Here is an 88521-nt window from a genome sequence, read left to right as displayed (position 1 = left end):
GGCGCGCGCGGATTGGGATATTATCGCAGAGGTTGGCCGCCGCATGGGCTGGCAGGATGCGTTTGACTACGCAAATGAAGCAGATGTGTTTCGCGAATATGCCGCGCTTTCGGGGCAGGCGGCAGAGTTTGGCCGCGATTTTGATATCTCGGGTCTCGCAGCGATTTCTGATGCGGATTATGATGATTTTGCACCGCAGGTCTGGCCGGTGCCCGCAAAAGGCAAAGGCAAGACGCGGTTTTTTGCAGATGGTGGGTTTTTCCATCCCGGTGGCCGCGCCAAGATGCTGGCAATCACCCCGCCGGTTCTGGATGCTCAGGCTGACACCGGGCTGCGGTTTAACACCGGACGGGTGCGTGATCACTGGCACACGATGACCCGCACGGGCCGTGCGCCGCAGCTCGCAAGCCATATGGCGGAACCTTACCTTGAGGTTCACCCGCTGGATGCGGCGCGTCTTGGCCTAGAGGTGGCGGGCCTTGCCAAAGTGAAAAGCGCGCATGGTGAGGTGATTTTGCGGGTGCTGATCACCGATCGGGTGCAGCTGGGGCAGTGTTTTGCGCCGATGCATTGGACCGGTGAAACCGCCAGCGCCGGGCGCATCAATGCGCTGGTGACGGGGGATGTGGATCCGGTTTCGGGCCAGCCCGCGCTAAAGGGGATGACGGTTGCGGTGACGCCCTATGCGGTGGGGTGGTACGGGTTTGCTGCCAGCGTGGTGGACATGGTTCCGGCACGCCCCTATGCGGCGGTTGCACGCAGCAAAACCGGTTGGCGTGCCGAGGTTGCGGGCCATAAGATTCCGCAAGACTGGCAGCAGGAGGCGCGCCAGATCCTGAACCTGCCTGAAGGTGAGTTGAGCATTGTGGAAGACCACGCACGCACCACGGTGCGGGTGGCGATCTATCAGCACGGCAAGCTGGCCGGGGTGTTTTTTGCAGCGCCTGAGCCGGTTGAACTGATGCGCAGCCAGGTGGTGGAGCAGATCGGCAGTGATATTCCGGCCCTCAGGGTGCTGGCGGGGCTTGCGCCCAGCGATCAACCCGCCAAAGGGGCGATTGTCTGCGCCTGTATGGATGTGGGCCGCGACGAGCTGCGCCGGGCCATTGGTGCCGGGGCGGATAGTGTGCCGCGTCTGGTGGAGTGCACCGGGGCGGGCAGCAACTGCGGCTCTTGCCGGCCGGAGCTTGCGGCGCTGGTGGCGGAATTTACAACACAAAAGGTAGCGGCGCAGTGACGGTGATTTCAGATATCAACTTCGGCCCCGAGGGTGGCGCTGAAACCGGGCGGATTTCGCTGGTGGGGGCAGGGCCAGGGGCCGCGGATCTGTTGACCATCCGGGCGTTGCGGGCGCTGCAGTCGGCTGATGTGGTGCTTTATGATCGGCTGATTTCGCCTGAAGTTCTTGAGCTGATCGACCCGCGCGCGGAGCGGCTGTTTGTCGGTAAAGAAGTCGGCGCCTGTGCCTGGCCGCAGCAGGCGATCAACCAGCTGATGGTGGCGCTGGCCCAAAGCGGCAAATATGTGGTGCGGCTGAAAAGCGGTGATCCCAATGTGTTTGGCCGCGCCGATGAAGAACGCGTTGCCGCAGATCATGCCGGGATCCCGATTGAGGTAATTCCCGGCATCACGGCGGCCAGTGCTGCGGCGGCCTCACTTGGGCAGTCGCTGACCAGCCGCGGGGTGAGCGATCGGGTGATTTTTGCCACCGGCACCTGCCGCGAAGGCGATGCGCCGCCCGATATTGCCACGCTGTTGCAGCCGGGCAGCAGTGTTGCGCTTTATATGGCGACAAAGATGGCCGGGGCGCTGCGCGAACAGCTGTTGGCGGCGGGGTTTCCGGCGCAGATGGCGGTTGAGGTTGTGGCCAGTGCGAGCACACCATCCGAGCGGCAGCTGCGCACCACTGTTGGGTGCCTGCCCGAGGCTATGAAAGATGCAGGCATCAGCCATCCGGCGATTATTTTTCTGCGCGCCGCCAAAGAGGTTTCGGGCGCAGAGCTGACAACTGAGACGCGCGGGCTTGCACCCGTTTAAGCGGGGGCAGGATGTTGGTTTGGGCCGCATCACCATAGTTTGAACGATGCGCGATCCTGCCCGGTTGGAGGTTTTGAAGCCAAATATAGCCCCGTGTTAGAGACGAGATAGCCGATTGAGCGACAGCGACATCAACCGGGTGCGTGGGCTGAGCCCCGGCTGTGGTGTGGCGTTGCAATTGACAGGATTTGCTCCCCTTTATAGCCTGCGCGGCATTTATTCCTGCAGATGCATTTGGAGACGACATGGCACAGCCGATCGATTTTTTTGGTTCTTTCTCAGAGATCACATCGGGGCTGGCAGGCCTGGCCATGATGGGGGGCTCTTCGCCGTTCTCGCTGGTGTTTTTTGGCCTGAATTTGGCGGCTTGAATTGGTAAGCTGAAGCTCGCGCGTGATCCAGAGAGAGTGCCGCGATGCCGGTGCCTTTGGCAGGATGTGAACCTAAGGGGTGTTTGCGGTGATGTTTCTGAATGATCCGCAAACCGCTGCGCAAGTGGTGCGCCGCTAAGGCGGACCATAAGGGGGGCAGCTAGAGATCCTGTGCCTCCGGCACTGTTTAGGGCGGCCGCGGTTTTGCCTTGTGGGCGCACATCAAGATCCGTGCTGAGAGGCGCAAAGCGCCTGAGGGCTCCCTGCTGCGGAAGCTGATCCGCAGCAGAGAGTGTCATCCGGTTTAGGCGACAGCGTCGAAGCTGTTGGGATCATGCGCCATATATTGCATGCTGTTGTCTGATGTGGCGAGTTTGAATTCCGAGACAATCGTGCCCAGTTTCACCGCGTCATTGTTCAAGAGCTGACAGGCGGCGGAGACCTCTTCGACCATGGCGGCGTTTTGTTGGGTGACGCGGTCAAGCTGCACCACGCCGGTGTTGATTTCACCAAGACCGATGGATTGTTCCTTGGCCCCTTTGGCAATCTCGGACACCAGCTGCGAGACATGGCTGACCCGTTCCAAGATATTGCGCAGCGCGTCGCCCGCATTGCCGACCAGATCAACGCCGCGGTCAACCTGAACCGAGCTGTTGCCGATCAGGGTTTTGATTTCCATCGCCGCATCTGAAGAGCGCTGCGCCAGGGCGCGCACTTCGGAGGCAACAACCGCAAAGCCCCGGCCTGCTTCGCCTGCGCGCGCCGCCTCAACACCGGCGTTCAGCGCCAGCAGGTTGGTCTGGAACGAGATATCATCAATCACCGAGATGATCTGCGAAATCTGTTTCGAGGAGTTTTCAATCTCGGTCATGGCGGCTACGGCGTTTTGCACCACTTCTTCGCTGGTTTCGGCTTCTTGTTTGGCCTGGGCAGTGATGCGTTCTACGTTGTCGGCACCTTCTGCTGCGGCGCGCACGCTGCTTGTCAGCTCTTCGAGGGCGGCGGCGGTTTCTTCCAGGGTGGCTGCCTGGCTTTCGGTGCGGTGAGACAGATCATCGGAGGATTGGTTGATTTCCGAGGCACCGCCGCGGATGCTTGCGGTGGTGTCGACCACGCGGGCCACGGTTTCGTTCAGGGTTTCAACCGTTTTGTTGAAATCAGACCGCAGCTTTTCGTGTTCGCCGGTAAAGGGCGTGTCGATCTGCTGTGAGAAATCGCCGTTGGACAGGCGCAAGAGGCCCGCGCTGAGGCTTTCCACCACGCGCTGTTGTTCTTGCTGCTGGCCTGCGCGTTCGTTTTCGGCTTTCTGGGCTTTGCGCAGATCGCCCTGCATGGAGACAAGCGTTTTACCGATCATGCCGATTTCATCGCCGCGCTCCGCTTCGGCAACTGTGGTGTCAAGCTTGCCTGAGGAGACCGCCTGCATCACTTCGCAGATGTGGTTGATGGGTTTGGTGATCGAGCGGGCAAAGAGCCAGCCAAGGAACGACATCACCGCGCAGCACAGCAGCGACAGGGCCGCCATGATTTTGGCCTTGCGCAGCACCGGCTGCATCACTTCGCTGGCATCTTGTTCCACAACCAGCGCCCAATTGGCATTCGGGATGTCGAGCGGTTTGGAATAGCTCATCACGCGGGTGTTGCTGGCGCCATCAACATTGCTACTGAAAAGCTCTTTGCCTGCAAGCCCTGCGGTGACCGCTGCCAGTTGGGGCAGCTCGTCGAGCACCTGAAAACGGCCTTCAAAACGGGAGGAAGTGCGGGTTTTCTGATCGTCGCCCACAATATAAAGTTCGACGGTCTTGGCCAGACCTTCGGCGTTATTGGTGATCTTGGTCAGCATGCTCACCGGGATCTGGAAGGCAGCAACCCCGACGCGGGCCCCATCTGCGGTAAAGACCGGCGTGGCAACAAATGCGGCGGCGCTGCTGTTGCTGGAGGAAAAGGGCTCCATATCGGACAGCACGACCTCACCGGTTTTGGCACTGTTGGCGGCCTTGAAGGCACGGGCCAGGCCGGTGTCTTTGTATTTTCCGGTGTTGAGATTGGTGGCGTAGTCGGTTTCTTTGAAGACCGAATAGACAATGTCACCTGCCGGGTTGACCAGGAACGCGTCATAATAGCCTTTGGTTTCGATCACGGTGCGCAACCCGTGGTGATAGCGCGCATGTTCACGATGATACCGCTCTGCTCCCGGGGCGCGTTGCAACAGGTGTTTTTCTCCGGCGGCATTGTTGTTGTTGGTGACATAGGCGCGGGTAAGTGTTGTTGCGGCAGAGCTGCCCAATTCGCGCCATGAGGCATCAAAATCCTGCAGTGCAGCGCCGGTTGAATGCTGGGCCGCGAGGGTGCGCAGGTCGCCTTTGACTGAAAGCATCAGATGTTGGATCGACGTTTTACGGTCTGCTGCCAGCGTTTCCATTTTGCTGTTGAGTGAACTCATCGCAAAACCGTGAAAATTGACGATTGCGATATAGGCCAGCACCAGACTGGTTGCCCCGCAAAAAACGGCAATGAACAACGGGAGTTTCTTGGAGAGCTTGAGCGACCCTTGGCTTAACATGAGCAGACCTTTTCAATCGTATTCGATGAGACTGAACCGCAGGTATTGGTACGGCTGATGGAGCCATAAGCATTTGAGCAAGAGCTTAAAAAATAGGAAATATGAGTATGTTGCAACCAGGAGGGGATTATTCTGAAAATATATATGCCAAAAAGGTGTTTTATGTTCACTTAAGGTGGTGCGATGCACAAAAATACATCGTTTATCGTGAATTCTAGTGATTCGAATATGTTTTTCCCAAGGCCGAGAAAACAGCACTGATCCACCGTTTTATGATGGGTAAAACTTTTTACGATCACGGCCCGCTGAACACTATGCGCGGGGCGTTTCTTCGGGTCTGGCGCTGTGGTGCAGTCCTGCAAATGCTGGGCGAAAAATGCTGGCCTGGAAATCTGAATATTGCTGACTTCAACATGCGCGAATGCTGCGCCGCCGCGATCGATGCAACCGCGGGGGCTGAAAACCCCGGCAGCTGTATCTAGGCCGCTTTGATATTGGGCAGCAGGATCCGCATGCCAAACCTATCCTTGGTTTGGAACGGAAAGACATCACCGCCATGTCTGCGGATGATATTGCGGGCAATGGAAAGGCCAAGCCCAACGCTACCGTCACTCACATCGCGTGAGCTGTCCAGACGGGTGAACGGCGTGAAGACCTCTTCGTACATATCAGGGGGAATGCCGGGCCCGTCATCGCAGATCTCAACTGTGATCTGTTCCGGGGTTGTGGTCAGAGTGATCTGAACCTTGGTGCCATATTTAAGCCCGTTGCCAATGAGATTGCAAAACACACGTTTGATCGACACCGGGTGGCACAGGGCGATCGCCTGTTCCGTGTAGTCGAATGTGACATCTTCGTCTTCTGCGGCGAGTTCTTGCAGCTGATGGGTGAGATCGACGGGGCGCGCGGTTTCTTCCGACGCCTCCTGCGAGGAAAAGGTCAGATAGCTGTCGACCATCACCCGCATTTCTTCGGTGGTTTCGATGATTTCTTCGCGCAGCTTGTCGTTTTCTATGAATTCCGCCCTAAGCCGCAATGAGGTTATGGGCGTGCGCAGATCGTGGTTGATGGCTGCAAGCATTGTGGTGCGGTCGCGGACAAAACGGGTCAGGCGTTCCTGCATGCTGTTGAAGGCATTTGCGGTTCTGGCCACCTCGGCGGGCCCAGAAACCGCAATTGGTCTTGCGGTCTCACCACGACCAAGTTGATCCGCCGCGCTTGAGAGGTCGCGCAAGGGGCGGGTGGTCCTGCGCGCCAGGATGGTGACGCTGCCACCAATGCCCAGCAAAGAGGTCAGAACCGATAGGGCAAAGGGGGCAAGGTAGATACTGACATCAGCATTGGCAAAGGTGCGCACATTCAGCCAACTGCCATCTTCAAGCTTAACCGAGACCGTCCAGATCGGGCATTCTAGCGCCTCAGCGTTTTCAAATTCGGACACGTTGCAGACGTCTGCCGCATCCCCGAACAAGATCCACATGAGGTCGGTGATATTGACTTCGCGCTCTTGTGTGAACACGTTTGGCTGCCCGAAATAGTCCCGTAGGACGTGTGTGTAAGGCGCGTCGGTGAGGGGAAGTACACCCTGCGGCTCGGCTGCGATGCGATAGGTTGTTTCGTCATCGTTTGCCATTTCCAGAATGCGATTGTGCTCAGCGGGGTCGGCGCTGTTTACATAGTCAGCGATGCTCACGATTTTCTGGAAGAAATACCGATCTTCATATTCATCGAATTTCACATCCTCATAGATCATCAAGGCGCCGGTGATCAGGGTCTGGGTCAGAACGGTTGCAATCACTGTTGCAACGATCAGATTGCCCGCAAGGCTGCGCGGCAGCAGTCTCATAGTTTCACCACGTCGCAGGCAAAGGTGTAGCCACCACCCCAGACGGTTTTGATGAACTCTGGCTTTTTCGGATCCTGTTCGATCTTTTTGCGCAGGCGGCTGACCTGATTGTCGATGCTTCGGTCAAAGACAGTGCCACTGCGGCCGCGTACCTGATCAAGCAGCTGATCCCGTGAGAGCACGATGCGGGGATGTTGCAGAAACGTGGCCAGCAGTTTGAATTCAACGCTGCTGAGATCAACCGGCGTTTCGTTTTCGGGGGATCTGGTCAGCTGTCGTTGGCTCATATTCAACTGCCAGGGACCAAATTGCATAAAGCCGACCTCAAGGTCGGAGTATTGCTTTGGCAGGCTGTTCACCCGGCGCAGCACCCCGCGAATGCGCGCCAGCAGCTCGCGCGGGTTGAAAGGTTTGGTGACATAGTCATCCGCGCCCAGCTCCAGCCCGACGATACGGTCGGTTTCATCGGTGACAGCCGTGAGCAGGATCACCGGAATGTCGCGGGTTTCGCGAATGCGGCGGCAGATATCCAACCCGCTTTCACCGGGCATCAAAATATCCAGCACCACCAGATCGATCTGCGCGGTTTTCAGCGCCGCATAGGCCTGGCTGCCATTGCCAGCCGTGCTTGTACGAAAGCCGTTGCGTTTCAGGTAGTCGGCCAGTGGCTCACGGATGTTCTTGTGGTCATCTACAACCAGAATATGCGGTTCCTGCACGGCCAATCGCCTTACTTCTATCTGTTGGATTGCGTCAGAGCCTAGCGCAAAGACAGGGCAAACAGAATTGATGAATTGTCACCAGCTGTGCCAGCCTGCTGTGTTGATATACTTTTTTACAATTTCGTTAATGCTTGGCACAAAGCCGCGACATCAGCTGCCTACCTGCCTGTCTATGGTGGCGCATTGCGCCCTGGCAGATAAAGGACAGAGCATGGGCGGCAGCCCCAAGACCATCAATCCCCGTTTCATAGGTGCCGTTCTGGTTGCGAGCTGCCTGACGGCCTGTAGCGCGCTGGAGCCGGTTGCGCTCCCGTCTGCGCCCGAGGTGCTGAAGGCACCAGAGCAATTTTCCACCCCGGCGCAGGATGACGGGCAGATCACACGCGGTTTGCTGGATCTGTTTGATGACCCAGTGCTGAGGGCGACGGTTATTCAGGCGCAAAGCGACAATCTTGACCTGAAACAATCGGCCAAACGGCTTGAGCTGGCCGGGATCGATCTTGCCACAACAGCGGCCGATGCCTGGCCCCGGCTGTCGGGGGCGGTCAATGCCAATCGCGGCAGTGCGGCGGGGGAAAGCCTTGCGCCAACGCTTGATGTGCAATGGGAGGTCGATCTGTGGGGCCGTCAGGCCGATCGCCGCCGGGTTTCATTTGCCAGCCGTGCAGCAGAGGTGGCGCGTCATCAGGCTTTGCAGGATTCGATTGCAGGGCAATTGATGCAGGCCTGGTTTGATGCGGTGGCCGCCAAACAGCAGCAGCGGCTGGAAGCGCGGCGGGTGAAATTGCTGCGTTCCAGCGCCGAAAACACCCGTGCAAATTACCGTGCGGGTATTGGCACTTTGGATGATCTTTCCGCCATTGAACGTGACGTTGCCCTGTCCCAAGCGGCGTTGGCCCTGCGCGAGGGGCAAACCCATGATGCGGTGCGCCGGGTTGAGCTGTTGTTGGGGCAATATCCAGACAATAGCCTGGAGATCCCCGCCCGTCTGCCGCGTTTGAAATCATCACCCAAGCCCGGACTGCCGCTTGCGGTGATGGTGGCGCGCCCCGATATGAAGGCGGCGTGGCAAGAGGCCGTGGCTGCCAATCGCCGTATTTCTGTCAGCCAAAAAGATCTGTTGCCGCAGATTTCATTGACCGGGCAGTTTGGCAGCGTCAGCAATGATTTCAGCACCTTGAGCCATGGGGCAACGGTCTGGTCGCTGGCTTCTTCGCTGACGGCTCCTATTTTTGAAGCAGGTCGGCGTCGCGCCAATATCGAGGCGTCCAAAAGACGCGCGGATCAGGCCTTGATCACCTATCTGCAAACGGCGCTCATTGCGTTTTCTGAGGTTGAGCGCGCGCTTGATCAGGAACGGATACTGGCCCGGCGCGAAGCCCGGTTGCGCGCGGCGGTAACCCATGCCCGCGCCACAGAGGCGACGTTTGAAACCCGATACCGTGCAGGTCTTTCAACCATTCTTGATCTGTTGAGCGCCCGAAATGCCGTTTTCGACATTCAAAGCCAGCTGTTGGAGGTGCGCAATGCGCGGCTGAAAAACCGCGTCGCCCTTGGCCTGGCATTGGGCAAAGGAGTGTAATCAGATGTTTAAGAACTGGATTGGTGCCGCGGCGCTTCTGGCTGCTGGTGCTTTTGTGCTCTATCGCGCCGATGAAATGCCGCCTGAAACCAAAGTTCAGACTCAGAGTCTATTGAAGGCGGATATCCATATCCTGACGCCCAAATCCCGCCAAGTCACAGTGTCCACATATGGCAAGCTGCGCCCACGATGGCACAGCCGCCTCTCGGCTGAAGTGGGTGGCCGGGTGGTTATGGTCAGCGAGCGTTTGTTGACCGGAGCGCGTTTTCAGCAAGGCGATCTTTTGGCCCAGATCGAAGACAGCAGCTATCGCAGCGCTGCAGCTGCGGCCCGATCAGAGCTGGCAACAGCAGAGCGGACCCTGCTTGAGGAAGAACAGCGCGGCAAGCTGGCGTTGGAAAACTGGCGGGCCTCTGGCCTTGGGGGGGCGGCTTCGGCGTTGACCCTGCGCCAGCCGCAACTGGTAGAAGCGCGCGCAGCGGTTGAGGCCTCGCGCGCGTCGCTGCGGCAGGCAGAGTATGAGCTGGAGCAAACCCGTATAACCGCGCCTTTTGATGGGGTTGTGGCCAGTCGCAGCTTAAACCCGGGCGAGGTGGTGCAGGTTGGATCACAGATCGCCGAGGTGTTTGACACCAGCGTGTTTGAAGTGACCGCGTCTTTAAGCGTGCGCCAATTTGCGCAATTAGGGGCGTCGGTTGGGGCTGAGGCCATTTTGACCAGCGCCGCGGGTGAGGTCTGGCAAGGAGAGGTTGTGCGGGTGGATCCATCGGTGGACAGTAAAAACCGGTGGATCAAGCTGCTGGTCCAGCTGGCTCCGGGGACGCCTGCAATGCCCGGTCAATTCCTGACAATTGAGCTGCAAGGCCGTTGGTATGACGCGCTATATGCGGTGCCGGATGCATTGATCACGCGTCAGGGCAGCATGTGGTATCTGGATGCGAGCGATCAGCTGCAGATGTTCACGGCCGATCCGGTGTTTGCTGAAGATGGTGTTTCGTATTTTGTGGCTGAGGAAGGTTTGCCGCAGCCATTGCGGCTTGCGGTGCCGCGCAGCGCATATTTGAAGGGGGTCAAGGCGCAGGCCAACGTTGTTTCAGGGCCCGCGCTGAATGCGGGTCACGTTGCGGGCAAGCACATGGATCGTGTTGCGGAAGGTGTGTTCCAATGAGCGGGCCTGTTCGCTCTGAGGGATGGATTGGCTGGTTTGCGCGCAACAGCGTGGCGGCCAATCTGTTGATGCTGACCATTCTGGCCATGGGTCTGATCACCGGCATTGGCATGCGCACCGAGACCTTCCCCGCGGATCCGCCGCGCAATGTCACGGTTTCGGTCAGCTTTAATGGCGCATCCCCAGAAGATGCCGAAGAAGGGGCCGCTGTCAAAGTGGAGCAGGCCCTGAACGGTCTGCAGGGGGTCGAAAAGATCATCTCGGCTATCACATCATTATCGGCGGAAATCATCGTGAGAGGCCTGCCAGATTACCCAATGGAACAGCTGAAATCCGACGTCAAAGACCGGGTGGATGCGATTACCAGTTTTCCGGCCCAGATGGAGAGCACCACCATTTCATTGGAGCAGGAAGAGCGGCACGTTCTTTATGTACAACTGTTGGGTGGGCAGGATCATGCGACCTTAAAAGAGGCGGCGTACCGGGTGCGTCAGGCACTGCTCGATCTCCCAACTGTGAGCAAAGTGACCACTGAGGGTAGCCATGCATCCGAGATCACAGTGCAACTTGATGAGGCGCAATTGCGCGCTTTTGGGCTCAGCTTTGAAGAGGTTGCGCAGGCGGTGCAGGGGCAGTCTATCAGCCTGTCGGGCGGCACGTTAGAGGCAGAAAATGGCAGCCTCAGCCTGCAGAGCCGAAACCAAGCCTATTTTGGCCGGGATCTGCTGCAGACCCGCATCCGGGTCGATCCAGATGGAGGGGCGGTGCGGCTGTTGGATGTGGCGCATGTGACGGACGGCTATGCCGAAGGACAGTTGCTGTCGATCTATAACGGTGTGCCTTCGATCCGGCTTGGGGTGCAGTTGCTGGGCAAAGATTCCATCACCCAGACCGCGGATGCGGTGCTGCAAAAACTGGAGGAGCTGCAGGCGGCACCCTGGTTGCCGCAGGATGTGACCTTGCACAGCTGGCAGAACGAGGCCGAGCTGATCCGGGATCGCCTGACGTTGATGTCGCGCAATGCGCTGACGGGGATGGTGCTGGTGTTTGTCATGCTGGCGCTGTTTCTGGATGTACGCGTGGCGTTCTGGGTGGCGGTCGGGATACCGGTGTCGTTTGCCGGAGCGCTGTATGTGATGGGGCCAACTGCGTTTGATTATTCGCTTAACGGGCTGACGACGTTTGGGTTTATCATCACGCTGGGCATTGTGGTGGATGATGCGATTGTGACCGGCGAAAACATCTACGCCCGCAAGCGCGCTGATGGTGGCGGGGTTGAAACCGCAATACGTGGGGCGCTGGAGGTGGCGACGCCTGCGACCTTTGGGGTGCTGACCACTGTTGCGGCCTTTTACCCGCTTGCAACGATATCGGGTGATTTTAGCGGGGCTTTTAAAATGATTGCGGTGGTGGTGATCTGCTGCCTGCTGTTTTCCCTGGTGGAATCGAGATTCATTCTGCCGGCGCATCTGGCGCATCTGGATGTTTCACCACGGCCAAAATCAACGATGTTGGCGCGCCAGTGGCAGTACCTTCAGAGCCAGATTGAATGCGCGATGCAATGGGTTATTCAGCGGCTTTATCTGCCGGTGCTGCGCATCGCTTTGGCGCATCAGCTTCAAGCGGTGATGGTCTTTGTTGCCTGCTTTCTGTTTGCCTTGGGATTGATGGCGCAGGGCATTGTGCGGACAGATTTCTTTCCTGATCAGGATTCGACGCAGGTTCATATGGATGTGACCTTTGACAGCGGTTCATCGCCTGCACGCACCCGCGAGACGGCCACATTTTTTGAAGCCAGCCTGTTGAAGGTGGTTCAAGAACTTGAGGCAGAGCACAGTCTGCAAGAGCCCTTGGTGACAAACTATTATGTGTCGTCAACCCAGGCGGAAAAGCTGATGATCTCAGTTAATATGATTGCCCGTGTGAAACGCCCGTTTGGGTCGCGCGAATTGGTGGAGCGCTGGCGTGCGGCTGCAGGAATGCCAGCTGGCGTGCGCCAGCTACAAGTGTTTTCAGACGATGAAAGTGTTGAGGATCTGCGATTTGGCCTCAGCTCGGCTGATCCGGGTGAAACGACTGCTGCGATGAAAAGCCTGCAGCGCGCGTTGCGCGAAACGGCTGGGATCTATGATATTTTGACCGATCTCGACAATGAAACGCTGGAACTGTCTTTTGAACTCTTGCCAGAAGGCGCCGCGCTTGGCCTGACCAACCGAGAGGTGATTTCCCAGGTGCGCAATGCTGTTTTTGGCTATGAGATACAACGTGTTCAAAGGGGCAGCGAAGAGGTTCAAATCCGCATCCAGTATCCGAAACATCAGCGCGACAGTCTTAGCGATCTGCGCCGAATGCATTTGCGCACGCCCGCCGGGGGCACGGTACCGCTGGATACGGTTGTACGGCTAAAGCAGCGCGAAACATTGCAGGAGTTGAAGCGGATCAACGGCAGCCGCACGCTGGAGATCTCTGCCAAGGTCGATAAGGAGCAGATTTCTGTAAATGATGTGGTTGCGCAGCTGCAATCTAAGGTGTTTGCGCAGCTCAAGCAAAAATACAGTGGTTTGAACGTTTCTGTGTCAGGTGAGGCCGCCCAGGAAGAAGAAGCCACCAGCCAGCTTAGCAACGGGTTTGTTTTGGGACTGCTGCTGATCTACGCGCTTTTGGCGATACCGCTGAAATCTTACAGCCAGCCTTTCATCATTATGCTGGCCATTCCCTTTGGCATCGTGGGCGCGGTCTTGGGCCATCTCATAACCGGGCATGCCGTTTCGCTTTTGTCGTTCTTTGGCATTTTGGCGCTGAGCGGGGTGGTGGTGAATGACTCATTGGTTCTGGTCAGCCGTTACCGGGCTGCGCGCGACGAAGGGCTGGCGCTAAAGGAGGCGTTGCTGGATGCGGGCAGCTCGCGGTTTCGCGCGGTTATGCTGACGTCGGTTACAACATTTGCCGGGTTGCTGCCGCTGGTGACGGAAACCTCAGAGCAGGCACAGATGCTGATCCCGATGGCGGTGTCTTTGGCCTTTGGCGTGTTGTTTGCCACGTTGATCACGCTGATCTTCGTTCCGGTTCTGTTGTGTCTGAGCGCGGGCCTGTTCGGGAACGGGCAGGGCGCGCGGCGTGGCGAGGCGTGACATTTTTATACACTTTGGCCGCATCCAGGGATCTTTGTGGCAAACCCTGTGCGTAAACCTTTGCTCGAAACACCCTGAAGAGGATCGTTCAGAGAGATGAAACCTGTTTATTTACAAATGATTGGGGCCGGTGTCGCGGCGATGTCAATGATAGCCGCACCTCAGGTGCATGCCGAAGGCGACTGGGAAGGCACTGTCGGCCTTGGTGCTGTCTGGGGGCCCGAGTACCTTGGATCGAGCAAAAATGAGGCGGGCGCTTTCCCGGTGCTGGATCTGACCTGGCGCGACCGGCTGTTTATTGGCGATAGCGGTATTGGTGGCTATATCTTCAACACCGAAGATTTTACGCTTTCGGCGTCCATTGGGTATGATGGTGGTCGTGAAGAGGATGACAGTGATTTTCTGCGCGGCTTGGGCGATATCAAAGGCGGTGCCGTCTATAATATCGGCTTTGAATACGACATCGGGCCGGTGACACCTTATCTTGATGTGACCAAATACAGCAAAGGTTCTGAAGGGCTGAGCGCGACCGTTGGTGTTGAAACGATGGTGCCGTTACGGGTGCTGACGGGCCGGGCCTCGATTTCCAGCCTGGAACATGCGGAATCGCCGCTCGATTTCGGCCCTTTGCTGACGGCTGGTATTTCTGCTGACTGGGGCAATGACGATTACAACAGTGCCTACTACGGTGTCACTGCGGCGCAATCTGCCAGCTCTGGTCTGAGCCAGTATACAGCCACCAGCGGCTTTCATGCGGTCAATCTAGAACTGGGCATTCAAGTGCCTGTCACTGAGCGTTTCAGTGTTGGTGGCGCAGTTGTTTATTCGCAGCTAACCGGTGACGCAAAAGACAGCCCGATCGCGCGCGAAACCAGCGGAACCTCTGTTGGTCTGTTTGGGATGTACAGCTTCTGATCTCAGTTTCACCCGCAGAAATGGAGAGCGGACAATGATACGCCTTTTGCTGCTTTCTGTATCAATTACTGCCGGGCTGGCCGTGAAAAATGCGTCACTGTCATGGGAGACAGCGCAGCCTTTTTGCAACGCGGCACAAGAGACAGTGGTATCTGATACCAGATTTGGGCCTATTCCCCATACGGCCCAGATTGATCTGTAGCCCGTCCAGTAAACACCTGTTCCTTCGTGATATTGAACCGGTACCCACATGAGAAATTGCGACACCCGCATTGGGTGTCGCAAGCGTTTTAACCGGACGCGTGCCTACATCACCGCACCGATTTGCCAGGGGACAAATTCCACCCCGCCAAATCCGAGGCGTTCGCTTTTGGTGGCTTCGCCCGAAGCAGTGCGGATGATCATTTCAAAGATCTCGTGCCCGACTTCTGCAATGGATGCGCCGTTGCTGACAATGGTGCCGCAGTTCAGATCCATATCCTCGGAAAGGCGCTGATACATCTCTGAGTTGGTGGCCAGTTTGATGCAGGGTGTGGGTTTATAGCCCGAGACCGAGCCGCGCCCGGTGGTAAAGACGATCAAATTGGCCCCTGAGGCCACCTGCCCGGTGACCGAGCAGGGGTCATAGCCGGGGCTGTCCATAAAGACGAAGCCCTTTTTGTCGATCTTTTCGCCGAACAGATAGACATCGCGCAGCGGGGCACTGCCACTTTTGGCGACGGCCCCGAGCGATTTTTCAAGGATTGTGGTCAACCCGCCGCGTTTGTTGCCGGGGCTGGGGTTGTTGTCCATCTCGCCGCCGTTGCGGGCGGTGTAGTCTTCCCACCAGCTGACCCGCTCCAGCAGCTTTTCCCCTATGGGTTGGGTCTCGGCGCGGCAGGTCAGCAGATGCTCGGCACCGTAGATTTCAGAGGTTTCCGACAGGATGGTGGTGCCGCCGTGGCGCACCAGCAGATCGGAGGCATAGCCCAGGGCCGGGTTGGCAGTGATGCCAGAATAACCATCAGAGCCGCCGCATTGCATGCCAACGGTGATATGGCGGATTGGTGCAGGGGTGCGGGTGGCGAGATTGGCCTGCGCCAGAACACCCTCCAGCTCTTGCAACCCGCGTTCAACCGTGCGCCGGGTGCCGCCTTCGTGCTGGATGGTCATATAACGAAACGCGCCATCGGCGCGAATGCGGCCGTCACCCACCAGATCAGAGAGCTGCATGATTTCACAGCCAAGCCCGATCAGCAGGATCCCCCCAAAGTTAGGGTGCTGGGCGTAGCCCGACAGGGTGCGATAGAGCGCCTCATAGCCGTCGCCCGAATTGGCCATGCCGCAGCCGGTGCCATGCACAATCGGTACAATGCCATCCACATTGGGGTAGGCGTCGAGCATCCCGGTTTTTTCGGCCTGTTCCGCAATGAAACGGGCAACCGAGCCAGAGCAGTTCACCGAGGTCAGAATGCCAACATAGTTGCGGGTGCCAACCGTTCCATCCTGCCGGTGATAGCCCAAAAAGCTGCGCTCGGTTTCGCTATTGGGCAGCGGGGTGTTCTGGCTGGCAAAGCTGTGGTCCTGTGAGTGGGCAGCCATGCCGAGATTGTGGACATGCACATGATCACCGGGTTCAATCGCGGCGGTGGCCTGGCCGATGATCTGGCCATATTTGGTGACGTTTTCCGCAGCAGCGATGGCTTGGACGGCGATTTTATGCCCTTGCGGCACCGCAACCGCAAGCGTGACGTTTAGATCATCAAGCGTTGTGCCGGCGGCAAGATCGCTGAGAGCAATAACAACGTTGTCTTTCGGGCTGAGGCGAATGAACTTGGCTGACACGCGGGCGCTCCTGATTGTGGTGTTTCGTGTGTGCTGGCGTTTGGGCGCGCCTTAGGCGCGCAGGTGGTATGCGCGTGTTGCGTTGCCGCCCAGAACGTCGGCGCGCTCATTTGGGGTGAGGCCTGCAAGCAGCGTATCGGTGGTGTCCACCCAACGGGCATAATCGCCAGCCAGCTCCAGCACCGGCCAGTCGCTGCCCCAGATCAGACGATCCGGGCCAAAATGGGTGAGCAGGTGATCCACATAGGGGCGCAGATCTTCAACGCCCCAATCTGGTTTTGCTTCGGTGACAAGGCCCGACAGTTTGCAAAACGCAGAGGTGTCACGCGCCAGCGCGGCCATGTCTTCGGCCCAGCCCTGCAGGATGCCATCGCGGATCAGTGGTTTAGAGCCGTGATCGATCACCACCCGCATATCGGGGTAGCGGGCCAGCAGCTGGCGCAGATTGGGCAGGTGCTGCGGCAGGGTCAGCGCATCAAAGGTGAGATCGCGGGCGATCAGCGCATCAAAGATTGGCGCAAGATCAGGGCGCAGCATCCAATCGTCGTCTTCGATGTCCTGAATGAGCGGGCGCAGGCCAACAAAGGCCGGGTGCTGCATATAACGGTCAATCATGGCGACAGACTGGGGATCTTCGAAATCGACCCAACCAACCACGCCTTTGATAAACGGGTTCTGATCCGCGAGCGAAAACATAAACTCGGTCTCGGCGGTGGTGGGGGCGGCCTGCACCAGGACGGTGCCATCAATCCCAGCCGTTTTCAGCTGCGGCGCCAGATCTTCGGGCAGGAAGTCACGATAGATCGCAGAAAGCGCGGGGCTGAGCCAGCCATAGTCGCCACGGGCAAGGGCCCAGAAATGTTGGTGAGCGTCGATGCGCATGTGGTTTCCACTCTGCTGAGGGGGCTTCAATAGGGTCACTGCAGCTGGTTTGCGCCAGTGCGAGATTGGGTGGCAAGTTCGGGTGTTAGCCGTTAAAACAGTTTTTTATAATTATGTGCAATTTGTCAAGAGAGGAGGTTGTTGAAATGACGTTGCACGCTAACTGCCTGATCTATCGCATGAACATCCGCTAGAGCCTGTTGATCAGGTCGGATTTGGCGGAATCGAGGTGCCGCTCCATTTCCTGCGACGCCAGGGTGAGATCGCGTGCCTTAAGCGCATCAATGATCCGGATGTGATCGCGCACCGCGCGGGTGTTGCGTTCGGCCACCAGGTCGCTCTCCAATGTCAGATGGTAGTGGCAATAAAACAGCAGCGAAATGGCATCATCATTGCCCCAGAAAAACCGGTTGCCTGCGGTGCGGCTGAGGCAGCCGTGAAACTCGGTTTCGAGCTCCTTGATCTGGCTTGATTCCTTGATGCCGGTCTCTAGCACCTGCTCATGTTTCAGACGCAGCCGATCCAAGTTTCCCCAAAACGGATGGTCATCCTCCAGCGCATGAATGCGCCGCAGCGTGCGCTGTTCAAAAAATTTGCGAAATTCATAGATCTCATCCACGTAATCCACGGTCATGCCCTGAAACACCCACTGCCGATTGGGCTCTTTGCGCACGAATCCATAGCTGCTCAACCGGATCAGAAACTCGCGAATCGAGGAGTGAGACAGCTCAAACTCCCGCACAAACTGCGCTTCGCTGAAGGGGCGGCCGTCCCAGATGTTCTTATCAATCACCCAGTGCATCAGCTTTTGCTGGATCAGGGCTTCGGTGCTCATCGTGTCTTCTTTTGGGAAAAAATCCGCGTCATCCACCGGCCGCGCGAGGGTGATCTCTACCCGCTCTGCATCATCGGTTTTCTCCGACTCTTCAGCCGTTAGACCTTTGTCTGACAGCAATTTTAACACTTTACGGCTGGTGGTCCTGCTGACGCCAAGCTGATTTGCCATATCGGTTGGATTGGCAAAGCTCTGCCCCAGTTGCAGGCGTTCAAGCGTGTCGTTGAAGGTTTTATAAAAGTGACGGCTGGATCGGGCCATATCGATGCTTCCCTGTCTGCGTGGTTTTTATATTTGTTTATTATTATTAAAATCACTTGCCTCAATCGCGCAACAGTATTTAATCGATTAAATACACATTCGTCACCAAAATATTCTGGGAGGATAGGATATGATGAAGCTGACACGTCGCACTGCAATTGGGGCCATGGCGGCCGCAACAATGGCTTTTGGCACTGCCGCATCTGCGGGTGAAGTGCTGAAATTCGGGCATGTCTATGAGACCGCGACCCCCTATCATGAGGCCGCGCTGAAAGTGGCTGAGAACTTTGCAAAAGCCACCGAAGGTCGTTACACGATTGAGGTATTCCCGGCATCGCAGCTTGGCAAAGAAGCAGCCATGAACGAAGCGCTGACGCTTGGTACGATCGATATGATCTACACCGGTGTTGCCTTCCTGGGTCAAAGCTACCCGCCGATCGCGATTTCGGATTTCCCGTTCACCATGCGCGATTATGACCATTGGAAAGCCTATGCGAAATCCGATCTGTTTGCGGATCTGTCGCAGGACTACACCAATATCACCGGCAATGAAGTTGCGGCGCTGACCTATTATGGTGCGCGTCAGGTGACGTCGAACAAACCGATCCTGTCACCCGATGATATGTCTGGTTTGAAAATCCGCACCCCGAACGCGCCAGCCTATCAGCTGTTCCCAAAAGTGACCGGTGCAAACCCAACGCCTATGGCCTTCTCTGAGGTGTATCTGGCGCTGCAGCAAGGTGTGGTGGATGCGCAGGAAAACCCACTGCCAACCATCAAGTTCAAGAAGTTCTATGAAGTTCAGAGCAACATCAACCTGACCTCGCATATCACCAACTCGCTGGTGACGCTGATTTCACCCGCAACCAAAGCCAAGCTGAGCGACGAAGATTTTGCAGCGCTGAAAGCGGCGATTGCAGAGTCGGCGCAATGGGCCTCAAATGAGATCGTCGACTCGGAAGCCAACCTGGCGGATTGGTTCCGTGAGCAGGGTGTGACCGTGAATGAAGTGGATCGCTCCAAGTTCATCGCAGCGGTTGCGCCCGCGCTGAGCGGTGCGGATATGCCCTGGGATGCGTCGGTGTTCGAGCGTCTTCAGGCGATCAAATAAGCAATCCTGAAACAATGCTGCGCGCGGGTTTTGCCTGCGCGCGCTTTTTTCACGGCTCTTGTTGAGGAGATGACATGACCCGTCAGACCGACGATCTGAACGCTTTGTTCACCGATGAGGAAATGGGCAGCGAAACCAAATCCTTGCGGCAGTTTTTTTCGCTGTGGGACATTCCGGCGCTGATTGTGTTCACGCTGTTGTTTGTCACCGTACTGCTCCAGTTTCTGACGCGTTACGTGCTCAATGACTCACTGTCGTGGACCGAAGAGGCGGCGCGCTACCTGTTGATTTTGCTGGCCTTTACCGGGGGTCTGCGCTGTCAGATACGTGACACCCATATCCGGCTTGAATTTATTGACGGCTTTGTTGGACGCATGTTGTACCCGATCAAAGTGTTTGCGCTGCTGGTTTCAACTGGAATGTTCGCCTTCCTGACCTATTCGCTCTATGTGCTGGCGCGCCAGACCAGTTTCCAGAAAATGGTCTCGCTGCCTTATCCGAAATACTATCTCTACACCTTGGTGTTGATCGCGCTGGTGGCCTTTGTTGTGCTGCAGCTGAAAGCGTTGCTCCACCTTTTGAAAGGGTCTGACACATGACCGTTTTATTGCTGTTTGCTGCGCTGTTTACCTTGATGGCGCTGCGGGTTCCGATTGCTGTGGCCCTGGGGATGTCCTCGCTGGGGTATATCCTGATCGAAGGCATGCCGCCGGTTCTGCTGGCGCATAATATGATCAATGGGATGAACTCCTTCCCCCTGCTGGCCATCCCATTTTTTATTCTTGCGGGCGGGTTGATGAATTCCGCTGGCATCACCGAACGCATCTTTACCTTTGCGCGTTCCATCGTTGGCTGGATGCATGGCGGGCTGGGGCACGTAAACATCGGTGCAAGCATCATTTTTGCAGGCATGTCTGGCGCCGCGGTTGCCGATGCTGGCGGTCTGGGTGCAATTGAAATCAAGGCGATGCGCGATTCAGGCTTTGATGATGACTTTTCGGTTGGGGTGACGGCTGCGTCTTCCACTATCGGGCCGATTATTCCACCTTCGTTGCCTTTGGTGATCTTTGGGGTGATGGCGTCGGCCTCTATCGGTGAGCTGTTTGTGGCTGGCATCGTGCCGGGCCTGCTGATGGCGGGCGCGTTGATGATCATGGTGTGGTACATGTCGCGCAAGCGCAATTACCCGCGCGATCTGTCCTTTTCTGTTGTGACCGTTGGCAAAACCTTCAAACGCGCGTTTCTGCCGCTGATGACACCTGTGATCATTGTTGGCGGTATTGTAACCGGGGCCTTTACCCCAACTGAGGCCGCAGTATGCGCCGCGACCTATGCGCTGTTTCTGGGGCTGTTTGTCTACAAAAGCCTGAACCTTTCACGCCTGATGGAAGTCTCGCTTGAGACCATTGAAACCACCGCATCGATCCTTTTGATCGTGGGCAGCGCCACGGTGTTTGCCTGGATCCTGACCGCAAATCAGGCGGCGGCGCTGTTTGCTGAAACCATTCTGGGGCTGAGCAGCAATAAACATGTGGTGCTGCTGCTGATTATGCTGGTGGTTCTGGTGGTTGGTCTGTTCATGGAGACCATTGCCGCGATTTCGATCCTGGTGCCGGTGCTGTTGCCGATCACGGCGCAAATCGGGGTGGATCCGATCCATCTGGGTGTGATTGTCATTCTCAACCTGATGATCGGCCTGCTGACACCACCGGTTGGCATGGTGCTGTTTGTGTTGTCCAAAGTCTCGGATGTGCCGTTTGAACGCTGCGTGCGCGCCACCATGCCGTTTGTGGTGCCGCTGGTTCTGGTGCTGCTGCTGCTGACCTTTGTACCGCAGCTGACATTGTTCCTGCCGGAATTGCTCTATCGCAACTAAGGCGTAACAAGCCCACAAAAACCCCGCCCGGAGCGTTCCGGGCGGGGTTTTTTATGTTTGCAGATCGCTGAGGATCAGTCCATGTGGAAGACTTCTTCCATTGATGCCCACCATTCACCCTCGGCGCGGCTTTCCAGCGGGGATTGCATTGGGTCGCAGATTTTCCACCAGTCCTGAGTGACCGGATCGGCAGCAATGGCGGCATTGTCGGCTGCAAAATCGCTACCGGTGTATTCCCAGTAGCCAAACATCAGGTTTTCCGGCTCACGCAGGAAAATCGAATAGTTTGTGATGTTTGACGCTTTGAGGCGGGCCAGAACTTCGGGCCAGACATCCGCGTGCAGGCGTTTGTATTCCACCATATGCTCCGGCCGCAGCCGGATGACCATTCCCATACGTTGTGACATATCAGCTGTCCTTTTGCTGTGCGATAATGGCACCGGGGTGGCCCACAACTGTGCGCGCCATCATATGCCCTGCCATCATGCAATCCTGGAGCGGGCGCCCCTGAAGATGGGCGGCAAGAAAGCCACCGTTAAAGCTGTCGCCGGCCGCGGTTGTATCGACCACCTGTTCAGCGGCTGGATAATCCGCGCTATCCTCAAAGCCTTCGCTCAGGGCTTTGGGCCCTTTGTCCGCACGTTTCAGCGCGCCAAAATCCACTCCGTAGCTCCGCAAACGGTGCAGAACGGCGGCTTCGTCGGCGTCTTCAAACAGCGCCATCTCATCATCGACCGAAGGCAGCGCAATATCGGTAAGCATCCAGGCCCGGCGCATGGTGTCGCGCGCGGTTTCAACATCTTCCCACAGGCTGGGGCGGTAATTGCTGTCAAACGCAAAGCGCAGCCCGTTGGTTTGGCGCAGCTCTTCAATGCGATCCAGCAAAGCGGTGCGCTGCGCGGGCGACAGAATGGCAAGGGAAATACCCGAAAGGCACAGGATATCGGCCTGGGTCAGAACCGAAAGTTCCTGCAGTTCGCTGAACAGGGCGCGCGCTGCGGATTGATTGCGCCAATAAGAAAAGCTGCGCTCTCCTTCGTCATTGGTCTGCACCGCATAAAGGCCAAGATTGCGGGTCTCATCGCGGGTGATCAGATCGGTTTTCAGGCCTTCTTGCGCGGCAAGATCCAGGGCACCTTGCGACAGCGGGTCTTGTCCAATCCGGGTGAGATAGGACACCTGAGCCACGTCAGCATCCCCCTGTGCAAGGGAGCGCTGGCAATAGACAGCGGCATTAAAACTGTCTCCTGCAAATCCCACAGCAAAGCCTGCGCCATTGCTACGCAATTCGCCCATGACTTCACCGGCAAAAACAATTCGCTTTGTCATCTTCTGGTCTGTTCCATTTCGGGACCGAAGCAGCTTCGGTCGCTGATTGCACGGCCAAGCCTTCAATCTAACCTCATGATTAGATTTGCATTTCTTCGTGGCTTGACAAAGTGTATGTAATAATTAAGAACTAATCTACCGACCGGAGGCCCCTATGTCAATCACACCCATCATCCAATTTGGCACCAGCCGCTTTCTGCAGGCGCATGCGGATTTGTTCATCTCAGAAGCGTTGAAAACCGGCCAGGCGCCGGGGCAGATCTGCGTGGTGCAATCCTCAGGTGATGCAGCACGGGCGCGCCGATTGGCGGCGCTTGCAGCCCCCGAAGGTTATCCCGTTCGGATCCAAGGACTGGCCAATGGAGTTGAGCTGAAAGCCAATGTGCAGGTCACATCTGTTGCGCGCACTTTGTCAACGGCCACGGATTTTCCGGCGCTCAGCAGATTGTTTGAAGCAGAAGCGGAAATTGTGATTTCCAACACAGGCGACAGCGGCTGGACCCCACAGCCCGAAGACAGCGCCGCCGAGTTTTTGCAAGCCATGTCCTTTCCCGCCAAGCTGACGCATCTGTTGCGGGCACGGTTTGTTGCGGGTGGGCGTCCGATCCAGATTATGCCTACCGAGCTGGTTGCGCGAAATGGTGATGTATTAAAGGCGCGGGTGCTGGAGTTGGCAACGCCGCTGGACGCGGAATTCGCCGCCTGGGTTGAACGCGACGTGCGGTTTGTGAATTCACTGGTGGACCGGATTGTATCAGAGCCGCTGGAGCCTGCGGGTGCGGTGGCAGAGCCCTATGCGCTTTGGGCGATTGAAGACTGCGCGGGATTGATTTCACCAGCGCACTATGAGGCGGTGCAAATTGTGCCCGACCTTGAGCCAATCGAAAAGCAGAAGCTGTTTATCCTGAACCTTGGTCATAGCTACCTGGTGGATGGCTGGCTGAAACGCGACCGGGCCGGGGCCGAATATGTGCGCGACCTGATGGAAGATACGCGGGTGCGTGCAGATCTCGAGGATCTTTATGATCAGGAGGTTCTGCCCGGCTTTGCGGCTGCGGGGCTAGAAGCCGAGGCACGCGCCTATATGCGCACCACATTGGACCGGTTTTCAAACCCTTATCTGGACCATAAGCTGGCAGATATCGCGGGCAACCACGCGGAAAAATGCGAACGACGCATTGGCGCGTTTCTGGATTGGGCAGCGGATGCTGGCCATGCAACACCTCGGCTGGCAGCTGCTGCCGGACGGTCCTGATCGCATACTGCGCAACATCTAACGCAAGAGGTGCCGCTATGAAGACGCATCAAATAGGCAAGACCAATGTTCATGTTACCGATCTGTCCTTTGGCTGTTCGGGCATTGGCAACCTGTATCGTGACATCCCCGAAGCCGAGGCCGCAGAGGTGCTGGCCTGCGCCTGGCAGGCGGGCATCCGCTATTTTGACACCGCACCCCACTATGGGCGCGGGCTGGCGGAACAACGTCTTGGTTCCTTCCTGAAAGGACATGCGCGCGACAGCTATGTGATTTCGACCAAAGTGGGGCGTTTGTTGTCGCCGGGTCAGCCGATAGCGGGGGCGGATGGGTTCATCAACCCGCTGCCCAATGATGTGCGCTATGACTATTCCGGTGATGGGATCGAGGCCGCGTTTGAACAAAGCTGTGAGCGGCTTGGCACCTCATATATTGATATCATCTATGTGCATGACATCGGCACCTACGCACATGGTGCCGCGAATGAGCGCCATTTCAATGATTTGATGGCCACCGGCCTGGACCGGCTGCAGAAGTTGAAAGACGCAGGCCGGATCGGAGCATTTGGGCTTGGCGTTAATGAAACCCAGGTGTGCCTGGATGTGATGGCAGCCTGCGATATCGACGTGATCTTGCTGGCCGGGCGGCTGACCCTGCTGGACCGTCAGGGTGAAGACGAGCTGGTCCCGCTGTGTGAAGCGCGCCAGACAAGCCTGGTGCTGGGTGGGATTTTCAACTCTGGAATTTTGGCAACTGGCCCGGTTGAAGGGGCGCATTTTGATTATGCGCCTGCATCCGCCGAGATCCTGTCCAAGGTGACAGCTCTGCAGGCGCGCGCCGATGAGATCAAGATGCCGCTGGCGACTGTTGCGATGCAATATGCGCTTTATCATCCTGCGGCAGCGTCCGTTTTGTTGGGCACTGGCAAGGTCTCGTCGCTAAAGCGCAACCTTGATGCGTTGGATGCGCCCTGGCCAGAAGATGCGAACTGGGTGTTTGACGCAATTTGACGCTAGGCCAGATCGTGAATGCTGAGCGAGGCCAGCAGCGTCTGTTTCGAAGTGTTTAAATGATCACGGGCTGCGGCGAGGGCTTTGTCCTCATCGCGGTCCAAAAGCGCATCAATCAGGCGCAGGTGCTCAACGATCGCCGCAGCATTGCGGCACCGCTCGTCCTTTTTGTCCCACTGATAGTGGTAGTGGAAAATCAACGAAATCACCCGTTGAAATTCCGCCGTAAAGCGGTTTTTGACCACGCTTCCCAGCGCGTTGTGAAAGCGCTCGTCCAGCAATGAGAAATCATGAAAACGGGTGCTGAGCTGTTCTTGCAGCTCCAGGTGGTCTTGTTTCAATTCGGCCAGTTTCGCCCAGATCGGGGCATCATCCGGCAGGGTCAGAAGTTCGCAGATGGCGTTGAGCTCAAGCATCTTGCGGAAATCCGACAGCTCAACCGCGTAGTTGGTGGTGAAACCCAACAGCTCCCAGCCGCCGCGTTTGCGCCGCTGTACCAGACCAAACCGGCTGAGCGAGGCTAAAAATTCCTGCAACGCATGCGGCTGCACGTTCCAGGTGCGGGCCAGTTCTGTCACGTTGAGCGGGGTGCCGGGGGGCACGTCAAAGCGCAAAATCCAGTCGAGGAATCGCTGTTCAAGCTCTTCGGGCGACAGGGTTTCCTCCCGCGTCGCCAGCCAGTCGTTTGTTTCGGGCGGGCGCAGCAGGGTCTTTCGACGGCCTTCCCAGCTTATGATGCCTTCGCTATCAAGACGTGTCAGCGCAGAGCGAACAACCGTTCTGCTCACGTCCAAAGTGGTTGCTAAGCTGGTCTCGGATGGCAGTGCATCACCCGTTTTTAGGGATTTGCAGACCTCTAGGAGGTTGTTGAAAGCCTCTCGAAACCGGTCGTCTGTACGCGCCATTCGCTATTTGCTCCCATCTAAGGTATTAATATTGCTAATCATCTCAATAATTGTAGTCAATTATAAAAAACATTTGACAGTTTGTGAATCCTCTGGTGAAATGATTTAAATAATTAAATACAGAAATGCCAGTCGGACAACGATGTCCCCAGCGCACGCAACCGGAGCCAGGAATGAACCTTTCACTCGCCGCCGTCAGAGCAAAGGGAAAACAGCTGAACCTCTCAGCCGAGATGTTCCATAAACTATCAGCGTTTCTCACGCTTATGATCCTGATCATAGTGTTTGCCTTTGGAAATCAGGCCTTTCTCTCCGTCAATAACGGTTTGACCGTTCTGCTGCAAACCTCGGTCATCGGGCTGTTGGGCATTGGCATGACACTGGTGATCATCACCGGTGGTATCGACCTTAGCGTTGGTTCGGTGTTGGCATTGTCTGGCACTGTTACGGGCATGTTGGTGAAAGCCGGGATGCCGGTGGTGCCCGCCATGCTGATCGGGGTACTGATTGGTGCGGTATGTGGCCTGTTCAACGGCTTTGTTATCACCAAGATGAAAATCACACCCTTTGTGGCAACCCTGGGCATGATGCTTATTGCCCGTGGTGTTGCGCTTCAGCTGACCGGTGCGGCGCCAATTTCCCGTCTGGGCGAAGCCTTTGGTGTCTTGGGCAATGGTGCGCTGTTTCGGATTGTGGAGCAGGGGGCAAACGGGTTCCCACGGGTGGTGTTTCCCGGCATCCCCTATCCGGCGATCCTGTTGGTAGTTGTGGCACTGGCCGGGGGCTACCTGCTGCGCCGCCGCCGTCTGGGTCGTCACATCTATGCCACTGGCTCCAACGAAGAAGCAGCGCGCCTTGCAGGTGTTGAAGTCGACCGCACCAAGATCACCGCCTATGCACTGTCTGGTGCGCTGGCAGGCCTCGCAGGTGTCGTGCTGATGTCGCGACTGGTTACAGCCCAGCCCAACGAAGGCGTCATGTATGAGCTGGATGCGATTGCCGCAGCGGTGATTGGTGGGGCGTCCTTGATGGGCGGCGTGGGCAATATCTCGGGCACAATGCTGGGCGCATTCATCATTGGTGTGCTGCGCAACGGGCTCAACATGGCAGGGGTATCTGCCTTTATCCAACAGATCATCATCGGGTTTGTCGTCATCCTGGCGGTTTATATCGACCAGCTGCGCAACCGGAAGTAACTCAAGTCACTTCAGTTTTTACAAGTCATATCAGTTTTTTAAGGGAGGAAACCATGAAACTGACTTTGAAAGCGGCACTTGCCGCAAGCACCCTAGCCCTATTGCCTGCAGCCAGCATGGCAGGTGAAATCGCGGTCATCGTGAAAACCACCAACTCAAACTTCTGGCAGAACGTAAACAAAGGTGCTTCTGCTGCGATGGAAGGTGTGTCTGAGCACAGCTTCTCTTTCAACGGCCCAGCCTCTGAAAGCGCGATTGCCGATCAGGTGAACCTGGTGGAAAACGCGATCAACCGCGGTGTTGCTGGTATTGTTCTGGCCCCGTCTGATCCGGATGCGCTGACCCCAGTGGTAAAACGCGCCTTTGAAAACGGCATCCCCGTTGTGGTGATCGACAGCGGCCTGTCCGAAGACGCGGCCGGCACGTTCCAGACCTTCCTGTCCACCGACAACTGCGCGGCCGGCAAGATGATTGCCAACAGCATGATCGAAAAAGTCGGCACCGACGGCAAAATTGCTGTGATGTCTTATGTGGCGGGTGTGGGTTCCGAAGTGGGCCGCGTTGGCTGCTTTGTTGAAGAGCTGAACGCCAAATCCAGCCTCGAGGTTGTTGGTCCGTTCTATTCGCAGTCGCAAATGGCAACCGCTCTGAACCAGACCACCGATATCCTGGCTGCAAACAGCGATCTGGTGGGCATCTTTGGTGCCAATGAACCAACTGCAATTGGCATGGGCCGCGCGCTGGAACAGGCGGGCAAAGCAGGCCAGGTCACCGCATTTGGCTTTGATGGCAATGGCGATCTGCAAGACTTCGTGCGCAATGGCACGCTGGAAGGTACCGCCGTACAGGGCTCGTTCCAGATGGGTGAAATGGGCGTGAAAGCTGTGATGGACATTCTCGCTGGCAACAAGGTGGCTGACTACATCGACACCGGTGTTGTGCTGGTGACCAAGGGCAATATCGACGCCCCCGAAGCCCAGAACGTTCTCTACTAAATCTCTCAGCGGGTCGGCCTATGTTCCGGTCGACCCGCTCCAAATATCACGGAGTAGCCAATGTCGTCACCAGCCCCTGAGCAGACCCCTTTGGTCGAGCTGATCAATATCAAAAAACACTTTGGCGGGGTGCGGGCCGTGAATGGCGTGTCTGCGGATCTTCACGCTGGCGAAGTGGTTGGCGTTTTGGGTCACAATGGCGCGGGTAAATCCTGCCTCATGCGCATTCTGTCTGGCGCAATGATGCCAACCGACGGCCAGATCCGGGTCCGTGGCAATGATGTTGAAATCACATCCCCCCATGATGCACGGGATCAGGGGATTGAAACCATCTACCAGACGTTGGCTCTGGCGGATCATCTGGACGCGCCTTCAAACCTGTTTCTTGGCCGCGAGCTGCGCACAAAATTCGGCAATCTCGATGACAAGCGGATGCTGGAAGAAGCGCGCAAGGTCCTGCACACGCTCAACCCCAATTTTACCAATTTGACCGATCCGGTCTCAAGCCTGTCGGGCGGGCAGCGTCAGGTTATTGCCATCGCCCGCGCCATCTATTTCGACGTGAAAATCCTGATCATGGATGAGCCAACAGCCGCGCTTGGCCCGTCAGAAACCGCGATGGTGGCGGATCTTATTCGCAAGCTAAAGGCCCAGGGTATCGGTATTTTCCTCGTCAGCCATGACATGCACGACGTCTTTGAACTCTGCGATCGGATCATGGTGATGAACAAGGGCCGCAATGTTGGCTCGCATCAGATCGAAGAGGTCAGCAAGGACGATGTGCTGAGCCTGATTATCAAAGGGGATCTGCCCGACAACTGGGTGCCCCGCAATCTGGAAACAGCTTAATGACAGAACAACAGATAAGCGGCACGGTTGTTGCCCCCAATCACTTTGAATTGCGCGAGACCCCATTGCCCACAACCGCCCCTGACGGCTGGGTACTGGTGGATATTACGGCCGTAGGTATCTGCGGCACCGACTATCATATTTTTGAAGGTAAACATCCGTTTCTCGAATATCCGCGGGTGATCGGGCACGAGCTTTCGGGCCGTACCGTCACCGATGCGCCGGATCTGCCTGCGGGCACTTTGGTGGTGATCAACCCATATATTGCCTTTGGAGATTGCCGCGCCATCCGCAAAGGCAAGCCCAACTGCTGTGAAGAGATCGAAGTTCTGGGCGTGCACCGCGATGGCGGCATGTGCGCGCGCATCGCAGTGCCGCGCAGCAACCTTTATGTGGCCGAAGGGCTGAGCGAAATTCAGGCCGCAATGGTGGAATTTCTCGCCATTGGTGCCCACGCGGTGAACCGTTCTGGCATTCAAAAAGGCGACCGGGTGTTGGTCACTGGTGCCGGCCCGATTGGTCTGGGCGCGGCTTTGTTTGCCCGACTGGCAGGCGGCGATGTGCATCTTCTGGATATGAGCCAGACCCGGCTCAATCAGGCGCGTGACAAGTTTGGCTTTGAAAACCTGCACACCCCTGATCAGGATATTCTCAGCGGTGAGCTGTCAGATGGGTTTGACATCATCTTTGATGCAACCGGCAACGGCAAAGCCATCGAAGCGGGTTTCAACTATCTCGCCCATGGCAGCAGCTATGTTCTGATCAGTGTGGTCAAAGGTGATATCACCTTCACCGATTCTGAATTCCACAAGCGTGAAGCCCGCATCATCGGCAGCCGTAACGCGCTGAAAGCGGATTTCGACATGGTGATGGACGCCATTCGTGCGGGCGACATCAACACTGATGCGCTGTGTTCCGAAGTGGTGAAACTGGCCGATCTGCCGGATCGTTTCATGGCCCTGGTGGAAGACCGCGAAGCCCTGATCAAAGCTGTTGTTACACCCTGATCCCCTCATTGAATAACGAGCAGTGCATTGCCCGGTCCCTAGGATCGGGTTTTGCCTTTGTGCGGGGCCCATTCGCGGGTTCAGGCACCCGGCAATCAGGCACTAGATATTCGGCACCGGGCACACGGCCCGGTGCCAAGCAGGATCAACCCTGCACAACGCTTTGTTTCTGGACACCAAGACCGGAAATGCCCAGCTCCATCTTATCGCCAGCTTTCAAATAGACCGGTTCCGGTTTGATCCCCATGCCCACACCGGGAGGGGTGCCGGTTGAAATAACATCACCGGGCTGCAGCGACATGAACCGTGACAGATACGCCACCACATGGGCCACGCTATAGACCATGGTTTCGGTGCTGCCATCCTGCATCCGGCTGCCGTTTACATCCAGATACATCCCCAGCGCCTGCGGATCCGGCACCTCGTCACGGGTGACCAGCCAGGGGCCAATCGGGCCAAAGGTGTCAGCGGATTTGCCTTTGGTCCATTGGCCTTCGTGTTTGATCTGGAAATCCCGCTCAGAAAGATCGTTGATCACACAATAGCCCGCAACATAATCCAGTGCGTTGGCTTCTTCGACGTATTTGGCCTCTTTGCCGATCACCACGCCCAGTTCCACTTCCCAATCTGTGGCGCTAGAGCCGCGGGGAATTTCAATGTCGTCATTGGCACCGCAGATCGCGCTGGTGGCCTTGGCAAAAATCACCGGCTCCGAGGGCACGGCCAGGCCGCTTTCGGCAGCATGATCTGAATAGTTGAGCCCGATGCAGATGAATTTCCCAACACCAGCCACACAGGGGCCATAGCGATCAACGGTGACCGCGGGCAGGGTGCTCAGATCCAATGCGGCGATACGGGCAAGCTCTGCATCGCTTAGGGTAACGCCTGCAATATCAGCCACATGGGCCGAAAGGTCACGCACCGTACCATCAGCATCAACAATGCCCGGCTTTTCCTGACCTTTGGGGCCATAACGCAATAGTTTCATTCCTGTCTCCTGTTCAGGCGGCCCAGCCGCCGTCGATTGTATGGGTTTGGCCCGTGGTAAAGCCGCTCAGATCGGACGCCAGATAAAGCGCCAGCATGGCAACTTCTTCTGCGTCGCCCACCCGCCCCATCGGCTGGCGGGCAATAAAATCCTGCATCGCTTGTTCATAATCACCGGTGGCGCGCAGCCGCTCATGCAATGACGGGCTGTCGACGGTGCCGGGGCAGATTGCGTTGCAGCGAATGCCCTGGGTGATGAAATCGGCGGCGATGGCTTTGGTCAGCCCAATCACCGCTGCCTTTGAGGCGCAATAGGCAAACCGGTTTGGCACTGCTTTGATCGAGGAAGCCACCGACGACATATTGATAATTGAGCCGCCGCTCTTGGCCAGCATGCCCGGCAGCGCCGCCTTGCACAGGCGATACTGCGCCTTGGCATTAAGATTGAAGGCAAAATCCCAGTCTTCCTCGGGACAGTCAAGAATGCTGCCGGCATGAACAAACCCCGCGCAATTGAACAAGACATCGAGCGCGCCGGTCTGTGTCAAAACAGATTTGATATTGTCAGCATCCATCACATCAAGGCGCAGCGGCGTGATGCCTTCAACGCGCTCAAGCTCTTTTAGCGTGGCATCATTGATGTCGGTGGCAAAAACCTGAGCGCCCGCGCGGGCAAAGGCTTCGGCGCTGGCGCGTCCAATCCCCTGTCCTGCGGCGGTGACCAGCGCTGTTTTACCCTCAAGCGAGATGTCGCAGCCCATTGGTATCTCTCCCTGTTGTGCGGGCGTCCTGACGCACGCCCAGCGTATTGGTTGTTTTCTTTTGCCTAACTAATATATCTTGTATACCAGTTAATCAAGTTGTCGCAATGCCGCAAACTCACTAGGCCTAGGTGAAACAGCCAGCAGAAGCGCAAAAGAGGGCAAGGATGTCAGCGCCACCACACACGCCGGGCCGTCGTCGCGCGGCCAATACACCGCCCAGTGGGAGCGGGTATTTTGACACTGCCGGGCGCAAAACCCTGGCGGATCAGATCTATGCGCAGCTGCACCACGACATCACCCATCTGACATTGCCGCCCGGCACCCCGGTTCTGGAGCGCGAGATCGCCGCGCAGTTTCAGGCCTCCCGCACACCGGTGCGCGAAGCAGTGTTGCGCCTCGCAAAAGAAATGCTGGTTGAAGTGGTGCCCAAATCCGGCACTTTTGTGGCCCGCATCCCGCTTTCTGTGCTGCCCGAAGCGCTGCTGGCGCGGCGCGCATTGGAACGTGATGTGGCAGCGCGCGCCGCACAGCGCGCCAGCCCGGCGCAGATCCTGCGCCTGCGCGCAATTGTTGAAGAAGGCCGGGAAGCTGCGCTGTCAGACACCCAAGAGGCTTTTGATCACACCGACAGCGCCTTTCACGCGCAGCTAGCCGAAGTTGCAGGTTTTCCCGGTCTTTGGACGCTGATCCAGCAGATCAAAACCCCAATGGACCGTTTTCGCCACCTGTCCTTGCCTGCCGCAGGCCGGATGGAACAGGTGGTGCACGAACACGCCGCCATCACCGATGCCATCGAAGCCTCAGATGTGCGGCGCGCAGCGGCCGAGATGGACAAACACCTGCAACAGCTGAAACACGACACGCTCAAAACGCTCGAAACATATCCCAATTATTTCATTGTTGATATTGATCCACAAAGCCTGATCAGCGACTGAACTTACCATAATCCTGATTATGGCGCATCAAGGTGCAAGCGCGTCACTCAGCCTGTCTGTGTCACCGTCCATTACCCGTGCGAGTATTTCGCCGGTTGCCGGCCCAAGGGTAAACCCCTGATGCCCATGACCAAAATGGAACCAGAGACCGCGATGTTTGGGGGCAGCGCCCACCAGCGGCACCATCTGGGGCAAACAGGGGCGGGTGCCCTGCCAGCGGCTGTTTTCGATCTCGGTGCCAAGGTCAAAGATCTCTCCCGCCGCCGCGCGCCCACGGTGGAGCTGGCGCAGGTTTTCGGGCGCACCCTGGCTGGTCAGATGGGCACCAGTGGTGATGCGCACCCCCTGATCCATATCTGACACCACCACACCGTCATCGGCCAGAAAATAGCCGCGCTCCGGCGGCGTCGAACAGTGGTAATGGCTGTGATAGCCGCGTTTCATCACCATCGGAATGTCATAGCCCAGCGGCTGCAGGAAAGCAGGCGACCAGGGGCCAAGTGCCACCACCAGATGTTGCGTTTCAAGACGACCGGTTGAGGATTGCACCTGCCAGCCGGTGGCGGTGGGCTGGGCGCTGCGCAATTTCATCTGCATCAGCGTACCGCCGCGCGCTTCAAACAATGCACCATAGGCTTTGGCCAGAGCACCGGGATTGCGGCAGCTCCAGCTGTCGCCCCAGAACACCGTGCCTGCGGGGGTTGTGCGCAGTTTGGCCTCATGTTTGTGCAATGTGTCGCCGGGCCACAGCTCCATCATGAGATCATAATCCTGCGCCCAGATCTCGGCCTGTTTGGCAGCTGCGTCAAAGCCTTTGTTGGTTTGATAAATCTCACCAAACCCGTTGGTTCGGATCAGATCCCCGGCGTCTGCTGCTTCGATCAGGGGCGCATGGGCTTCGACGCCCCGCGCGATCAGCTGGGCGTAGGTTTTGGTAATGGCCGCGTGGCTTTTGGCGGAGGACAGGTTGAAATACTGCCACAGCGGTTTCAGCATCGCGGGCAGCTTGTGATAGTCGATCACCAGATCATTGCTAAGCCCCAGCGCATATTTCAACAGCGTCAGCGGCGCGCGGGGAAACTCATAGGGCACGCAGGCCTCGGCCTGAATGATCCCGGCATTGCCAAAACTGGTCTCTTCTCCGGGGGCGTGCTGATCCACCAGACGCACCGCATGGCCCCGCGCCTGCAACGCCAAAGCCGCGCCCACACCTGCCATGCCAGCACCCAGCACTACAATATCAGCCATTTTTTGTCCTTCAGAGGTAGCACAGCACCAAGTGCCAATGTGCGCGCAGTCTATGCGGGCTTAGTCAAAGGTCAAGAAACCCTCAGACGCAGAAAGCGGCGCTTGCGCGGCAAGCTGCTGAAGCTTCGGCGGAGGAACTCTCAGATCGCTGTCTTTGATCCGCTGCTCCAACATCTGCGCGACTTTTAATACCCCAAGATCATCGTGACGACGGCCCACAATCTGCAAACCAAACGGCATGCCGTTTTCATCCAGCCCGCAGGGTATGGTAATGGCCGGATGCCCCACCACCGTGACCGCATAGGCCAGCGCCAGCCAGTGATAATAGCTCTGGCAGGCCACACCATCGATTTCACTGGGATAGAGCTCACGCCAGGGGCGCGGGCTTAGCGTGACAGCCGGGGATAGAATATAATCATAGCGCTCAAAGAAGCGTTGCCAGTTGCGATACAGCCTGCCCTGCTCCATCAGGGCGCGGGTGACATCCTGGGCGCTGAAACCGCGTGCCTCGTGGATATTTGTGGCGACATTCGGCCCCACCAGATCGGGCGATCTGTCATAAAGGTCGGCCAACGGCCCCAGAAATTGCAACCCCCGCAACACCGCAAACACCTGATCTAGCCCCTCACAGCGCGGGCTGGCCGCATCCAAACCGCCAAGGTCGGGCGCAAGCTGATCAGTGACACGGTCAAACTGGCGGCGGATCAGCTGTTCGGTGGGGGCGATGCCAAAATCTGGCGTAGCGGCAAAACGCAGTTTTTTCAGATCAACCGGCGCGAGCTGATCAAATCCGTCCCACAAGGTCCGGCCATCAATGGTGGTGGTGAACGGATCACGCGCATCGGGCGTGGCCATGGCCGACAGCAAAAGCGCACAATCCGCCACCGTGCGTCCCATCGGCCCATCGGTTGCCAAAGGGATCAGCGCGGTTGCCCGCCGGGGATCAGGCACCACACCGGGACTGGGGCGAAAACCCACTACGCCACAATAGGCAGCTGGATTGCGCAGCGACCCACCAGTATCTGATCCGGTCGCCAAAGGCGCATAGCCGCAGGCCAGCGCAATGGCCGACCCCCCGGATGATCCTGCGCAGCTGCGACTGGTGTCATAGGGGTTGGCGCTGGCCCCATGCAGCAGATTGCGGGTGTTGCCGCCCGCGCTCCATTCGGGAACGTTGGTTTTGCCAAAAACCAGCCCACCTGCAGCACGCAGGTTTTTCACCAATGAATCATCCGCACTGGGAATGTTGTCTTTGTAGGCGAGCGATCCAAAGGTTGTTGGCAACCCGCCTGCATCATTCATATCCTTCACCGCAAAGGGCAGACCATGCAGCGCGCCAAGCGGCTCTGCCCGCATCACCGCAGCCTCAGCGGCGCGGGCGAATTCCTGCAAAGCTGTATCATCGCGGGCAACAATCGCATTTACCGCATGATCAAGCTGGTCGCGCCGCTTGATACAGGCCTCTACCAGCTCCACCGGCGACAGCGCTTTTGTTGCAATCAGTGAACGCGCTTCAACAGCGCTGAGATCCGCAGGATCGGTCATGGCAGGCCTTTCAAATCATTGGTGAAAGCCTTGCCAGATTGCAGCAAAGTTGCAAGTGCTCAGCGGCGTTTACCTCGCGGCGCGGATCATATCCGCGGCCTTTTCTGCAATCATAATTGTGGGGGAGTTGGTATTGCCCGACACAATTCGCGGCATCACCGAAGCATCCACCACCCGCAGGCCTCGCAGACCTTTGACCCGCAGCTCTTTATCCACCACCGCGCCGTCATCAGCGCCCATACGCGCCGTGCCAACCGGATGGAAAATGGTTGAACCAATCTCGCCCGCGCCTTGGATCAGTTCCGCCTCGGTCTGATACTGCGGGCCGGGTTTAAACTCTTCTGGCTGGTAGCGCGCCATTGGCTGTTGCGCCATGATGTTGCGCGTCAGCGCAATCGCGCGCGCCGCCACGCGCCGGTCCCCTTCGGTGGACAGGTAGTTTGGCTGGATTTCAGGCGCAGCTTTGGGATCGCGTGAGGTGATTTCCACATGACCACGGCTTTCGGGGCGCAGATGGCAGACAGAGGCGGTGATCGCCGGGAAATCATGCGGGGCCTGGCCAAAAGCTTCAAGCGTCACGGGCTGCACATGATATTCAAGGTCCGGGCTCGCCACATCGGGGCTTGAATAGGCAAACGCCCCCAGCTGGCTCGGGGCCATCGACATTGGCCCGGACCGTTTCAACAGATACTCAAGGCCAATTTTGGCCTTTCCCCACAGGCTGTTGGCCATCGTGTTGAGCGTCTTTGCCCCCGTTACCCGATAAGCACAGCGGATCTGCAGATGGTCCTGCAGGTTGCCCCCCACTTCGGGGTGATCAAGCACCACCTCGATACCGTGACGCTGCAGCAACGCACCGGGACCAACACCCGAAAGCTGCAACAGCTGCGGTGATCCAATTGCACCTGATGATAAAATCACTTCATGGCGGGCGCGCACCGTGGTCGTCACCCCTTTCAGATCAAACCGCACCCCTGTGGCGCGCTTGCCTTCAAACAGGATCTGTTCCGCCTGCGCATGGGTCAATACATCCAGATTGGGCCGTGATTTGGCCGGGCTAAGAAACCCGCGTGCGGTGCTCCAGCGCCAGCCTTTGTGCTGGTTGACCTTGAAATAGCCAACACCGTGATTGTCGCCCCGGTTGAAATCATCGCTTTCTGGCAGTCCTGCAGCCACGGCGGCAGCTTTCCACGCATCAAGCACCTCCCAGTTCAGGCGTTGCTTTGCCACTTTCCATTCGCCGCCACTACCGTGGGTTTCATCACGGCCTGCGTAATAGTCTTCGGATTTGATGAAATAGGGCAGCACATCCTCCCAGCCCCAACCATCAAGCCCCATCTGCCGCCAGCCGTCATAATCCGTGGCCTGCCCACGCAGATACAGCATCCCGTTGATCGACGAACAGCCGCCAAGAACCCGCCCCCGCGGGTACAGCAGCGCGCGCCCGTTCAGCCCCTTGCACGGGGCGGTCTTAAACCCCCAGTCGGTGCGTGGATTGCCGATACAATATAGGTAGCCCACCGGAATATGGATCCAGTGATAGTTGTCCTTGCCCCCCGCCTCAAGCAACAGTACCCGCACATTTGGATCTTCGCTCAACCGGTTGGCCAGTACACAACCCGCGCTGCCTGCGCCCACAATCACATAATCATATGTGCCAATATCGTTCATGTGATCCTCCCTGCCCCTATGGCGCGGAATGCCTTGCCCTTTGGGATGCAATCAGCATGGCGGCGGGGCTTTGGGGGAAATAGTCACGACTTTGCACATGAGGTGTGTATTTTCGCTCATACGTCTGCAGCGCTAACAGTGCGACATCACAGATACAATTTTTCTTGATCTCATGCGACGCAAGCCCTAAACGCTGCCCATTCTTCGGCCCCCGGGCCTGTGATACCTGCGATTCCAAGGGTTTTGAGGTATGATAGGGACTGGTCGATAACCTTTGGCAGGGGATACGCACGTGCCTCATCAACATTCTAACTCAGCTGCTGGTTCCAACGGTGATGCTGCGCAGCCAGACAATCACAGCGCGCTTTATGGGCTGGATCGCTGGGGTGAGGGCCTTTTGGGGGTGAACCCGCAGGGCGAAGTGACGCTGAGCGCGCCTGACAATGGCGCGCCAACCTCTTTGCCCAAGGTGATCAAAGCCCTGTCAGAGCGTGGCATCTCTGCGCCCGTTCTGCTCCGCGTACATCACTTTCTGGATGAGGCGCTGCATCACCTGCATACGGCATTTCAATCGGCGTTCAAATCCACCGGCTACCGCGGCACCTATCGTGGTGTGTTCCCGATCAAGGTGAACCAGCAGGCCGAGGTGATCAGCCATTTGATGCAAACCGGCGCGCCACTGCATTACGGGCTTGAAGCCGGGTCCAAGCCCGAGCTGCTGATTGCCCTGTCGCAGCCGCGTTCACCTGAATCGCTGCTGATCTGTAATGGCTCCAAGGACGAAAGCTTTGTGCGGCTGGCGACGCTTTCGCGCAAGCTGGGCCAGAAAACCGTTATTGTCATTGAAAGCCTGGATGAATTTGACGTCATCCATAAGGTTTCCACTGAGCTGGGCATCCGCCCCATGCTGGGTGTGCGCGTCAAGCTGACCGAACGTGTGACCGGCAAATGGCAGGAAAGCTCGGGGGATCGCTCCACCTTTGGGCTTGGTGCGCATGAGCTGGTGACCCTGATTGACCGTATGCGCGAGGCTGAATTTCTCGACTGTCTGGTGCTGCAACACAGCCATCTGGGCAGTCAGGTGCCCGATATCATTGACATCCGCCGCGCCGCCGCCGAAGCCTGCCGCTTCTTTGTCGAACTCACCAAAATGGGCGCACCGCTGACCCATCTCGATCTTGGTGGTGGTCTTGGCGTCGATTACACCGGCGAACGCTGCTCAGAGGAAAACTCCGTCAACTACACGGTTGAGGAATATTGCACCAATGTGGTGGAGACCATCCGCTATGCAATGGATGAAGCCGCGCTGCCGCATCCCACCATTGTCACCGAAAGCGGCCGCTTTGTGGTGGCGCATTCCTCGATCTTTGTCTTCAACGTGCTGGGGGCCACGCTTTATGACAGCGCGGAAAAGCCCGAAACCCATGAAGACGACAACCACCTGCTGCATGATCTTATGGCGGTCGAAAGCTATATCGACGGCTCCCGCTTTCAAGAGGCGCTGAACGACGCGATCTATTACCGCGATGAACTGCGGGCGCTGTTCCGCCGTGGCCAGATTGGCCTGGCAGAGCTGGCACGGGCCGAAAAAGGCTTTCTCTACCTGACCGCCAAGTTCAAATCGGCCGCCCGTGGCCGCGACATCAGCGGTGATGCGGCAGCGCAGCTTGGCTCCTTTGTGGATTACTATTACGGCAACTTCTCGCTGTTTCAGTCACTGCCGGATGTCTGGGCCATCGATCAGCTGCACCCGATTGTCCCGCTGCAACGCCTGAACGAAGAACCCACGCGCCAGGCGATTTTCAGCGACATCACCTGCGACAGTGATGGCAAGATCGACAAGTTCATTCTGGCCGATGGCACTGCTGATGCCCTGCCTGTTCACGATCTCAGCGATGAGGATCCCTATCATATCGGCGTCTTCTTTGTTGGCGCCTATCAGGAAACCCTAGGCGATCTGCACAATCTGTTTGGGGATGCCAATGTGGTGACGATCTCGCTGGATGGTCAGGGTGGCTTTAACATCGAGCATGAGACCGAGGCTGACAGTATTTCCGAGGTCATGTCTTATGTGGAATATGATCCGCGCGACTGCCTCGATGCCTTCCGCAAAAGCGTGGAACGGGCGCTGGCCGCGGGTCAGCTCAATACAAAAGAACGCCGTATGATGATTGCGGCTTACAAAGATGCGCTGGCGGGTCATACTTATTTTGACTAAGCCGCAATTGCGCGATTCTGCCCCTAAGATGAGGATGGGATAAATGGAAAAGGTTCTGGTTGTTGGCGCAGGTGGGGTTGGTTCCGTCGCGGTGACCAAAATGGCAATGCATGCGGAGATCTTCAAAGAGATCACCCTGGCAAGCCGTACAGTCTCCAAATGCGAAGACATTGCCAAAAACGTCAAGGAACGCACGGGCGTCACCATCCGCACGGCTCAGCTTGATGCGATGAACGTGGCCGACACGGTTGCGTTGATCAAGGAAACCGGCGCAGAGCTGCTGGTCAACCTCGCGCTGCCCTATCAGGATCTGGTGCTGATGGATGCGTGCCTGGAAGCAGGTATTCACTATCTCGACACCGCAAACTATGAGCCCGAAGATGAGGCCAAGTTTGAATACAGCTGGCAATGGGCCTATCAGGAACGCTTCAAGGCGGCAGGTCTGACCGCCATTCTGGGCTCTGGCTTTGATCCGGGTGTGACCTCGATCATGGCAACCTGGGTGCGCAAGCATAAACTCTCGGGCATCCGCCTGATCGATATTCTGGATTGCAACGGCGGCGACAATGGCAAAGCCTTTGCCACCAATTTCAACCCGGAAATCAACATCCGCGAAGTGACCGCACCGGCGCGCCACTGGGAAGCGGGTAACTGGGTCGAAAGCCCGGCGATGACGCAGAAATATGAATTCGACTTCCCCGAAGTGGGCAAGAAGAACATGTACCTGATGTATCACGAGGAGCTGGAGTCGCTGTCGACCCACTTCCCCGAGATTGAGCGCGCCCGCTTCTGGATGACCTTTGGTGATGCCTACATCAACCACGTCACTGTGCTGCAAAACATCGGCATGACCGGGATTGAACCAGTGATGCACGAGGGTGTTGAAATCATCCCGCTGCAATTCCTGAAAACCGTGCTGCCCGATCCCAGCGATCTGGGTGAGCTGACCAAAGGCAAAACCTGCATCGGCGACATCATCACCGGCCCGGCCAAAGATGGCGATGATGAAAAGACCTATTACATCTACAACATCTGCGATCACGAAGAGTGCTACGCCGAGGTTGGCAGCCAGGCGGTGGCCTATACCACCGGTGTGCCTGCCATGATCGGCGCGGCAATGGTGATGAAAGGGATCTGGCAGGAACCGGGTGTGTGGAACACCGAACAGCTGGACCCGGATGCATTTATGGACATGCTCAACAGCGACGGCCTGCCCTGGCAGGTTGTGGAACTCGACGGTCATCCTGAGTTCTGATCAGTTCAGCATCGTGACACAAATCGCCGGTCGCGCATGCGACTGGCACGCGCCTGCCCGCCCCACGGCGGGCGCGTTCCGCTCCCGCCCGGGCAGCCGCTCAGCGCTCGTGCATAAACTGGGGACTTGGATCTAAAACACCCATGGACATCAAAGCGCTCTCCACCAAAAGCTTCGCCACATTTGACCTCAACCGCGTGCCCTCGCCCTGTTTTGTGGTGGATGAGGTCGCGGTGGAGCGCAATCTCAGCATCCTGCACGACGTGGCTGACCGTTCCGGCGCCAATGTGCTGCTGGCGCTCAAGGCGTTTTCCATGTTTGCGCTGGCGCCCTTGGTGCAAAAATACCTCTCCGGCACCTGTGCCTCTGGGCTTTACGAGGCGCGATTGGGGCGGCAGAAATTCGGCGGCGAAGTCACCACCTATTCCGCTGGCTTCAAAGCATCTGACCTGCCTGAGATCATCCAGCTGTCGGATCACCTGATCTTTAACTCTCCAGCGCAACATCGCCGGTTTACGCCGCTGATCGAAACCGCCCGCCAAAACGGCGAACAGATCTCCATCGGCATTCGCATCAACCCCGAACACTCTGAGGGCTGGAACGAGAAATACGATCCCACCGCGCCCTGTTCGCGCCTTGGCACCTTGATTTCCCAGATGCAGCCCAGTGATTGGGACGGCGTCGAAGGTCTTCACATGCACACGCTGTGCGAACAGGGGTTTGAACCCTTGGCGCGCACATGGGCCGCGCTTGAACCCAAGATCAAAGACCTGCTGCCACGGCTGAAATGGATCAATCTGGGCGGTGGCCACCATATCACCCAGCCCGATTATGACCGCGATGGATTGATTGCACTGATCCGCCAGATCCGCGAAACCCACGATGTTGAGGTGTTTATCGAACCCGGTGAGGCCTGCGCGCTCCATTCCGGCATTCTGGTGGGTGAAATCCTTGATGTGGCCCAAAACCACATGCCGCTGGCAATTACCGATATTTCCGCCACCTGCCATATGCCCGACGTATTAGAAGCCCCCTATCGCCCTGATCTTCTGGGTGAAATCGACAGCGACGAGAAACACCGCCTGGGTGGGCCTTCGTGCCTGGCGGGGGATGTGATTGGCGATTATGCCTTTCCGACGCCACCCAAACCCGGTGATCGCTTCGCCTTCCTTGATCAGTCCCATTATTCCATGGTGAAAACCAACACGTTCAACGGCGTGCCCCTGCCCGCGATTGCGCTGTGGAACTCAGACACCGACGCGCTCAAACTGCTGCGTGAACCCAAATACAGTGATTTTCTGGACCGTTTGTCATGACCTATTTCCTGCAAGGGGAGCTCTCCCCACAAGAGCGCGACGCCTCCACCGCCCGCTTCCGGGTGATCCCGGTGCCATTGGAACGCACCGTGTCTTATGGTTCCGGCACCAAGGGCGGGCCTGCGGCAATCCTTGAAGCCAGCGTCGAACTTGAACGCCTGTGGGATGGTGCGGAACCCTGCGCGCAGGGCATTGTCACCCAGGCTGCGGTGGATTGCACAGGTTCACTGCCCGAAGTGATGGAGCGCATCGCCGCCCGCACCGCAGATGCGGTCAAAGCCGGGGCAATTCCTGTCACGCTGGGGGGCGAACATGCGCTCTCATATGGTGCGGTGCGCGGGGTTGTACGCGGGTTGAACCGCCCGGTTGGCATTGTGCAGATCGACGCCCATGCCGACCTGCGCAAAGCCTATCAGGGCGAACGCCATTCCCATGCATCCGTCATGCAGCTGTTGGCAGAAGAAGATAATATCCGCATCGCCCAGTTTGGCGTGCGCGCCATGAGCCAGGAAGAAGTAGACCGCCGCGCTGCCTGCAAGGTCTTTGCCGTGGATGCCCGCGAACTGGTGACCAAGGGGCTTTCGGCAATCGATCTGCCCGAAGATTTCCCGCGCGATATCTACGTGAGCTTTGATGTGGATGGGCTTGATCCCTCCATCCTGCCCGCAACTGGCACGCCGGTGCCCGGTGGCCTTGGCTATTATCAGGCGCTTGATCTGGTGGCCCACGCGCTGAAAGGTCGGCGGCTGGTGGGCTGTGATGTGGTGGAACTCGCCCCCGAAGGCGAAGACAGCCGTGTCTCTGATTTCACCACCGCGCAGATTACCTATGCGCTGATGGGTATGGCCGAACTGGCCTGATACAATATTATGGCTGCCCACGCGGGCAGCCATTTTGATGCGCGCTCAGGCGTCAACCGCTTCAAGCGGCTGCAGGCCTTCCACCAATGTATTCCACGCCGGGCGATGGCTGTTTTTTCCGCCAACTCCAAACAGCTGACAGATCAGCATGCCTTCTGCATCAAAGGCTTCGACCGAAATCGCAGGCCCATCCACCGAGGATTTATCCACCGCCCATACTTCTGCAATATGGTCCAATCGCAGATGCAGGTTGAAACGTGGATCCATCACATTCTGCCACGGCCCCATGGATTGCAGCGTCTCGATCGGGCCGGAATGGATCTGGATACAGCCCATATTGCCGGTAAACACCATGATTTCAATGCCTTGCGCCTGCGCGCCCTGCAATGCCTGATCCAGCGCATCCACCACAAGGCGGCGCGCGAATGGCGCACCCGCCATGTGATAGGCCCCAAGACGGTTGATCTTTAGGTCCGATGTGATGCGCATGAACTGGTGGGTATCTGTCATGCGCGACCATGCGCTTCGCAGCTCGTCCACCTTGTTGAGATCCACCTTGGGCCCCTGCGTTGGTTTGCGCGCGCCAACCTCCAACACATCGCTGGGATTTGGCAGCGCCAAGCGGGCCTTGGCCGCATCCCAGGCCGGGATGAACGCCTCATCGCGCAAAAAGATTTTATGCACCGCATCCCCGGCCGCATCAAACACCTGGATCGAGCGGCGCAGGCTGTCGCCCATCTCGCGCTCGACAAAAAACGCATGTTTCCAATGTGATGGGAAAAACCGCAGATCAATATCGCCGTTAAAGATCATCCCCGCATGGGGGCCGCGGCGATAGTTGCCATATTGACCAACCTTTTCATGCACGCAGGATTGGTTACGCGTCAGCGCCATCACCTCCCCCAGCTGCATCGCCGCTTCCATCAGCTGATCAAGATCAGCGACAACCGGCGTCACCCCATGGCCCACATAAGCGGCGACCAGCTCCGCCTCGCTGATGCCGTGAACCTGGGCAAAATCCCGGTCTCTCTGCTTAGGCTTCTCCAAACGGAGAGCGCGAATGTGTTCAGGTGTAAGACCCCTGTCTTTTGACATGACGTGCCTCTTGGTATTTTGGGATTGTGGTGCGACCTCCAGCCGAGCACACTTGGACATGGGTTTGGAGGGCGGTATATTTTGTTGACAATAATAGTCAGAATACTTACCCCCTGCAAGCCAGATTAGCTGCAATCAGGCCTTTCACATGGATGTATTCTTTACCGCACTGAGCGATTTTTTCAGAATGGGTGGAATTTCTATTCTATGCCTCACAGGCTTTGCTGCGGCGGCACTGGCGATTGTGCTCACCAAACTGCGCCATTTCAAACACGCAGGCGTTGGCCAGCACCAAAAGCTGCAACTGGCTGCGGCGGCCTTTGATCAGGGCAACCCAAGCGGCTGTCAAAAACTGCTTAAAGGAACCGGCAGCTATCTCGCCCCCATCGTCGTCCAGGCGCTCGAACAATTGCACCACCCTGGCCCTATGCTGCGGCGGCGGCTCGAAGATGAGGCAGAAGTGCGGTTCATGCATCTGGAAAGCGGCATTGGCGCCCTGGATCGCCTGGCAAAACTGTCACCCGCGCTGGGTCTTTTGGGCACGCTTTGGGGCCTGATCACAAGCCTGCGCGCCCAAAGCGTGGGCCTCAATCTACAGCTTCTTGTTGGTGATCTCTGGGCGGCGCTCTTGCCGCTTGCGCTGGGTCTTATGATCGCACTGCCCACGGCGTTGATCGTGACCTGGCTGCGATCACAGATAAAAACCGAACGGGTGTTGGCCGCAACTCTGTGGTCAGCTTTGACCACACCCTACCATGCGTCCCCCCAGAAGCGGCAAAATTCCTAAACGGCAATCTGGCTTGGAATTTCAAATCCAGAAAATGGTTAAGTATTCTTGACAATTATTATCAGATTACTTATTTAGCCGCCCCAAGACAATAGCACGCTCTTCGCTAGCAAATTCTCGCCGTCGCAGCAGACGGTCGCACACCACAATTTCTAGGGAAGAAGATGCACAAAGCCACTTTGGCTGCGTTGCTGGCAAGCGTGTCTGCGCTGCCGGTTATGGCGCAGGAAAATCTCTCCGCCGCAGACGGCGAATTTATCGGAACCGTGACCCTGGGTGAAAGCCGCCGTGGGGTCCAGACCGATGTTGCTGCCTCCGAAACCATTATCACACAAGATGAAATCGAAGACCGCCAGCCCGGCACCGTGGCTGAGCTGCTCGACACCATCCCCAACGTAAACCTGTTGAACGGCAGCACCCCGCAGGGAGCAGGTATTTCAATCCGTGGTCTGGGCAACCAGGCCGGAACATATGGCACCGATGGCAAGATCGCCGTTGTTGTGGATGGCGTCGCCAGCGGTGCCGAAGAAATCTATCGCAACGGTGGCTCATTGGCGCTCGAGCCCGAGCTCTATCGCAAGATCCGCGTCACCCGTGGCCCATCAAACGGGTTCCGCTATTCCAGCGGTGCCATTGGCGGCAGCATTGAGCTGGAGACCAAAAACGCCAGCGATTTCCTCGAAGAGGGCGACACCTTCGCATTCCGCGGCAAGGCCGGTTATGAAAGCAACGGTGACGGCAACCTTTTCACCGGCATCCTGGCATTCCGTCCGGTTGAAAACTTTGAACTGTTGGGCTTTTTGGGTCGCCGCGACATTGATGCGCGCGAAGATGGCGGCAACAACACGCTGAACAACACTGACTTTTCGCAGCGTTCACATCTGATCAAAGGCAGCTATCGCTTTAGCGATGATCTCAAACTGACCTTTGCGCACAGCCATAACGAAGTGCCGCAGTTTGACACCGACTACAATGCGTTCAGCGGCGTTCCATCTGGTTTTGGTACGGTTGATCGCTACACCGAAGACCAGACCTCCTATGTTGAACTGGCCTATGATCCGGTTGACAATGATCTCGTCAATCTGACCTTCCGCCTGCAGCGCAAAAACGAAGAGATTGAACTGACCCCGCGCGACAATCCCTTTGGCCCGCTTGGCTTTACCCTGCTCGAAGCCAACCACCTCACCGAAACCCGCTCCCTGCGGATCGACAACCTGGCGCGTTTCTCGCTGGGCAGCACCAACCACAATCTGACCACCGGTGTTGAATATTCCAAACGCGATCGCACCTCGGCAACCGATGGCGGTCTGAACGACTCTTCTTCGCTGGGTGGCACCGATAAATCCATCGCAGTCTATATCGTTGATGAAATTGAGGTGAACAACAGCCTGACCGTGACACCACAGCTGCGCTATGAAACCCAGACGCTCGAAGGGAAAAACAACCCGGTCGCAAGCGCGTTTGGCGCCCCCTATGTTGATGCAAACGATGTTGAATTCGACAAGAGCGCCCTGACCGGCGCGCTGAGCGTGAAATATGATTTCACTGACAGCTGGGCGGCATTCGGCACCTGGGCCTATAATGAAAACCTGCCACCGCTTGATGATCTGGGCACCTCTTTCATCACCCAGTCCGAGCGTGCAGAGACCGTCGAAGTGGGCGTTTCATATGATGGTCTGGATGTCTTTACCTCGAACGATACGCTGAAAGGTAAACTGACCTATTTCCAAACCGATATTCGCAATGGCACCACCTACAGTGGCATTGACAGCATTGATCTGGATGGTCTGGAGCTGGAACTGTCTTACGCGCACCCTGATTTCTACGTTGATTTCAATGCGGGCCGCACCCGTGGCGAGATCACAGAAATCACCACGGGCAGCTCATTTGCCAAAGGTGACTTCTTTGATCACACGCCCGCCGATGCGGTTCAGCTGACCCTGGGTAAACGCTTCTTCGACAATCAGCTGGATGCCAATATCGAAGTCAGCCATGCGTTCTCCCACGACCGCACCAATCAGACATCTGGCGCACGGGGCCCAAGCGAGTCTTACACGTTGGTGGATCTCAGCATGAGCTACAAACCCAACCAGGGCGTGCTGAAAGGCACCGAATGGCGCGCCTCCGTCGAAAACGCAACGGATCGCGAATTCCGCCGCTTTGGCAGTAGCCGCAACGGTACAGGCCGGAACTTCGTCTTCTCGATCGCAAAAACCTTCTAAGCGCGATCCAATACACCCGATTGGGGCCGCCTGTAATATGGCCCCAATTCCAACTCGAAACACACGTTGCTTCTGCGGGTCTAGGTGCACGCCATCATGACGTCGCCCCAAGCCGCAGCCGCAGCACCACGACATCCCAGGCTGGAACCCCCAAAAGGACGTGCCATGACCCGACTGTTTTCTGTTGCATCCTTCCTGTTTGGCATCGCTGCATCCTCTGCGCTTTGGGCGCAAAGCCACCCCGAGGCCAAAGCCATTGTCAGCGTCGGCGGCCCAGTCACCGAGATCATCTATGCCCTTGGCGAACAAAGCCGCCTGGTGGCGCGTGACACCACATCCGTGTTCCCGGCTGAGGCCAGCAAACTGCCCGATGTGGGCTACATGCGTCGCCTCTCTGCCGAAGGGGTGCTGTCGGTTGGCCCCGATCTGATCATTGCCCGCGACACCTCTGGCCCGCCAGAAGCGCTTGATCAGCTCAAAGCCGCCTCGGTTCCGGTTGTGTTCACCCATGATGGGTTTTCGCCAGATTCTGTGATCCAGTCGATTGAAACCGTGGGTGCTGCCCTGGGCGTCGACGACAAGGCCCATGCGCTGGCCGAACAGGTCCAAAACGATCTGCAATCGCTGCAAACACATGTGGATGCGATCGATGAAAAACAGCGGGTGCTGTTTATTCTATCGCTCGACGGTGGCCGCATCAATGCAGCCGGCCGCGACACTGGTGCTCATGGCATCATTGAACTCGCAGGTGGTGAAAACGTGATGGGTGGCGCCTACAGTGGCTACAAACTGGTGGATGCCGAAGCCATCATCAACGCCGCCCCCGATCTGATCATCATGATGGATGGCCGGGGCAACCACGCCAGCCGCAAAGACGAAGTGCTGGCGCTGCCCGCCATCAAACTGACCCCCGCAGGACGCAACAAACGATTTGAAACCGTGCCCGGCGCGGCGCTTGGCTTTGGCCCACGCACCGCTGAATTTGGCCTGGCGCTGTTTGAACAGATCTATGGCTCCAAAGGTTGATCGGACAGATCCATGACCAGCGCAGCAGACATTTCTAACACCACTCGCCAGACACCACGCAGCGGCGATCGCGCACCGCTGGTGCGGCGGGTACGCTTTGTTTTGATCTTGCTGCTGTGCCTGACCGCGCTGATGTCGCTCGGTTGGGGTGCGGCCAGTGACAGTGATGTCATTGGCGCGTTGCTATCCCGCGTTGGTCTCGCTGAGGCGTCACTGCGCGACCAGATTATTGTCTGGGACATTCGCATGCCGCGCATGTTTACCGGGGTGGTTGTTGGGGCCGCGCTTGCGGTTTCTGGCGCGGTGATGCAGGGGCTGTTTCGCAACCCACTGGCAGATCCCGGCCTGATCGGCGTCAGCGCCGGTGCCGGATTTGGCGCGGTTGCAGCCATTGTGCTGGGTGGCCTGCTGCCGCTGGCCGTGCAGGAATTGGTTGGGTTTTATCTGGTGCCACTCGCAGCGTTTTTTGGCGGCTGGATCACCACCATCGCGCTTTATAAGGTGGCAACCCGCAATGGACGCACCTCGGTTGCAACCATGCTGCTGGCTGGTATCGCCCTTGGCGCACTCACCAGTGCGCTCACCGGTATTATTGTCTATTACGCCACCGATGATCAGCTGCGCGATCTGACGTTTTGGGGCATGGGATCGCTTGCCGGCGCCACCTGGCCCAAGTTTTTCACCGCAGGGCCGCTGATTATCCTGACGCTTGTGGTGGCACCGTTTCTGGCCCGCTCGCTAAATGCGCTGGCTTTGGGCGAGAATGCCGCCAGCCATCTGGGCATCAATGTGCAACGGATGAAACGCATCGCCATTGTGACCGTCGCAGGCAGCGTTGGCGCGTCCGTTGCTGTGACCGGCGGCATTGGTTTCATCGGCATTGTGGTGCCGCATCTGCTGCGTCTGGTGCAGGGGCCCGATCACCGCGGGCTCTTGGTCAATTCCGCCCTGCTTGGCGCGGTTATCTTGCTGGTGGCGGATGCGATTTCGCGCACGGTGATTGCCCCCGCCGAACTGCCGATTGGCATTATCACCGCTGTGATGGGCGGGCCGTTCTTCCTGTGGATCCTGTTGCGCAACCGTTCTCTGGTGGACCTCTGACATGAGCCTGATTGCCCAAGATATCATCGTCTCTATTGGTCGCAGCCAGATCCTGCATGGGGTGGATTTCACCGCACAACCCGGCGAAGTGACCGCCATTGTGGGCCCCAACGGCTGTGGCAAAACCACGCTTTTGCGCGCCATGACTGGCGAAATCACCTATGGTGGCAGTGTCGCATTGAACGGTCAGGACATCACCACCGAAACGCCGGTGCAGCTGGCGCAACACCGCGCCGTTCTACCTCAGGCCACTGCTTTGGCGTTTCCGTTCAACGTGCTCGAAGTGGTCAGCCTTGGCCTCACCGCAGGTCTTGCCACCAATGCGCCGGATCAAACCGCGGATCTGCCCCATCAGGCGCTGGCACGGGTTGGTCTTGCTGGCTTTGAAGCGCGGTTTTATCAGGAACTCTCAGGCGGGGAAAAACAACGCGTGCAGCTGGCGCGGGTTCTGGCGCAGGTCTGGCAGCCGGTGCTGAACGGGCAACCGCGCTGGCTGTTTCTCGATGAACCGGTTTCAGCGCTTGATATTGGCCATCAGCTCCAGGTCATGCAGATCGCCCGCGATTTTGCCGCCGCCGGCGGGGGTGTCATTGCGGTGATGCATGATCTCAACCTCACCGCCATGTTTGCCCAGAAAATCACCCTGATGCGCGCAGGCAAGGTGCGAGCGGCTGGCACCCCTGCGCATGTGCTGACCAATGCCGCGCTCAGCGACGCCTATGAATGTCGCATCACGATCAACCAACCCGCCCCCGAGGGCATTCCCTGGATCCTGCCGCAAGCAGCAGCCGCCCATTAAATTCACACCATACCCCACGCAAGCCATGGCACCCGCCCGGCCAGCCGACGCTCAAGTAGGACACAGACGATGTGGAAATCCCTTCCCGCAGGCATGGCAATGCTGTGCTGCATGACCACCAGCCTGATGGCAGAAACCGCGCCCACCACGCTGGAACTCAACGCGGTGTCACAGGCTGGCAGCGCCTGCCGCATGGTCTTTACCGGCCATGCCACGGCCTCGATAGATCAGCTGGTGGTCGAAACCGTGCTGTTTGACACCACAGGCGCTGTTCAGTTGCTGACCCTGTTTGATTTTCGCGACCTGCCCGCAGGCAAATTGCGGGTGCGCCAGTTCGACATCCCCGAAACCAACTGCAGCTCCATCGGTCGGGTGCTGTTCAACGGCGTTGACAGCTGCGCCGGTGCGGGCTGCGACAGCGGCCTCACAGGGCTCTCCCGCGTGAATGAGATCGAGGTTCTGGGATGATTGCACAGCTGTTTGACCACCTGCGCGGCCTTGTGGATCTTGGCGGGCCGGTGGTGATGATCCTGATCTGCATGTCGATTGTCGCGCTGACCATCGTGTTGTGGAAAATTGTTGTGTTTCAGACCGAAGGCATCGGCAGCGGCACCCGGCGCGGCTTTGTCCATGCCGCGTTGCGCGATATACGGCCCGGCAGCCACGCCCCGGCTGAGCTGCGCGAACGGCTCTATGCCCGCCTTGATGCGGGCTTTGGCCGCGTGGGCTGCGGGTTGCGCATGCTGGATGTCACCGCACAGATTGCCCCGCTTTTGGGTCTGTTTGGCACCGTTTTGGGCATGATCGACGCCTTCCGCACCCTGCAAGAAGCAGGCAGCTCTGCTGATCCTTCGCTGCTGGCGGGCGGCATCTGGGTGGCGCTGATGACCACCGCTGCCGGGCTGGTGGTGGCAATGCCCGCATCGCTCTTGCTCAACTGGTTTGAGGGCCGTCTCGAGGCCCACCGCCGTATGGCCGTTGATGCGGTCGAAGAGCTTCTGACCCCCAACGCGTTTGAACAACGCGGCCGCGCGGTGCCCAATGCGCAGCCCGCGTAAACGCCGCGCCACCCTGTCGATGACATCTTTGATTGATGTCATCTTCCTGCTGCTGCTGTTTTTCATGCTGTCGTCGACCTTTTCGCGCTTTGGCGAGGTCAAACTTTCATTGGGCGGCGCGGGCACACAAACGGCGGCGCCTGACAGCAAGGCCCAGATCATCCTGCTGCGCCTCACCGCAGATGGCATTAGTCTCAACGGCACCCCGATCAAAACCGCCAACGCACGCGACGCCATTGCCGAACAACGTGGCGAGGCCGACGCCCATCTGGTGATCAGCGTGCTGAAAGAGGCCAGCTCGGAAACACTGGTGCAACTGCTGCATCAGGCCCGCGCCCTCCCCGACCTAAAAGTGACGGTGGTGCAATGAGTGTTCTGCGCCGCAAACAGGCGGGTCTAATGCCGGGCCAAAAGGGTGAACCCACCCTGCCGCTGATCAATATCGTGTTTTTGATGCTGATCTTCTTTCTGGTGGCGGCGCAGCTGTCGCGCCCGCTGGAAACTGAGCTGAGGCTTGTTGAAACCGATGACCCCAAACTGGTGCCACCGCCGGATGCGTTGATCCTGATGGAAGACGCCACACTGATGTTTCGCGGCGTAAAATCCACCCCCAAAGATGTGGTTTCAACCCTGCGCGCAGAACAGGCCAATCACACGGCACAGGATGCGCCGCTCAACCTGCGCCTGCTGCCAGATCGCCGCAGCGCTGCACTTGATTTGATGACCACCGCCCGCGCTTTGCGCAGCGCCGGTGCAGACGCCATTTTCATTGTCACCGAACAGGCCCTGAAATGAGATATAAAACCTGGATCATCCCCACAGCCTTTGTTGTGTCGTCCATGGCCCATGCCGGTCTTGGCGCAATTAATTGGAGCGCAGAGCCCACCGGGCTTGATGGTGGCGCAGTTGCAGGCGACGCCGCGCTTGGCACCAGTTTTGCCGATCTGATCAACGGCGTAATGACGGCGACCCCCGATCAGATCCTCCCACCGGCCGCATCCGACGCGCTGCCCCCTCTAGAACCCATCGCCCCACAGCAGGCCGCCGGCGCTGCAACGTCAGATTACAGCCTATCAACCGTTGATGCGGCAGATGAAATCCTGTCCAGCCACAAGGCGCAGGCGTTGACCGCAACAGCCCTGAACGCCGCCGTAACCCGCCCGGTTCTGCTCAGCAGCACACCAACGGTTCAAACGCTAGAGGCTGCAAAAACCCAAACCATCATCCAGGCCAAGCTTGAACCCGCCCCCCAAGCAAAGCCCAAAACCACCACCACCGCGCGCAAGAAACCAAAAGCCCAGCCCAAACCGGCCCATGGCAACACCAAGGTCAATGCGCGCAAAGGCAACAAAATCACCGGCCAAGAAGACAAACACGGCGCAGGCAGCGGTGCCAAAAAAACCGCCGCCGCCAAAGTCGGCAATGGCGCGTTGTCATCTTATAAAACCAAGGTGCTGCGCAAAGTAGCCCGTGCGCGCCACCGCAGCGCCGGCGATCGCGGAACAGCCTATATCAGCGTCAGCATTTCCCCTTCCGGCGCGGTCGGCGGCGTCAGCATTGCCCGCAGCTCCGGAAAATCCCGTGTTGATCGCGCTGCCCTGCAAATGGTCAAAGGCGCAGGCCCCTTTGGCGCAACCCCCAACGGGCGCGCGCTCAGCTATGTGATCAAGGTTAAGGTAAGGGGCTGATTTCACCGGCAAGCGCTGCAGTCATATAGGCGCGCAGTGCCACCGCATCGGTTTCAAACCGCGACAGCGCCATCATTAGTTTGGCGTAACCCGCCTCCAGCGTCAGATCCCGGCCGTCAATCACATCCGCCTGCACCAGCGGCAGCGCCGCGCTATAGGTGCCCATGACAATGCCACCTTCCAGACATTGGCTGATCACAAGCGTTGGCATATTGCGCGCTTTCAACCCCTGCAACGCCGCCACAAATTCAGCGTCCCCCGGCACATTACCAGTGCCAAGACAGCGCAGGATCACCGCGTCCGCATTCAGATCCACCAGCAACTGCGGATCAAAACCGGGGGTCATCGTCATAACGGCAATACGTTTGGCCGCGTAGCTGTGGCACTGAAACCGATCTGCCGCCGCGCGCGGAGCCACATCCTGACGATCCGCACCAAATGCATCCCAGGCGGTAGAATGGCGTTTTTGCACCCGCGTGCCCGGCAACAGCTGGCCCGCAAACTGCAACCAGACACCCGGCGTCGCGCTCTGGGCTGCGGCCATTGCTGCTACCAGATTGCCCCGGCCATCATTCACTTCCACGCTCAACGGCACCATCGAGCCGGTCAAAACCACCGGTTTCTCCAGCCCCTCCAGCGCAAAAGCCAGCGCCGCCGCACTAAAGGCCATGGAATCGGTGCCGTGGATCACCACAAACCCATCAAAACTGTCATGTCGGCTGGCAATCTCACCGGCGATCCAGTTCCAATCCGCCACCCGCGCCTGTGAACTGTCAATCAACGGATCCGCCAGCACCATCTCATAGCCCGGCTGCACATTGCCCGACTGCGCAAGCTCGGCCAATGCGGTTTCCACCAGCCCATCACACAGGGCAAACCCGGTTGGTGTTGCTGCGCATCCAATGGTGCCGCCCGTGTGAATCACACAAATCGTCATGGGGTTTTCTCCTGTGCAAACGCCTCTACATCCATTGCCTGCGCCGCATCCCCCCGTCAAGACATTCGCCTTATCCCCCCGTAATAGCTAAATTTTATGATGCAATCACGCTGATAGATTACGTGCTTTTTCTCCCGCAAAATCCTGTTATAAAGGGAAAAATTCTCAACGCCCGTTGAAATTGGCCCTCGGATCTCACCGCGTCCCTAGCGATTATCAGACTTATATGTTGCTAATCAGGGAGAAGTTTCCTATAGGAAACAAAGCATATCCGTCGTTTTCCTGACGCAGTGCCCATATTTGTTCAATCACAGCAAAGGCCACGAGATGACAGACGCCGCCCGTAAAACACCGCTTTATGATCTGCATGTGGACCTTGGGGCCAAAATGGTCGATTTCGCGGGCTGGTCGATGCCGGTACAATACCCCGCTGGGATCATGGCCGAACATGCACAATGCCGTGACAAGGCCGCGCTGTTTGATGTGTCGCATATGGGTCAGGTGGTGCTGCGGGGCGAAAACCCGGCCGCCGCGCTGGAAACCCTGGTGCCCGCCGCGCTGACCACTCTGGCTGAAGGCAAGGCGCGCTACACCCAGTTCACCAACGAAACTGGCGGCATTCTGGACGATCTGATTGTTTCAAACGCGGGTGATCACCTGTTTGTTGTGGTAAACGCCTCGATGCGCGATCAAGACATCCCGCTGATGGCCGCGCTTGACGGTGTTGAACTCACCGAAATCAATGATCACGCGCTGATCGCACTGCAGGGCCCCAAGGCCGAAACCGTGCTTGCCCCGCTTTGTCCCGCCGCCGCTGATCTGAAATTCATGGAAACCATCACCGCCACGCTGCTGGAGGTGCCGGTGCGCATCTCCCGTCTGGGCTACACCGGCGAAGATGGCTATGAAATCTCCATCCCCAATGACAAAGCCGTGGAAATCACCCGCGCCCTGCTCGCCCATGAAGACTGTGCGCCTGCAGGCCTCGGGGCCCGCGATTCCCTGCGCCTTGAGGCGGGCCTGTGTCTTTATGGCAATGACATCTCACCCGACACCTCCCCGATTGAGGCTGGGCTGATCTGGTCGATCCAGAAAAAACGCAGCGAGACTGGCGGCTTCCCCGGTGCCGCGCGCATCCAGAACGAAATCGCAAATGGCCCGGCGCGCAAGCTGGTTGGGATCAAACCCGCAGGCCGCGCCCCCGCGCGCCAAGGTGTTGAAATCCAATCCCAAGAGGGCGACCCCCTCGGCCAAATCACCTCGGGCGGCTTTGGCCCCACCGTGGGCGGCCCGGTGGCGCTTGGCTATGTCACAAGCAGCCACATCACCCCCGGCACCGAGGTCAACCTGATCATTCGCGGCAAAGCTCAACCCGCAAAGGTTGTAGCGCTGCCCTTTGTTCAGCAAAACTACAAACGCTAACCCCGCAATTCTCTCTGCCCCAATTTCGCAAGGAGCGCCCCATGACAACCTATTATTCCGAAGAACACGAATGGCTCACCGTAGAAGGTGACATCGCCACCATCGGCATCACCCAACACGCGGCTGACCAGCTTGGCGACATCGTGTTTATAGAGCTGAAAGAACCCGAAGATGAGTTTGCCCAGGGCGACGACATCGGCGTGATCGAAAGCGTCAAAGCCGCCTCCGAGGTTTACGCCCCGGTTGATGGCGAAGTGGTTGAGGCAAACGAAACCCTCGCCGACAATCCCGGATCGCTCAATGAGCACCCCGAAGGCGACGCCTGGATCTACAAGATCAAACTGTCAGATACCGCCCAGCTCGATGAGCTGATGGACCTCGACGCATATAAAGAATTCATCGGCTAAACCAGCTGGTCGAACCTTGGATCGGGGCGCGCGCCGCCCCTTTCACCTTTTCATAAATACTCCCGCCGGAGGCTCCCTCGCTTTCGGCCTGCGCTGCCCTCAATGACCGGAGCACCCAGATGGCGTTCAAACTCACCGATTACGAAGCCTATGATTTTGCCAACCGTCGCCACATTGGCCCCTCACCTCAGGAAATGGCCGATATGCTCAAGGTCATTGGCTATAAAACCCTGGATGAGCTGATCGACGCCACCGTGCCCGAAAGCATCCGCCAGAAAGAGGCGCTGGACTGGGGCCGCGCGCTGTCGGAACGCGACGCGCTGCATCACATGCGCGAGGTTGCCGATAAAAACACCGTGCTGACCTCGCTGATTGGTCAGGGCTATTACGGCACCGCCACACCCGCGCCAATCCTGCGCAACATTCTGGAGAACCCGGCCTGGTACACCGCCTATACGCCCTATCAGCCGGAAATCTCACAGGGCCGTCTTGAAGCGCTGCTGAACTATCAGACCATGGTTTCCGACCTCACCGGTTTGGATATCGCAAACGCCTCGCTCTTGGATGAATCCACCGCTGCCGCGGAAGCGATGACCATGGCGAAACGCTCAGCGAAATCCAAATCCAATACCTTCTTTGTGGATGAAAACTGTCACCCACAAAACATCGCCGTTATTAAGACCCGCGCCAAACCGTTGGGGATCGAAGTGGTCGTGGGCAGCCCGGATACATTAGAAGCCAGCGCCGTCTTTGGCGCGATCTTCCAGTATCCGGGCACTTATGGACATGTGCGCGATTTCACTGCTGAAATGGACGCGCTGCATGCGCACAAAGCGCTTGGCGTGGTGATTGCAGATCCGCTGGCACTGGCCCTGTTGAAATCACCGGGCGAAATGGGTGCCGATATTGCGGTTGGCTCCACCCAGCGTTTTGGTGTGCCCATGGGCTTTGGTGGCCCGCACGCCGCCTATATGGCAACCCGCGACGCGTTCAAACGCGCCATGCCGGGCCGCATCATTGGTGTGTCGGTGGATGCGCAGGGCAATCAGGCCTATCGTCTGGCACTGCAGACCCGCGAACAGCACATCCGCCGCGAAAAAGCCAACTCCAACGTCTGTACCGCCCAGGCCCTGCTGGCGGTTATGGCCTCGATGTATGCGGTTTATCACGGCCCCGATGGCATCAAGGCAATCGCCCAAACCGTACACCGCCGCGCCGCGCGTCTTGCCAATGGGCTCGAAGAGCATGGGTTCGCCGTTGAACCCAAGGTCTTTTTTGACACCATCACCGTTGAAGTTGGCGCACTGCAGCGCACCGTGATGCAGGCCGCTGTGGCCGAGGGCATCAACCTGCGCAAAGTCGGCGACACCAAAGTTGGCATTTCCGTGGATGAAATGACCCGCTTTGACACGATTGAAGCCGTCTGGCGCGCCTTTGGCATTGATCGCAAAGCCACCCGCGATCAAGCCTACCGCCTACCGGATGCACATCTGCGCACCTCGGAATACCTCACCCATCCGACTTTCCAGCGCAACCGCGCCGAGGCCGAGATGACCCGCTATATGCGCCGTCTTGCCGACCGCGATCTGGCGCTCGATCGTGCGATGATCCCGCTGGGATCGTGCACCATGAAGCTCAACGCCACCATTGAAATGATCCCGGTCACCTGGTCCGAATTTGCCGATCTGCACCCGTTTGTGCCCAAAGATCAGGCGACGGGCTACTATGAGATGATCTCAGACCTGAGCGAAAAGCTCTGCGTGATCACCGGCTATGATGCGATTTCAATGCAGCCAAACTCTGGCGCGCAGGGCGAATACGCAGGGCTGATGACCATCCGCAACTACCATGAATCGCGCGGGGATATGGATCGTTCCGTCTGTCTCATTCCCACCTCTGCGCACGGCACCAACCCGGCCACCGCGCAGATGGTTGGCTATAAGGTTGTGCCAGTTAAGGCAGATGACGACGGCAATATCGACGTCGAAGATTTCCGCGCCAAGGCGGAAAAACACGCCGATAAACTTGCCGCCTGTATGATCACCTACCCTTCGACCCACGGCGTGTTTGAAGAAACCGTGCAGGAAGTCTGCGACATCACCCATGAATTTGGCGGTCAGGTCTATATCGACGGCGCCAATATGAATGCAATGGTGGGCCTGTCGCGCCCCGGTGACATTGGCGGTGACGTCAGCCACCTGAACCTGCACAAAACCTTCTGCATCCCGCATGGCGGCGGCGGCCCCGGCATGGGTCCGATTGGGGTGAAATCCCACCTGACACCGCATCTGCCCGGCCACCCGGAACATGATGATGCGGTGGGCCCGGTCTCGGCGGCACCGTTTGGATCCCCCTCAATCCTGCCAGTCTCATGGGCCTATGTGCTGCTCATGGGCGGTGATGGCCTGACCCAAGCCACCAAAGTGGCGATCCTCAACGCCAACTACATCGCCAAACGCCTGAACGACGCCTATCCGATCCTTTATACCTCCACCAAAGGTCTGGTGGCGCATGAATGTATCCTCGATACGCGCCCGCTGAATGATGCAGGCGGCATCACCGTGGATGATGTGGCCAAACGTCTGGTGGATTCGGGCTTTCACGCGCCCACCATGTCCTGGCCGGTTGCGGGCACTTTGATGGTTGAGCCAACAGAATCAGAACCCAAAGCAGAGCTTGACCGCTTTATCGACGCGATGCTTTCGATCCGCGCCGAGGCACAGGCGGTGATTGATGGCAAAATGGATGCGGAAAACAACCCGCTGAAACACGCGCCCCACACGGTGCGCGATCTGGTCGGAGACTGGGAACGCCCCTATTCCCGCGAAGAAGCCTGTTTCCCTCCCGGCGCGCTGGGTGTTGATAAATACTGGCCCCCGGTGAACCGCGTCGACAATGCTTATGGCGACCGCAACCTCGTGTGCACTTGCCCATCAATGGATGAATACGAGGACGAATAATTCAGCCTTAGGCTGATTTTTCCAAGCCAAAACAATCGGTCGGGGCGTGTTTCTGTCCCGGCCGAACAGCGCGGACACTTTTTGCGTCACAGCGCCAGAAATTGTTTCGCCTTAACGGCGGTTCTCCGATAAAATTTAGAAATTGATAATCATAAGTTCTATTTTACCGGATCGTCTTTTATGAAAGCCAAAGTCAGTTTTAAACAGCTTCAGGCGCTCGAAGCCGTTGCCCGCCACGGCAGTTTCACCCTTGCAGCCAAAGAGCTCGGGGTCTCCCAACCAACAGTTTCAAGCCTTATCTATACGCTGGAACGCCAGTTTGATTGCCGTCTGCTGGATCGCGGCGGCAGCGCGATTACCCCAACCAAACAGCTCACCGAAGTCAGCGGACACATCAAGACAGTGTTAGCGCTATCTGATACCATATCCCAGCATTTGATGCATGGCAGCAATCTGATGACCGGCCGGTTTCGCATTGGCTATTGCACCTATCAGATCGCAATGCCGGTGATTGCAGATTTTGTCCGCAACTACCCCGATCTCGATGTCAACGCCAGCAGCGGCGTGGCCGAAAACCTGTTTCAACAGCTGCGCGATGGCACCTTGAACGTGGCCTTTGTCGCCGCCCCCGACGCGCCCAAGGATTTTGATGCGACGCATCTTTACGCCACCCGCGTTGGCCTTGCGCTGCCGATGGATCACCCGCTGGCAAAGCAGGATGAACTGCATTGGGGCCAGCTGGAAGGCATCTCGCTGGTGCAACGCGCCAAAGGCTCAGGGCTACAGCATCTGTTTGATCGCGCCGCCGACACCAGCGGCACCAAAATCATCCGTGGTCTGCGCTTCAACTCCTGGGGATCTACCACCGCGATGGTGCGTCAGGGCGGCGGCTTTGCCGTGGCGCTGGAACCCGAATGCGCCGAAGAGCCCGGCATCCGCTTTGTGCCCATAGCCGGGCTGACGCTGAACCACTATCTGATCTGTCAGCAGGCCCTGCGCGACACGGCCCCGGTACAACGCTTCCGCGAGGTGGCGGATGCGCGCCATCGCGCCACATCCCCCTGCCCCGAAAGCCAAACCCCCGTTACGGTTTAAGCGCGCAGCGCATAGTTGCGCGCGCCAATCAGGCCAAATTCCTGAACCTCATAACGATAGAGCGGAATGCGTGAGCGCAGCTCATTATAGCGCCCGCCATCGCCAAAACCGCGCAAAAAGGCCGCGCCCAGCAGGCCAGGGTTTTTCTGCACCACGCCGCCAGTGACAAACACGCCGCCCTCCGCCTTAAACAGCGTGGCAACATCACCGGCAACCGCGCCCAGATATTCGCCAAACATCTCCACCAGCTCAGCCGCAACCGGATCGCTGTCCACCCGCTGAAACACCTCAGCGGCGTCAAGTTCCAGTTCAGCCGCGCACTTGGCCCGTGCCAGCGCCCGATAAAAATAGGGAATGCCGGTGCCAGACAGCAGCGCCTCGGCCTCAACCGTCAGATCCGACATCGCGACCTCGGGCCAGATCGCAACCAGCGCCTGAAACACCGCAACCAGCTCTGCCCGGCGTGGGCCAATGGCAATATGGCCGCCCTCGCCCGGTGCAACCATCTCATGGTCGCCCTTTACCACCAGCGCGCCAACCCCCAGCCCGGTGCCCGGCCCAATGATCACACGGGTGCCCGCTGGCACCTCATCCGGTCCCTGTAGCCGGGTCACATCTGCCGTGGTCACGGTCGCCAACGACCAGGCCGCTGCTTCAAAATCGTTCAAAATCGTGGCGCTTTCGGCACCAGTAGCTGCCGCCAGCCCCTGTTCACTGGCGCTTTGGCGCGCATTGGTCAGCGTCACCCGGCCCTGTTCAACCACACCCGCTGCGGCCAGCACCACATCCCCCGGCGCTGAGCCTTCGCCCGCTGCAAACTGGGCACAGGCCCGCTCCAGCTCAATATCGCCACTGCTGTGCAAGGTCTGGCTGCGCAGGATCTCTCCCGTTTCCGACAGCGCTGCCAAACGCATATTTGTGCCGCCCACATCAGCAATCAGATGCCACATTGTCCTAGCTCTCCCGCCACGCTTCTCGCGGCGGACCCTAGGGCGAAACGCGGGCCAAATAAACCCGCAAATCCAAAAAATGTTATCGCTAACTGAAGCCTAGGGATCAGAACAGCTTATAAGGGATGAACAACGCCAGATCTTTCCAAAACCACAGCAACACCGCCGTCGACAGCATGATAATGGCAAAGGGAATCGAGCCTTTGATCACCTCTTCCAACCGCGCTTTGCCCACCGCCTGAATGACAAACAGGTTCAATCCCACCGGCGGGGTGATCAGCGCGGTTTCAATCAGCACCACAAAGAAAATGCCAAACCAGATCGGATCAATCCCCATCACCTCCAGCGCGGGATACAGCACCGGCACCATGATCAGCATCATCGAAAGCGCCTCAAGGAAGAACCCGATCGTCAACAACACAATCCCCACCGCAAAGATAAACAGGGTTGGGTTTGAAATGTTTTCCGTGAGCAGCGCACTGATCGACTGCGGGATCAGATAGAGCGTGATCGCATAGGAAAACACCTTCGCCCCCGCCACAATAATAAAAATCATCGCCGTGGTTTTCAGCGAGTCATGCACCGCATCGCGCAGCTTGGAAAAAGTCATCCGCCCCATGACAAAGGTCAGGATCATCGCAATGACAAACCCCACGCCTGCGCTCTCAGAAGGGGTGGCAATCCCTGCGTAGATCGAGCCGATGATCGCAATCGCCAACACCACGGTTGGCAGCGCATAAAGCGTCACCTGCAGCCGCTCACCCATGGGCATACGCGCAACCTTCAGCTCTTCTTTGCCGCGCGAATAAACCATCGCGTAGATGATAAACAGCGTCGCCAGAAACAGGCCCGGCCCAATCCCGGCCAGAAACAGGGTCGGGATCGAGGTTTCGGTAATCACCCCGTAAATGATCAGCGGGATCGAAGGCGGAATAAGAATGCCAAGCGTGCCACCCGCCGCCAGCTGCCCCATGATGAACGGGCGATCATAGCCGCGCTTTTCCATCTCGGGGATCGCCACGGTACCAATGGTTGCGGCGGTGGCGACCGATGATCCAGAAATCGCTGAAAACAAGGTGCAGCTTTTGATGGTGGCAACCCCCAGCCCTCCGGGCCAATGGCCTACCCAGGCCTGCACGCTGGCAAACAGATCGCGGCCCACCCCGCCCTTCAGCAACACATTCGACATCAGCAAAAACAGCGGCACCGCCAGCAGTTCAAAACTGTCCATGGTGCCAAACAGGCGCTGCGGCACCGCAATCAGCGGAAAACCTTTCAGCCACAGCAAAAACACCCCCAGCGATCCCATGGCAAAAGCCACCGGCACCCGCAACAGCAACAGGGTCAGCAACCCTCCGATAATCAGGATGGATTCCATGTCTTAATGTCCCCCAAGCTCGGAACGCTGCAAATTCGCCTGCCCGGTCCAGACCTTGTAAATTTCCGCCAGCGCCTGCAGCGCCAATAGGCCAAACCCAACCCAGATCGCCGATTGGGTAAAGGCTTTGGGCACCGCCAGATAGCTGTCGGTTGTATGCCCCGCCAGGGTCGATTTCAGCCACAGATCCCAGCCGTATTTCGCCGCCACCGCGCCAAAGCCCACAATCACCAGCATGGAAAACGTCTCCACAATGCGCCGATGCAGGGAATTCACATCGCGAAAGGTCAGATCAATAATGATGTGCTGGCGATGTTTCAGCACATAGGCCGTTGCGCCAAAGGTCGCCCAGACCTGAAAGATCCGCGCCACCTCATCCACCCAGACCGTGGGGCTGATCAGCACGTAGCGCATGAACACCTCATAGGCGACAAAGATCCCAACCGCAAAAAACATCCAGCCGGCCACAATGCCAAACAGCTCGGAAATGGCATCAACCACCTTGCTGAACCGGTTGAAAAAATCGGACATCTCGCACAGCCTTTCGTATGAGGGACGTGAACCCGGCCCACAGGGGAGCCGGGTTACAAAATATCAGCGTTAAGCTGTTTGATTACATGTCAGATACGGCTTTGACGACCTGCGCGGCGGTTTCGCCCGCGTCTTCGACAAAGCGGTTGACCACCGATTGCGTGGCCTCAACCCATTTCTGACGCTCATCATCGCTCAGATCGACCACGGTGATGGTGTTGCGCATCTCATCCACGATCGCATCTTCTTCGGCGTAGATCGCATCGCGCAGCTGTTGTTCCACCTCTGCGGCGGCCTCTAGTACAATCGCCTGATGCTCAGGCGTCAGCCCTTCGAAAAAGTCGTTGTTGATCACGGCAACAAATTCAATCGCGCTGTCATAGGACAGGGTCATGTGATCCATCACTTCAAACAGCTTGCGCGATTTCACCGCCGAGGCACCGGTCATGCCCACATCCACCGCGCCCTGCTGATAGGCCAGAAACTGTTTGGAGCCCGACATCAGCGTCGGCGCACCACCCAGGGCCTCAATCGTCCAGCCCAGCACTTTGCCGTAGGTGCGCACTTTTTTGCGCTCCAGGTCTGACGGCGCGCGGATGGCACTGCCGTCCGACAGGTAGATATTGCGGCCAAACGCCTGCCACCACAGCACGCGGGCATTGGTCTCTTGCAAAATGGCCGTATCCAGCACGCTGCGCATGGGGGATCCCGTGGTTACAGCCGCGCGCAGGTGATCTTCGTCGCGAAAGAAAAACGGCAGGCTCACCACATCCACGGCTGGCACCGCACCGGTAAAGCGGCCCAGAAACGCCGATCCCGCCTCAACCGCGCCAGTGCCCACGGCTTCGGGCACTTCCTTATCCTTATAAAGCTGCGCCGAAGGGAACAGCTGCACATTCAACTCACCGCCGGATTTCGCTTCAACGATCTCTTTGAACGCATTCCAGTTCTGACCCAGCGAATGACTCTCTGGCAATTGCAATGTCACCCGGATGGTGGTCTTGGCCTGCGCGATGCTGGCAGCAGCCATGAGCGCGGTTGCGGTCAAAGCCGCTTTGAACATGGTACGCATGTTTCCTCCCCTTTATATTTGCAGCTTGCCTCCTGACAGTGCACAAGCTTGCGAGCCAGCCTTGCAATTGAACACCTAGGATGTCAATTACATATGTAATCGTGATGAGGATCTAGCCAATGTCCAGCCAAGACGACATCCGCGAGGGGATCACAGGCGAAGGCCTGATTGCGGCGATACATTCGCTATCGCACAAGCTGATGCTGCTGTATTCGCAGATCGTTTACGCCCAGACCGGGTTGAACTGGCAGGACTGGCGTATTCTGCGCGCTGTGGTCAGCCTGCAATCCTGCCGTGCGCAAGATATCTGCGATGAATGCGGGTTGAAAAAACCCCATGTCAGCAATGGCTTGGCCCGGTTGGAAAAAGCAGGCCACATCAGGCGCACCAAGGCTGCGGAAAACAGTCGTTCCAAAATCGTGCTCAGCACCGAGCAGGGCGAAACCCTGGTGGAAAAGGCCCTACCCATTCTCGATGGGCTGAATTCGCAGATCTCAACCGATCCCAACAGCCATAAGGTTCTGGATGAGCTGCGCAGCTATCAAGAAGAGCTCGACCGGCTGGCCAAAGTCGCCAAAGCAGACGACAGCTAGCCGCGCAGACCTACACCTGTACCACCAGCCCCGCCCGAAACGGCCCGGTCAGACAAACAGCCCCAACAGCACATTGTCAGATGTGGGTGCACTGCCGCTGCCCCCCAAGGCCAGATAGCGGTTGCGCATGGATTCAATACTGTCGGTGCCCAACAGATCTGCCACAACATCCGTCCCAAACAACGCTTTGGTACGTTCCTTCATATCATCCGCCTGCCGGTCAATATCAAGCGCACCAAAGGAGCTTGGCAGGTTAAGAACCGATTCAAAGACCTCGCGCAGCGGGTTTGACGCCAGGATCGAAAACCAATGGGCATTGTTGGAGCCACCCGCATTCACAATGCTTTCGAGACCGGGCTCAAACCCCAGTGCAAACCGCAGGGTTGGGTCTTCTTCGCCAACTGCGGCCAGGAATTCTTCATCCAGATAACGGTCCAGAATGGCCTGCCCAAAACCTTCGGGATATTCATAAACCGTTTCTGTAACAGGCTGCGGGATATCAAAGGCTTTGGCAAAATTTTCAAACCGCGGATCCTTGCGGCCAACAAAACTGCCAAAGGAGTTTGGATCCGAAAGATCCGATCCCAGAACACGCTCCAGATAATCACGCTCATAGGAGATCTGCGAGGTGCCATTCGCCGTATTGATCTGGGTGAATTCAAGGCCAAAGAAACCTGGCGCATGGAGCAGGAAATCAAAGTTCTGGATGTAGCCTGCGACATCTTCCAGCGGCTCATCCACGCCATCCAGAATTTTCTCAAGCCGCCCGTCAAACGCTGCTGGCGGCTCTTCCCCATCCGGGGTCGCGGCCACCAGGGCAGCATGTTCTACACGTGCCGGGAATTCAAACGCCCCTGCAAGGGCTGCAAACCGTTTGTCTTCGGCCTGATTGGCGACCGAGTTTTCATCATCCAGATCAGAATTCAGCACATCGCGCAGGAAAATCAGATCGGCGCTGTCCACCAGCTCACCGGTGGCGCTGTCTGCTACCGGGTCCAGATCCAGCCCCTCAATCCCAAACAGATCCAGCGCCTGTGACAGTGCCGCCGGGCGCTCCAGCAGATCATCCGCCGACAGTAGATTGGGCACCTCGTCGCGGATCACATCAGCAAAGCTGTAAATCGTCGCCTCGCCCGCAGGCGGCACCGCTGATTTTCCCTTCAAATCAAACGCCTGGGCAAAACGCAACAGATTGGGATCCGTCTGCCGATTGGCAAAGGAATTGGGATCATCCAGATCGGATTCCAGCACGGTTTTGAGGAAAAACTTGTTGTTGGCGTATTTCTCGATCTCAAAATGCGCCATTGTCTCGCGGAAAACCGCGCGATCCTGCGATTTTTCCCCGGCCAGAAACACATCCACATCATCATAATCGGCAAGCTGCTGCACCACCGGGCTTACCCGGATCAGACTATCAAGCTGCGCGCCGCCCTCACCGCCAAAATTAAAAGCAGTGGCCAGATCCAGATAACGGGAATCAGGCAATCGGTTTGGCAACGAATTGCTGTCACTTGGATCCGCCTCAAGCACCTTGCGCAACAGCCCGGTATTGCCAATGTCATCTTGCAGACCAAACGCCCCCAGCACCACCGACAACACATTGCGATTGGCCAACAGGTCGTCAACGCTGCGAATATCGTTCAGCTTTTCAACAAAACCTTCGGTCTCGCGTTTGGCAACGGGCGATTCAGCCAATCGCTGCTGTTGTTCCTCGCGGGTGCGTACCAGATGATTGTAGCCCACCAGGCCACTACCGGCAAAAACAGGGGTGAAAGTCATTCGAACACCTATGAAATCTCATATTTAATGGCGCAAATGCGTTGCGATCGCTTCAATGGGTCTGCGCTGCAACACCGCAACCACACACCCCTCCACGCAACACCCTAAGGTAAACTGCCTAAAAAGAGATTAAGCGCCCATTAGAACCCTGCCCCGCAGCGATGTCAGCCAAAATTAACCTTGCAACAGCCATTTAAATCCCAACAGTAAAAACGCTCCCTGAGGAAACCCAAATGCCGCGCGCGTCCCATCAACACACTACAGTATTGTTTTTCCTTCTGTTGTTTTGCGGCACGCTGTGCAGCGCGATGATCATTCCCTTTATGGGGTTCTTTCTGGTGGATGGGCTGGGCTATGCGCCCTGGATCATCAGCGCCTATTCGGCTCCGGCCGTTGCGATCACCGTTTTTACCAATCGCCGTTTTGCCCGCCATATTGATCGCGGAGGGCGTATTTTTCCGCTGATTGGCCTGGCGGCCGCGGGCTATCTCTGTGCGGCCACTACGCTGTATCTGTTTCCAACGCTTTGGGCCGCGCTCAGTTTTGGTATCCTTGGCTTTGGCCTCAGCTCCAGCGCGGTTTCAACCATGTTCAGCCTGGGCGGCAATCTTGCGCAACAGCAAAACATCATGCGCAGCCGCTTTAACGCCTATATGCGCGCAACCACGTCAACCGCATGGATGATTGGGCCCGCGCTGACCTTTGTGCTGGCAGATATGGTGTCTCTCAACGCTGTGTTTGCAACCGGTGCTGCCACCTGCGCGATCTGGCTGCTGTTGTGGTGGTTCACCCTGCCCCGCACCATCACCGCCCCCGCAGAACCCAAGGCGGCCGCAAGCGCAGATTCACTGCCGCTGATCCTGGCGGCCTGTTTCATCTTTTGCCTTTCATCCGCGCATTCGCTGACCTTTTCCGCATTACCACTGTTTTACGTCCAAGAGGTCGGCCTGCCCGGCTTTGCACCAGGCCTGGCCTTCAGCATCAAAACCGCTGTCGAAGTTGGTGCGATCTTTTCAACCCCAGCCCTGATTGCCCGTTTTGGCCTGCGCCCGGCGCTGATTGCCACCACCGCGCTTGCTGTGGTGACCATTCAGCTGCTCGCCGCCGTTGAAACCCTGCCGCAGATGTTTTTTGCCGCAGCGCTTGAAGGGCTCTACTACGGGCTATACGCAAGCCTCGGCATCAGTTTTATACAAAGCTTTGCAACCGACCGCCCCGCCGCCGCAACCGCGCTGTATTGGAACACGCTGATGATCAGCGGCCTCCTTGCGGGTCCTGTGGTTGGCATGGTGGCACAAAGCCATAGTTTCACCGCCGTGCTGCAGCTTGCATCGGGTGTTGCGCTTTTTGCCCTCGGGGTGCTGTTGATCAACCGCCGCCGCCAGCTCGCTTAAAGCCAGCTTGCTTACAGGTCGTCAAAGGCTCCGGGCAACAGTTCTTCCCAGAACTCAACCATATCCTGCACCAGCAGCGCCGCCGCCCAGCCCGCGCGGCGAAATTCGCTGCGTTCCAGATCATCTTCCAGACGGCTGAGAAACAACCGCTTATCCGCGTCGCGCTGGGTTGGGGATCGTTCCGCCGCAAGGTCTCGGATCCGCTCAAGCCGCGCGGCGCGCAGATCACGTTCCCGCGCCTTGGCCGCATCGCGCGCCGCCTCCTTGCGGGCGGCTTCTGCTTTTTGCGCCTCAACCCGCGCCAGCACCTCAGGGTCGACCTTGGGCTGCACCGGTGCTTCATCGCGGTAATCATCGCGCAACGCCGCCGTCAGATAGCGCACCGGGCTTTCAATCCCCGTGCGCCCACCCAAATAGTCGAGCTTTTCGCCCACATAATCCTCGCCGTGTTCCGCAATCCACTGGCGCGCCAGCCGGTCAGACACACCCACCTTTAGCAGGCGCTGATACACCGCCCCCTGACGCACCCCCGCGCCATCATCAATATCCAGCATCGCCAGCTGCGGGTTTTCCTTGATCAGAAACCGCACCTCAGCCACCTGGCGACCCATCTTTTTGAACTCCGGCGTCAGCACGATGTTTGAGGTCTTGTTCACCTCGGCCACCGCCGGTTTGATCACCTTGGCATTGAGATGTTTGAAGCTCTCATAATAGGCGCTGCCTTCCACCCCCATCAGGCGGCGAAACAGATCAATCGGCCACCAGCCCGTCGAACCCGTGCGCACAAAACGATAGCAGTTTTCATAGAGCGCCAGCGCATGACCCGAGGTAAACCGGCGCTGGATATTTAAATTAATCAGCGCAAAAACTTTTGGATCGTGCAATTTTTCCGCTAAAGCGGGCGAATACGCATACTCACAAACGCCCCCCGAAAGCTTGGCATATGACAAAAGCGAGCTGACCCCCCATTCTTGCCGCCCCTCTTCATCGAGCATATCCCACTCGGCCACAGTCTCCGCAAGCGAGCGCAGCGACTGTTTCAGCGTCTCCATATCATTGGAGTTATAGCCCACCATCATACACAGCGTGCGCGCATCAATCTGGTGCTTTTGTTTGGAGGTCAGCGCGTCATAAGCATTCAGCAAAAGCACGTTTGACAGCTTGCGCTGCAACAGCGTCAGCTTGCCGGAAATATGGATCGCCGCCACATTCTTTTTCACCGATTGCCGCCTGAGCGGCCCGGCCAATTGTGTGTGCGGAATGTCGCTTTGCGCCATTACCTATCCTATGCCTGTCCTAATCACTGCTCCGATTCTCATTGATCGGTTTGCCCGCCCACTATGCCATGAAAAGGAACCTGCGCTCAATATATCTCTGGGGACCTATAAAAGGGACCCGTTTGCGGGATTGCCTGTTCCCGTAGATGGGTTCCTTTAGGCTGCTCCCTGTGGAAAACCCTTTAAATCTGAACCAATCCTTGCCAGATTACGGCACCAATTGAGCCTCAAACCGGCATTTTAGAGCCAAACCGGGAATCGGTACCCCTATTCCTGCGAATCGGACCCGCTCACCCTGCATCCGGGTTCCATTGATCCCGCATCCGGGTGCCCCAATCACTGTATACGGGTACCTATCTAGGGGTTGCCTCTTGATATATATAGGTATTTCAGGCGCAAAGATTCTAAAATAGATTCAACAAATACAAGCTTTATGATCCCTGTGGTTGCTTCTTTTTGATGAATTCCAGAGGTTTCGCTGCGAAACCTCCCCGGATTGCGCCAAATCCACATAATCAGATCACATGGAATTCTCCGATTCACAGCCCGGCAAAGATGTGCGATGATTTGCACGATAACGCCATAAATAGGCGATCTCCCCGAGGCACATGTGACATAGCAGAGAACAATGGCGAAAAAACCAGAGACCCCCCTGCCCCCTTATTTCAATCTGGATCCGGAAACCGCAGCAGGCAAACTTGGCCCGCTGGTGGACACCGCCCGCTTTGCCAAAGCCGCCGCATTGGCGGGGCGTGGCCGCGATGATCTGGCCAAACGCGGCTATTCCCCGGATGGGCAAAAACGGCTGCGCAAATTTTCCACCTGGGAAATCTGCCGCTATCTGATCCCCGTTCAGGCCGCGCATCTGCGCCGGGTTTTGAACAAAAACCCTGACCTGCCCCAGGGCGAAGGCAGCGCCGGTTCGCGCTGGTTCACCCTCGAAGAAGTGCTGCAACTGCGCGACCATTTTGCCGAAGAGGGAATCAGCACGAAAGAATACAGGCCATATCGTCCACAAACCCTTAACGCTAAGACCGTAGCGGTAGCGAATTTTAAAGGCGGCGTTGGTAAAACCTCCACTGCTGCCCATCTGGCGATGTCAGCTGCGCTGGATGGCTACAAGGTTCTGGTGGTGGATCTGGACAGCCAGGGCTCGATGACCTCGATCATGGGCGGCAAAGTGCCCGATGAATGGAGCACGGTGTTCCCGCTGATGGCGCGGGACTATGCCGAGCACCTTCAGGCCGAAAACAAGATCCGCGCGGCGGCCGGTGATCCGGAACTGCCGCTGGATGAAACACTGACAGAGGCCTTGCAGGTTTCGCTGCGCGACGTGGTGCAGAAAACCCATTGGCCCAATATCGATCTGATCGGCGCCCAGCTCAATCTCTACTGGGCCGAGTTTCAGATCCCGGTTTGGCGCATGGGGCTGCGCAACTGGCCCCTTTGGGATGCGCTTACGGGTGCGTTGGAAACAGGAGGAGCGCTTGACGACTATGACATCATCTTGCTCGATACCCCGCCCGCGCTTGGCTATCTGACCATCAATGCGCTGGCCGCGGCAGATATTTTGCTGGTGCCGCTGGGGGCGTCTTTCCTCGAGTTCGATTCAACAGGGCGGTTTTTTGACATGCTCTATTCCACCTTTGCCTCAATCGAGGATGGCGAAAATGCAGGCCGCCGCCGTGCGGGTCTGCCCGAGATGAAATTTGAATGGGACGTGGTGCGCGCCCTGATCACCCGCTTTGACGCCAGCCAGCAGGCGGATCTGGCCAATGTAATTCAGGCCTATTTTGGCGATTTCATGAATGCGCATCGTCAGGACTACACCGCCCTTGTGGGCCAGGCAGGTGAATCTGTCTCTGGCATCTACGAGGCGGATTACCGCAACTTCAACCGCGAGACCTACACCCGCGGCCGCGAAGTCTTTGATCGCACCTATGCGGAATTCAAAGAGCTTCTGATCGGCGCGTGGTGGCGCGATGCCCAGATGGCAGAAGACGCCGGAGGTTTCGCTGCGAAACCTCAAGAGGAGGCAGAATAACATGGCACGACGCAGACAACTCGAAGCCCCATCCGCCGAAGCTTTGAAAGAGATCGAAGCGGGCATTGATCAGGAACTCACTCGCACCGCCGTGCGCCCGCCGATTGCTGATGTGGTGGCCGATGCCGCCATGCGCGCATCCCCCCTGCCCCAGGCCGACCGCGAGGCCCAGGCCAAAGACAAGGCCGATGCGGAACGCCTGCGCGCGGCTGAGGAAAAAGGTCTGGTTGCGGTGGAAATCCCGATCCATGAGATCACCGCCGATGCGCTGTCACGCGACCGGATGGAGCTGGGCGAAGATGAGATGCAGGAGCTGATGACCTCGATTTCGGTCAACGGTCTGCGTCTGCCGATCGAGGTCTATGTGCCCCAGCACGTCGAAGATGGCGCCCAATACGGGCTGATTTCGGGCTATCGCCGCCTGGCTGCGATCCGTCGTCTGAACGCCATGAGCGGCGGCGAGCGCTTTCCGACCATTGCCGCCTTTGTGCGCGAACCCGGCGGCGTCAAAGAGGCGCTGGTGGCGATGATCGAGGAAAACGAGATCCGCGCAGGCCTCAGCCAATATGAACGCGGCCGCGCCGCGGCGATGGCGGTTTATGACGGTGTGTTCACCAGCGTTGATGAGGCGGTTCAGGTGCTGTTTCAAAACGCCTCCAAGGCCAAACGCTCCAAGATCCGCTCCTTTGCTTTGGTGCATGAGGATCTGGGCGATCTGCTGTCGCACGCGATTTCCTACAGCGAACGCCAGTGTCTGCGTCTGGCGGCGGCGCTGCGCGCAGGCTTGACCGAAGAGATCCGCGCCACATTGGAACGCGCTGATCCGCGCAATGGCGAAGAAGAATGGCAGGTGATGCTGCCGCTGGTGGAACGCGCCGAAGGGTCCGCCCCGGATCCGGCCCGTGGCGGCCGCCCGAAGGTGCAGGAAAAACCTGTTGTCAGCGGGCGTCAGAAGATGGCCAATGGCGTAGAAATCGCGCTGGAGTCTGGCCCCGGCGGCTATGCCATCCGCTTTTATGGCAAAAACGCCACCGCGGATTTGGTGGATGCGGTGATGGACAATGTGCGCCATCTGCTGGAACAAAAGTGACCATCAACTGTTGTTAGATTGAAAAAGGCCCGGAGTGATCCGGGCCTTTTGCTGTTTGAGCCTTGGGGAGGTTTCGCTGCGAAACCTCAGCTGGGGATTTTAAATTTCTGTGTGCTGTTTGTGTTAGGACCGGGCATAAGGCTCTGGCCATCAGATTTCAGGAATACGCCATGACGAACCGCACCCAATTTATCCGCGACCTTGCTGAGGAAGCCGCCGCAAAAGCGCTGAAGATGCGCCGGGAGCAGGGCGAGGATTTCATTCAGGCCAAGGGGCATCAGGATTTTGTCACCTATGCGGATCGCGCCGTAGAAGACCTGATCCGCAGTCGCATCGCAGAGCAGTTTCCCGATGAACACGTGCTGGGCGAAGAAGAGGGTCAAAGCGGCGATGGGCCAAAACTATGGGTGGTTGATCCCATTGATGGCACCGCCAATTACATGCGCGGTGGCGCTGATTGGGCGGTCTCTATTGCCTATATGGAGGATGGTGTTTTAGAGGCGGCGGCGATCTGCGCGCCGGAACTTGATGTGACACTATGGGCCGCCAAAGACCAGGGCGCCATGGTGCGCCATGCGGGCGTTGAGCAGGCGGTTGCCCTGTCGGATTGCACCGATGTGCACGCGGGCGTGTTGATGGTGGGCTGGTCGGGCCGCCAGAAGGTCGAAGACCATGTGGCCAGCGTCAGCCGGGCCCTGAACGCGGGCATGGAATATCGCCGCAATGGCGCGGCGGTGATCAGCCTGCTGGCGGTCGCACTGGGGCGCGCCGAAGGCTATTGGGAGCAATATGTCAACGCCTGGGACGTCTTTGCCATGTGGCTGATTCTGCAGGAAGCGGGCGCGGTGATCGAAACGGTTGCGCCGCTGGAGTTCATTGGCGCGCCTCGGCATTTTGTTGCCATGGTGCCCGCGCTGGAAACAGACATCCGCGCGATTGTGGGAGATCTGGTGCAGTAGTTGGCGCGTGGGGAGGTTTCGCTGCGAAACCTCCCGCAGCTGCTGCTGTTGGGTTTTGGCTCAAGTATTTGAATTTAAAATATAATAACTGTATTTGGGGCGGTTTTCACCTGTTCAGACCATAGGTTTCGCAGCGAAACCTCCCCGAAATTGGCGCTGATTGGGCCAGCCATGTGGTCAATATCGAGCAACTTGCATCCCAAAACTTGCCGCAAATTGGCCGAGGCTCTGCCAGGTTTCGCTGCGAAACCTCGGCGTAGGCGGGGAAAATCTGCCCAGAGTTCGCATTGCTGCGTTCGCGTTGTCATGGCATCACCATGATCCTAAGTTAGGCCCAAAGACCACAGGGCCCGCAGTGATCTGTGTTGACCGGTGCCGCATGTTTATTGAAGGAGGCAGCAATGCCCGCACAAGTGATTTCCACCCAGCCCATTGAGGGGCAGAAACCGGGCACTTCGGGCCTGCGTAAAAAGACCCGCGTGTTTATGCAGCCGGGCTATGTGGAGAATTTCGTCCAGTCAATTTTCAACGCCATCGACGGCGCGCGCGGCAAGACATTTGTGGTGGGCGGCGACGGGCGTTATTTCAACGCCGAGGCAATCCAGACCATTTTGAAAATGGCCGCCGCCAATGGTGCGGCCAAGGTGGTTGTGGGGCAGGGGGGATTGCTCTCGACCCCGGCGGCCTCCAACCTTATTCGCCAGCGCGGCACTGACGGCGGCTTGATCCTGTCAGCCAGCCATAACCCCGGCGGGATCGATGCGGATTTTGGTCTGAAATACAATATCGCCAATGGTGGCCCCGCACCCGAAGGGGTGACCGAACGCATTCTTGCCGCCACCAAGGTGATTGCTGAGTATCAGATTTCAGACGCGGGTGATGTGGATCTGGGCGCGCTGGGGGAAACCCAGCTTGATGGCATGGTGGTTGAGGTGGTCGACCCGGTGGTGGACTATCAGGCGCTGATGCAGCAGCTGTTTGATTTTGATGCGATCCGCGCGATGTTTGCGGGCGGGTTCACCATGCGCTTTGATGCGATGCATGCGGTGACCGGGCCTTATGCCCATGCGATCCTGGAAGGGGCTTTGGGCGCGCCCAAGGGCACCGTGTTGAACGGCACCCCCAGCGTTGATTTTGGCAAGGGCCATCCCGATCCCAACCCAGTCTGGGCCAAGCCACTGTATGATCAGCTGATGGCAGCGGATGGTCCGGATTTTGGCGCGGCGTCGGATGGGGACGGCGATCGCAATATGATCTTGGGCAAAGGGGTCTATGTGACGCCGTCTGACAGTCTGGCGGTGCTGGCGGCCAATGCGCATCTGGCACCCGGCTATGCACAGGGTATTGCTGGGGTTGCGCGTTCAATGCCCACTTCTGCCGCGTCTGATCGTGTCGCAGCGAAACTGGGGATTGAAAGCTTTGAAACCCCAACCGGCTGGAAGTTCTTTGGCAACCTCCTGGATGCTGGCAAGGCCACCATCTGCGGTGAAGAAAGCGCGGGCACCGGTTCTGATCACGTGCGTGAAAAGGACGGGCTTTGGGCGGTTCTGCTGTGGCTGAACGTGCTGGCCAAACGCGGCGAAAGCGTGCAGGCGGTGATGCAGGATCACTGGCAGAGCTATGGGCGCGACTACTATTCGCGTCACGATTATGAAGCGCTGCCGAGCGCAGAAGGTGATGCCATTATGGCGGATCTGCGGACGGGGCTTCAAGGCTTTGCCGGGCAGAGCTTTGGCAGCTTGATTGTGGCCTCAGCCGATGAGTTTTCCTATCTGGATCCGGTGGATGGCAGCGAAAGCCACAAACAGGGCATCCGGGTGTTCTTTGAAGGTGGCGCGCGGGCTGTGTTCCGCCTGTCGGGCACCGGCACCGATGGAGCGACGCTGCGGGTCTATCTGCAAAATTATGTCGATGGCGACGGCGATCTGCTGCGTGACACGCAAGAGGCGTTGGAGCCGGTGCGGGCTGCGGCCTATGACATTGCGGGCCTTGCGCGCACCGGGCGGGATGCGCCAACCGTGATGACCTAATGCGTTGCGCGATTTAGTCGCGCGCGCTGCATTTTAAAGATTGCCAACCTTGGGGTGGTCCTGTCTGGGGCTGCCCCATTGTTCGATTGCCGCAATCACCACCTGTTTGCGCACCGGCTTGGTGAGGAAATCCACCATGCCGGCCGCGCGGCAGGCGGCTTCGTCGGTGTCCATCACATTGGCGGTGAGCGCCAGAATAGGGCAGGGGATGAGCCCCATATCCTGTTCCAGTTTGCGGATCATCCGGGTGGCCTGCACCCCATCCATGACCGGCATCGACATATCCATCAGCACCAGATCAAACTGGCTGGTGCGGAAGGTATCCACCGCCTCCTGACCATCGTTGCAAAAGGTCATATCGAGCCCGGTGGGAGCAAGCATCTTGCGCAGCACCAGCTGGTTGGTGCGGTTGTCCTCGGCGACAAGGACGCGGTAAGCCGAAAGATCGACCTGCTGTGGTTTCTGGTTCGGGACCGGGGCCACGAGATCTGTTTTGGGGCAGAGCGCCTGCGCCAATGTCTGCAGCAAAACCCCATTGCGGGCCGGGCGCATCAAAGCGGCAATTGGGCCCTGGGATTTCAGCGATTGCAGCGCGGTGATGTGATGGCCATCGGTGGTCAGCAGGATCGGGATCTTTGGCTCTGTCTGGCGGAGGGCCCAGAAGCGGCGGGCAAATTCCGCCGCCTCTTCGGTTTCGAGCAGGGTTTCCACCAGCACCAGATCGCAGGTCTGCGCCGTATTGCTGGCCAGTGCGCTGGTGCAATCGATGAATTGTTGTACCTCGGCGCCCCAGCTTTTCAGCAGGTTCTGTCGCAGCGCGGCACCAAAGGGCAGGCTGGAGACCAGCAGAATGGATTTGCCTGCGATCTGTTCGATCTGGGCTTTGCGGCCCGCGGCCGGGCTTTCTTCGAGGGCGGCGATGGCGAGGGGCAGATGCAGGGTAAAGCAGGAGCCGACGTCCACCGTTGAGGTCACATCAATGCGCCCGTCCATTGCATCCACCAGGCGGGCGGTGATGGCAAGGCCGAGACCCGTGCCTTCAAACCGGCGCGCCACCGTGCTTTCGACCTGTTCAAAGGCCTGAAAGATGTGATCGATCTGATCCTGCGGGATGCCAACACCGGTATCTTCGATCGCAATGGACAGTGGCTCGGGGCGGTTGGGATCATAAGAAAGGGTGATGCCCACATAGCCCTGTGGGGTGAATTTCACCGCATTGCCGATGATATTGAGCAAAACCTGCCGGATACGGCCGCTGTCGCCAATAAAGTGGCGCGGGGTGTCATCGGGCACATCAATCGCTACCTCAACCCCTTTGGCAGTGGCGGTCGAAGACACCAGCGTTGCCACATCAAATAAAACGTCGCGCAGATCAAAGGGTTGCTGCAACAGCAGGGTTTTTCCGGCCTCAAGTTTGGAGAAATCCAAAATATCGTTGACGATGCGCAGCAGCGCCTCGGAGGAGGCGAGAATGGTTTCGGAATAAGATCGCTGTTCGGCGGTGAGCTCGGTCTCATTGAGGATATCGGCCATGCCCAGAACCCCGTTGATCGGGGTGCGGATTTCATGGCTCATCGTGGCCAAAAACCGCGATTTAGACTCTGTTGCGGCCTCGGCGCGGGTCTTTTCTTCGATCAGGGTTGTCTGGATACGACGTTTTTCGCGCAGCGATTCATGTAGTTTGTCCAGCGCGCCATGCACCGCTTCAAGCTCGTTTTCGGGTTGTTCTTCCGGGTCGCCTTCGACGCGGGCCAAGCCCAGCACCCGCGACGAAATCCGCAACACCGCATGCGACATCTGCGAGGCGCGTTTGAACGCAAAGACCAGCGCCAGCGCCAGAATGGCCATGGTGCAGGCCATCGAGGCGGCAAAAATGCGCAGGGTGCGCAGATGGGCGCGTTTGATCTCCATCTTGGCAAAATCAGCGGCGGCAGTGGCAAGCGTGGCGGTGGCGTTGAGCACCGTATGGGCCTGCTGATCCAAGGTGGAGCGGGTCGGGATCTGCGCCAGACCGGTGAGGCCAAGGCGTTGCTGTGCCAGGGTGCGCCAGTTTTTCAGCTCATCGCGCAACGTGTCGACCTGAGCGGACAGCGATTTGGGCAGGTGATGGGCGGTGATGTCCTTGAGACTGTCGCTGATGGTGTTGCTGTGATGTGTGATGTCGCGTTCCAGCGTTGCCATTTCGCTGAAATCGGTCATGTCGAGCACCCGGTTGAGATACTCTTGCGCGGCATGGGTCTGGGTGCTGAGCTGCTGGGTTTTCAGGGTGATTTCCAACGCCTCGCTGACCTGAGTGTTGGAGCGGTTGCTGGCAAAAATAATGGTGCCGCTGACCGCGAGCGCAACCGCAAAGATTGCAGAGGCCAGGATCATGACGGGGACAACAATGGACTTTTTAATGCTCATGATATTTGGGTCTGTGCCTCTGCCAATAGGGGGTTAATTGGCGGGGAGGGTGGGGGGCTGACCCACCGGGTTGCTGGTGGAGAGCGTGTTCAAAAACGCAATGAGTTCGTCGATTTCGGTCTCGCTGATGGTAAAGGGTTCAATATCCACATCGCGCGCCACCCAGATAGAGCCCCCATTGGCGTAGTGGCGGATCACTTCGCGCAGGGTGGGGATGGAGCCATCGTGCATATAGGGCGCGCGCATGGTGATATTGCGCAGGCCCGGAGTTTTGAAATGATAGTTCTGGCTGCTGGGCTGGCCTTCCAGCGCGCCCTGGCCCAGATCGGGGCTGCGCAAGCCGATGTCATGCATATTGTTGTCGGTGAACATCCAGCTGGAATGGCAGCTGATACAGCCTGCACGGCCGCGAAACAGTTCAAACCCGCGCCGCGCTTCATCCGAGATTGCCCCGGCGTTGCCGGAGATCCAATCATCAAACGGGGCACCGCCGCTGACAATGGTGCGTTGATAGGTCGCCAATGAACGCACCACGGTACCGGCTGTGATCCCTTCGTCCGGGTAGACCAGATCAAACCAGCGGCGATAGGCGCTCACTTTTTCGAGCCGGTGGATGATGGTGTCAAAATCCGAATCCATTTCATTGGGATCAAGGATCGGGCCTACGGCCTGATCTTCCAATGTGGCGGCGCGCCCATCCCAAAATAGCGGTGTGGTCCAGGCCACATTCACGATACTGGGGGCGTGGCGGCGTCCCACACGTTCCTGCTCAGAGGCGACGGGATGCACCGGGGTGGCCCAGCCAAAAGAGGGATTGTGGCAGGTGGAACAGCTGATGTTTTGACTGCCGGACAGGCGAGGATCAAAAAACAACATCTTGCCCAGCACCGCCGCATCATGGCGAAACGCATTGTCGGGCGGAAAAGGAATGCGCGTTGGGCGGCGAAACGCCGAACGGGTGGCGCGATCCGGCCCAGTGAGCGCCTGCGCCAGTTCTTTTGCAGAGATATAAGTATAGGATTTCGCATGGCTATCCGCATGCAAAAACAACGTTGCTCCCAACGCGGACAGAACAAACAGGGCTTTGGTCAAGACCCGCATATGCGCGATATCCTTTTACTGGCTGCATCGTCTTTTACGGCGCAAGCGTTGAGCAGCGGTAAACCGGCTGAAAAAAGCAGCGCAAAATACACCTATAATTGTGAGATGGCGCAGCGTTTACGGTTTTGCGGAGGCGGGTCTTATGTGTAATCGCGCGGTTTTCTGCGGCGATAAAGATTCCAGATCTGTTTGGTTTTTCAGCATCTGGCGCTGCTGCCCGGCGATTGTGCCCGGATTCTGAGCGTTGCGAGGCGCTGCCCTGGGTGTGGGGCAGATTTGCGCCGTGGCAGCGGCTAGCATTTGGATATGCTGAACCCATTGTCCATTGTGGTTGCCGCGCAAGATCGCGGTGCCGAAATCGTCGAAGCGCTGGCCCCACTGGCGCCGCATCGCACGCTGGAGCAGGTAAACGCCGCAGAGCTGGCCCCGTTTCTGCGTAAATCCCGCGTTGATCTGGTGGTTGCTGATCTGCCCAGCCCGTCGGCGCAGCGGCTGGATGATTTGACCACCACCGCCGAACAGAGCGCCACCGTGGTGCTGACCAAAAGCCTTGATCCGCAGCTGGCGCGCATGGGCACGGCGGTGATGGGGTTTTGTGACCACCCCGCGCAGCTGCCGCTGCAGGTGACAACGGCGCTGTTGCGGTTTGAACAGTTGCGGGACTTGCGCCAACAATTGGAAGCCAGCCAGCAGGCCCTGCGCGAGCGCAAGACCATCGACCGCGCCAAGGGCATCATCATGCAGGCCAAAGGTCTGGACGAGGGCGAGGCTTATAAATTGCTGCGCCAAAGCGCGATGCAACAGGGGCGGCGGGTGGCTGATGTGGCGGCGGCAATTGTCACCGCATCCGAGCTTTTATCGTGATATATTCAAACTGCGTAGATTTCATTTTCTTTATTTATGGCGGTTTTATGTAGCGTTAGGGTTGTGAAAATTTTTCCCTACTAGCGTCTCTGGCTAAGGCGAGCTGTGTTTCGGCTCATGGTATGGTCTGGAGTAAGAGTAACGCGATGAAAATCCTCAAAGATATGAAGCTTTCCAAAAAGCTGCCGCTGTTGATCACCTTGCCTACAGTTTTGTTCGTTGTAGTGTCAGGTTTGGTGCAGTTGTGGGAACTGGTTGTGGTCCTTGATGAGGACAACGAAGAAACCTATACGATCCTCGCCCACGAGCGGGCGGTGGCACTGACCGAGTGGTTGCATTCGATCGAACATGACACAGAAGCGCTGGCTGAAAATGTCGCCATTCAGGATGCGCTGGTTGAATTCACCTCAGCCTGGCGTCTGATGGGTCCGGATGCAAGCGACCAGGTGCGCACCGCCTATATGGGCAATAATTCCCATGAAAATCACGACAGTAATAAGCAGGCAGATGTTGTGGACGCAGGGGATAACTCCAGCTGGAGCACCGTGCACCGCCGCTATCACATGAGCATGCGCAGCTTTCAGAAAACACATGGCTATTATGATCTCTTCCTGTTCGATACCGCGGGCAATCTGATCTATTCGGTCTACAAAGAAGATGATTTTGGCCTGAACTACGTGAATGGCAAATACGCCGATTCCGGTCTTGGCGATGCGTTTCGCAACAGCAACACATCGGCGCAGGGCAAGGTCTATATGACCGATATCGCCCCCTTTGCGGCCAGCGGTGGCAAACCGGCGCTGTTTGTGGCGCATCCGGTGTTTAAGAACGGCACCCGTGTTGGTGTGGTTGCGGTACAGGTTCCATTTAGTCAAATCAGCAAGATCCTGTCACAATCGGATCTTCTGGGTGATACCGGCCGGGTGATCCTGACGGGCACCAAGGGGCAGGTGCTGTCTCATTCTGCCTCAGACTCGGGCGAAGTGGTGGGAAGCTCTGGCGCGTTGAGCCCGCAGATCGAGGCCGCGATTGCTGGGGAGAACCGCTATTTTGATGACACCATCGGGGTTGATGGCTCTGAGGTGGTGGCAGCAAGCTATGCAGTGGAAACCTTGCGCGGCGAACGCTGGGGCGTAGTCGTTGAACTGCACGCCGATGAGGCGCTGGCCTCCACCCGCTTTTTGATCATGGCATCGCTGCTGGGTCTGGTGGCCACCGCTGTGATCATGTCGCTGGTTTGTTTCCTGGTGGCGCGTTGGATTGCCAAACGGTTTGTCACCCTGTCGGATGACATTCAAAGCGTGGCAGATGAAAACTATGACATCGAAGTGCAGGGCACCGACAGCAACGATGAAGTTGGCAAGATGGCGCAGATTCTCGAAGATCTGAAAGTCCGCCTGCAGCAAGGTGCAGAGGCCAAAGAGCGCGAGGTTGAGACGCAAAAGGCCAATGAGCGCGTGGTAGAGCTTTTGAGCAAGGCGCTGATGGGACTGGCCGAGGGTGATTTCCGCAACCACATCACCGAGTTCTTCCCCATAGAGCACAAGAGCCTGCGTTATAGCATCAATGATGCGATGATGGGGCTGAACAATGTGGTCCTAAAAGTGACTGAGCGTGCGGATAGCATTGAAAAAGGTGTCAATGAAATCAACGCAGCGGCAGATGATCTGTCATCGCGCACCGAAAGCCAGGCCGCCACATTGGAAGAGACCGCCGCGGCGCTGGAGGAGATCACCGTTAGTGTGAAATCCGCCACCGAGAATGTGCGCACGGTGGAAACTGCGGCCAGCGAAGCCAAACAGGATGCCGATAGAAGCAGTGAAGTGGTGACCGAAACCATTTCCGCAATGAATGAGATCGAGGCGTCCTCGGATCACATCACCCAGATCATTGGCGTTATCGATGACATTGCCTTCCAGACCAACCTTCTGGCGTTGAACGCAGGTGTTGAGGCGGCGCGGGCCGGTGAAGCAGGCAAGGGCTTTGCGGTTGTGGCCTCGGAAGTGCGGGCGCTGGCGCAGCGGGCATCAGACGCGGCGCTTGAGGTCAAAACCCTGATCGAGAAAAGCAGCCGTCAGGTGGATCGCGGTGTGGATCTGGTGGGGCGCACAGGCTCTGCGCTGCAGGCGATCTCGGATCGGGTGACCCATATCTCTGGCCTGGTGACCAACATTGTGCAATCGGCCGAAGAACAGGCCACCGCGCTGAGTGAGATCAACACCGGCGTATCGCAGCTGGATCGGGTGACCCAGGACAATGCAGCCATGGTGGAAGAGACCACCGCCGCAAGCCACCTGCTGCGCGCGGATGCCTCGGACCTGTCGCAGCTGATGGCGGCCTTCAAGACCGAGGGCAGCATCAGCAGCAACGTGCAAAAACCTGCCGCCCCGGCTGCGCCTGAAGCAGGAGATTGGCAGGAAGAGGTGGCAGAACCCGGCGGCGCGCGGGAAGAGGTCCTGAAAGAGGCCAATGCCAAATGGCAGGATTTCTAATCCCCAGCCAGACAGGCCTGTGACCCATAAAAAGCCCACCCCAGCCGGGGTGGGCTTTTCTGTGTGTGCCGAATCCATTGCTGGGCAGATCCGCGATGGCAGCCCGGTGGTTTTATGCGCTGGGTCGATAGGTCGGTTTTTGCGCTGCTCAACAATTGTGCAGATGCAGAAAAACAGGGCTTGAAATGCAGCACCCTTGGCGTGGTGGCGGTGAGGGGCGGGGGGATGCTTGATCCTGTGGGCTGCGTTTTTAATGGTGATCACAGGATTTTGGAACAATGGCGTTCCAAGCCAAGCGGGACGGTAAGATCTCGCAACAGCAAAGCCGCTTGAGACCCTGGGCCGCCCTCCCGGCCCTGGGTTCAAGCGGCTTTTTTTCTTGGCCAAAAGGCCATGAGACCTGACAGAGGACGCAATATGAAACGCATAATCGCCACCCTTGCAGCAACTTCCGCTTTGACCACCTGCCTGGCAGTTCCGGCCTTTGCCGAGCTTTTGGATGTGGAAAAAGATGAGTTGAAATTTGGCTTTATCAAACTGACAGATATGGCGCCTTTGGCTGTGGCTTATGAGAACGGCTATTTCGAGGATGAAGGTCTGTTTGTGACCCTGGAGGCGCAGGCCAATTGGAAAGTGCTCTTGGATGGGGTGATTGATGGCCAGCTGGATGGTGCGCATATGCTGGCGGGTCAGCCTTTGGCGGCGACCATTGGCTATGGCACCATGGCCCATATTGTGACGCCGTTTTCGATGGATCTGAATGGCAACGGCATTACCGTTTCAAATGAGATCTGGGAGCAGATGCTGCCGCATGTGCCCAAAATGGAAGATGGTCGCCCGCAGCACCCGATTTCGGCGGCCTCATTGGCACCGGTGGTGGAAGATTACAAAGATCAGGGCAAGCCGTTCAACATGGGCATGGTGTTCCCGGTGTCGACCCATAACTATGAGCTGCGCTACTGGCTGGCCGCGGGTGGGCTGGAGCCGGGCTATTATTCGCCCAAAGATATTTCCGGCCAGATCGGCGCGGATGTGCTGTTGTCGGTGACCCCGCCGCCGCAGATGCCCGCAACCATGGAAGCAGGCACGATCTATGGCTATTGCGTGGGTGAGCCGTGGAACCAGCAGGCGGTGTTCAAAGGCATCGGCGTGCCGGTGATCACCGATTATGAGCTGTGGAAAAACAACCCGGAAAAAGTGTTTGGCCTGTCGAAGGAGTTCATCGACGAAAACCCGCAGACCACGCTGGCCATCACCAAGGCGCTGATCCGCGCGGCGATGTGGTTGGATGAAAACGACAATGCCAATCGCGAAGCCGCAGTCGAGATCCTGAGCCGTTCAGAATATGTGGGGGCGGATTACGATGTGATCGCGAACTCAATGACTGGCACCTTTGAATATGAAAAAGGTGACAAGCGCGAAGTGCCCGATTTCAACGTGTTCTTCCGCTATAATGCGACCTATCCGTTTTATTCCGATGCGGTCTGGTATCTGACCCAGATGCGCCGTTGGGGCCAGATCCCCGAGGCCAAATCCGACAGCTGGTATGATGAGGTGGCAAAATCGGTCTATAAGCCCGAGATCTATCTGGAGGCGGCAAAGCTTTTGGTGGAAGAGGGCCTCGCCAATGAGGCGGATTTCCCCTGGGACAGTGACGGCTACAAAGCGCCAACGCCGCCTGCCGATATCATCGATGGCATCCCCTATGATGGCAAAGCGCCGAACGCCTACCTTGAGAGCCTGCCGATTGGCCTGAAAGGTGCGCAAAAGGTTGTTGGCAACGCGGTTCAAGGCTGAACCATCCCACATCCGCAAGGACCAAAGGGATGGGGGGTGACGCGCGCCGCCAAGGCGGCATTGCCCCACCCGCCATCCCATTTCCCGACCCAAATAGACGATGTGAAGGACGCATCATGACCTCTGTAGATTTTAGTAGTGACGATGCGGCGCGCGCGGCCAAGAAGGAACGCCTGTTTGCCCGGATCAATAAAGCGGATGCCTGGTTTCAGGTGTTTGGCCTGGCCTGGATGACCCCGATCCTGAAAGCCGTTGCAGGTGATAACCCCAAAGCACAGGGGCGGGAGATCTGGCAGCTTTTGGGGGTGCCGCTTTGTGCGATTGCGGGGTTTTTGCTTTTGTGGGGGTGGCTTGCGCCGCAGGTGCAGACCTCGCTTGGGGCCATTCCGGGCCCGGCGCAGGTTTGGGAGCAGGTGGAAAACCTCAATGCGGATGCAAAACGCGAGCGGGAAAAAGAAGCTGCCTTTTATGAGCGTCAGGACGCGCGCAATGCCAAGCTGATCGCAGCGGGCAAGGAAGATAAGGTCAAAGAGCGCGCATATACCGGCAAGCCGACCTATTACGCGCAGATCTGGACTTCGATCAAAACCGTGTTCTTTGGCTTTTTGATTGCCACGGCGGTGGCGGTGCCAATGGGGATTGCAGCCGGGCTTTCAAAAACTGCCAATGCGGCATTGAACCCGCTTATTCAGATTTTCAAACCGGTGTCGCCGCTGGCGTGGTTGCCGATTGTGACCATGATCGTGTCGGCGACCTACACCACCAATGACGGGCTGTTTACCAAATCGTTTCTGGTGTCGGCGATCACGGTGACCCTGTGTTCGCTGTGGCCAACCCTGATCAACACCGCGCTGGGGGTGTCGTCGATCGACAAGGATCTGGTCAATGTGTCCAAGGTTCTGAAAATGAACACCTGGACCAAGATCACCAAACTGGTGCTGCCCTCGGCGCTGCCGTTGATCTTTACCGGGCTGCGTCTGTCGTTGGGTGTGGGCTGGATGGTGCTGATTGCGGCGGAAATGCTGGCGCAGAATCCGGGCCTTGGCAAATTTGTCTGGGATGAGTTCCAAAACGGATCGAGCCAGTCATTGGCGAAAATCATGGTGGCGGTCTTTACCATTGGCATCATCGGCTTCCTGCTCGATCGGATGATGTATGCGATCCAGTCCCTGTTTACCTTTACCAACAACCGGTGATCGACATGACAGCGAAGCAATCAACGGTAATGGAATTCAACAAGGTTTTCAAAAGCTTTGGCGACGGCGCGGCGAAGACCGAGGTGTTGAAGGGCATTGATCTTAAGGTTGAAGAGGGTGAATTTCTGGTGCTGTTGGGGTTTTCCGGCAGCGGCAAGACCACGCTGATCAACCTGATGGCCGGGCTGGAGAGCCCGACACGGGGAGAGGTGACATTCAAGGGCACGCCGATCACCGGGCCGGGGCCGGAACGCGGGGTGATTTTCCAGAGCTATTCATTGATGCCGTGGCTCACGGTTCAGGGCAATGTAAGCCTGGCGGTGGATACGATGTTTCCCAATCTGTCAGCTGGTGAAAAGGCTGAAAAAGTGGCGCATTACATCAAGATGGTTGGCCTTGGCCACGCCACTGGGCGCCGTCCGGCGGAATTGTCGGGCGGGATGCGCCAGCGGGTGAATGTGGCGCGGGCGCTGGCAATGGACCCTGAGGTTTTATTGCTGGATGAACCTTTGTCGGCGCTGGATGCGTTGACGCGGGCCAATCTGGCCGATGAGATCGAGGCGATCTGGCAGGCGGACAAAAAGACCTGCGTGCTGATCACCAATGATGTGGATGAGGCGATTTTGCTGGCGGATCGCATTATTGCGCTTAACCCGGATGGCAGCCTTGGCGAAGAGTTCAAAGTGAACATTCCGCGCCCGCGTGAGCGCAGCGAGATGAACCATCATGAAGGGTTCAAACAGCTGCGGATGCAGGTGACCAACTATCTGATGGATGTGGGCATTGAGGCCAAGGCCGAAGGCAGCACCAAACTGCCGGATGTGACCCCGATCCACGGTGTGCCTGCGGCGGTGAGCGAGGCGTCAAAATCGATGATCGAGGAGCGGTTTCTCGATTTTTCACAGCTGCACAAGATCTACCCAACCCCCAAGGGGCCGCTGACCGTGGTGGAAGATTTCAATCTGCAGGTCAACAAGGGTGAATTCATCTCGCTGATCGGCCATTCGGGCTGTGGCAAATCCACGGTGCTGACTATGGCGGCGGGGCTGAATGAGATCTCAAAAGGCGCGATCAAGCTTGATCGCAAACACGTCGAGGGCGCCGATCCTGAGCGCGCGGTGGTGTTTCAATCGCCAAACCTGTTCCCCTGGCTGAGCGCGCGGGAAAACTGCGCCATCGGGGTTGATAAGGTTTATCCCAAGGCAAGCCAGGCAGAGCGTCAGGATGTGGTGGAATACTATCTTGAGCGCGTTGGGCTGGCCGATGCGATGGATAAGCCCGCATCGTCGATGTCAAACGGGATGCAGCAGCGGGTGGGGATTGCGCGCGCCTTTGCGCTGTCGCCGAAACTTTTGCTGCTGGATGAGCCGTTTGGCATGCTCGACAGCCTGACCCGCTGGGAATTGCAGGAAGTGCTGATGGAAGTGTGGTCGCGCACCAAAGTGACCGCAATCTGTGTGACCCATGATGTGGATGAGGCGATCCTTTTGGCGGATCGCGTGGTGATGATGACCAATGGTCCCCAGGCCACCATCGGCAAGATTGTCGATGTGGATCTGCCACGGCCGCGCACCCGCAAGGCATTGCTCGAGCATCCGGATTATTACCGCTATCGCCAGGACGTGCTCGACTTCCTTGAGGAATACGAACACGGCGCCAAGCCGAAACCAAAAGCAGCGGCCAAGCCGATTGCTGCGGAGTAGCCCATGACACAAAAGATCATAGTTATTGGTGCAGGCATGGCGTCGGGCCGGGTGCTGGAGCATCTGTTTGACGCGGGCGCTGAGGTGGATGTCACCCTGTTCAACGCCGAGCCGCGCGGCAACTACAATCGCATTATGCTGTCGCCGGTGCTGGCGGGCGATCAGACCTACCAGGACATCGTGACCCACGACGATGACTGGTATGGCGCGCGGGGCGTGCGCTGCCGCTTTGGTGAGAAAGTGGTGGCAATCGACCGCGCGGCCAAAACCGTAACGGCGGAAAACGGTGATGTGCTGGCTTATGACAGGCTGATCTTTGGCACCGGGTCCAACCCGTTTATGATCCCGTTGCCGGGCAATGATCTGGAGGGCGTGATTGCCTATCGCGATCTGGAAGACACCAAGCGCATGATGGCGTTGGGTGCTGGCAAGCGCGCGGTTGTCATTGGCGGCGGTGTGCTTGGGCTTGAGGCGGCGGCGGGCATGGCAGCGCGCGGCGTCGATGTGACGGTGGTGCATTTGATGGGCCATCTGATGGAACGCCAGCTGGATGAGGCGGCGGGTTCTCTGCTGCGCAAGGCGCTGGTGGACAAAGGCATCACGGTGAAATGTGGTGCGAATTCCAAGGAAATTCTGGGCGAAGATGGCAAAGTGCGGGCGCTTTTGCTTGAGGATGGCACCGAACTGCCTTGTGATCTGTTGGTGATGGCCGTTGGCATTCGCCCCAATGTGGCGCTGGCTCAGCAGGCGGGCCTTGCAGTGGGGCGCGGCATTGAGGTGGATGATCAACTGCGCACCTCAGATGAAAACATCTATGCGGTGGGCGAATGCGTTGAACATAAAGGCGCGTTGTTTGGTCTGGTGGCCCCGCTTTATGAGCAGGCAAAAGTGCTGGCTGAGACCCTAATAGGGCAAAAAGCCGTATTTGTGCCAAAGGAGCTTTCGACCAAATTGAAGGTGACCGGCTGCGATCTGTTTTCAGCCGGGGATTTTGCCACAAGTGACACGCGCCAAGACATTGTGTTTCGCGACCCGGCGCGCAGCGTCTACAAACGGCTGGTGCTGGAGGGCAACCACGTGGTGGGGGCGGTGTTTTATGGCGACACCAGCGACAGCAATTGGTTTTTCAATCTGATACGCGACAAGCAAGATATCTCTGACATGCGGGAGACGCTGATCTTTGGCCCCGCCTTTCAGAGGGGGGAGCCGCTGGACCCTATGGTGGCCGTTGCAGCCTTACCGGCTAACGCAGAGATCTGCGGCTGCAGCGGCCCAAACCTTAGCCAGATGACACAAGGTCATCAGATGATGGCAGCGATCCGCACTGCGGGTGCTGTTCAATATGAGGTGGCGCAATGAGTATCTGTACCACCTGTCCCTATTGTGGTGTTGGCTGTGGTGTGCTGGCAGCGCCGGATGGTTCGGTACGCGGTGATCCCGATCATCCGGCAAACTTTGGCCGCCTGTGTTCCAAGGGCACCGCGCTTGGCGCGACCATTGGCATGGAAGGGCGGCTGCTTGCACCACAGCTGAAGGGGCGTGGCGTCAGCTGGGATCATGCGCTGGGGATGGTGGCCGAAAAATTTCAGGCCGCGATCCGTGAACATGGCCCTGATAGCGTGGCGTTTTATGTCTCGGGTCAGTTGCTGACAGAGGATTACTACGTCGCCAATAAGCTGATGAAGGGCTTTATTGGGTCGGCCAATATCGACACCAATTCGCGGCTTTGTATGGCGTCATCTGTTGCCGGGCACAAACGGGCCTTTGGTGCAGACACGGTGCCGGGCCAGTATGAAGATTTCGAGCAGGCGGATCTGGTGGTGCTGGTGGGATCAAACACCGCCTGGTGTCATCCGGTTCTGTATCGTCGCCTAGAGGCCGCGCGGCTGGCGCGCCCTGAGATGAAAGTTGTGGTGGTGGATCCCCGCCGTACCACCACCGCGCAGGAAGCCGATCTGCATCTGGCGATCAGCCCCGATGGAGATGCGGCGCTGTTCAACCGTTTGCTACGTGAAATTGCGGCACGCGATCTGATTGATCACGCCTATGTCGCCCAACATGTGGATGGGCTGGAGGCAGCGCTTGCGGCGGCTGAAACCGCGCATCCCTGTGGGGTGAGCGAGGATGAAATTGCCCAGTTCCTTGAACTGTGGTGCAGCACCAAAAACGTGGTGACGCTTTATAGTCAGGGGGTGAATCAGTCGTCCTGTGGCACCGATAAGGTCAACGCGATCATCAATTGCCACCTGGCGACCGGGCGCATTGGCAACGCCGGGCAGGGGCCGTTTTCCATGACCGGCCAGCCCAATGCGATGGGCGGGCGTGAGGTTGGTGGGCTGGCCAATATGCTCGCGTGCCATCTGGATCTGGAAAACGCAGATCACCGCGACACAGTGCAGGGGTTCTGGAACGCGCCGCGCATGGCCGATAAGGCCGGGCTCAAGGCGGTGGATCTGTTTCGCGCCTGCGCCGATGGCCGCATCAAGGCGCTGTGGGTGATGTCGACCAACCCGGCGGTGTCGATGCCCGAGGCCGATCAGGTGGCGGCGGCGATACGGGCGGTGCCCTTTTCCGTGGCCAGCGATATTGTTGTTGATACAGACACGAATGCCTGCTGTGATCTGCTGCTGCCCGCCTTGGGCTGGGGTGAAAAATCCGGCACGGTCACCAATTCCGAACGCCGCATGTCACGCCAGCGCCCATTTCTGCCCGCGCCGGGCAAGGCGCGCGCGGATTGGGATATTATCGCAGAGGTTGGCCGCCGCATGGGCTGGCAGGATGCGTTTGACTACGCAAATG

Annotated in this window: 72 protein-coding genes and 1 pseudogene; 49 read left to right on the top strand and 24 right to left on the bottom strand. The window is 57.8% G+C overall.

Features of this window, described 5'->3' with window-relative positions:
* From GG681_RS16505 to GG681_RS18045, 3 genes are all read left to right on the top strand, one after another.
* Window positions 1-1237, top strand: a 1237-nt coding sequence (locus tag GG681_RS16505; RefSeq protein WP_194287215.1) for a nitrate reductase, incomplete at its 5' end; no start/stop codon positions are given.
* Complete coding sequence (gene cobA, locus GG681_RS16500; RefSeq protein ID WP_328593427.1) at window positions 1234-2037, top strand: uroporphyrinogen-III C-methyltransferase; 804 nt, start codon at window positions 1234-1236, stop codon at window positions 2035-2037. The genes GG681_RS16505 and cobA, both read left to right, overlap by 4 nt.
* Before the next feature lie 245 nt (window positions 2038-2282).
* On the top strand, window positions 2283-2408 hold the full coding sequence (locus GG681_RS18045) for a hypothetical protein (protein ID WP_268969015.1): 126 nt from the start codon (window positions 2283-2285) through the stop codon (window positions 2406-2408).
* 304 nt (window positions 2409-2712) lie between these two features.
* Here GG681_RS18045 and GG681_RS16495 read toward each other — a convergent pair whose 3' ends face one another.
* Window positions 2713-4971, bottom strand: a complete 2259-nt coding sequence (locus tag GG681_RS16495) for a methyl-accepting chemotaxis protein (protein WP_153549143.1) — start codon at window positions 4969-4971, stop codon at window positions 2713-2715.
* Between the two features lie 272 nt (window positions 4972-5243).
* Between GG681_RS16495 and GG681_RS16490 the strand changes: the two genes are divergently transcribed.
* Window positions 5244-5453 (top strand): hypothetical protein, encoded by a 210-nt coding sequence (locus GG681_RS16490; protein WP_153549142.1) that lies wholly within the window; start codon window positions 5244-5246, stop codon window positions 5451-5453.
* On the opposite strand, the gene GG681_RS16485 is transcribed toward GG681_RS16490, so the two are convergent.
* Complete coding sequence (locus tag GG681_RS16485; protein ID WP_153549141.1) at window positions 5450-6817, bottom strand: ATP-binding protein; 1368 nt, start codon at window positions 6815-6817, stop codon at window positions 5450-5452. The two genes, GG681_RS16490 and GG681_RS16485, sit on opposite strands and share 4 nt — an antisense overlap.
* The gene (locus tag GG681_RS16480; protein WP_328593426.1) at window positions 6814-7536 is read right to left on the bottom strand and encodes a response regulator; all 723 of its coding nucleotides are present in this window, start codon (window positions 7534-7536) and stop codon (window positions 6814-6816) included. The genes GG681_RS16485 and GG681_RS16480 overlap by 4 nt, the downstream gene beginning before the upstream one ends.
* Window positions 7537-7750: 214 nt before the next feature.
* Between GG681_RS16480 and GG681_RS16475 the strand changes: the two genes are divergently transcribed.
* From GG681_RS16475 to GG681_RS16460, 4 genes are all read left to right on the top strand, one after another.
* The gene (locus tag GG681_RS16475) at window positions 7751-9121 is read left to right on the top strand and encodes a TolC family protein (protein ID WP_194287214.1); all 1371 of its coding nucleotides are present in this window, start codon (window positions 7751-7753) and stop codon (window positions 9119-9121) included.
* Between the two features lie 4 nt (window positions 9122-9125).
* Window positions 9126-10289, top strand: a complete 1164-nt coding sequence (locus tag GG681_RS16470; RefSeq protein WP_153549138.1) for an efflux RND transporter periplasmic adaptor subunit — start codon at window positions 9126-9128, stop codon at window positions 10287-10289.
* On the top strand, window positions 10286-13420 hold the full coding sequence (locus GG681_RS16465; protein WP_153549137.1) for an efflux RND transporter permease subunit: 3135 nt from the start codon (window positions 10286-10288) through the stop codon (window positions 13418-13420). The genes GG681_RS16470 and GG681_RS16465 overlap by 4 nt, the downstream gene beginning before the upstream one ends.
* Window positions 13421-13516: 96 nt before the next feature.
* Complete coding sequence (locus GG681_RS16460) at window positions 13517-14335, top strand: MipA/OmpV family protein (protein ID WP_153549136.1); 819 nt, start codon at window positions 13517-13519, stop codon at window positions 14333-14335.
* Window positions 14336-14641: 306 nt separating this feature from the next.
* On the opposite strand, the gene GG681_RS16455 is transcribed toward GG681_RS16460, so the two are convergent.
* The 3 genes from GG681_RS16455 to GG681_RS16445 all read right to left on the bottom strand — a co-directional run bounded on the left by GG681_RS16455 (window position 14642) and on the right by GG681_RS16445 (window position 18137).
* Entirely contained in the window at window positions 14642-16159 is a 1518-nt protein-coding gene (locus GG681_RS16455; protein WP_328593425.1) for a UxaA family hydrolase, read from the bottom strand.
* A 51-nt stretch (window positions 16160-16210) separates the two neighbouring features.
* A complete protein-coding gene (locus GG681_RS16450; protein WP_153549135.1) occupies window positions 16211-17041 on the bottom strand; it encodes an amidohydrolase family protein in 831 nt (276 codons plus the stop codon).
* A gap of 190 nt (window positions 17042-17231) precedes the next feature.
* Window positions 17232-18137, bottom strand: coding sequence for a GntR family transcriptional regulator (locus GG681_RS16445; RefSeq protein ID WP_153549134.1), 906 nt, complete (start codon window positions 18135-18137; stop codon window positions 17232-17234).
* Window positions 18138-18267: 130 nt separating this feature from the next.
* Here GG681_RS16445 and GG681_RS16440 point away from each other — a divergent pair, with 130 nt between their 5' ends.
* From GG681_RS16440 to GG681_RS16430, 3 genes are all read left to right on the top strand, one after another.
* A complete protein-coding gene (locus GG681_RS16440) occupies window positions 18268-19248 on the top strand; it encodes a sialic acid TRAP transporter substrate-binding protein SiaP (protein ID WP_153549133.1) in 981 nt (326 codons plus the stop codon).
* Between the two features lie 74 nt (window positions 19249-19322).
* Window positions 19323-19847 carry a TRAP transporter small permease gene (locus GG681_RS16435; RefSeq protein ID WP_153549132.1) on the top strand — a complete coding sequence of 175 codons (525 nt, stop codon included), beginning with the start codon at window positions 19323-19325 and terminating at the stop codon, window positions 19845-19847.
* Window positions 19844-21124 (top strand): TRAP transporter large permease, encoded by a 1281-nt coding sequence (locus GG681_RS16430; RefSeq protein ID WP_153549131.1) that lies wholly within the window; start codon window positions 19844-19846, stop codon window positions 21122-21124. Before GG681_RS16435 ends, GG681_RS16430 begins: the two co-directional genes overlap by 4 nt.
* Before the next feature lie 74 nt (window positions 21125-21198).
* On the opposite strand, the gene GG681_RS16425 is transcribed toward GG681_RS16430, so the two are convergent.
* Both GG681_RS16425 and GG681_RS16420 read right to left on the bottom strand, forming a co-directional pair.
* Window positions 21199-21531 carry an L-rhamnose mutarotase gene (locus tag GG681_RS16425; protein WP_153549130.1) on the bottom strand — a complete coding sequence of 111 codons (333 nt, stop codon included), beginning with the start codon at window positions 21529-21531 and terminating at the stop codon, window positions 21199-21201.
* A gap of 1 nt (window position 21532) precedes the next feature.
* A complete protein-coding gene (locus GG681_RS16420) occupies window positions 21533-22453 on the bottom strand; it encodes a sugar kinase (RefSeq protein WP_153549129.1) in 921 nt (306 codons plus the stop codon).
* Window positions 22454-22607: 154 nt separating this feature from the next.
* Here GG681_RS16420 and GG681_RS16415 point away from each other — a divergent pair, with 154 nt between their 5' ends.
* Both GG681_RS16415 and GG681_RS16410 read left to right on the top strand, forming a co-directional pair.
* Window positions 22608-23708 (top strand): mannitol dehydrogenase family protein, encoded by a 1101-nt coding sequence (locus tag GG681_RS16415; RefSeq protein ID WP_153549128.1) that lies wholly within the window; start codon window positions 22608-22610, stop codon window positions 23706-23708.
* Window positions 23709-23746: 38 nt separating this feature from the next.
* Complete coding sequence (locus GG681_RS16410) at window positions 23747-24718, top strand: aldo/keto reductase (protein WP_153549127.1); 972 nt, start codon at window positions 23747-23749, stop codon at window positions 24716-24718.
* Between the two features lie 2 nt (window positions 24719-24720).
* Here the strand turns inward: GG681_RS16410 and GG681_RS16405 are convergent, their stop codons facing one another.
* On the bottom strand, window positions 24721-25623 hold the full coding sequence (locus GG681_RS16405; RefSeq protein WP_153549126.1) for a GntR family transcriptional regulator: 903 nt from the start codon (window positions 25621-25623) through the stop codon (window positions 24721-24723).
* Between the two features lie 173 nt (window positions 25624-25796).
* Between GG681_RS16405 and GG681_RS16400 the strand changes: the two genes are divergently transcribed.
* From GG681_RS16400 to GG681_RS16385, 4 genes are read left to right on the top strand one after another with little or no spacing between them, the layout of a single operon-like run.
* Window positions 25797-26819, top strand: coding sequence for an ABC transporter permease (locus GG681_RS16400; RefSeq protein ID WP_153549125.1), 1023 nt, complete (start codon window positions 25797-25799; stop codon window positions 26817-26819).
* 53 nt (window positions 26820-26872) lie between these two features.
* A complete protein-coding gene (locus tag GG681_RS16395) occupies window positions 26873-27814 on the top strand; it encodes an ABC transporter substrate-binding protein (RefSeq protein ID WP_153549124.1) in 942 nt (313 codons plus the stop codon).
* A gap of 60 nt (window positions 27815-27874) precedes the next feature.
* The gene (locus GG681_RS16390; protein ID WP_153549123.1) at window positions 27875-28663 is read left to right on the top strand and encodes an ATP-binding cassette domain-containing protein; all 789 of its coding nucleotides are present in this window, start codon (window positions 27875-27877) and stop codon (window positions 28661-28663) included.
* On the top strand, window positions 28663-29670 hold the full coding sequence (locus tag GG681_RS16385; RefSeq protein WP_153549122.1) for a zinc-binding alcohol dehydrogenase family protein: 1008 nt from the start codon (window positions 28663-28665) through the stop codon (window positions 29668-29670). Before GG681_RS16390 ends, GG681_RS16385 begins: the two co-directional genes overlap by 1 nt.
* A gap of 145 nt (window positions 29671-29815) precedes the next feature.
* On the opposite strand, the gene GG681_RS16380 is transcribed toward GG681_RS16385, so the two are convergent.
* Both GG681_RS16380 and GG681_RS16375 read right to left on the bottom strand, forming a co-directional pair.
* On the bottom strand, window positions 29816-30658 hold the full coding sequence (locus tag GG681_RS16380; protein ID WP_153549121.1) for a fumarylacetoacetate hydrolase family protein: 843 nt from the start codon (window positions 30656-30658) through the stop codon (window positions 29816-29818).
* Between the two features lie 13 nt (window positions 30659-30671).
* Entirely contained in the window at window positions 30672-31418 is a 747-nt protein-coding gene (locus GG681_RS16375; RefSeq protein ID WP_153549120.1) for an SDR family oxidoreductase, read from the bottom strand.
* Between the two features lie 167 nt (window positions 31419-31585).
* Here GG681_RS16375 and GG681_RS16370 point away from each other — a divergent pair, with 167 nt between their 5' ends.
* A complete protein-coding gene (locus GG681_RS16370) occupies window positions 31586-32356 on the top strand; it encodes a GntR family transcriptional regulator (RefSeq protein WP_153549119.1) in 771 nt (256 codons plus the stop codon).
* A gap of 27 nt (window positions 32357-32383) precedes the next feature.
* Here the strand turns inward: GG681_RS16370 and GG681_RS16365 are convergent, their stop codons facing one another.
* From GG681_RS16365 to GG681_RS16355, 3 genes are all read right to left on the bottom strand, one after another.
* The gene (locus tag GG681_RS16365) at window positions 32384-33604 is read right to left on the bottom strand and encodes an NAD(P)/FAD-dependent oxidoreductase (protein WP_153549118.1); all 1221 of its coding nucleotides are present in this window, start codon (window positions 33602-33604) and stop codon (window positions 32384-32386) included.
* Window positions 33605-33664: 60 nt separating this feature from the next.
* The gene (locus tag GG681_RS16360) at window positions 33665-35149 is read right to left on the bottom strand and encodes an amidase (protein WP_153549117.1); all 1485 of its coding nucleotides are present in this window, start codon (window positions 35147-35149) and stop codon (window positions 33665-33667) included.
* A 69-nt stretch (window positions 35150-35218) separates the two neighbouring features.
* Window positions 35219-36820, bottom strand: a complete 1602-nt coding sequence (locus GG681_RS16355) for a GMC family oxidoreductase (RefSeq protein ID WP_153549116.1) — start codon at window positions 36818-36820, stop codon at window positions 35219-35221.
* Between the two features lie 292 nt (window positions 36821-37112).
* Between GG681_RS16355 and speA the strand changes: the two genes are divergently transcribed.
* From speA to speB, 4 genes are all read left to right on the top strand, one after another.
* Window positions 37113-39038 carry a biosynthetic arginine decarboxylase gene (gene speA, locus GG681_RS16350; protein WP_328593424.1) on the top strand — a complete coding sequence of 642 codons (1926 nt, stop codon included), beginning with the start codon at window positions 37113-37115 and terminating at the stop codon, window positions 39036-39038.
* A 43-nt stretch (window positions 39039-39081) separates the two neighbouring features.
* Entirely contained in the window at window positions 39082-40293 is a 1212-nt protein-coding gene (locus GG681_RS16345) for a saccharopine dehydrogenase family protein (protein ID WP_153549114.1), read from the top strand.
* Window positions 40294-40436: 143 nt separating this feature from the next.
* Window positions 40437-41609 (top strand): carboxynorspermidine decarboxylase, encoded by a 1173-nt coding sequence (locus GG681_RS16340; protein WP_153549113.1) that lies wholly within the window; start codon window positions 40437-40439, stop codon window positions 41607-41609.
* Window positions 41606-42469, top strand: coding sequence for an agmatinase (speB, locus tag GG681_RS16335; protein WP_153549112.1), 864 nt, complete (start codon window positions 41606-41608; stop codon window positions 42467-42469). Before GG681_RS16340 ends, speB begins: the two co-directional genes overlap by 4 nt.
* Before the next feature lie 45 nt (window positions 42470-42514).
* Here speB and GG681_RS16330 read toward each other — a convergent pair whose 3' ends face one another.
* A complete protein-coding gene (locus GG681_RS16330; protein ID WP_153549111.1) occupies window positions 42515-43564 on the bottom strand; it encodes a hemin-degrading factor in 1050 nt (349 codons plus the stop codon).
* Window positions 43565-43712: 148 nt separating this feature from the next.
* Here GG681_RS16330 and GG681_RS16325 point away from each other — a divergent pair, with 148 nt between their 5' ends.
* The 10 genes from GG681_RS16325 to GG681_RS16280 all read left to right on the top strand — a co-directional run bounded on the left by GG681_RS16325 (window position 43713) and on the right by GG681_RS16280 (window position 52245).
* Window positions 43713-44351, top strand: a complete 639-nt coding sequence (locus GG681_RS16325) for a MotA/TolQ/ExbB proton channel family protein (protein ID WP_153549110.1) — start codon at window positions 43713-43715, stop codon at window positions 44349-44351.
* A 164-nt stretch (window positions 44352-44515) separates the two neighbouring features.
* Window positions 44516-46573 (top strand): TonB-dependent receptor domain-containing protein, encoded by a 2058-nt coding sequence (locus GG681_RS16320; protein ID WP_153549109.1) that lies wholly within the window; start codon window positions 44516-44518, stop codon window positions 46571-46573.
* Between the two features lie 165 nt (window positions 46574-46738).
* Window positions 46739-47599, top strand: coding sequence for a heme/hemin ABC transporter substrate-binding protein (locus GG681_RS16315; RefSeq protein WP_153549108.1), 861 nt, complete (start codon window positions 46739-46741; stop codon window positions 47597-47599).
* Between the two features lie 12 nt (window positions 47600-47611).
* Window positions 47612-48700, top strand: coding sequence for a FecCD family ABC transporter permease (locus tag GG681_RS16310; RefSeq protein ID WP_153549107.1), 1089 nt, complete (start codon window positions 47612-47614; stop codon window positions 48698-48700).
* A gap of 1 nt (window position 48701) precedes the next feature.
* Window positions 48702-49499 carry a heme ABC transporter ATP-binding protein gene (locus GG681_RS16305; RefSeq protein ID WP_153549106.1) on the top strand — a complete coding sequence of 266 codons (798 nt, stop codon included), beginning with the start codon at window positions 48702-48704 and terminating at the stop codon, window positions 49497-49499.
* A 69-nt stretch (window positions 49500-49568) separates the two neighbouring features.
* A complete protein-coding gene (locus tag GG681_RS16300) occupies window positions 49569-49967 on the top strand; it encodes a hypothetical protein (RefSeq protein ID WP_153549105.1) in 399 nt (132 codons plus the stop codon).
* Complete coding sequence (locus GG681_RS16295; protein ID WP_153549104.1) at window positions 49964-50557, top strand: MotA/TolQ/ExbB proton channel family protein; 594 nt, start codon at window positions 49964-49966, stop codon at window positions 50555-50557. The genes GG681_RS16300 and GG681_RS16295 overlap by 4 nt, the downstream gene beginning before the upstream one ends.
* Window positions 50541-50927: an ExbD/TolR family protein gene (locus GG681_RS16290; protein ID WP_153549103.1), complete on the top strand. Its 387-nt coding sequence runs from the start codon at window positions 50541-50543 to the stop codon at window positions 50925-50927. The genes GG681_RS16295 and GG681_RS16290 overlap by 17 nt, the downstream gene beginning before the upstream one ends.
* Window positions 50924-51352, top strand: a complete 429-nt coding sequence (locus GG681_RS16285) for an ExbD/TolR family protein (protein WP_235900035.1) — start codon at window positions 50924-50926, stop codon at window positions 51350-51352. Before GG681_RS16290 ends, GG681_RS16285 begins: the two co-directional genes overlap by 4 nt.
* Window positions 51349-52245: an energy transducer TonB family protein gene (locus tag GG681_RS16280; protein ID WP_153549102.1), complete on the top strand. Its 897-nt coding sequence runs from the start codon at window positions 51349-51351 to the stop codon at window positions 52243-52245. Before GG681_RS16285 ends, GG681_RS16280 begins: the two co-directional genes overlap by 4 nt.
* Here GG681_RS16280 and GG681_RS16275 read toward each other — a convergent pair.
* Window positions 52229-53182, bottom strand: a complete 954-nt coding sequence (locus GG681_RS16275; RefSeq protein ID WP_153549101.1) for an asparaginase domain-containing protein — start codon at window positions 53180-53182, stop codon at window positions 52229-52231. The genes GG681_RS16280 and GG681_RS16275 overlap by 17 nt on opposite strands.
* 327 nt (window positions 53183-53509) lie before the next feature.
* Here GG681_RS16275 and gcvT point away from each other — a divergent pair, with 327 nt between their 5' ends.
* From gcvT to GG681_RS16255, 4 genes are all read left to right on the top strand, one after another.
* On the top strand, window positions 53510-54604 hold the full coding sequence (gcvT, locus tag GG681_RS16270) for a glycine cleavage system aminomethyltransferase GcvT (RefSeq protein WP_153549100.1): 1095 nt from the start codon (window positions 53510-53512) through the stop codon (window positions 54602-54604).
* A gap of 41 nt (window positions 54605-54645) precedes the next feature.
* Window positions 54646-55011: a glycine cleavage system protein GcvH gene (gcvH, locus tag GG681_RS16265; protein WP_153549099.1), complete on the top strand. Its 366-nt coding sequence runs from the start codon at window positions 54646-54648 to the stop codon at window positions 55009-55011.
* Between the two features lie 119 nt (window positions 55012-55130).
* Entirely contained in the window at window positions 55131-57971 is a 2841-nt protein-coding gene (gene gcvP, locus GG681_RS16260) for an aminomethyl-transferring glycine dehydrogenase (RefSeq protein ID WP_153549098.1), read from the top strand.
* Between the two features lie 180 nt (window positions 57972-58151).
* Window positions 58152-59066 carry a LysR family transcriptional regulator gene (locus tag GG681_RS16255; RefSeq protein WP_153549097.1) on the top strand — a complete coding sequence of 305 codons (915 nt, stop codon included), beginning with the start codon at window positions 58152-58154 and terminating at the stop codon, window positions 59064-59066.
* Here the strand turns inward: GG681_RS16255 and GG681_RS16250 are convergent.
* From GG681_RS16250 to GG681_RS16235, 4 genes are all read right to left on the bottom strand, one after another.
* Window positions 59063-60016, bottom strand: coding sequence for a glucokinase (locus tag GG681_RS16250; RefSeq protein ID WP_153549096.1), 954 nt, complete (start codon window positions 60014-60016; stop codon window positions 59063-59065). The two genes, GG681_RS16255 and GG681_RS16250, sit on opposite strands and share 4 nt — an antisense overlap.
* A 106-nt stretch (window positions 60017-60122) precedes the next feature.
* Window positions 60123-61394, bottom strand: coding sequence for a TRAP transporter large permease (locus tag GG681_RS16245; RefSeq protein ID WP_153549095.1), 1272 nt, complete (start codon window positions 61392-61394; stop codon window positions 60123-60125).
* A 3-nt stretch (window positions 61395-61397) separates the two neighbouring features.
* The gene (locus GG681_RS16240; protein WP_153549094.1) at window positions 61398-61925 is read right to left on the bottom strand and encodes a TRAP transporter small permease; all 528 of its coding nucleotides are present in this window, start codon (window positions 61923-61925) and stop codon (window positions 61398-61400) included.
* Window positions 61926-62007: 82 nt separating this feature from the next.
* Entirely contained in the window at window positions 62008-62997 is a 990-nt protein-coding gene (locus tag GG681_RS16235) for a TRAP transporter substrate-binding protein (protein WP_153549093.1), read from the bottom strand.
* 119 nt (window positions 62998-63116) lie between these two features.
* On the opposite strand from GG681_RS16235, the gene GG681_RS16230 reads away from it, so the two are divergent.
* Window positions 63117-63590 (top strand): MarR family winged helix-turn-helix transcriptional regulator, encoded by a 474-nt coding sequence (locus GG681_RS16230; RefSeq protein ID WP_153549092.1) that lies wholly within the window; start codon window positions 63117-63119, stop codon window positions 63588-63590.
* A gap of 48 nt (window positions 63591-63638) precedes the next feature.
* On the opposite strand, the gene GG681_RS16225 is transcribed toward GG681_RS16230, so the two are convergent.
* On the bottom strand, window positions 63639-65369 hold the full coding sequence (locus GG681_RS16225; protein WP_153549091.1) for a DUF1217 domain-containing protein: 1731 nt from the start codon (window positions 65367-65369) through the stop codon (window positions 63639-63641).
* 233 nt (window positions 65370-65602) lie between these two features.
* On the opposite strand from GG681_RS16225, the gene GG681_RS16220 reads away from it, so the two are divergent.
* The gene (locus tag GG681_RS16220; protein WP_153549090.1) at window positions 65603-66763 is read left to right on the top strand and encodes an MFS transporter; all 1161 of its coding nucleotides are present in this window, start codon (window positions 65603-65605) and stop codon (window positions 66761-66763) included.
* An 11-nt stretch (window positions 66764-66774) separates the two neighbouring features.
* On the opposite strand, the gene GG681_RS16215 is transcribed toward GG681_RS16220, so the two are convergent.
* A complete protein-coding gene (locus tag GG681_RS16215) occupies window positions 66775-68040 on the bottom strand; it encodes a replication initiation protein (protein WP_153549089.1) in 1266 nt (421 codons plus the stop codon).
* A gap of 628 nt (window positions 68041-68668) precedes the next feature.
* Between GG681_RS16215 and GG681_RS16210 the strand changes: the two genes are divergently transcribed.
* From GG681_RS16210 to GG681_RS16195, 4 genes are all read left to right on the top strand, one after another.
* A complete protein-coding gene (locus GG681_RS16210; protein WP_153549088.1) occupies window positions 68669-70084 on the top strand; it encodes an AAA family ATPase in 1416 nt (471 codons plus the stop codon).
* Between the two features lies 1 nt (window position 70085).
* Complete coding sequence (locus GG681_RS16205) at window positions 70086-71174, top strand: ParB/RepB/Spo0J family partition protein (RefSeq protein ID WP_153549087.1); 1089 nt, start codon at window positions 70086-70088, stop codon at window positions 71172-71174.
* A 170-nt stretch (window positions 71175-71344) separates the two neighbouring features.
* Window positions 71345-72133 carry an inositol monophosphatase family protein gene (locus GG681_RS16200; protein WP_153549086.1) on the top strand — a complete coding sequence of 263 codons (789 nt, stop codon included), beginning with the start codon at window positions 71345-71347 and terminating at the stop codon, window positions 72131-72133.
* A gap of 401 nt (window positions 72134-72534) precedes the next feature.
* The gene (locus GG681_RS16195; protein WP_153549085.1) at window positions 72535-74163 is read left to right on the top strand and encodes an alpha-D-glucose phosphate-specific phosphoglucomutase; all 1629 of its coding nucleotides are present in this window, start codon (window positions 72535-72537) and stop codon (window positions 74161-74163) included.
* 33 nt (window positions 74164-74196) lie between these two features.
* Here the strand turns inward: GG681_RS16195 and GG681_RS16190 are convergent, their stop codons facing one another.
* Together GG681_RS16190 and GG681_RS16185 are read right to left on the bottom strand one after the other, a co-directional pair.
* On the bottom strand, window positions 74197-76569 hold the full coding sequence (locus GG681_RS16190) for a response regulator (protein ID WP_153549084.1): 2373 nt from the start codon (window positions 76567-76569) through the stop codon (window positions 74197-74199).
* 33 nt (window positions 76570-76602) lie between these two features.
* Window positions 76603-77670, bottom strand: coding sequence for a cytochrome-c peroxidase (locus tag GG681_RS16185; RefSeq protein WP_153549083.1), 1068 nt, complete (start codon window positions 77668-77670; stop codon window positions 76603-76605).
* Between the two features lie 306 nt (window positions 77671-77976).
* Here GG681_RS16185 and GG681_RS16180 point away from each other — a divergent pair, with 306 nt between their 5' ends.
* The 7 genes and pseudogenes from GG681_RS16180 to GG681_RS16150 all read left to right on the top strand — a co-directional run.
* On the top strand, window positions 77977-78534 hold the full coding sequence (locus GG681_RS16180; RefSeq protein WP_153549082.1) for an ANTAR domain-containing response regulator: 558 nt from the start codon (window positions 77977-77979) through the stop codon (window positions 78532-78534).
* Between the two features lie 146 nt (window positions 78535-78680).
* Window positions 78681-81026 (top strand): methyl-accepting chemotaxis protein, encoded by a 2346-nt coding sequence (locus tag GG681_RS16175; RefSeq protein WP_194287213.1) that lies wholly within the window; start codon window positions 78681-78683, stop codon window positions 81024-81026.
* Between the two features lie 417 nt (window positions 81027-81443).
* A complete protein-coding gene (locus tag GG681_RS16170; RefSeq protein WP_153549080.1) occupies window positions 81444-82823 on the top strand; it encodes a CmpA/NrtA family ABC transporter substrate-binding protein in 1380 nt (459 codons plus the stop codon).
* Between the two features lie 116 nt (window positions 82824-82939).
* On the top strand, window positions 82940-84019 hold the full coding sequence (locus GG681_RS16165) for an ABC transporter permease (protein ID WP_153549079.1): 1080 nt from the start codon (window positions 82940-82942) through the stop codon (window positions 84017-84019).
* Between the two features lie 5 nt (window positions 84020-84024).
* Window positions 84025-85722, top strand: coding sequence for an ABC transporter ATP-binding protein (locus GG681_RS16160; protein ID WP_153549078.1), 1698 nt, complete (start codon window positions 84025-84027; stop codon window positions 85720-85722).
* Window positions 85723-85725: 3 nt separating this feature from the next.
* Window positions 85726-86994: pseudogene (locus GG681_RS16155) on the top strand (NAD(P)/FAD-dependent oxidoreductase); the annotation flags it as partial.
* 83 nt (window positions 86995-87077) lie between these two features.
* Window positions 87078-88521, top strand: a 1444-nt coding sequence (locus GG681_RS16150; RefSeq protein WP_153549076.1) for a molybdopterin-dependent oxidoreductase, incomplete at its 3' end; no start/stop codon positions are given.

The organism is Tritonibacter aquimaris (genome assembly GCF_009617595.1).
Lineage (GTDB): Bacteria > Pseudomonadota > Alphaproteobacteria > Rhodobacterales > Rhodobacteraceae > Epibacterium > Epibacterium aquimaris.
Note: the sequence above shows the minus strand (reverse complement) of the source record. Positions and strands in the feature narration are given on the sequence as shown.

Bases quoted from the DNA above. Each gene is read 5' to 3' on its own strand.
- GG681_RS18045 (WP_268969015.1), top strand. From the start codon at position 2,283: ATGGCACAGCCGATCGATTTTTTTGGTTCTTTCTCAGAGATCACATCG.
- GG681_RS16495 (WP_153549143.1), bottom strand. From the start codon at position 4,971: ATGTTAAGCCAAGGGTCGCTCAAGCTCTCCAAGAAACTCCCGTTGTTC.
- GG681_RS16490 (WP_153549142.1), top strand. From the start codon at position 5,244: ATGATGGGTAAAACTTTTTACGATCACGGCCCGCTGAACACTATGCGC.
- GG681_RS16485 (WP_153549141.1), bottom strand. From the start codon at position 6,817: ATGAGACTGCTGCCGCGCAGCCTTGCGGGCAATCTGATCGTTGCAACA.
- GG681_RS16475 (WP_194287214.1), top strand. From the start codon at position 7,751: ATGGGCGGCAGCCCCAAGACCATCAATCCCCGTTTCATAGGTGCCGTT.
- GG681_RS16470 (WP_153549138.1), top strand. From the start codon at position 9,126: ATGTTTAAGAACTGGATTGGTGCCGCGGCGCTTCTGGCTGCTGGTGCT.
- GG681_RS16465 (WP_153549137.1), top strand. From the start codon at position 10,286: ATGAGCGGGCCTGTTCGCTCTGAGGGATGGATTGGCTGGTTTGCGCGC.
- GG681_RS16460 (WP_153549136.1), top strand. From the start codon at position 13,517: ATGAAACCTGTTTATTTACAAATGATTGGGGCCGGTGTCGCGGCGATG.
- GG681_RS16450 (WP_153549135.1), bottom strand. From the start codon at position 17,041: ATGCGCATCGACGCTCACCAACATTTCTGGGCCCTTGCCCGTGGCGAC.
- GG681_RS16445 (WP_153549134.1), bottom strand. From the start codon at position 18,137: ATGGCCCGATCCAGCCGTCACTTTTATAAAACCTTCAACGACACGCTT.
- GG681_RS16440 (WP_153549133.1), top strand. From the start codon at position 18,268: ATGATGAAGCTGACACGTCGCACTGCAATTGGGGCCATGGCGGCCGCA.
- GG681_RS16435 (WP_153549132.1), top strand. From the start codon at position 19,323: ATGACCCGTCAGACCGACGATCTGAACGCTTTGTTCACCGATGAGGAA.
- GG681_RS16430 (WP_153549131.1), top strand. From the start codon at position 19,844: ATGACCGTTTTATTGCTGTTTGCTGCGCTGTTTACCTTGATGGCGCTG.
- GG681_RS16425 (WP_153549130.1), bottom strand. From the start codon at position 21,531: ATGTCACAACGTATGGGAATGGTCATCCGGCTGCGGCCGGAGCATATG.
- GG681_RS16420 (WP_153549129.1), bottom strand. From the start codon at position 22,453: ATGACAAAGCGAATTGTTTTTGCCGGTGAAGTCATGGGCGAATTGCGT.
- GG681_RS16415 (WP_153549128.1), top strand. From the start codon at position 22,608: ATGTCAATCACACCCATCATCCAATTTGGCACCAGCCGCTTTCTGCAG.
- GG681_RS16410 (WP_153549127.1), top strand. From the start codon at position 23,747: ATGAAGACGCATCAAATAGGCAAGACCAATGTTCATGTTACCGATCTG.
- GG681_RS16405 (WP_153549126.1), bottom strand. From the start codon at position 25,623: ATGGCGCGTACAGACGACCGGTTTCGAGAGGCTTTCAACAACCTCCTA.
- GG681_RS16400 (WP_153549125.1), top strand. From the start codon at position 25,797: ATGAACCTTTCACTCGCCGCCGTCAGAGCAAAGGGAAAACAGCTGAAC.
- GG681_RS16395 (WP_153549124.1), top strand. From the start codon at position 26,873: ATGAAACTGACTTTGAAAGCGGCACTTGCCGCAAGCACCCTAGCCCTA.
- GG681_RS16390 (WP_153549123.1), top strand. From the start codon at position 27,875: ATGTCGTCACCAGCCCCTGAGCAGACCCCTTTGGTCGAGCTGATCAAT.
- GG681_RS16385 (WP_153549122.1), top strand. From the start codon at position 28,663: ATGACAGAACAACAGATAAGCGGCACGGTTGTTGCCCCCAATCACTTT.
- GG681_RS16380 (WP_153549121.1), bottom strand. From the start codon at position 30,658: ATGAAACTATTGCGTTATGGCCCCAAAGGTCAGGAAAAGCCGGGCATT.
- GG681_RS16375 (WP_153549120.1), bottom strand. From the start codon at position 31,418: ATGGGCTGCGACATCTCGCTTGAGGGTAAAACAGCGCTGGTCACCGCC.
- GG681_RS16370 (WP_153549119.1), top strand. From the start codon at position 31,586: ATGTCAGCGCCACCACACACGCCGGGCCGTCGTCGCGCGGCCAATACA.
- GG681_RS16365 (WP_153549118.1), bottom strand. From the start codon at position 33,604: ATGGCTGATATTGTAGTGCTGGGTGCTGGCATGGCAGGTGTGGGCGCG.
- GG681_RS16360 (WP_153549117.1), bottom strand. From the start codon at position 35,149: ATGACCGATCCTGCGGATCTCAGCGCTGTTGAAGCGCGTTCACTGATT.
- GG681_RS16355 (WP_153549116.1), bottom strand. From the start codon at position 36,820: ATGAACGATATTGGCACATATGATTATGTGATTGTGGGCGCAGGCAGC.
- GG681_RS16345 (WP_153549114.1), top strand. From the start codon at position 39,082: ATGGAAAAGGTTCTGGTTGTTGGCGCAGGTGGGGTTGGTTCCGTCGCG.
- GG681_RS16340 (WP_153549113.1), top strand. From the start codon at position 40,437: ATGGACATCAAAGCGCTCTCCACCAAAAGCTTCGCCACATTTGACCTC.
- speB (WP_153549112.1), top strand. From the start codon at position 41,606: ATGACCTATTTCCTGCAAGGGGAGCTCTCCCCACAAGAGCGCGACGCC.
- GG681_RS16330 (WP_153549111.1), bottom strand. From the start codon at position 43,564: ATGTCAAAAGACAGGGGTCTTACACCTGAACACATTCGCGCTCTCCGT.
- GG681_RS16325 (WP_153549110.1), top strand. From the start codon at position 43,713: ATGGATGTATTCTTTACCGCACTGAGCGATTTTTTCAGAATGGGTGGA.
- GG681_RS16320 (WP_153549109.1), top strand. From the start codon at position 44,516: ATGCACAAAGCCACTTTGGCTGCGTTGCTGGCAAGCGTGTCTGCGCTG.
- GG681_RS16315 (WP_153549108.1), top strand. From the start codon at position 46,739: ATGACCCGACTGTTTTCTGTTGCATCCTTCCTGTTTGGCATCGCTGCA.
- GG681_RS16310 (WP_153549107.1), top strand. From the start codon at position 47,612: ATGACCAGCGCAGCAGACATTTCTAACACCACTCGCCAGACACCACGC.
- GG681_RS16305 (WP_153549106.1), top strand. From the start codon at position 48,702: ATGAGCCTGATTGCCCAAGATATCATCGTCTCTATTGGTCGCAGCCAG.
- GG681_RS16300 (WP_153549105.1), top strand. From the start codon at position 49,569: ATGTGGAAATCCCTTCCCGCAGGCATGGCAATGCTGTGCTGCATGACC.
- GG681_RS16295 (WP_153549104.1), top strand. From the start codon at position 49,964: ATGATTGCACAGCTGTTTGACCACCTGCGCGGCCTTGTGGATCTTGGC.
- GG681_RS16290 (WP_153549103.1), top strand. From the start codon at position 50,541: ATGCGCAGCCCGCGTAAACGCCGCGCCACCCTGTCGATGACATCTTTG.
- GG681_RS16285 (WP_235900035.1), top strand. From the start codon at position 50,924: ATGAGTGTTCTGCGCCGCAAACAGGCGGGTCTAATGCCGGGCCAAAAG.
- GG681_RS16280 (WP_153549102.1), top strand. From the start codon at position 51,349: ATGAGATATAAAACCTGGATCATCCCCACAGCCTTTGTTGTGTCGTCC.
- GG681_RS16275 (WP_153549101.1), bottom strand. From the start codon at position 53,182: ATGACGATTTGTGTGATTCACACGGGCGGCACCATTGGATGCGCAGCA.
- gcvT (WP_153549100.1), top strand. From the start codon at position 53,510: ATGACAGACGCCGCCCGTAAAACACCGCTTTATGATCTGCATGTGGAC.
- gcvH (WP_153549099.1), top strand. From the start codon at position 54,646: ATGACAACCTATTATTCCGAAGAACACGAATGGCTCACCGTAGAAGGT.
- gcvP (WP_153549098.1), top strand. From the start codon at position 55,131: ATGGCGTTCAAACTCACCGATTACGAAGCCTATGATTTTGCCAACCGT.
- GG681_RS16255 (WP_153549097.1), top strand. From the start codon at position 58,152: ATGAAAGCCAAAGTCAGTTTTAAACAGCTTCAGGCGCTCGAAGCCGTT.
- GG681_RS16250 (WP_153549096.1), bottom strand. From the start codon at position 60,016: ATGTGGCATCTGATTGCTGATGTGGGCGGCACAAATATGCGTTTGGCA.
- GG681_RS16245 (WP_153549095.1), bottom strand. From the start codon at position 61,394: ATGGAATCCATCCTGATTATCGGAGGGTTGCTGACCCTGTTGCTGTTG.
- GG681_RS16240 (WP_153549094.1), bottom strand. From the start codon at position 61,925: ATGTCCGATTTTTTCAACCGGTTCAGCAAGGTGGTTGATGCCATTTCC.
- GG681_RS16235 (WP_153549093.1), bottom strand. From the start codon at position 62,997: ATGCGTACCATGTTCAAAGCGGCTTTGACCGCAACCGCGCTCATGGCT.
- GG681_RS16230 (WP_153549092.1), top strand. From the start codon at position 63,117: ATGTCCAGCCAAGACGACATCCGCGAGGGGATCACAGGCGAAGGCCTG.
- GG681_RS16225 (WP_153549091.1), bottom strand. From the start codon at position 65,369: ATGACTTTCACCCCTGTTTTTGCCGGTAGTGGCCTGGTGGGCTACAAT.
- GG681_RS16220 (WP_153549090.1), top strand. From the start codon at position 65,603: ATGCCGCGCGCGTCCCATCAACACACTACAGTATTGTTTTTCCTTCTG.
- GG681_RS16215 (WP_153549089.1), bottom strand. From the start codon at position 68,040: ATGGCGCAAAGCGACATTCCGCACACACAATTGGCCGGGCCGCTCAGG.
- GG681_RS16210 (WP_153549088.1), top strand. From the start codon at position 68,669: ATGGCGAAAAAACCAGAGACCCCCCTGCCCCCTTATTTCAATCTGGAT.
- GG681_RS16205 (WP_153549087.1), top strand. From the start codon at position 70,086: ATGGCACGACGCAGACAACTCGAAGCCCCATCCGCCGAAGCTTTGAAA.
- GG681_RS16200 (WP_153549086.1), top strand. From the start codon at position 71,345: ATGACGAACCGCACCCAATTTATCCGCGACCTTGCTGAGGAAGCCGCC.
- GG681_RS16195 (WP_153549085.1), top strand. From the start codon at position 72,535: ATGCCCGCACAAGTGATTTCCACCCAGCCCATTGAGGGGCAGAAACCG.
- GG681_RS16190 (WP_153549084.1), bottom strand. From the start codon at position 76,569: ATGAGCATTAAAAAGTCCATTGTTGTCCCCGTCATGATCCTGGCCTCT.
- GG681_RS16185 (WP_153549083.1), bottom strand. From the start codon at position 77,670: ATGCGGGTCTTGACCAAAGCCCTGTTTGTTCTGTCCGCGTTGGGAGCA.
- GG681_RS16180 (WP_153549082.1), top strand. From the start codon at position 77,977: ATGCTGAACCCATTGTCCATTGTGGTTGCCGCGCAAGATCGCGGTGCC.
- GG681_RS16175 (WP_194287213.1), top strand. From the start codon at position 78,681: ATGAAAATCCTCAAAGATATGAAGCTTTCCAAAAAGCTGCCGCTGTTG.
- GG681_RS16170 (WP_153549080.1), top strand. From the start codon at position 81,444: ATGAAACGCATAATCGCCACCCTTGCAGCAACTTCCGCTTTGACCACC.
- GG681_RS16165 (WP_153549079.1), top strand. From the start codon at position 82,940: ATGACCTCTGTAGATTTTAGTAGTGACGATGCGGCGCGCGCGGCCAAG.
- GG681_RS16160 (WP_153549078.1), top strand. From the start codon at position 84,025: ATGACAGCGAAGCAATCAACGGTAATGGAATTCAACAAGGTTTTCAAA.